At 33.8% G+C, this 115,343-nt stretch carries 107 protein-coding genes, 1 tRNA gene and 1 riboswitch (1 of these 109 cut by a window edge); of the genes, 60 read left to right on the top strand and 48 right to left on the bottom strand.

The window, feature by feature from the left end; genetic code table 11:
* Window positions 1-8: 8 nt before the first annotated feature.
* The 5 genes from AC3E9W_RS13365 to AC3E9W_RS13345 form a co-directional block, all read right to left on the bottom strand.
* Entirely contained in the window at window positions 9-575 is a 567-nt protein-coding gene (locus AC3E9W_RS13365; RefSeq protein WP_306158947.1) for a YceI family protein, read from the bottom strand.
* A 236-nt stretch (window positions 576-811) separates the two neighbouring features.
* Window positions 812-1,021 carry a hypothetical protein gene (locus AC3E9W_RS13360; protein ID WP_488768740.1) on the bottom strand — a complete coding sequence of 70 codons (210 nt, stop codon included), beginning with the start codon at window positions 1,019-1,021 and terminating at the stop codon, window positions 812-814.
* A gap of 8 nt (window positions 1,022-1,029) precedes the next feature.
* The gene (locus AC3E9W_RS13355) at window positions 1,030-1,425 is read right to left on the bottom strand and encodes a VOC family protein (protein WP_306158949.1); all 396 of its coding nucleotides are present in this window, start codon (window positions 1,423-1,425) and stop codon (window positions 1,030-1,032) included.
* A gap of 40 nt (window positions 1,426-1,465) precedes the next feature.
* Window positions 1,466-2,014 carry an acyl-CoA thioesterase gene (locus AC3E9W_RS13350; RefSeq protein WP_306158951.1) on the bottom strand — a complete coding sequence of 183 codons (549 nt, stop codon included), beginning with the start codon at window positions 2,012-2,014 and terminating at the stop codon, window positions 1,466-1,468.
* A 655-nt stretch (window positions 2,015-2,669) separates the two neighbouring features.
* Window positions 2,670-4,040, bottom strand: a complete 1,371-nt coding sequence (locus AC3E9W_RS13345; protein WP_488768739.1) for a DNA recombination protein RmuC — start codon at window positions 4,038-4,040, stop codon at window positions 2,670-2,672.
* Window positions 4,041-4,228: 188 nt separating this feature from the next.
* On the opposite strand from AC3E9W_RS13345, the gene AC3E9W_RS13340 reads away from it, so the two are divergent.
* From AC3E9W_RS13340 to AC3E9W_RS13320, 5 genes are all read left to right on the top strand, one after another.
* On the top strand, window positions 4,229-5,104 hold the full coding sequence (locus tag AC3E9W_RS13340) for a protease complex subunit PrcB family protein (RefSeq protein WP_488768738.1): 876 nt from the start codon (window positions 4,229-4,231) through the stop codon (window positions 5,102-5,104).
* A gap of 7 nt (window positions 5,105-5,111) precedes the next feature.
* On the top strand, window positions 5,112-5,513 hold the full coding sequence (locus tag AC3E9W_RS13335) for a hypothetical protein (RefSeq protein WP_488768737.1): 402 nt from the start codon (window positions 5,112-5,114) through the stop codon (window positions 5,511-5,513).
* 87 nt (window positions 5,514-5,600) lie between these two features.
* Window positions 5,601-6,116 carry an RNA polymerase sigma factor gene (locus AC3E9W_RS13330; RefSeq protein WP_235831011.1) on the top strand — a complete coding sequence of 172 codons (516 nt, stop codon included), beginning with the start codon at window positions 5,601-5,603 and terminating at the stop codon, window positions 6,114-6,116.
* On the top strand, window positions 6,113-7,822 hold the full coding sequence (locus AC3E9W_RS13325; protein ID WP_488768736.1) for a hypothetical protein: 1,710 nt from the start codon (window positions 6,113-6,115) through the stop codon (window positions 7,820-7,822). The genes AC3E9W_RS13330 and AC3E9W_RS13325 overlap by 4 nt, the downstream gene beginning before the upstream one ends.
* 45 nt (window positions 7,823-7,867) lie before the next feature.
* Window positions 7,868-8,377, top strand: coding sequence for a MepB family protein (locus tag AC3E9W_RS13320; protein ID WP_488768735.1), 510 nt, complete (start codon window positions 7,868-7,870; stop codon window positions 8,375-8,377).
* Between the two features lie 50 nt (window positions 8,378-8,427).
* Here the strand turns inward: AC3E9W_RS13320 and AC3E9W_RS13315 are convergent, their stop codons facing one another.
* From AC3E9W_RS13315 to AC3E9W_RS13305, 3 genes are all read right to left on the bottom strand, one after another.
* Entirely contained in the window at window positions 8,428-11,886 is a 3,459-nt protein-coding gene (locus AC3E9W_RS13315; RefSeq protein ID WP_488768734.1) for a T9SS type A sorting domain-containing protein, read from the bottom strand.
* A gap of 300 nt (window positions 11,887-12,186) precedes the next feature.
* Complete coding sequence (locus AC3E9W_RS13310; protein WP_306158966.1) at window positions 12,187-12,939, bottom strand: SDR family NAD(P)-dependent oxidoreductase; 753 nt, start codon at window positions 12,937-12,939, stop codon at window positions 12,187-12,189.
* A gap of 153 nt (window positions 12,940-13,092) precedes the next feature.
* Window positions 13,093-13,467 carry a hypothetical protein gene (locus tag AC3E9W_RS13305; protein ID WP_456897247.1) on the bottom strand — a complete coding sequence of 125 codons (375 nt, stop codon included), beginning with the start codon at window positions 13,465-13,467 and terminating at the stop codon, window positions 13,093-13,095.
* Window positions 13,468-13,674: 207 nt separating this feature from the next.
* Between AC3E9W_RS13305 and AC3E9W_RS13300 the strand changes: the two genes are divergently transcribed.
* The 3 genes from AC3E9W_RS13300 (at window position 13,675) to AC3E9W_RS13290 (ending at window position 14,965) form a co-directional block, all read left to right on the top strand.
* Window positions 13,675-13,818, top strand: coding sequence for a hypothetical protein (locus AC3E9W_RS13300; protein ID WP_488768733.1), 144 nt, complete (start codon window positions 13,675-13,677; stop codon window positions 13,816-13,818).
* A 44-nt stretch (window positions 13,819-13,862) separates the two neighbouring features.
* The gene (locus tag AC3E9W_RS13295) at window positions 13,863-14,435 is read left to right on the top strand and encodes a pseudouridine synthase (RefSeq protein WP_306158970.1); all 573 of its coding nucleotides are present in this window, start codon (window positions 13,863-13,865) and stop codon (window positions 14,433-14,435) included.
* A 74-nt stretch (window positions 14,436-14,509) separates the two neighbouring features.
* Window positions 14,510-14,965 (top strand): tRNA (cytidine(34)-2'-O)-methyltransferase, encoded by a 456-nt coding sequence (locus AC3E9W_RS13290; RefSeq protein WP_488768731.1) that lies wholly within the window; start codon window positions 14,510-14,512, stop codon window positions 14,963-14,965.
* Between the two features lie 109 nt (window positions 14,966-15,074).
* On the opposite strand, the gene AC3E9W_RS13285 is transcribed toward AC3E9W_RS13290, so the two are convergent.
* The 4 genes from AC3E9W_RS13285 to AC3E9W_RS13270 all read right to left on the bottom strand — a co-directional run bounded on the left by AC3E9W_RS13285 (window position 15,075) and on the right by AC3E9W_RS13270 (window position 18,674).
* A complete protein-coding gene (locus AC3E9W_RS13285) occupies window positions 15,075-15,851 on the bottom strand; it encodes an ABC transporter ATP-binding protein (protein ID WP_488768730.1) in 777 nt (258 codons plus the stop codon).
* Between the two features lie 96 nt (window positions 15,852-15,947).
* Window positions 15,948-16,361 (bottom strand): GxxExxY protein, encoded by a 414-nt coding sequence (locus AC3E9W_RS13280; RefSeq protein ID WP_488768729.1) that lies wholly within the window; start codon window positions 16,359-16,361, stop codon window positions 15,948-15,950.
* A gap of 142 nt (window positions 16,362-16,503) precedes the next feature.
* A complete protein-coding gene (locus AC3E9W_RS13275) occupies window positions 16,504-17,529 on the bottom strand; it encodes an iron ABC transporter permease (RefSeq protein ID WP_306158979.1) in 1,026 nt (341 codons plus the stop codon).
* A gap of 2 nt (window positions 17,530-17,531) precedes the next feature.
* Entirely contained in the window at window positions 17,532-18,674 is a 1,143-nt protein-coding gene (locus AC3E9W_RS13270; RefSeq protein ID WP_488768728.1) for an ABC transporter substrate-binding protein, read from the bottom strand.
* A gap of 94 nt (window positions 18,675-18,768) precedes the next feature.
* On the opposite strand from AC3E9W_RS13270, the gene AC3E9W_RS13265 reads away from it, so the two are divergent.
* From AC3E9W_RS13265 to AC3E9W_RS13230, 8 genes are all read left to right on the top strand, one after another.
* Window positions 18,769-19,131 (top strand): C1orf53 family protein, encoded by a 363-nt coding sequence (locus AC3E9W_RS13265; protein ID WP_488768727.1) that lies wholly within the window; start codon window positions 18,769-18,771, stop codon window positions 19,129-19,131.
* 104 nt (window positions 19,132-19,235) lie between these two features.
* The gene (gene cobU / locus AC3E9W_RS13260; protein ID WP_488768726.1) at window positions 19,236-19,745 is read left to right on the top strand and encodes a bifunctional adenosylcobinamide kinase/adenosylcobinamide-phosphate guanylyltransferase; all 510 of its coding nucleotides are present in this window, start codon (window positions 19,236-19,238) and stop codon (window positions 19,743-19,745) included.
* A gap of 148 nt (window positions 19,746-19,893) precedes the next feature.
* A complete protein-coding gene (gene cobT, locus AC3E9W_RS13255; protein WP_488768725.1) occupies window positions 19,894-21,573 on the top strand; it encodes a nicotinate-nucleotide--dimethylbenzimidazole phosphoribosyltransferase in 1,680 nt (559 codons plus the stop codon).
* Window positions 21,574-21,639: 66 nt separating this feature from the next.
* Window positions 21,640-22,083 carry an IS200/IS605 family transposase gene (gene tnpA, locus AC3E9W_RS13250; RefSeq protein ID WP_488768724.1) on the top strand — a complete coding sequence of 148 codons (444 nt, stop codon included), beginning with the start codon at window positions 21,640-21,642 and terminating at the stop codon, window positions 22,081-22,083.
* Window positions 22,084-22,471: 388 nt separating this feature from the next.
* Window positions 22,472-23,269 carry an adenosylcobinamide-GDP ribazoletransferase gene (locus AC3E9W_RS13245; RefSeq protein WP_488768723.1) on the top strand — a complete coding sequence of 266 codons (798 nt, stop codon included), beginning with the start codon at window positions 22,472-22,474 and terminating at the stop codon, window positions 23,267-23,269.
* Window positions 23,254-23,787: an alpha-ribazole phosphatase gene (gene cobC / locus AC3E9W_RS13240; RefSeq protein ID WP_488768722.1), complete on the top strand. Its 534-nt coding sequence runs from the start codon at window positions 23,254-23,256 to the stop codon at window positions 23,785-23,787. The genes AC3E9W_RS13245 and cobC overlap by 16 nt, the downstream gene beginning before the upstream one ends.
* 65 nt (window positions 23,788-23,852) lie before the next feature.
* Window positions 23,853-24,061: riboswitch (cobalamin riboswitch) on the top strand.
* Window positions 24,062-24,088: 27 nt separating this feature from the next.
* Window positions 24,089-25,939: a TonB-dependent receptor plug domain-containing protein gene (locus tag AC3E9W_RS13235; protein ID WP_488768721.1), complete on the top strand. Its 1,851-nt coding sequence runs from the start codon at window positions 24,089-24,091 to the stop codon at window positions 25,937-25,939.
* Window positions 25,940-25,942: 3 nt separating this feature from the next.
* Window positions 25,943-26,971, top strand: a complete 1,029-nt coding sequence (locus AC3E9W_RS13230; protein WP_488768720.1) for a YncE family protein — start codon at window positions 25,943-25,945, stop codon at window positions 26,969-26,971.
* Between the two features lie 147 nt (window positions 26,972-27,118).
* Here AC3E9W_RS13230 and AC3E9W_RS13225 read toward each other — a convergent pair whose 3' ends face one another.
* A complete protein-coding gene (locus tag AC3E9W_RS13225; protein WP_488768719.1) occupies window positions 27,119-28,579 on the bottom strand; it encodes a S41 family peptidase in 1,461 nt (486 codons plus the stop codon).
* A gap of 382 nt (window positions 28,580-28,961) precedes the next feature.
* Here AC3E9W_RS13225 and AC3E9W_RS13220 point away from each other — a divergent pair, with 382 nt between their 5' ends.
* The 4 genes from AC3E9W_RS13220 to AC3E9W_RS13205 are packed head-to-tail and all read left to right on the top strand — an operon-like array spanning window position 28,962 to window position 31,004.
* Window positions 28,962-29,471, top strand: a complete 510-nt coding sequence (locus tag AC3E9W_RS13220) for an RNA polymerase sigma factor (protein WP_488768718.1) — start codon at window positions 28,962-28,964, stop codon at window positions 29,469-29,471.
* Window positions 29,458-29,919, top strand: a complete 462-nt coding sequence (locus AC3E9W_RS13215; protein WP_488768717.1) for a hypothetical protein — start codon at window positions 29,458-29,460, stop codon at window positions 29,917-29,919. Before AC3E9W_RS13220 ends, AC3E9W_RS13215 begins: the two co-directional genes overlap by 14 nt.
* 15 nt (window positions 29,920-29,934) lie before the next feature.
* Window positions 29,935-30,462, top strand: a complete 528-nt coding sequence (locus AC3E9W_RS13210; protein WP_306159003.1) for a DUF4252 domain-containing protein — start codon at window positions 29,935-29,937, stop codon at window positions 30,460-30,462.
* 2 nt (window positions 30,463-30,464) lie between these two features.
* Window positions 30,465-31,004 carry a DUF4252 domain-containing protein gene (locus AC3E9W_RS13205; protein WP_306159005.1) on the top strand — a complete coding sequence of 180 codons (540 nt, stop codon included), beginning with the start codon at window positions 30,465-30,467 and terminating at the stop codon, window positions 31,002-31,004.
* A 431-nt stretch (window positions 31,005-31,435) separates the two neighbouring features.
* Here the strand turns inward: AC3E9W_RS13205 and carB are convergent, their stop codons facing one another.
* On the bottom strand, window positions 31,436-34,291 hold the full coding sequence (gene carB, locus AC3E9W_RS13200) for a carbamoyl-phosphate synthase large subunit (RefSeq protein ID WP_488768715.1): 2,856 nt from the start codon (window positions 34,289-34,291) through the stop codon (window positions 31,436-31,438).
* 147 nt (window positions 34,292-34,438) lie between these two features.
* Complete coding sequence (gene rpmH, locus AC3E9W_RS13195) at window positions 34,439-34,600, bottom strand: 50S ribosomal protein L34 (RefSeq protein ID WP_008464848.1); 162 nt, start codon at window positions 34,598-34,600, stop codon at window positions 34,439-34,441.
* Between the two features lie 169 nt (window positions 34,601-34,769).
* Between rpmH and AC3E9W_RS13190 the strand changes: the two genes are divergently transcribed.
* Window positions 34,770-35,285 (top strand): DUF2892 domain-containing protein, encoded by a 516-nt coding sequence (locus AC3E9W_RS13190; RefSeq protein ID WP_276172333.1) that lies wholly within the window; start codon window positions 34,770-34,772, stop codon window positions 35,283-35,285.
* A 162-nt stretch (window positions 35,286-35,447) separates the two neighbouring features.
* Here the strand turns inward: AC3E9W_RS13190 and AC3E9W_RS13185 are convergent, their stop codons facing one another.
* From AC3E9W_RS13185 to AC3E9W_RS13175, 3 genes are all read right to left on the bottom strand, one after another.
* Window positions 35,448-35,852, bottom strand: coding sequence for a hypothetical protein (locus AC3E9W_RS13185; RefSeq protein WP_488768714.1), 405 nt, complete (start codon window positions 35,850-35,852; stop codon window positions 35,448-35,450).
* A 285-nt stretch (window positions 35,853-36,137) separates the two neighbouring features.
* Window positions 36,138-39,029 carry a hypothetical protein gene (locus tag AC3E9W_RS13180; RefSeq protein ID WP_488768713.1) on the bottom strand — a complete coding sequence of 964 codons (2,892 nt, stop codon included), beginning with the start codon at window positions 39,027-39,029 and terminating at the stop codon, window positions 36,138-36,140.
* A gap of 29 nt (window positions 39,030-39,058) precedes the next feature.
* Complete coding sequence (locus AC3E9W_RS13175) at window positions 39,059-39,310, bottom strand: hypothetical protein (RefSeq protein WP_488768712.1); 252 nt, start codon at window positions 39,308-39,310, stop codon at window positions 39,059-39,061.
* A 1,218-nt stretch (window positions 39,311-40,528) separates the two neighbouring features.
* On the opposite strand from AC3E9W_RS13175, the gene AC3E9W_RS13170 reads away from it, so the two are divergent.
* Window positions 40,529-41,233 carry a S24 family peptidase gene (locus AC3E9W_RS13170; protein WP_306159046.1) on the top strand — a complete coding sequence of 235 codons (705 nt, stop codon included), beginning with the start codon at window positions 40,529-40,531 and terminating at the stop codon, window positions 41,231-41,233.
* 338 nt (window positions 41,234-41,571) lie between these two features.
* Here the strand turns inward: AC3E9W_RS13170 and AC3E9W_RS13165 are convergent, their stop codons facing one another.
* Window positions 41,572-42,231, bottom strand: a complete 660-nt coding sequence (locus AC3E9W_RS13165; RefSeq protein ID WP_488768770.1) for an alpha/beta hydrolase family protein — start codon at window positions 42,229-42,231, stop codon at window positions 41,572-41,574.
* 299 nt (window positions 42,232-42,530) lie between these two features.
* Here AC3E9W_RS13165 and AC3E9W_RS13160 point away from each other — a divergent pair, with 299 nt between their 5' ends.
* On the top strand, window positions 42,531-42,815 hold the full coding sequence (locus AC3E9W_RS13160) for a GNAT family N-acetyltransferase (RefSeq protein WP_125722681.1): 285 nt from the start codon (window positions 42,531-42,533) through the stop codon (window positions 42,813-42,815).
* Between the two features lie 91 nt (window positions 42,816-42,906).
* On the opposite strand, the gene AC3E9W_RS13155 is transcribed toward AC3E9W_RS13160, so the two are convergent.
* Window positions 42,907-44,541 carry an ABC-F family ATP-binding cassette domain-containing protein gene (locus tag AC3E9W_RS13155; protein ID WP_306159050.1) on the bottom strand — a complete coding sequence of 545 codons (1,635 nt, stop codon included), beginning with the start codon at window positions 44,539-44,541 and terminating at the stop codon, window positions 42,907-42,909.
* Window positions 44,542-44,785: 244 nt separating this feature from the next.
* Here AC3E9W_RS13155 and AC3E9W_RS13150 point away from each other — a divergent pair, with 244 nt between their 5' ends.
* The gene (locus tag AC3E9W_RS13150) at window positions 44,786-45,229 is read left to right on the top strand and encodes a PepSY-like domain-containing protein (protein WP_488768711.1); all 444 of its coding nucleotides are present in this window, start codon (window positions 44,786-44,788) and stop codon (window positions 45,227-45,229) included.
* Between the two features lie 159 nt (window positions 45,230-45,388).
* Here the strand turns inward: AC3E9W_RS13150 and AC3E9W_RS13145 are convergent, their stop codons facing one another.
* Window positions 45,389-46,564 carry a GlmU family protein gene (locus tag AC3E9W_RS13145; RefSeq protein ID WP_488768710.1) on the bottom strand — a complete coding sequence of 392 codons (1,176 nt, stop codon included), beginning with the start codon at window positions 46,562-46,564 and terminating at the stop codon, window positions 45,389-45,391.
* 300 nt (window positions 46,565-46,864) lie between these two features.
* Window positions 46,865-47,119 carry a type B 50S ribosomal protein L31 gene (locus AC3E9W_RS13140; RefSeq protein ID WP_007804523.1) on the bottom strand — a complete coding sequence of 85 codons (255 nt, stop codon included), beginning with the start codon at window positions 47,117-47,119 and terminating at the stop codon, window positions 46,865-46,867.
* A gap of 249 nt (window positions 47,120-47,368) precedes the next feature.
* On the opposite strand from AC3E9W_RS13140, the gene AC3E9W_RS13135 reads away from it, so the two are divergent.
* The 5 genes from AC3E9W_RS13135 to AC3E9W_RS13115 all read left to right on the top strand — a co-directional run bounded on the left by AC3E9W_RS13135 (window position 47,369) and on the right by AC3E9W_RS13115 (window position 53,585).
* Window positions 47,369-47,899 carry a DUF4199 domain-containing protein gene (locus AC3E9W_RS13135; RefSeq protein ID WP_488768709.1) on the top strand — a complete coding sequence of 177 codons (531 nt, stop codon included), beginning with the start codon at window positions 47,369-47,371 and terminating at the stop codon, window positions 47,897-47,899.
* A gap of 8 nt (window positions 47,900-47,907) precedes the next feature.
* Window positions 47,908-48,864 (top strand): glycosyltransferase family 2 protein, encoded by a 957-nt coding sequence (locus AC3E9W_RS13130; protein ID WP_202006064.1) that lies wholly within the window; start codon window positions 47,908-47,910, stop codon window positions 48,862-48,864.
* Window positions 48,865-48,985: 121 nt separating this feature from the next.
* Complete coding sequence (locus AC3E9W_RS13125) at window positions 48,986-50,713, top strand: phospho-sugar mutase (RefSeq protein ID WP_456897199.1); 1,728 nt, start codon at window positions 48,986-48,988, stop codon at window positions 50,711-50,713.
* A gap of 213 nt (window positions 50,714-50,926) precedes the next feature.
* Window positions 50,927-52,756: an ABC transporter ATP-binding protein gene (locus AC3E9W_RS13120; RefSeq protein WP_488768708.1), complete on the top strand. Its 1,830-nt coding sequence runs from the start codon at window positions 50,927-50,929 to the stop codon at window positions 52,754-52,756.
* A 127-nt stretch (window positions 52,757-52,883) separates the two neighbouring features.
* Window positions 52,884-53,585, top strand: coding sequence for a DUF2971 domain-containing protein (locus AC3E9W_RS13115; protein ID WP_488768706.1), 702 nt, complete (start codon window positions 52,884-52,886; stop codon window positions 53,583-53,585).
* 187 nt (window positions 53,586-53,772) lie between these two features.
* Here the strand turns inward: AC3E9W_RS13115 and AC3E9W_RS13110 are convergent, their stop codons facing one another.
* The 5 genes from AC3E9W_RS13110 to AC3E9W_RS13090 form a co-directional block, all read right to left on the bottom strand.
* On the bottom strand, window positions 53,773-54,492 hold the full coding sequence (locus AC3E9W_RS13110) for a hypothetical protein (protein WP_488768705.1): 720 nt from the start codon (window positions 54,490-54,492) through the stop codon (window positions 53,773-53,775).
* Between the two features lie 87 nt (window positions 54,493-54,579).
* Complete coding sequence (locus AC3E9W_RS13105; RefSeq protein ID WP_488768704.1) at window positions 54,580-54,882, bottom strand: hypothetical protein; 303 nt, start codon at window positions 54,880-54,882, stop codon at window positions 54,580-54,582.
* A 15-nt stretch (window positions 54,883-54,897) separates the two neighbouring features.
* Complete coding sequence (locus AC3E9W_RS13100; protein WP_488768703.1) at window positions 54,898-55,476, bottom strand: STM2901 family protein; 579 nt, start codon at window positions 55,474-55,476, stop codon at window positions 54,898-54,900.
* Between the two features lie 90 nt (window positions 55,477-55,566).
* Window positions 55,567-58,032: a TonB-dependent receptor plug domain-containing protein gene (locus tag AC3E9W_RS13095; RefSeq protein ID WP_488768702.1), complete on the bottom strand. Its 2,466-nt coding sequence runs from the start codon at window positions 58,030-58,032 to the stop codon at window positions 55,567-55,569.
* Between the two features lie 12 nt (window positions 58,033-58,044).
* Window positions 58,045-59,727 carry a M23 family metallopeptidase gene (locus AC3E9W_RS13090; protein WP_488768701.1) on the bottom strand — a complete coding sequence of 561 codons (1,683 nt, stop codon included), beginning with the start codon at window positions 59,725-59,727 and terminating at the stop codon, window positions 58,045-58,047.
* Between the two features lie 182 nt (window positions 59,728-59,909).
* On the opposite strand from AC3E9W_RS13090, the gene AC3E9W_RS13085 reads away from it, so the two are divergent.
* From AC3E9W_RS13085 to rny, 3 genes are all read left to right on the top strand, one after another.
* Window positions 59,910-60,200: a hypothetical protein gene (locus AC3E9W_RS13085; RefSeq protein WP_008464802.1), complete on the top strand. Its 291-nt coding sequence runs from the start codon at window positions 59,910-59,912 to the stop codon at window positions 60,198-60,200.
* A 4-nt stretch (window positions 60,201-60,204) separates the two neighbouring features.
* The gene (locus tag AC3E9W_RS13080) at window positions 60,205-60,498 is read left to right on the top strand and encodes a cell division protein ZapA (RefSeq protein WP_008464801.1); all 294 of its coding nucleotides are present in this window, start codon (window positions 60,205-60,207) and stop codon (window positions 60,496-60,498) included.
* 209 nt (window positions 60,499-60,707) lie between these two features.
* Window positions 60,708-62,267, top strand: coding sequence for a ribonuclease Y (rny, locus tag AC3E9W_RS13075; RefSeq protein WP_306159073.1), 1,560 nt, complete (start codon window positions 60,708-60,710; stop codon window positions 62,265-62,267).
* Between the two features lie 168 nt (window positions 62,268-62,435).
* On the opposite strand, the gene AC3E9W_RS13070 is transcribed toward rny, so the two are convergent.
* The 5 genes from AC3E9W_RS13070 to AC3E9W_RS13050 form a co-directional block, all read right to left on the bottom strand.
* A complete protein-coding gene (locus tag AC3E9W_RS13070) occupies window positions 62,436-63,956 on the bottom strand; it encodes a PAS domain-containing sensor histidine kinase (RefSeq protein ID WP_488768700.1) in 1,521 nt (506 codons plus the stop codon).
* Between the two features lie 150 nt (window positions 63,957-64,106).
* Window positions 64,107-65,003, bottom strand: a complete 897-nt coding sequence (gene xerD / locus AC3E9W_RS13065; protein WP_306159077.1) for a site-specific tyrosine recombinase XerD — start codon at window positions 65,001-65,003, stop codon at window positions 64,107-64,109.
* Between the two features lie 80 nt (window positions 65,004-65,083).
* Window positions 65,084-66,625 carry a hypothetical protein gene (locus AC3E9W_RS13060; protein ID WP_488768699.1) on the bottom strand — a complete coding sequence of 514 codons (1,542 nt, stop codon included), beginning with the start codon at window positions 66,623-66,625 and terminating at the stop codon, window positions 65,084-65,086.
* A gap of 193 nt (window positions 66,626-66,818) precedes the next feature.
* Complete coding sequence (locus AC3E9W_RS13055; protein ID WP_488768698.1) at window positions 66,819-67,397, bottom strand: porin family protein; 579 nt, start codon at window positions 67,395-67,397, stop codon at window positions 66,819-66,821.
* Between the two features lie 198 nt (window positions 67,398-67,595).
* Window positions 67,596-68,219, bottom strand: a complete 624-nt coding sequence (locus AC3E9W_RS13050; RefSeq protein WP_488768697.1) for a porin family protein — start codon at window positions 68,217-68,219, stop codon at window positions 67,596-67,598.
* Between the two features lie 288 nt (window positions 68,220-68,507).
* Between AC3E9W_RS13050 and AC3E9W_RS13045 the strand changes: the two genes are divergently transcribed.
* From AC3E9W_RS13045 to AC3E9W_RS13035, 3 genes are all read left to right on the top strand, one after another.
* Window positions 68,508-69,068, top strand: coding sequence for a porin family protein (locus AC3E9W_RS13045; protein WP_306159083.1), 561 nt, complete (start codon window positions 68,508-68,510; stop codon window positions 69,066-69,068).
* Window positions 69,069-69,176: 108 nt separating this feature from the next.
* Complete coding sequence (gene aroQ, locus AC3E9W_RS13040) at window positions 69,177-69,590, top strand: type II 3-dehydroquinate dehydratase (RefSeq protein ID WP_198858214.1); 414 nt, start codon at window positions 69,177-69,179, stop codon at window positions 69,588-69,590.
* A gap of 113 nt (window positions 69,591-69,703) precedes the next feature.
* Window positions 69,704-72,193 carry a DUF5686 and carboxypeptidase regulatory-like domain-containing protein gene (locus AC3E9W_RS13035; protein ID WP_488768696.1) on the top strand — a complete coding sequence of 830 codons (2,490 nt, stop codon included), beginning with the start codon at window positions 69,704-69,706 and terminating at the stop codon, window positions 72,191-72,193.
* A 159-nt stretch (window positions 72,194-72,352) separates the two neighbouring features.
* On the opposite strand, the gene AC3E9W_RS13030 is transcribed toward AC3E9W_RS13035, so the two are convergent.
* The 4 genes from AC3E9W_RS13030 to AC3E9W_RS13015 all read right to left on the bottom strand — a co-directional run bounded on the left by AC3E9W_RS13030 (window position 72,353) and on the right by AC3E9W_RS13015 (window position 75,823).
* Window positions 72,353-73,231, bottom strand: coding sequence for a cation diffusion facilitator family transporter (locus AC3E9W_RS13030; RefSeq protein WP_306159088.1), 879 nt, complete (start codon window positions 73,229-73,231; stop codon window positions 72,353-72,355).
* A gap of 148 nt (window positions 73,232-73,379) precedes the next feature.
* Complete coding sequence (gene murA, locus AC3E9W_RS13025; protein ID WP_091497287.1) at window positions 73,380-74,693, bottom strand: UDP-N-acetylglucosamine 1-carboxyvinyltransferase; 1,314 nt, start codon at window positions 74,691-74,693, stop codon at window positions 73,380-73,382.
* Between the two features lie 103 nt (window positions 74,694-74,796).
* Window positions 74,797-75,522 (bottom strand): DUF4290 domain-containing protein, encoded by a 726-nt coding sequence (locus AC3E9W_RS13020; protein WP_306159091.1) that lies wholly within the window; start codon window positions 75,520-75,522, stop codon window positions 74,797-74,799.
* Window positions 75,523-75,526: 4 nt separating this feature from the next.
* Window positions 75,527-75,823, bottom strand: a complete 297-nt coding sequence (locus AC3E9W_RS13015) for a DUF493 family protein (RefSeq protein ID WP_035649758.1) — start codon at window positions 75,821-75,823, stop codon at window positions 75,527-75,529.
* Between the two features lie 372 nt (window positions 75,824-76,195).
* Here AC3E9W_RS13015 and AC3E9W_RS13010 point away from each other — a divergent pair, with 372 nt between their 5' ends.
* From AC3E9W_RS13010 to AC3E9W_RS12980, 7 genes are all read left to right on the top strand, one after another.
* Window positions 76,196-77,104: an alpha/beta hydrolase family protein gene (locus AC3E9W_RS13010; RefSeq protein ID WP_488768695.1), complete on the top strand. Its 909-nt coding sequence runs from the start codon at window positions 76,196-76,198 to the stop codon at window positions 77,102-77,104.
* A 14-nt stretch (window positions 77,105-77,118) separates the two neighbouring features.
* Window positions 77,119-77,733 (top strand): hypothetical protein, encoded by a 615-nt coding sequence (locus tag AC3E9W_RS13005; RefSeq protein ID WP_488768694.1) that lies wholly within the window; start codon window positions 77,119-77,121, stop codon window positions 77,731-77,733.
* 332 nt (window positions 77,734-78,065) lie between these two features.
* On the top strand, window positions 78,066-78,599 hold the full coding sequence (locus AC3E9W_RS13000; protein ID WP_488768692.1) for an AAA family ATPase: 534 nt from the start codon (window positions 78,066-78,068) through the stop codon (window positions 78,597-78,599).
* A 66-nt stretch (window positions 78,600-78,665) separates the two neighbouring features.
* Complete coding sequence (locus AC3E9W_RS12995) at window positions 78,666-80,561, top strand: RecQ family ATP-dependent DNA helicase (RefSeq protein WP_488768691.1); 1,896 nt, start codon at window positions 78,666-78,668, stop codon at window positions 80,559-80,561.
* The gene (gene fmt / locus AC3E9W_RS12990) at window positions 80,561-81,508 is read left to right on the top strand and encodes a methionyl-tRNA formyltransferase (protein ID WP_488768690.1); all 948 of its coding nucleotides are present in this window, start codon (window positions 80,561-80,563) and stop codon (window positions 81,506-81,508) included. The genes AC3E9W_RS12995 and fmt overlap by 1 nt, the downstream gene beginning before the upstream one ends.
* A 180-nt stretch (window positions 81,509-81,688) precedes the next feature.
* Window positions 81,689-81,961: an HU family DNA-binding protein gene (locus tag AC3E9W_RS12985; protein ID WP_008464760.1), complete on the top strand. Its 273-nt coding sequence runs from the start codon at window positions 81,689-81,691 to the stop codon at window positions 81,959-81,961.
* A gap of 128 nt (window positions 81,962-82,089) precedes the next feature.
* A complete protein-coding gene (locus AC3E9W_RS12980; RefSeq protein ID WP_008464759.1) occupies window positions 82,090-82,650 on the top strand; it encodes a YqgE/AlgH family protein in 561 nt (186 codons plus the stop codon).
* Here AC3E9W_RS12980 and AC3E9W_RS12975 read toward each other — a convergent pair.
* Complete coding sequence (locus AC3E9W_RS12975) at window positions 82,647-83,483, bottom strand: aminotransferase class IV (RefSeq protein WP_488768689.1); 837 nt, start codon at window positions 83,481-83,483, stop codon at window positions 82,647-82,649. The genes AC3E9W_RS12980 and AC3E9W_RS12975 overlap by 4 nt on opposite strands.
* Window positions 83,484-83,537: 54 nt before the next feature.
* Window positions 83,538-83,930, bottom strand: a complete 393-nt coding sequence (locus AC3E9W_RS12970; protein WP_125722604.1) for an START-like domain-containing protein — start codon at window positions 83,928-83,930, stop codon at window positions 83,538-83,540.
* A gap of 150 nt (window positions 83,931-84,080) precedes the next feature.
* Between AC3E9W_RS12970 and AC3E9W_RS12965 the strand changes: the two genes are divergently transcribed.
* The 3 genes from AC3E9W_RS12965 (at window position 84,081) to AC3E9W_RS12955 (ending at window position 85,171) form a co-directional block, all read left to right on the top strand.
* Window positions 84,081-84,154: transfer RNA gene (locus tag AC3E9W_RS12965), tRNA-Met, on the top strand.
* 60 nt (window positions 84,155-84,214) lie between these two features.
* Window positions 84,215-84,469: a GIY-YIG nuclease family protein gene (locus AC3E9W_RS12960; protein ID WP_488768688.1), complete on the top strand. Its 255-nt coding sequence runs from the start codon at window positions 84,215-84,217 to the stop codon at window positions 84,467-84,469.
* Window positions 84,470-84,757: 288 nt separating this feature from the next.
* Window positions 84,758-85,171 carry a hypothetical protein gene (locus AC3E9W_RS12955; protein WP_488768687.1) on the top strand — a complete coding sequence of 138 codons (414 nt, stop codon included), beginning with the start codon at window positions 84,758-84,760 and terminating at the stop codon, window positions 85,169-85,171.
* A 300-nt stretch (window positions 85,172-85,471) separates the two neighbouring features.
* Here the strand turns inward: AC3E9W_RS12955 and AC3E9W_RS12950 are convergent, their stop codons facing one another.
* The 4 genes from AC3E9W_RS12950 to AC3E9W_RS12935 all read right to left on the bottom strand — a co-directional run bounded on the left by AC3E9W_RS12950 (window position 85,472) and on the right by AC3E9W_RS12935 (window position 93,000).
* Window positions 85,472-86,974, bottom strand: a complete 1,503-nt coding sequence (locus tag AC3E9W_RS12950; RefSeq protein WP_488768685.1) for a SusD/RagB family nutrient-binding outer membrane lipoprotein — start codon at window positions 86,972-86,974, stop codon at window positions 85,472-85,474.
* 12 nt (window positions 86,975-86,986) lie between these two features.
* Window positions 86,987-90,193 carry a SusC/RagA family TonB-linked outer membrane protein gene (locus tag AC3E9W_RS12945; RefSeq protein ID WP_488768683.1) on the bottom strand — a complete coding sequence of 1,069 codons (3,207 nt, stop codon included), beginning with the start codon at window positions 90,191-90,193 and terminating at the stop codon, window positions 86,987-86,989.
* Between the two features lie 832 nt (window positions 90,194-91,025).
* Window positions 91,026-91,997: a helix-turn-helix domain-containing protein gene (locus AC3E9W_RS12940; protein WP_488768681.1), complete on the bottom strand. Its 972-nt coding sequence runs from the start codon at window positions 91,995-91,997 to the stop codon at window positions 91,026-91,028.
* A 34-nt stretch (window positions 91,998-92,031) separates the two neighbouring features.
* A complete protein-coding gene (locus AC3E9W_RS12935; RefSeq protein ID WP_488768679.1) occupies window positions 92,032-93,000 on the bottom strand; it encodes a helix-turn-helix domain-containing protein in 969 nt (322 codons plus the stop codon).
* 179 nt (window positions 93,001-93,179) lie between these two features.
* Here AC3E9W_RS12935 and AC3E9W_RS12930 point away from each other — a divergent pair, with 179 nt between their 5' ends.
* Window positions 93,180-93,428 (top strand): hypothetical protein, encoded by a 249-nt coding sequence (locus tag AC3E9W_RS12930; RefSeq protein WP_306159103.1) that lies wholly within the window; start codon window positions 93,180-93,182, stop codon window positions 93,426-93,428.
* A gap of 69 nt (window positions 93,429-93,497) precedes the next feature.
* Here AC3E9W_RS12930 and AC3E9W_RS12925 read toward each other — a convergent pair whose 3' ends face one another.
* The 3 genes from AC3E9W_RS12925 to AC3E9W_RS12915 form a co-directional block, all read right to left on the bottom strand.
* Window positions 93,498-93,884: a hypothetical protein gene (locus AC3E9W_RS12925; protein ID WP_488768677.1), complete on the bottom strand. Its 387-nt coding sequence runs from the start codon at window positions 93,882-93,884 to the stop codon at window positions 93,498-93,500.
* Window positions 93,814-93,966: a hypothetical protein gene (locus AC3E9W_RS12920; RefSeq protein ID WP_488768769.1), complete on the bottom strand. Its 153-nt coding sequence runs from the start codon at window positions 93,964-93,966 to the stop codon at window positions 93,814-93,816. Before AC3E9W_RS12920 ends, AC3E9W_RS12925 begins: the two co-directional genes overlap by 71 nt.
* Window positions 93,967-94,450: 484 nt before the next feature.
* Window positions 94,451-96,649, bottom strand: a complete 2,199-nt coding sequence (locus tag AC3E9W_RS12915) for a hypothetical protein (RefSeq protein ID WP_488768676.1) — start codon at window positions 96,647-96,649, stop codon at window positions 94,451-94,453.
* A 299-nt stretch (window positions 96,650-96,948) separates the two neighbouring features.
* On the opposite strand from AC3E9W_RS12915, the gene AC3E9W_RS12910 reads away from it, so the two are divergent.
* Both AC3E9W_RS12910 and AC3E9W_RS12905 read left to right on the top strand, forming a co-directional pair.
* The gene (locus AC3E9W_RS12910) at window positions 96,949-97,644 is read left to right on the top strand and encodes a LexA family transcriptional regulator (RefSeq protein ID WP_488768675.1); all 696 of its coding nucleotides are present in this window, start codon (window positions 96,949-96,951) and stop codon (window positions 97,642-97,644) included.
* A gap of 225 nt (window positions 97,645-97,869) precedes the next feature.
* Window positions 97,870-98,070, top strand: a complete 201-nt coding sequence (locus AC3E9W_RS12905) for a hypothetical protein (protein WP_488768674.1) — start codon at window positions 97,870-97,872, stop codon at window positions 98,068-98,070.
* Window positions 98,071-98,139: 69 nt separating this feature from the next.
* Here the strand turns inward: AC3E9W_RS12905 and AC3E9W_RS12900 are convergent, their stop codons facing one another.
* Window positions 98,140-100,143, bottom strand: coding sequence for a RagB/SusD family nutrient uptake outer membrane protein (locus tag AC3E9W_RS12900; RefSeq protein WP_488768673.1), 2,004 nt, complete (start codon window positions 100,141-100,143; stop codon window positions 98,140-98,142).
* Window positions 100,144-100,155: 12 nt separating this feature from the next.
* Entirely contained in the window at window positions 100,156-103,548 is a 3,393-nt protein-coding gene (locus AC3E9W_RS12895) for a SusC/RagA family TonB-linked outer membrane protein (protein ID WP_488768671.1), read from the bottom strand.
* Between the two features lie 353 nt (window positions 103,549-103,901).
* On the opposite strand from AC3E9W_RS12895, the gene AC3E9W_RS12890 reads away from it, so the two are divergent.
* The 11 genes from AC3E9W_RS12890 to AC3E9W_RS12840 all read left to right on the top strand — a co-directional run bounded on the left by AC3E9W_RS12890 (window position 103,902) and on the right by AC3E9W_RS12840 (window position 113,203).
* Entirely contained in the window at window positions 103,902-104,162 is a 261-nt protein-coding gene (locus tag AC3E9W_RS12890; RefSeq protein ID WP_456897157.1) for a hypothetical protein, read from the top strand.
* Between the two features lie 53 nt (window positions 104,163-104,215).
* Window positions 104,216-104,602: an ACT domain-containing protein gene (locus AC3E9W_RS12885; protein ID WP_488768669.1), complete on the top strand. Its 387-nt coding sequence runs from the start codon at window positions 104,216-104,218 to the stop codon at window positions 104,600-104,602.
* A 95-nt stretch (window positions 104,603-104,697) separates the two neighbouring features.
* The gene (locus AC3E9W_RS12880) at window positions 104,698-105,066 is read left to right on the top strand and encodes a hypothetical protein (protein ID WP_488768667.1); all 369 of its coding nucleotides are present in this window, start codon (window positions 104,698-104,700) and stop codon (window positions 105,064-105,066) included.
* An 18-nt stretch (window positions 105,067-105,084) separates the two neighbouring features.
* The gene (locus AC3E9W_RS12875; protein WP_488768666.1) at window positions 105,085-106,503 is read left to right on the top strand and encodes an aminotransferase-like domain-containing protein; all 1,419 of its coding nucleotides are present in this window, start codon (window positions 105,085-105,087) and stop codon (window positions 106,501-106,503) included.
* Window positions 106,504-106,510: 7 nt separating this feature from the next.
* Window positions 106,511-106,993 carry a GNAT family N-acetyltransferase gene (locus AC3E9W_RS12870; protein ID WP_488768665.1) on the top strand — a complete coding sequence of 161 codons (483 nt, stop codon included), beginning with the start codon at window positions 106,511-106,513 and terminating at the stop codon, window positions 106,991-106,993.
* Window positions 106,994-107,076: 83 nt separating this feature from the next.
* Complete coding sequence (locus AC3E9W_RS12865; RefSeq protein ID WP_488768663.1) at window positions 107,077-107,811, top strand: type 1 glutamine amidotransferase; 735 nt, start codon at window positions 107,077-107,079, stop codon at window positions 107,809-107,811.
* A gap of 195 nt (window positions 107,812-108,006) precedes the next feature.
* Window positions 108,007-108,528: an RNA polymerase sigma factor gene (locus tag AC3E9W_RS12860; protein WP_488768662.1), complete on the top strand. Its 522-nt coding sequence runs from the start codon at window positions 108,007-108,009 to the stop codon at window positions 108,526-108,528.
* 47 nt (window positions 108,529-108,575) lie between these two features.
* The gene (locus tag AC3E9W_RS12855; RefSeq protein ID WP_306159122.1) at window positions 108,576-108,785 is read left to right on the top strand and encodes a hypothetical protein; all 210 of its coding nucleotides are present in this window, start codon (window positions 108,576-108,578) and stop codon (window positions 108,783-108,785) included.
* An 11-nt stretch (window positions 108,786-108,796) separates the two neighbouring features.
* Complete coding sequence (locus AC3E9W_RS12850) at window positions 108,797-109,639, top strand: FecR family protein (RefSeq protein ID WP_488768661.1); 843 nt, start codon at window positions 108,797-108,799, stop codon at window positions 109,637-109,639.
* 98 nt (window positions 109,640-109,737) lie between these two features.
* Complete coding sequence (locus AC3E9W_RS12845; protein WP_488768659.1) at window positions 109,738-112,356, top strand: TonB-dependent receptor; 2,619 nt, start codon at window positions 109,738-109,740, stop codon at window positions 112,354-112,356.
* 4 nt (window positions 112,357-112,360) lie between these two features.
* On the top strand, window positions 112,361-113,203 hold the full coding sequence (locus AC3E9W_RS12840; RefSeq protein WP_488768658.1) for a DUF4249 domain-containing protein: 843 nt from the start codon (window positions 112,361-112,363) through the stop codon (window positions 113,201-113,203).
* 43 nt (window positions 113,204-113,246) lie between these two features.
* Here the strand turns inward: AC3E9W_RS12840 and AC3E9W_RS12835 are convergent, their stop codons facing one another.
* Window positions 113,247-113,786, bottom strand: a complete 540-nt coding sequence (locus AC3E9W_RS12835; RefSeq protein ID WP_488768657.1) for a GNAT family N-acetyltransferase — start codon at window positions 113,784-113,786, stop codon at window positions 113,247-113,249.
* Between the two features lie 263 nt (window positions 113,787-114,049).
* Between AC3E9W_RS12835 and AC3E9W_RS12830 the strand changes: the two genes are divergently transcribed.
* Window positions 114,050-115,343, top strand: the 5' portion of a protein-coding gene (locus AC3E9W_RS12830; protein ID WP_488768656.1) for a type I restriction-modification system subunit M. The gene runs 1,052 nt beyond the window's last position; 1,294 of the gene's 2,346 nt are visible here — the first part of the coding sequence; its start codon is at window positions 114,050-114,052; the stop codon falls past the right edge of the window.

Raw genomic sequence — 115,343 nt, 5'->3', positions numbered from 1 at the left:
GCGTCCTGTTATTTTAAAGTCAGCATGGTTTCATCGCTGCGTACTATTCCCGTCAGTTCTGTATTGGCCGTTTTAGCAATTTTTGACGCAATAGAATTCGGAATACGAATATTAAAATCGGATACAGCAATTGGAAAATCGGAGATAACCTGAATGCCTTCTGGAACTCTTTTAATCAAAGCATTTACGATAATCTCTTTTGATTTGCCTCGTAAATTCAATTTTCCTTTTATCTGATATTGCTTTTCGGTTTCATTGATATCTTTCAAATCAAATTTTTCAATCTTTCCTTTAAATACGGCTTTAGGATAACGATTGCTTTCCATGTAATTGTCATTGAAATGCTCTTGCATTAGATTCAATTTAAAACGAAAATCTTTGATTACAACAGTACAGATAAAAGTACTAGTTTTAGGCTCTAAAAGTATAGCAACTTGTCTATTTACAGCGGTCACTTCTTCGTACAGCGGAACAGACGCTTCAAAGTTTATTGTCCCCGTACTCGTAAAAAATTTGTCTTGGGCAATGACAGTAAAGGCGGTAAAAAGTAAAAATAATAAAGTAGTTGTTTTCATAATCGTCTGCATTTAAACAATTATGTCATTCAATTTATTCTGACTAAGAAAAAAAAGGAAATCAGATTCTAAATTAATCTGAAAAATTGAACGGCAATACTCAGTGAAAAAATTCCGTAACCCAATAATTACACTTAAAGTTACGGAATTTTTGCAAGCAAAGTTTTGGAACTTATGCTAAATATTTGTGAATGTTTTTTTCTTGTAAAATGAGAATTGTCAGATGTGAAATGTTTTTAAAATCTTCTTTTTACTATAGAGTACATTCCATAGATAAAAAACAAAAACAATGAAATAAGAATCATCAAATGTTTCCACGAAATGATAAAATAAGTATCGTGGATATTAACATCAAGTGTTTCATCTCCTTTATAAAAGCCAAAACTCAAAAGAAAGACTATTAGCGCTAAAAATAAAAGATACGGTTTTCTTTGTATGTAGTTCATTTCAAAAATTACCCTTTTACCTCTGTACAAATCTCAATCAAAAATCCGTTTAAATCTCTTGCATACGCAACAATCTGTCCCCACGGTTTTTCTACCGGTTCTGAAACCATAATGGCACCAAAAGAAGTGGCTTTCTGCAGAACTTCGGGTACATTTTCTGTTATAAAACCAATTTCGATAGCAAAAGGTTTGTCTTCTAAACTGCTTTCGATAAAACCATCAGGCAGATTTTTTGCCGCTAGTTTTTTAGAAGCAAAAGAAAGTGTTGTTTCTCCCGTAATTAATTCGCCATAATCATTTTCTGGTGAGACGAATTTTCTCGAAAATCCAAATGCGTTTTCATAAAACGAAATAGATTCTTCGACATTTTCAACGTATAATATTGTATATCCAAACTTGACCATATTTTCTAGTATTTAATGTGTGAAATAAATATAAGAAAATTTAGCTGATTTCTAAAAGAACATTATACTTTTCTAAGCTTGCCAAATCTTCTATCGAATTGATGTTGGCCAATTTTTCGTGTTCTTCGACTTCTTTTCTAACTTCGATATGTTTTATTGCTTTTCTAAAACGGCGTATCTCTTGCAAATTAGACAAAATCAATCCTGGCACTTGAACGCTTTTTCCTTCTTTGTCTTTGGCAACCATTGTAAAATAAGACGAATTACAATGTTTGATAACACCTGTCTGAATATTTTCTGCTTCTACTCGAATTCCGACTACCATAGAACTTCTTCCGACATAATTTACAGAAGCTTTCATGGTTACCAATTCTCCAACTTCAATAGGTTTAAGAAAGTTTACGGTATCTACCGAAGCGGTCACGCAATAATTCCCGCTAAATTTTGATGCCGATGCAAATGCAATCTGATCTAATAATTGTAAAATATATCCTCCGTGAATTTTTCCGCTAAAGTTGGTATGCGAAGGAAGCATTAATTCTGATATGCTCACTTTTGATGAAGAAACGGGCTTAAAATCTGTACTCATGTTTTTGTTTTTGGTGTTTTTTTTATTTTAAACCATATAAGTTATATAAGATATTTTTAAGTTTTGAACTGAATAAACTTATATGGTTTGTTTTTTTGTTTTTTGATTAGCTGTATATTTTTTTTTAACACATAGAAACATAGATTTTGATTCTTTTGAAAAGAGTAAAAGAAAGAAACTAGTTTCTAACACATAGAACTATGTGTTTATTCTCACCATATAAGTCATATAAGAAAAAGTAAGTTTTGGATTAAGTGAACTTATATGACTTATATGGTTTATTTTTTTAACACAACGCTATGTGTATTCATGCAAGTGAAACGCCTTTTCCTCCAATCTCAATTTCTATGTGTCTATGTGTTTACATTATTCATTTAATTTTTTTTCAGTTTAAGTGACATGAGATGCCCTTCTCCCGAATTCTCGGGACGCTCAGGGAGACAATCGCATTAAATCACATTTTGTCAGGCTGAGCGGAGTCGAAGCCCTTTGTTGCATCGCCCTTCGACTCCGCTCAGGGAGACAATCACTTTACATCAAATTTCTCAGACTTAGCGGAGTCGAAGCCCTTTGTTGCACCTCCTTCTCATATGCCCTTCGTCGCTTAGTCAGACATTGCATTAAATGAACTTATATAACTTATATGGTTCATTTCTCAATTCAATAATTCGTTTTCTTCTGAACTGGCTCTCGTGATAATGGCATCAGGAAGCGATTTCTTGGCCTTCGCTCCCATTTTTTTCAATCTTTCTACGCTCGAAATCAGGTTTCCTTTTCCTTCTACCAATTTATTCATCGCGCTTTCGTATTCTGTCTTGGTGTCTTTTATCTTATTTCCAATTCGAACTAAATCAGATACAAAACCTTCAAATTTATCGTATAACGCTCCTGCTTGTCTGGCAATCTCTAAGGCATTTTCTTGCTGTTTTTGATTGGTCCACATGCTGTCAATTGTTCGTAAAGTGGCTAAAAGCGTGCTTGGAGTTACAATCACAATATTTCGGTCAAAGGCTTTGGTGTACAAAGACGGATCTTCGTTTAAAGCAATTGCAAAGGCAGGTTCCATCGGAATAAAAAGCAGGACAAAATCTGGACTTTCCATTTGATATAAATCATGATAACTTTTACTGCCCAATTGGTCCACATGCCTTTTGATGGAAATGACATGTTCTTTAAGGAATTCTATTTTTAGAAGTTCTGATTCTTCGTTTACCCATTTTTCATACGCTGCTAGCGAAACTTTAGAATCGACAATCATTTTCTTGCCGTCTGGAAGATTAATTATAACATCTGGAAAAACGCGGTTTCCTTCTGCGTTGGTAAAACTCTGCTGTACTTCGTATTCTCTTCCTTTTTCTAATCCTGATTTTTCTAAAACACGTTCCAGAACCAATTCGCCCCAATTTCCCTGCATTTTACTGTCGCCTTTTAAGGCTTTGGTCAGGTTTAAGGTTTCTTTGCTCATTTGCGCGTTCATTTCGCTCAAACCAATAATCTGCTGACGAAGCGCCGCATGATAATCAATGCTTTCTTTGTGAGTTTGTTCTACTTTTTGTTCAAATACCAGAATTTTATCCTGCAAAGGCGTCAGGATATTTTTCATATTAACGGTATTTTGTTCGGTAAACTTAGCCGATTTTTCTTCTAAGATTTTATTGGCCAGATTTTCAAACTCTTTGGTAAATTTTTCTTGAAGTTCGCTGATTTCGTTTTTTTGTTCTTTATGGCGTTCCCATAAATTTTCAAAATCAACTTCTTTTTTAGAAAGCTGAATCGCCAGACTGTCTTTTTCTGTTCGAATGTTTTCTTTCTCAACATTATTTAGCTGCAATTGTTTTTGCAAATTATTTTTTTCGTTTTCGAACTGCTCTTTCTGCATCTGCAATTGACCGTTTAACGCATGCAATCGTTCTTCTGAAATGACTTTTTCAGACTGAAATTTGGATCCAGAAAGCATTCTGCCTACGTAGATGCCAATAAAAAGCGCTACAACAAAACCTAATAAAAACGGTATATAATCAGACATAACTAAGTTTATTTTACGTAAAAGTACGCAATAATACGTAGTACTTAGTTTTAAAAACAGAAATTTCACTAATTCATTTTTAATCCAAACTAAACCAACATTTTAATTTTTTTTCAAAAAAAATTGCACCTCAACGCAACCATTCTTTTAAACGGCTATCTACAAGATATAAACCTATTTAAATAATTATGAAAAAATTAATGCTTGGCTTGTTTGTAGCCTTCGGATTCAGCGCCTGTTCTCTTAATGATGGAAATAACTATGTAGATTGTGGTGCCAATACTGTTGTAAATTTTACTGGTTTTCCTTTCGCATGTAACTATAGTGTAAAAAATATGCCAAATAATCCTGCTGTAGCAGTTATTGCTTCTCAGGAAAAAATGGATGAGTTCTTTTCAAAACATGCTAACAGCTGTCCTGTTGCAAGTGATCCTAACATTGATTTTACCAAACAATATTTAGTTGGAATTTTTGCTGGCGCTAAACCTACAAGCGGTTATGACATCGTGATTAGTTCTATTGTAGAAAACAATTGCGAAATTGTAGTGAACTACCACGAAAAAGCTCCTGCTACAGGCGAAAACGTAACGCAAGTTCCTTCTTATCCTTATGATTTTGTTTTGATTCCAAAAACATCAAAAGGAATGATTTTCAATAAAACAACAGAAACTTCAGATAATATTGTTATCGGAAGCTTTAACAGCAATTGTACTGGTGGCGACTGCCAAAAATTCTTCCAGATTAATGATTACAATACTTTAAAATTCTTAAATGTTGCAGCTGGACAGTATGATTTTAATCAGTACAAATACACTCCAACAATTAAAAAAGGTGAATATACTTTATTCCTAAAAAGTGTTCCAGCTGAAATTTTAGCTTTAAAAGGCCAAACTAAAACGTACGGTTCTCCAGATGCTGCAGATCAAGGCGGAATTTATTTTGAGCTGCGCCAAGGAGCAAGCGTAACAAAAGTTTTTATCGATAATAATGATACGCAAGATCAAAGTGCGGATATCAAACTTTTCAAAAAAGCAATTCAAGAAAAAATTACAAGTTTAAAATAATACCACTATGAAGAAACTTTTATTGTCTTTTACTGTCTGTTTTCTTTTAACATCGATGATGTCTGTAAACAATTCTAAAGAGGCTGCAGCAGGATCTATAGTAAACACTTGGATTTGGGAAAAATCTATAGGAGGCTCTACTAATCCCTACGTGGCAACGCCAAAAACAATTGGATTTACCAAGAAAATTGTCTTTACAGAAAATGGAAGGGTTATTACGTATAAAAACAATGTAGAGATAAGAAATAGCGCTTATCAGGTTGAAAAAGGAAAGGGATATTTTGACCAATCAGAACATGACCTAATTACGTTTGAAGGCAAAACTTACGTGATAGAAAACCTTGACAATCAAAACCTAACAATTGTAAGCAACAATCAGGAAGGTAGTCGAACTATTTTTAAAAGATAGTTTTGTAAGCTATTTAAAACTATTTTTGCAAAATCAAATTTGAACCATTTCTTGAAAGACGAGTTAGAAAAATACATCAAACTGTGCATGAAAAATGACAGGGAGGGACAGCTGAAAATTTATCAGCTGTTCTCTCCTGTTTTGTATGGTATCTGTTTGAAGTATATGAAGAACGAAGATGACGCGAAGGATGTTTTTCAGGAAGCTTTTGTAATTGCCTTTCAGAAAATAAGCCAGTATAAGTTTGAAGGAAGTTTTGAGGGCTGGCTAAAACGGATTTTTATAAATAAACTCATCGAAACTTTAAATAAAAAGAAAAAAGAGAGTTTCTTTTTAGATGTTTTTGATCCCGACACCGATTTTGTCGAAGAAGAGGAACTCGAAGCGATACCGATAGAACAGGAAAAACTGCTAGAGTATATTCGGGATTTACCAGATCAATATCGGACGGTTTTTAACTTGTATGTATTTGAAAAAATGAAACACCGGGAAATCGCCGAACTATTAAAAATCTCCGAAGGAACATCAAAATCAAATTTAAATCGCGCCAAACATATATTACAAAAGCGAATTTTGAGCATAAAAAATTTTAAAACAGCATGAAGAAGCATAAAATAGAAGATATTTTTTCATCAATGGAAGACTTTTCCACTGTTCCGCCACCGGAATTATGGAGTCAGATTGAAGAAAAACTAGACAAACCTAAAAAGAAGAAGAGAGTTGTTCTTTGGTGGTCGGCTGCTGCATGCTTATTATTAGGGTTGCTTCTGCCTACAGTTTTACATTTTACTGCTTCGCCTGAGAATATCAATCTTAACAACGGCGGTTTAGAGAATAGTACAAATAGTGTTGTTCTTGACAAAAAGACAAATGATGATGCTAACAATAAAAATCTAGATCAAAATAGAAATAGCAGCAAAACAGCTGATTCATTAAACGAAAATTCTGCTATAAAAAATCAATTCAATACAGGATCAGGAATCCAAGTTGAAGAAACTTCTGTAGCACATTCCAATTCTACAAACAAAAACAATAAAAAAGATTCTAAATACAGTGCGCCAAGTCCTGCCAATGTTCCGAACGAATCTATTGCATTTGAGAATTCTGTTTCATCAGAAGAAAAAGCTGCTGTGAAATCTTCTAAAAAATCTGTTTTAGAAAACAGTGCTAAATCTCCTAACAGATCTTCTTATAAAGGAGTTTCTGAAGAAAGAGTGGCATTTGGCAAACCAAAACAATTTAATTCTAAAACAGAAAAACAGCTTTCGAACTCTATTTTTGAGGAAAAATTGAATGCTAAAAACAACTCAAATATTGCTTTTAATACTTCAGCTTCAGATGTAAACGCCAATATTTCGAAACAAAATACAGCCAAAGCGAAAGCAGTCTACGAAAATACTTCTGCAGAGTTAGCATTTAAAGGCGATTCTAAAGATAATTTGAAAAACAATTTAAAGAATAACTTGAACGACGGCTTCAAAGATAATTCTAAGTTTAATAGTAATGCCTTAACGAAAGTTGATTCGGCACAATTGGCAGAACTTCAGAATTTAGAAAAAGGAATTTCAACTCCAGAAGTGGAGAAAGACAAGAAAGAGAAAAAGGATAAAAAAATTGATCCAAAAGAAAGATGGAATCTTGCTGTTTTTGCTGGTGTTGCCAGTTCTGAAAACACTAAAAACGAGAAAACTTTAGGAAACGTAAACGATTCTAAACAATCTAGTACGTACGGTGTTAAAACAAAATACAACATCAATAAAAAATGGGCTGTTAGTTCTGGTCTAAAATTCAATGAATTAGGACAAAGTGTTGCCAATGTTTCTTATGTAAATGCTAAAAACAATGCTTTCTTTGTTCCTGGCGCTGCTTCTTCTGTAGCAAGTGACGCTGCTCCTGTAGCAAGTATGGAATATATTTTTGTTTCTAACAGTACAAAAGAAGCTTTGAAAAGTGATAATGTACAGAGTGGAAGTTTGGATCAAAGTTTAAGATATATAGAAATGCCGCTGGAAGTTTCGTATTCTATTTTCAATAAAAATAAAGCCAGCATTAATTTGAATACGGGAGGTTTTGTAGGTAAATTGATTTCTAATAATGTTGCCCTAGACGGACATTCGATTGGAGAAAACATCGATGCGAATGATTACGTTTATGGTTCGACTTTGAGCAGTACGGTTCAGTATCGTGTGTACAAGAAAACGAATGTTTTTGTTGAGCCTGCCGTAAATTATTATATCAATCCGTTAAACAGCCAGTCTTTCAACCAGTTTCAATGGGGATTAAATTTTGGTTTGAATTTTTCTTTCTAAAATGAATTTGCAGTACTTTTCAGAAAAAATTCAGAATTCCTTTCTATGAGTATTACTACTGCTTCAGCTGATTTAGTATTAAGTAAAGAAATCATTTTTGACAAAGCCGAATTGCAGTTGGCTTCTTTGCAAAAAGAGACCGAAAGTGAAGAATATAGCGCTTTTCGTTTTGTGCTAAACAGCAAAAATATTTGTTATCGTAAAGCGAAAATTACGCCAACCAAAACAGGGCAGTTTGTGACGTTATGGAAACGAAATAAAACTGGAATTATTGAACCTTTTGATTCTACTGATAATATTGATTTTGTAATTGTTAATGTGCGAAAAGAAGAAAATTGGGGACAATTTGTTTTTCCGAATACAGTACTTTTAGAAAAAGGCATTTTTTCTACTCCAAATAAAGAAGGAATTCGAGCTACAAGAGTTTATCCGCCTTGGAATGAAACTACAAGCAAACAGGCGCAGAAAACTCAAAAATGGCAGTTAGAGCATTTCTATAACTTTACCGATCAAAGCATTATTGATTTAAAAGAATTCAAAAATATATTTTCATAAAAAAAAGGCAGTCTTAAAATGACTGCCTTTTGTGTTTTATAGAAATTCTTTTATTTCTTAATGACTTTATCTTTAAAAATCACTTTATTATTTTCTGTAACGGTATAGAAATAAACTCCAGAAACTAGATTATTAACCGCAACAACGGCTGTACTTACTTCAGATTCATTTTTAACGCTAATTGGGTTTCCAATGGCGCGTCCGTTAAAATCGTACAATCTAATTTTTAAATCTCTTCCTTGCGTTGTTTTAATATCAAAATTTAAAACATCTGTAGCAGGATTTGGATAGGCTTTTACGAAATATTTGTTTTTACCAAAATCAGGCGTAGAAAGCACGTCTTGTTTCAATTGGAAACGAGCCATTACTGGGGCATGATCTGAGGTTGTTGAGGTATAATTTGCAAAATCATTTCTTGGATCATAAACCCAAATAGAATTTGCAATATATTGATCTGATAATTCATTAGAAACAATAATATGATCTAAGAAACTTGGCGGAGTAAAATTTAAATACGTAACCGCACCTGCGTTGCTAATTCCTAATGTCAATGCATTATAATTTGCTGTATCATCCACAAATTTTTGGTATGATGATGGAGTACTTGAATTTCCAACCCACATTTTCACATCGTCATTCAAATCTCCTAAAAGAATAAGATTTGTATCTGCGTATTGTGCATCTAAGGCATCTTTTAAGTATTCAACATCATATTTACGCTGATCGTATTTTATTATCTGAGTTCCACTGTTTGCACGTGCATGAAGATCAACCAAAGTAATGTTTTTTGTAATACCGCCAATATTCGTTTCCAATTCTACTACATACGGTAGACGTCCAGAAGAGAAAAAGCTATCGTCATTTTCTTGAGGACTATCTGGTCCCGGATAATTTGGCAATACTACAGTGTGATCAAGAATTTGGTCATAAACTTCTTTAAACAATACTTTTGTGTTTTTTACAGACGTAGTTTGCGTATTGTAAAGCACAACTAATTTCTGTGGCGGAAACTTTGGATCAGGAAGTCTCCAAGAATAAGACCATGAAGTGCAAATGACTTTATCATACGTTTTCCCGTTCCCATTGATCTTTTGAATTAAAATATCAATTGAAGGATCATCTGAGACTTCTTGAAGCGCATAAACATCAGCATTTAATTTATTCATCACTTTGGCCACATTCTCAATTTGCAATGGATCGTTTACAGGACCAAATTCTTCTCCGTTACTGCCTATTACTTCTGATCCAAAAAACGATACGTTATAAGTTACAACATCAAAAGTATCTTCTTTTAATATAGAAGAACCCATAAACGAACCAATTTGTTTGTTAAGCGATGTTCCTGTAATAGTTAATACCTCCGAGAACATTGGCTCTTTTGTTGTTGGAGCAAATCGTGCATAAACTGTCTTCCCTGCTTCTGCATCTGCAGCAGGAACGATAATACTTGATGAAAATGAAATGTTATCTGCTGATAACTGGAACGGAGCTGGCACTGTAATAGTAATATCGCCATAGCCTACAGCATTAAAAACAAAAGACTGACTCGCAGAAACCGAATTTGGGCTTACATCTGCAAAATCTAAACGTGGATTCGAATCCAGATATTGTGACTCATTTGTAACCGCAAAATCATCAAAAGACCATTCTGCCGCGTTTCCACTTCCACCAGAAGCTGTTTCGTAAACCCAAGCCAAATAGGTATGATTGGTTTTATAAGCCGTTAGGTTTATATTTTCAGATTTTGCGTAAGTTCCTGTAATACCTGGAAATTTACCCTCTAGCTCGATCCAATGTGCTGTATTTGGATCGCTTACTCCATCATAATTAGCAGAAACCATTAATTTTAAAGAAGGGCCCTCATAGAATTTACGAGAATAAAAAGATAACAATGGAATTTGGCTAAAACTATCTAAACGCAATCTTGGAGAAATCAACCAATCTTTACTTGCTCCACTATCCGAATATCCGTTTACTAAAACCGCTCCAGTTCCTGAATTAACATTTCTTGTTTGAGTTGTATGTGACCATTTGTTTATAGGCCCAGCCTCATTGTATTGTACCCAATTGCTGTTTACAAAAACATTTGGATCATCAAAGTTCTGCACAAAAGGATTTACCCCGAGAGCTGTTAAATTAACAGTCTTCGTTGAGCCTCCTGTTGTTTCATGAGTTATTGTGCCAGTAAAACTGCCCACTGAAGTTGGAGTGAATTTTACATAAACTGTTGGAGTTGCGCCAGAATCAAAATCAGTAGGAACAAATGTTAGAGATGATGAGAATACCGCATTATCTTTTGAAATTGTAAAATTTCCAGATGCAGTAACCACTACATTTGCAGTAAGATCTGAAGCTCCAATTTGGTAATTTTTAATTAAAGCATCAAAATTAGGTTCCGTTCCTCCTAAATTCAATACAGTAACAGATGGAGATATTGCAGGAGGCATTACATTTAAAGTTGTAACATCTAGTTTATTAACCGATGCCTGAATATTTCCAGCGATATCTTCTGAGATAGAAAAAATAGAATAGGCGGTATTTAAAGTCAACCCTGCAAAACTTTTTACATATTCCAGAGATGAATTTGTAACATCAAAAATTCCTGATTGCAAAGCTGCCACTCCATTTGAATCTTGCCCCGCTTTTATTTGTGCAACTGTTGGTTCTGCACTTCCTGCTGGCAATAGAATGTAGTATGTTTTTCCTGCTTCGTCAATTTTATTAATAAAGTCGAAACTTTCGCCTAAAACATTAGCTGTTTTTGGATAACCTGTAATATTTGTTGGTTCAAATATATCTTTTTTAACAGTAACATCCTCAATTGCAAAAGCAGGACGAGAACCTCCCCCTGAAACCTGTCTTGTTAACCATCTTATTTGCACTATTGGCTGATTATCACATTCTGCTGGTAGTGTTACTTTTATATGTCCTGTTTGGAGAGGATCGGCTTCCTTTATACGTGTTGTTGTATTATTAAGAAAAAAAGTTTCTGGTAAGTTTTTAAAATTTCCTGTCTGGCCCACACGATATTGTAAAGTCATCTCGTTAATACGAGAATTTGCAGTTGTACCGCTAACTGTGCCATATGGATTACGAATTACGATAACATCATATTCCACTTGTATTCCTGTATCATTATTAGCATCTAAAGCAAGAACTATTGACTGATCAAGATAACTTCCTGCATTCAAAAAACCTATTTTTTGGTTATAATTATAAATATTCCCGCTTGCGGAAGTTGCCGAACCACTAGCCGTGAGAGCTTTGTCTGACAGAACTGTTGTCGTAAAATCTGAAGGTGTTGTTATACCAGAACTTGTAGGTGTACTAGCATTCCAACCTTGAAAACCATCTGGAAAGGTAGTTGAACTTGCTCCTAATCCATTAAAATTTTGAAAATACGGTATGTCTTGCGGTGCTGGATTTGTCTGAGCAAAAAGATCTCCCGAAAAAAAGCCAAAAAAACATAAAAGGGCCAAAAGATGGCGCGAAAAGTAAAGTTTTTTCATACGTTAAAAAATAGAGTTTTTAGAAGTCAAATTTAGAGCCTTTAAAGTTAAGCCAATATTACAAAAACATAAATTTAACGTTTACTTATTTATCAATATAATTCAATAAAGCTTAACACATCATTAAAGATTATAAAATAAAATCAACAAAAAACAGCTATTATAAAACATTATTCAAAACTCAAAAACATCAACAAACACTTTACTTCCTACAAATATAGCAGGATTTTAAACTAAAAAAAGCAGCAAACTTGCGCTTACTGCTCTTCCAATTGTTTATGTTATTTACTCTAATAAATACTAAACTGCTGTATAACCTCCATCGGCTATAATATAACTTCCTGTGGTGAAAGAAGATTTTTCAGAACTTAGAAATGTTACCAGTTCGGCAATTTCTTCTGCGGTTCCTAAACGGTTCATTGCAGATTTTGCTGCCACGGCCTGCATCATTTCTTTATTTAAATTATCTTTTAAAAGCGCTGTTTCAATATAGCCAGGTCCAACAGCGTTGCATCGAATATTTTTCTGTGCATATTCTACCGCTATATTTTTTGTTAAACCAACAACAGCGTGTTTAGAAGCTGTATATGCTGGACTAAGTGGAGCCGCGACTTGTCCGTGAATCGAAGCGATATTTACGATGCTTCCTCCTCCGTTTTTCTCCATTTGTTCCAATTGGTAACGACAAGCATAAAAAACACCGTTTAAGTTTAGCGCAATAACTTTGTCCCAAGCTTCAGGCTCATATTCTCCCGTTGGTTTAGCTGGCCCTCCCATTCCTGCATTGTTGCAGGCAATATCCAAACGACCATATTTTGAAACCGTAACCTCAACCATATGTTTATTGTCGCTAGCACTCGACGAATCTCCTTTTACAAAAAAAGCTTCTCCGCCCTTTTCTTTTATTTTATTGACGGTTTCTTCACCGTGCTCAACATTTATATCAGATACTACAACTTTTGCTCCTTCTCGAGCGTACGCTTCTGCAACTGCGCGACCGATTCCAGATCCTCCGCCAGATACAAAAGCTACTTTATTTTCTAAAAGTGCCATTTTATATATTTTTAAATTGATTCCTCTAATTTACGAAGAACTCAAGGGATACAGAAGCTTTAAAAAGAGTTTACAATAACATTAACGCTTACCGCTAATGTTATGTTATTTGATACTAAATTGACTCGATTTTGCTGAAAATTTCGTATTGTCTTATTCGTCTTCATCCAATTTCATATTCCCGCGATCCTTATGATTATCGGGATGTGAGTTTGGATATCGGTTTGCAGTAATATCAGAGTTGCGATCTTTATTCTCTACGGTTTTCTCAGCCTCTTCATCTGTTTTTACTCCACGATTCGAATTTGGATTATCCGGATTGGTTTGATGCACAGCTTTATGAATATCTTCATTTTCATTTCTAGCTCTTTCGACAATCTTTTTATCGCCATCTCTATCTGTTATCAATTCTCTGTTCAATTTTGCATCTTTTAATTCATCATCGTGCGAAACGTTTTTTCCTTTAGATTCGTCAATATTTTTCTGCGTTCCGTTTATCTTTTTGGTTCCTAAATTATTCGTTTCCATAACAATTTCATTTTAAATTTAATTTATAATATTACGAATTCTGACTCCGAAAAAATTATGACTTCAGATTGCTTTTCTTTTATAATTGCCACCTGCATTTTATTTTATTATCTTTATTTAAAGCAACTTAACAAACTAATTATTATGAATTTCTTCCAAATAAAAACCAGCTGGTCTAATTCTTAATTCATCTTGATCAAACTTTGTATGGCTTCTGCTTATATTTTAGTCGGAAGCTATTTTCATGAATTTTTCGAAAACTATTACGCTATTTTAATCGGCGTTTTTATCGTTACCGTAATCTGGTTTGTATACCAATGGCTGAAAAAAATGAAATCGCAAAAGCTGTAACGAGATTTAATTTTAAAGAAACTATCTTTGCAAAAAAATAAAAAATGCACCGACACTTCATTCTTTTTAAACCTTACGGCTACTTAAGCCAATTTATTTATGAATTAAAAAGAAAGAAAAAGCTTTTGGGCGAACTACATGATTTTCCTGAAGGAACTATGGCAATTGGAAGATTGGATGAAGATTCTGAAGGTTTGCTTTTGCTGACTACTGATGGCAATATGAGCGAATTGGTTCGCAGCAAAAAAGTAGACAAAGAATATTACGTTCAGGTTGATGGCATAATTACGCCAGAAGCCATTGAAAAATTGCAAAATGGTGTCGAAATTGGCCTTGACGGTGGAAAATACAAAACCAAACGCTGTAAAGCTTCTATGGTAACCGAGATTCCTGATTTTGGTCCTAGAGCAAAAAAAATCAGAGACGAACGCCACGGCCCGACTTCTTGGGCTTCTATTACAGTTCGTGAAGGTAAATTTCGCCAGGTTCGAAAAATGACTGCTGCAGTTGGTTTTCCGACTCTTCGTCTGGTTCGTGTTCGAATAGGAAACGTATATTTGCAAAACCTAAAAGCAGGTGAAGTGCGTGAAGTTTCCGATTTTGAATTAGATAATTAATTAGATAATGTGTCAATTTGATAATTAGATAATTCAATTCATAACTCATAATTTATAATTCATAACTCAAAAAGATGCTAAACGTAGTTCTTGTAGAACCAGAAATACCAAATAATACCGGAAATATCGGAAGATTGTGCGTTGGTACAGAAAGCCGACTTCATTTAATTCATCCGTTCGGATTTGTAATTAACGACAAAAACCTGAAACGTTCGGGATTGGATTATTGGGTTCATCTTGATGTAACAGAATATCAAAATGTAGGAGAATGGATTGCACAAATTCCAGATCATTCGCGTGTATTTTTAATGAGTTCGCACTCTGAAAAGTCCTATTTGGAAACGGAATTTCAAGATGGCGACTGGCTGGTTTTTGGAAAAGAAAGTGTGGGGTTGAGCAAGGAGTTTATGGAGAAATTCGAAAATCACTTAACAATCCCGATGTCTCCGCTTATTCGCAGTTTTAATATTGCCAATTCGGTTGCATTTGTAATTGGAGAAGCAAAGAGACAAATTGGATTGAAAAAATAACTGTTTCGAACTCCTGCAAGGTTTTAGAAACCTTGTAGGTGTTTATAAATTCGTAAATGCAATTCAGACCTACAAGGTTTCTAAAACCTTGCAGGTCAACAAAAAATTCCTAACTCACAATAAACTTTCCTTTTTCAGCATCAAAAACAATATGTTCGTCTTTGAATAAATTGCTGAAACTTCCATTCGAAATTAAATTGCAAGGCTCATCTTGCACTATATTTTCTGGTGTCATCATAATCATTTCGTCGCTTAGCTGAATGGCTAGATCAATATCGTGAGTGGAGAATAAAATGCATTTTTGTGTTTCCTGAGTCAGTTTCTTCAATAGTTTGAATAAAGAAACTTTGTGCAGTAAATCTAAATGTGTTGTTGGTTCGTCTAGTATTATCAATGGCGTATCTTGCGCCAAAGCTCGTGCAATTAAAGCTTTCTGCAATTGTCCGTCGCTAATCTGAAAATGCTTTTTTGAAGCCAAATGTTCGATTTGAGTTAGCCTCATTGCATCCTGAACTTTCGTGATATCTTCATCAGACAATTTATCGACCCAATTGGTATAAGGCTGACGGCCTAAAGCCACTAATTCAAAAACAGACAGATTACTTGGCGGCAGTTTTTCGGTTAAAACCAAACTCAGATTCTGCGCCAATTCTAAAGGCTGATAATCAGAAATCTTTCTTTCATTCAAATAAACATTTCCTGACAGTGGCTTTTGAATTCCAGTAATGGTTCTCAGTAGCGTTGACTTCCCTATTCCGTTTGCTCCTATTAAAGTAATTAATTTTCCCGAAGCTAAATTTAGATTGAGGTTCTCAGCAATAGTCGTAACACCTTTCTTGGATTTATATCCAATATTTAAATTTGAAGTCGATAGAATTGTTTTCATTGCGGATATTTTTTAACACATAGAAACATAGATTTTATTTTTTCTCTGAAAGTTAAACTGAAAATTTACTTGTAAATTAACACATAGCCTTTGAGCTTAAAACTTTGGCAATAATTTAAAATATTCATTTACAAATGTCTTCTGGCCTTCTTTGAAGATATTAAAGCAATTAAAGTTAATTAGAATTCCCTTTGGCGCTTTTAAAAGTTTCATATAAGTCATTAATTGTGCTTCATATATAGGATTTAGTTCTGATGAGGCTTTCAATTCTAGAACTAAACAGTTTTCAATAAATAAATCACATTTTAAATTCGCGCTTAATTCTTTATCTCTGTAAATCAATGGCACATTCATTTCTGTAAAAAAATTTATTCTGCGATAACTCAGTTCTTCTTTCAAACATTCGTGATAAACACTTTCTAGCAATCCTTTTCCAATAGCTTTATGCACTTCAATACATGCACCAATTACATTAAAACTTAATTCATCTAAATATTTCTGTGTAATCATTACCTTCAATTTTAATGACACTTTTTAAATTACCGCAAAGGCTATGTTTATTTCAAAAAAGTGAAACGCCTTTACTAAGCTTTCTAAATCTATGTCTCTATGTGTTTAAAAATTAAAGATAGTAAGCTTTGTAGGTTTTTACCTAAATATTTCTTTTTCTAACTAAAAGCCAAACCACAACCGGTGCGCCAATTATAGAAGTAACTGCATTTATTGGAAGTGTTACGTCAAAGCCGGGCATTTGTGAGACAATATCACAAAACAGCATTATGATAGATCCGAAAAATAAAGTGCTCCAGAATAATATGGTATGATTACTAGTCTGAAAAGTCAGTTTTGCAATATGGGGAACTGCTAAACCAACAAATGCAATTGGTCCTGCAAATGCGGTAATGGCTCCAGATAAAATGCTGGTTGCGAAAATGATTATTAGCCTTGCTTGTTTGAAATTTAATCCCATGCTTTTAGCATAGTTTTCGCCAAGAAGCAATGCGTTTAAAGGTTTGATACTTTTGGCACTTAATAGCAATCCGATTCCAACACAGAATGTCAAAACCACAATGGTTGTCCAAGAAAGGTTTCCGAGATTTCCCATTGACCAGAAAGTAAATTTCTGCAGCTGTTCTGCGGTGCTAAAATAAGTTAGAACACTTACAATTGCGGTTGTAAAACTTCCAAACATCAAACCGACAATTAAAATTGCCATTGTATCTCGCAAACGCTGAGAAACGACTAAAACCAGAAATAAAACTAAAGTACTTCCTAAAGTAGAAGCCAAAACGATACCGTAAGAAGACAGTGCGATTACACTCAAAAAAGAAGGCAGAAATCCTGCTCCTAAAATCACAAAAGCAACGCCTAGACTTGCGCCAGAACTCAATCCTAAAACATAAGGCCCAGCAAGCGGATTACGAAATAAAGTCTGCATCAAAAGTCCGCTCATTGAAAGGCCCGTTCCAACTAAAACGGCTGTAATTGCTTTTGGCAAACGGTAATTGATAATAATATATTCCCAAGTTGATTTTGCCGCATGCCCTCCCGTTAAACTGGCAAAAACATCTTTTAGCGGAATGGTAACCGATCCTAAACTAATGCTGGCAAAAAACATTACTAAAAGACTTAACGCCAAAACGGCAAATAAAATGGTATTTCGTGTTTTACTTACCAAAATTAATTCAGTTTAGAAGCAAAAGTAAATTCGTAGCTCGTCAATAAATCAGGATGGAAAATCTTAATATAATCTTTCAAAACCAAATCTGGTCGGCTTGGCGCCAATTCATAATAAACCGTCCCTCCTGTTGCTCCCAGTTTTCCTTCAAAATTGTAAACACTTTTATTTTTAAAAGCATCAAATTCGGCATAATGCGGATTTGCTTTTTGCAATTCGTCCAAACTTCTAAAAGAGCCCGACGCAATCCATACATTGGCATCTTTCGCTTTATCCAAAACTTTTTCAAAAGACAAACCTTCGCTTCCTGTCCCCTCTAGATCAGCCCATAAATAATTAGATTTGGCATCTTTCATAAACTGCGCAACCCAGCTGTTTCCTTTTGCAACATACCATACATCTTCGTACATCGTACCATATAAAACCTTCGAAGTTGCAGGCTTATCATGAACCAGTTTTTTTGCTTGATTGTAACTGTCTACTATTTTATCAAACAGCTCTTTCGCTTTAGCTTCTTTTCCGAACAAAGCGCCGTACAATTTAATCCATTCTGCTTTTCCAAGCGGAGATTGTTCCATCCAATCACCCTGAATCAATACATTCAATCCGCTTTTTTTAAGATTATCCAGCATCGGATTATTGTTATCAATACCAAAAGTAACAATCAAATTGGGTGACAATTCGATTAATTGTTCAATATTCAATTTTTCATTTTGTCCAACGTTTTTCACAGAACCTTTATCAATTAATGCTCTCGTTTTTTCAGAAGAAATATAATCAGTATGCGGAAATCCGACCAATTTATTCTCCACTTCCAGCATTTCTAAAAAAGGAATATTGGTCGTTGAAGTGACCACAATTGTTTCGAGAGGAACTTTTATCGAAGGATATTTTTTTAAGCTATCTGGAATTAGCGCTTCTTTTTCTTCTAAAATATAAGTGAATTTTCCCTTAGCATTTGGCCACGGATTGCTAACTTTCACAATCGAATAACCTTCGTTTTTTACAATGGAAAGTCCCGATGCAAATTCGATACTTTCTTTGGCAGCAATAGATTTTACAGTATCTTGCGTTTCATTTTTTTTACAGCTGATTACAATAAAAAGTAAAAAAACGACTTGTAATTTATGGAAAAAATATTTCATGTTTAATGTTTTGTGTGGTCACAAAGGTAAATCAATTTCTATTTTTTTTGTTTACCTTTATTCCTACAAATTTAAACAAATAGCCTTTTATTTGATGAATGTACCAAAAACAAAAATCTGCTCCAGTTGTGAAACCGCTTTTTCCTGCGGCGACACTTCACCCGAAAATAAGTGCTGGTGTAATGATTTCCCACCTATTTTCAATCTTTCAGACGGAGGCGATTGTCTTTGTCCTGCTTGCTTTAAGGAAGCTTGCGAAGATAAAATTGATGCTTATGTCGAAACTGTAACTCCCAAAAAGGCTCTTAATAATAAGGCTATGTTTTTGCCTAAATCTGATAATTTAATTGAAGGGATCGATTATTATATTGAAAATGGCAATTATGTTTTTAAAGCTTGGTTTCATCTAAAAAGAGGAATTTGCTGCGGAAATAACTGCCGACATTGTCCTTATTAGCAGTTATGAGTTATAAATTATAAGTTATGAGTTAGTGATCTTAATTAAATTTATAACTTGGCAGAACTCATAATTCATAATTCAAAAACTTATAATTAATCAAAATGATTTACTTGATAACCGGTGGCGAACGTTCTGGAAAAAGCAGTTATGCTCAGAAATTGGCTTTAGAACTTTCTAATTCTCCTTTATATGTTGCAACTGCCAGAAAATGGGACGCTGATTTTCAAAATCGAATTGATCGCCATCAGCAGGAAAGAGACGAACATTGGACTAATATTGAAAAAGAAAAATATCTAAGTGAAATTGATTTTTCTGGAAAAACGGCCTTGATTGACTGTGTAACGCTTTGGCTGACTAATTTTTTTGTTGACACTAAAAACGATGTGGCTTTAAGTTTAGAAGAAGCCAAAAAAGAATTCCTTGAAATTGCTAAACACCAAAATGCCAATATCATAATTGTAACAAATGAAATCGGAATGGGTGTGCATGCCGAAACTCATATCGGAAGAAAATTTGTCGAACTTCAAGGTTGGATGAATCAATTTATTGCGGCTAATGCTGATGAAGTTGTATTGATGGTTTCTGGGATTCCGGTTAAAATAAAAGGTTAAATTCCAATACAGAAATTCCAAATTCCAATAACTTAAAAGTAAATTCCAAGTTTTAAATTCCAAATTCCAAAGCTATACTTTATCTTTACTAGAACTTTTCCATTTTCGGATTTGGAATTTGGAATTTAAAAAATTGGAATTTAGAAGAATGAGCCATTTAGACGATATATTAAAATCACGCCGCGACACCCGACATTTTACTGCCGATGAAGTGCCCGACGAAGTAATTCAGAAAGCACTGCAAGCTGGACATTGGGCTCCGTCGGTCGGACTGACTGATGCTACAAGATATTATCTTATTAAATCGGATGAGGTTAAAACGTCTATCAAAAAGCTCTTTTTAGATTACAATAAAAAAGCCGAAGAACGCACTGACAATCCTGAACAGAAAGAACTTTACAGATCGCTTAAACTGGAAGCAATTGAAGAAGCGCCAATCGGACTTATCATTGCTTATGACCGTTCTGTTTTAAATCAGTTTACGATTGGAACTATTGGCAGCAACGAAGCTGTAAAATTCAGTTCAGTTTGTGCAGCGCAGAATATCTGGCTTTCGCTGACAGAACAAGGTTACGGAATGGGATGGGTTTCGATTTTAAATTATTATCAATTTAAAAAAATCCTCGATTTACCCGAAAATATAGAACCGCTTGGTTATTTCTGCATTGGAAAACCAGCTACTAATTATAACAATCAGCCAATGCTGCAGCAATTGCATTGGAAACAAAAATCTGAAGCTCCTATTTGTTCTGAAATTAAAGAAATTCATTCAATAGCTATTCCTGATTTGGATTTAAAATCAGAAAACAAAACCGAAAACAAATCAGATTTTCATTCTCTTTTACAGGAAAAAATAGATTCTAAAACTAAACCTGTTGGTTCTTTGGGCACTTTAGAATCTTTGGCTTTTCAGATGGCATCGGTTTTTGAAACTTTGAATCCGAAAATTATCAATCCAAATATTGTCGTTTTTGCTGCCGATCACGGAATTGCAAATCATGGCGTAAGCGACTATCCGCAAGACGTTACGCGACAAATGGTGACCAATTTTCTGGAAGGCGGCGCTGCCATAAACATATTCTGCAAACAAAACAACATCGAATTATCCATTGTAGACGCTGGAGTAAATTACGATTTCCCAACAAACGCAAAATTAATCGATACTAAAATTGCTAAAGGAACGCAGTCTTTTCTGCATGTTCCCGCGATGAGCGAAGCTGAATTTCAATTGTGTTTCGAGAAAGGAAAATCGATTGTCGAAAATATTGCAAAATCGGGCTCTAATTGTATTGGCTTTGGAGAAATGGGAATTGGAAATACTTCAACCGCTTCTGTTTTAATGAGCCTTTTAACTGGTTTTCCTATTGAAAAATGTATCGGAAAGGGAACTGGAGTTGAAAACGAAAAACTACTTCTGAAACAAAACTTGCTCAAAAAAGCAATTGATAATTATTCTGGTCAAGCCGAAATGCTATCGCAGCTTTCTTATTTTGGAGGTTTTGAAATTCTTCAAATGGCTGGCGGTATGCTTGAAGCTTTTGAAAATAAAATGTTGATTCTGGTTGATGGTTTTATTTGTACGGTTGCTTATTTAATTGCGTATAAAATGAATCCGAACATCAGGCAAAATGTTATTTTCTGCCACTGTTCTGCGGAAAAAGCGCATTCTGGATTGCTAAAATATCTTGAAGCAAAACCAATTTTAAATTTAGATTTGCGATTAGGAGAAGGTACTGGCTGCGCTGTTGCTTTCCCAATTTTGAAATCGGCTGAGGCTTTTTTGAATGAAATGGCTAGTTTTGAAAGCGCGGGGATTAGTAGGAAATAAATTACTTTTGTGTTTAATTTTAATACCTTTGATTGACAAAATCAAAATTATTAAAATATATTATACATGCCATTTACCAAAGTCTATATTCATTGTGTTTGGAGCACAAAAAACAGATTTCCATTTCTAAATTCAATCGACCTCCGGCAAAAAGTATGGCAACATATAAAAGAGAATGCGCTGAAAAAAGATATTTATCTTGACTTTATTAACGGATATACTGACCATTGTCATTGTTTGATTTCTTTAGGAACAGATCAAACTATTCAAAAAACAGTACAACTTTTAAAAGGAGAATCTTCATATTGGATTAATAAAAATCAATTAACGATAGATAAATTTGAATGGCAGGATGAGTATTTTGCTGTCTCAGTTTCAGAATCTATTGTAGATAAAGTTCGAGATTATATCAAAAATCAGGAAGAGCATCATAAAAAGAAAACATTTCAAGAAGAATATGAAGAATTTATTATCAAATTTGGATTTAGCAAATCTTCAAAGTTTGGCTAAAGGCTAATTCTTTGACACAATCTCGACCTCCAGATAAATCTGGAGGCAATTCAAATTTATTCCATAATTTTAATTTAAGAAATAGTTTTTACATCTGTTGAGTTTTTAATTCCAATCAATGAAAAATTAAAAAAATGAATTGCCAACATCTTTAGATGTTGGAACAAAATACTGGCATTCCAAAAGGCTTTAGCCAAACACACACGACTTTAATAGAAATAAATTTGGCTAAAGCCTTTCTTAAACAGCAATATAAAAACCAACATCTAAAGATGTTGGCAATTCATCAAAACAATTTTTTAAAATTTTATTTTTGAATTGCCTCCAGATTTATCTGGAGGTCATAAATTTGCTCCTAAGAGGGCTTTAGCCAAATAATTATAAATCAATGAAAAAAGAACTACATATTTTCTTTACCTGTTTGATGTTTTACACCAGAATTCCATGCCCAAAAAACATTACACATCATCCAGATTATTTAAATAAAGCCACAAGATATTTTCCTTTTATTGGATGGCTTGTTGGGAGCATTTCATTTTTTGTTTATTCTGCATTTGCCCTATTTCTCTCTACAGATGCAGCTGTAATATTAGCGATCATTGCTTCTATTTTAACAACGGGCGCTTTTCATGAAGACGGATTTGCCGATGTCTGTGACGGTTTTGGAGGAGGATGGACCAAAGAAAAAATATTAATGATTATGAAAGACAGCGCCATTGGTGCTTACGGAGCCATCGGATTGGTTTTGCTTTTTTTATTAAAATTTGAATTGCTTTCAGAATCTATTTTACTATTTCAAGTTTACGATTCTGAGGCAGTTTTAAAAATTTTTCTTTTATTTATTTCTGCTCATTCTTTGAGTCGTTTGGCAGCGATAAGTATTATTTTTACACATGAATATTCTCGAGAAGATGCTTCGAGCAAAAGCAAACCTATTGCCAAACAATATACTTGGAAAGAAGTTTTGGGTTCTTTCTTTTTTGGTTTAATTCCGCTCATTGTATTTTCTTATTTTGATTTGAAATTACTTTTAGCCATTATTCCCGTTTTTATAACAAGATATTTTCTAGCTCGATATTTTCAAAAATGGATCGACGGATATACTGGAGATTGTCTTGGCGCCACACAGCAGGTTTGTGAAGTGGTCTTTTACTTAAGTATCTTATTTTTATGGAAATTTATTTAGTTCGCCATACCGAAACCATTTGCGAAAAAGGAATCTGCTATGGACAATCTGATGTGGATATTGCTGAACCGTTTAATGAAATCTTCAGCAGAATTATTTCAGAATTACCTTCAGAAGCAGCTATTTTTTCTAGTCCGTTAAAGCGTTGTGTGGTTTTAGCTAAACACATTCAAAACAATATTAAAGCTATTTCATATCAGGAAGACGAACGCTTAAAAGAAATGAATTTTGGAGATTGGGAGTTAAAAAATTGGAATGAAATTCCGCCCGAGGAACTCAATCCGTGGATGGAAGATTTTGTAAACATCAAAGTTTCCAACGGGGAATCTTTTGTTGAATTGCATGAAAGAGTCGGACATTTTTTATCTGAAAAAATCTTAAAAATAGATCAGCCTGTCATCATTGTTGCACATGCCGGAATCATCAGAAGTATTTTATGTCATCAGACTTCGCTTCCGCTAAAAGAGGCATTTAATAATAAAGTAGATTTCGGAGAAGTTATAAAAATTGATTTTTAGAGCAAATTATTTATAATTTTTCATGAAACGCAAAAGAAATTTGAATAATCAATATTTTTAACTTTATCTTTGCAGCAAATTAAGGTTGTGTTTTTAATTTAAAAAATACATTAAAAGGGAATCAAGTAAATTCTTGAGCTGTACCCGCAACTGTAAGCTACGTTCAAAAAATGAATGCTTGCTGTTATCTACAAACCACTGCCACGCCCCTGCGTGATGGGAAGGTAAACAGCAAGACGCAAGCCAGGAGACCTGCCTTTGTAACAATTATCGAGCTCTCGGGAAAAAGAGTGTAGAAGTTATGACTTTAAAAAGACTTTTTACTTTTTGTGTATTTGTAATGTGCCAAATTATTTCGGCGCAAAGCGATTCTATTACCAGTCTTAAAGAGGTTTTTGTTTCAGACAAAAATTTAAAAACCTACTCCGCTTCACAGTCCGTTTTAAAGTTAAACGACTCTGTAATCAATAAAAATGAAGCGCTTCTGACCGATTTATTAAACTTTAATTCGACATTATATTTTAAAGAATACGGACGCGGAATGCTTTCTACAGTTTCTTTTAGAGGAACAACCTCTTCTCAGACAGCTGTCATTTGGAACGGAATAAATATTAATTCCCAAATGAACGGAAGTACCGATTTTAATACAATTTCAGGTTCCGATTATAATTCGATAAGCGTAAAAGCTGGTGGCGGAAGTGTCATTTACGGAAGTGGTGCCGTTGGAGGAACTGTGCATTTAAATAACGATCTGTTGTTTTTTAATCGTTTTGAGAATAATTTAAGACTAGATTACGGTAGTTTTAATACGATTGGGATTAATTATAAAACTTCTATTTCTAACAAAAAATGGAGCACTCAAATCGGTTTTTCTAAAAACAGCTCTACAAACGATTACAAATATTTAAATCGATATACTTGGAGAGGCGAACAGCGCTGGAATCAAAACGGGCAATATGACATTATTACAGTAAGCGCCAATGCTGGATATAAATTCAACGAAAATCATATTTTAAAATTGTATAGTCAGACTTCAAACACCGATCGCAATACTTCTTTGGTGACAGAATCTGAAACAAAAAGTAAGTATGTAAATGGTTTCAATCGAAACTTATTAGAGTATGATGGAAATTTCGGGAAACTGAAAACCAATTTTAAAACTGCTTATATTTTCGAAAACTACCAATATTTTGCAGATAACGCTTCAAAATATTTTACCTACGGAAAAACGGAAAACTTGATTACCAAGTTGGATGTCGATTATCATTTATTCAAATCAACACACATAAACGCAATTGCAGATTACAGCAGAACAAACGGTTACGGAACTAGTTTTGGAAGTCATATTCGAGAAATAAGTTCCGCTGCATTATTGGTTAGACAAGATATTGGCGCTGACTGGAAGACTGAATTTGGCATCAGAAAAGAATTTACTAGCAATTACAAATCACCCGTTTTATTCAATTTAGGTTCTTCGTATAAATTCAACTGGTACAATTTAAAACTAAATATTTCTAGAAATTTCAGAATTCCAACTTACAACGATTTGTATTGGGATCAAGGAGGAAATCCAGATTTAAAACCTGAAAGTTCTTATCAAGGAGAAATTGGCAATGTCTTTACCTTCAAAAATCTGACTTGGACGCAGAATTTCTATTACATGAAAATTACCGATATGCTGCAATGGGTCCCAGGTTCAGGCGGTATTTGGGCTCCACAAAATCAAGATAAAGTAAACAGCTACGGAACCGAGACGCTATTGGGTTGGAAAAAAAGCTACGGCAAAAATATTTTTGCTGCAAATGCTACTTATGCTTATACCGTTTCACAGGATGAGGAAACAAAAAACCAGATATTTTTTGTTCCGTTTCATAAAGCCACAGGAGCATTATCTTATTCTCGAAATAAAATAAGCGCTTATTATCAAGTGCTTTATAACGGTTTTGTCTATACAAGAGCCGACAATAATCCGGACGAAATTATTAATGATTATACGATTTCTAATATCGGAATCGATTATGATCTGAAGTTTTTAGATTCTTTCAAAGTAGGCTTTCAAATTTTGAATCTTTTGAATAAAGATTATGAAAGTTTAGAAAACAGACCGATGCCAGGTCGCAATTTCAATGTGTATTTAACCTTAAAATTTTAATATATGAAGTTTAGTAAATTACTTTTAATAGCGTTAAGCATTTCGTTATTCGCTTCTTGCTCAAGCGATGATGACGATTCTCCGAAAGGTGCTTACGACAATGGTTTTTTCATTTTAAATGAAGGATCTACAGATGCTGGAACTGTATCGTTCTCTAGTAATGATTTCAGTATTTTCACAAAAGATGCTTACAAAGCAGAAAACGGATCTGATGTACTTGGAAAATTTGTTCAAAACATCTTTTTTAGTGGAGACAGAGCTTACATTATTGCTGGAGGATCAAACGTAATCACTATTGTAAATCGTTACACTTTTAAACTAATCGCTAAAGTTGATAGCGGTTTGGCAAATCCAAGATATGGAGTTGTAAAAGACGGAAAAGCGTATGTAACGAATGCGAATTCATACGATGAAGGAATTGGAAGTACAGACGATTATATTGCTGTAATTAATTTAGCAAACAATCTTGTTGAATCTAAAATTAATTTAAACACAACTGGAAACAGAATTATAGAAGAAAACGGAAAATTGTATATTACAGACCCGCTGGGAACTGACAAACTTTCTATCTACAATCTTGCTACAAAAACTTTAGAAGCTCCAGTAACAATTGCCTATGGTTTAGATTCTATTGAAGAAGAAAATGGAAATTTATATATCTTAAAAACTTCTTATACAGAAAGCAACGAAATCATTAAAGTGAAAATTTCTGACAAATCGGTTTCTAAAATCGAAATTCCATTAGCTCAAGGTGTTGCAGGATATTTAGATGTTGAAGACAACAAAATATTTTACACTGTAGGAAGTTCTGTTTATGCTATAGATATCAATGCAACAGCTCCTTCTACAACAGCAATTGTAAATTCACAAGCTAGTTATATCTACGGTTTTTCAGTAGAAAACAACCGTATTTATATTGCAGATGCAGCATTCAATAAAGATAGTAAAGCTTTTATCTACAACTTATCAGGAGTTCTACAAAAAGAATTAACTGTTGGCGTAGGTGCAAACGGATTCTACTTTAACGATTAATTTTATCCTTAGAATTAGTTTTTGTTTTTTTTTATGGAAAAGGCTTTCAGTGATGAAAGCCTTTTCTATTTTCTTTTTAAATCCTAATATTCAAATTCCAAATTCCAATTCAATATTGGAATTTGGAATTTAAATATTGGAATTTTATTATAACCCCTTTACTGGAGGAGCGGTTTGAAAATACATTCCGTGTCTTAATCCATTAATGATTTTTGAATCTGTTAAATAAGGAAGTTCTGGTCCAGAAGTAAAAATTCTTTTTGCAGCAGATCCTGTAATTTTTGAAATAGCCAGACTAAGCAAAGGTTCAGAGGTTTCTCCTAAAACACCAAAAGTATCTATATATTCTGTTTGCTGATATGTAGGTTGTAAACCTTGAGTATAATCTCCAAAACCTACAGAATTAGAAATTTTTAAAACCAAAGGCTGCATCGCGTATTTATGATTTGGATTGATTCCTTTTTTAGAAAAAAGTGTCTCAGAGTCATAAATTGTATACGAACCCACATTTTTACCTGTTGTCGTTTCTCCAATTTGAACTACATTAATATAAGGCTTTAATCCGTTAATAACCAATTCGCTCGCAGAAGCGGTACTTTCCGTCGTAATAATATAAACTGTATTTAAATTTAAACTGTTCAACGCTTTACCGTCAATATTATTTACAAATCTGTAATTCAAATCTTCTAAATCTTCAGCTGTAAATTCTTTCATCAGCTTTGTATTAAACTGCGTTTTAGCAAAAACCTGATCATCAAACTGACCAGTAATCATACTAGAAAGTCTAATTGAAGAAGTAATAGCTCCTCCTCCATTATATCGAAGATCTAAAACTAAATCTGTTACACCCTGAGCTTTCAACTCACCAAATGCTTGATTTAATTTATCATCATATCCTGGGTAAAATCCATTATACATTAAATAACCAATTTTATGGCTTCCAGAAGTAATCACTTTATTTATCAAAATAGGATTTTCTTCTAAAACAGTTTTAGTCAACGCAACCGATTTTCCATTCAAAACGTATCCACTTCCATTATAATCTGCTAAGTTTAAAGTATAATTATCAGAATTTAATAATAATTCCTGATAATTTGAAACAGTCAATTTTACGCCATTCACACTTGTAAACAAGTCTCCACGTTTAATTGCTTTTGTAGAAGCATCCGAATTTGGAATAATGTAGCGCACATAACCCACCACATCATTTGAACTTGCAGCAACACGGCTCAATCTGAAATCGACACCATTATTTTTTGTAACTCCGCTTAATTCCTGCTCTAGAACAGTATAATCGTCAACAATCCAGCTAAAACGGTCAATGGCGTCATTTGGATATTTACTTTCTGGCTTGTACAATAAATCTTCAAACAAATCTTCAGGCTTAGAGTAGCCCTTTAAAAATTGATTAAAATCGGGTTGCAGATTTCGTCCATCGGCTAGATTTGGCACATCGGCCTGCCATAAATAAACTTCATTTAATCCTCTCCAGATAAAATTATTAATCTGTAAGTCTGCTGGAGCAGCAATATCGTCCTGATCTTCACAAGACTGTAAAGAAAAAGCGAACAAAAAGAGTAAAAGAATGCTCTTGAAAGTTGTTTTCATATCGTGTAGGTTTCTATATTCTGAATAAACGTAAAAGTAGTATCTTTAGTTTTAGCTTTATCATTAAAGCAGTATTTTTTTTACATAAAAAAGTCCTAGAGTCACTAAGACAATTAAACCATATAAGTAATATCAGATAATTCAAGCTATTTTAAAATAAGCTTATAACTTACTATGATTAAAAAAACTTTGTGCTTTTGCTGTAACAAATATAATTGCCACTCGTCTTGAGCTAAGAGAATTAAAGCATATAAGATAAATTAATTATTCTAAAATGAACTTATATAACTTAAATGGTTTAAAAAAACTTTGCGCTTTTGCTGTAACAAATATAATTGTGCCTCGTCTTGAATATATAAGCTAACGATTAACCATCCAATTAATGAACCAAGTTGTATTTATAGAATTAGTAAATCCTTTTAAAGACAAAGTTTTTCGTCTGGCAAAAAGATTGCTTACAAGTACTGAAGAGGCCGAAGATGCCACTCAGGAAGTAATGGTAAAATTATGGAACAAAAAAGACAATCTGGATAGTTATAATAGTGTTGAGGCCTTAGCCATGACGATGACCAAAAATTATTGTCTGGATCAGTTAAAATCTAAAAGAGCCAGTAACCTGCAAATTGTTCATAATAACTTTACCGATCGTCAGCCGCAATTGGATAAAAAACTAGAAGATGAAAATACTCTAGAATGGGTCGAAAAAATTATAAATGAGATGCCAGAACAAATGCAACTATTAATTCAGCTTCGGGATGTAGAGCAATATGAATTTGAAGAAATAGCCAAAATCGTAAACATGAACGAAACCGCTATACGAGTGGCACTTTCGAGAGCAAGAAAAAAAATTAGAGAATCAATGACAAATACACACCTTTATGGAACTAAATAAAATAGAAGATTTATTAGCAAAATACTTTCAGGGAGAAACTTCTATTGCCGAAGAAAACCAATTAAAAGAATACTTTTCTTCACCAGATGTTGCGCAGCATTTGGAGCAGTACAAACCTATGTTTGGCTATTTCTCTCAAGCAAAAGAACAGAAATCAACGTATGAAATTCCACTACAATCTAAAAAACGCAATGTAGCGTGGTTATCGATTGCGGCATCAGCTGTTCTTTTACTGGGCATCGGAACTTACTTTTTTGTGAGCGAACAAAACAATACAACTGCAGTGGCTTCGCAAACAGAATTAGGAACTTACGATAATCCCGAAGAAGCTTTAAAAGCAACTCAAAAGGCTTTGGCTTTATTATCAAACAATGTTAATGTAGGTATTGAAAGTGTACAGTACATTAAAGAATATGAACAATCAAAAAACAAAATTTTTAAACAGTAATTAAATTCAATCAAAATGAAAAATTTCATCATAACTTTAGTATTTGCATTCGTTACCACAACTTTCTACGCACAAGGTGCTTTTGACAAATTTGATGGACAAGACGATGTAACCTCAGTAATTGTAAACAAAAAAATGTTTGATTTAATGAGTAAAGTAAAAGTTGATGCTTCTGATAAAGAAACGCAGCAATATATCGCTCTAATCAAAAAATTGGATTACTTAAAAGTGTTTACCACTAAAAACCCAAAAGTCGAAGCCGATATGAAAGCTACTGCCGACAAATATGTAAAAACTGCCGGTCTAGAAGAGTTAATGCGCGTAAATGACAGCGGGAAAAATGTTAGAATAATGGTTAAATCTGGCGCTACAGACACACAGATAAGAGAACTTTTAATGTATGTTGACGGTGCCAAAAACGACGAAACTGTTTTGCTATCTTTAACTGGTAATTTTGATTTAAACGAAATCTCAGTTCTAACAGATAAAATGCAGCTTCCAGGAGGTACTGACTTAAAAAAAGCTTCTAAAAGCAAAAAATAAAAATGAAAACAAAAATCTTCATACTAGCACTTACAGCTCTTCTAACTTTAGGGAGCTGTAATTCTGAACCAACACTGCAAAAGTATTTTGTTGAGAATTCGGAGAAAAAAGATTTCATTGCTTTAGATATTTCGCCAAGCATTTTAAATCTTGAAAAAACTAAACTGTCAGCAGAACAGACTGAAGCGGTTAATTCTTTCGAGAAAATGAATATTATCGCTTTTAAAGCAAATGAAAGCAATCAGACGCAGTTTGAGACAGAAAGAAACAAAGTAAAAGCCATATTAAAAGATCCGAAATATCAGGAATTAATGAAATTTGGTTCTGGTAAAGAAGGTGCTTCTGTAAGCTATGTTGGAAGTGACGATAATATTAAAGAATTTATCATTTTTGCCAATAAAAAAGAAAATGGCTTTGCTGTAGTTCGAGTTTTAGGTCAAGATATGAACCCGAACAACATCATGACTTTAATGTCGGTTTTACAGAAATCTAAAATAGATATGGAGCAGTTGAAACCTTTAGAACAACTGCTAAAAAAATAATCACCCTTACTTTTTTATAATTTAAGAAAGCTCCATTATTGGGGCTTTTCTTTTTCAGATGAAATTATAAAACCTACGTTCCCGCAAGGTTTCCAAAACCTTGCAGGTTTATATTCTTAAAGCTTTTAAAGATTAATTTCAAATACCTACAAGGTTTTGGAAACCTTGCAGGAAAAGAACTTTAATTCGTTATCATTCCATTAGGAATGTCTCATTGGTAAAAAAAATAGAAAATCAGACACATTTACGTTCCGTAGGAACGTTTGTTTGTCAATTATTAAAACGATACCTAAATCAAACGTTCCTACGGAACGTAAACAATGATAAAAACATAATTTTCTACCAATGAAATGTTCCTACGGAACAACATTATAAAAAAAAGGAGCAGTCTAATTAGACTGCTCCTTTTTTTTATATAATAGAATCTGAGATTATTTACTCAAATACATTTTTCTTCTAGAGTACAATTCGTAGAATTGATCGTCTTTTAAGTCATCAATAAACAAGATGCTTTCTCCTGTTGATTTCATTTCTGGCCCTAACGCTTTGTTTACGTTCGGGAATTTGCTGAAAGAGAAAACTGGCTGTTTGATTGCATAACCGTTTAATTGCGGGTTGAAATCAAAGTCAGTTACTTTATTGTGCCCTAACATTACTTTTGTAGCGTAGTTTACGTAAGGCTCTCCGTAAGCTTTCGCGATGAACGGAACCGTTCTAGAAGCTCTTGGGTTTGCCTCGATAATGTAAACTGTATCATCTTTAATCGCAAACTGGATGTTGATTAAACCCACAGTTTTTAAAGCTCTTGCAATTTTATGCGTGTGGTCTTTAATTTGCTGCATTACAAATTCTCCTAAGTTGAAAGGAGGCAATGTTGCGTTACTATCTCCAGAGTGAACTCCACATGGCTCGATATGCTCCATAATTCCGATGATGTAAACATTTCCATCAGCATCACAGATTGCATCAGCTTCTGCTTCGATTGCTCCAGCTAAGTAGTGATCCAGTAATAATTTGTTTCCTGGAATTGCTTTCAACAAGTCGATTACGTGCTCTTCTAATTCTTTTTTGTTGATTACAATTTTCATTCCCTGACCTCCTAATACATAAGAAGGACGAATTAAAAGTGGGAAATCTAAAGTATCTGCTAATTTTGAAGCTTCATCAGCCGTTTCTGCGATTCCGAATCTTGGGAAAGGAATGTGTAATTCAGTCAACAAGTCAGAGAAACGTCCTCTATCTTCTGCTAAATCAAGCGCGTCAAAACTAGTTCCGATGATTTTCACTCCGTATTTAGATAATTTATCAGCCAATTTCAAAGCTGTTTGTCCACCTAACTGAACGATTACACCTTCTGGTTTTTCGTGCTGAATGATGTCATAAATGTGTTCCCAGAAAACTGGTTCGAAGTATAATTTATCAGCCGTATCAAAGTCAGTTGAAACCGTTTCAGGATTACAGTTAATCATGATGGTTTCGTAACCGCATTCTTTTGCTGCCAAAACTCCGTGTACACAAGAGTAATCAAACTCGATTCCTTGTCCGATTCTGTTTGGTCCAGAACCTAAAACAATTACTTTCTTTTTCTCTGTAACGATACTTTCGTTGTCTACAAAACGTTCTCCGTTTGATTTTTCAATTTCAGCTTCAAAAGTTGAGTAGTAATAAGGAGTCTGCGCTTTAAACTCAGCCGCACAAGTATCAACCAATTTGAATACACGGTTAATTTTTTGCTCCATACGTAAAGTGTGAACTTCACTTTCCAAGCAATTCATCATGTGTGCCAATTGTCTGTCAGCAAAACCTTTTTGTTTCGCTTCCAACAATAATTCTTTTGGAAGATCTGAAACTTTATAGTTTGAAATTTCTTTTTCTAAAGTGTAAAGCTCTTCGTATTGTTTCAAGAACCACATATCGATTCTTGTAATTTCATGAATTGTACTCAAAGGAATTCCCATTGCGATTGCATCGTAGATTACGAAAACACGATCCCAGCTTGCGTGAGTCAGTTTATCGATAATCAATTCGTAATCTTTGTATCCTTTTCCGTCAGCTCCTAAACCATTTCTCTTAATCTCTAAAGATTGAGTTGCTTTATGAAGTGCCTCTTGGAAAGAACGTCCGATTCCCATAACCTCACCTACAGATTTCATCTGAAGACCTAAAGTTCTGTCTGAACCTTCAAATTTATCGAAGTTCCAACGTGGTATTTTTACAATTACATAATCTAAAGTCGGTTCGAAAAGAGCCGAAGTAGATTTTGTAATTTGGTTTTGCAATTCATCTAAGTTATATCCTAAAGCTAATTTCGAAGCGATTTTAGCAATTGGATAACCAGTCGCTTTTGATGCTAAAGCAGAAGAACGAGATACACGAGGGTTAATCTCGATAGCTACGATATCTTCTTTTTCGTCTGGCGAAACTGCAAATTGTACGTTACATCCTCCCGCAAAGTTTCCGATGCTTCTCATCATTAAGATAGCATAGTCACGTAATTTTTGGAAAGTTGTATCTGATAATGTCATCGCTGGCGCAACTGTAATCGAATCTCCAGTATGGATTCCCATTGGGTCCATGTTTTCGATAGAACAGATAATTACAACGTTGTCATTTTTATCTCTTAACAGCTCTAATTCATATTCTTTCCATCCCATCAAAGCTTTGTCAATTAAAACTTCGTGAATTGGAGAAGCTTCAAGACCTCTTGTTAAAAGCTCATCAAAATCTTCTTTTTTGTAAACCACAGCTGCTCCAGTTCCTCCAAGTGTAAACGAAGGGCGAATTACAAGCGGGAAACCAAATTCTTGAGCGATTTCTTTTCCTTCTAAGTAAGAAGTAGCTGTTTTTGCTGGTGCAGTTGGCACTTTAATTTTTTCTAAAAGCTGTTTAAACTGCTCTCTGTCTTCTGTAATATTGATTGCGTTAACATCAACACCGATCAATCTTACTCCGAAATCTTGCCAGATTCCTTTTTCTTCAGCTTCCAAACACAAGTTTAAAGCCGTTTGTCCTCCCATTGTTGGCAAAACAGCATCAATTTGTGGATGCTCCTTAAGAATTTCAATAATCGATTTTGTAGTTAATGGTTTCAAATAAATATGATCGGCCATAGATGGGTCGGTCATAATCGTCGCTGGATTCGAGTTAATCAAGATAACTTCAATCCCTTCTTCACGAATCGAACGTGCAGATTGAGATCCTGCATAATCGAATTCGCAAGCTTGACCAATAACAATAGGTCCTGAACCTATTATTAAAACGGATTTAATTGATGTGTCTTTAGGCATTTTGTATGTATTGTGTAGTTATAAAAAGTCTTCTAAAAAACATTCGTAGTCTATTCTAAACTAGAATGTTGGGAAAATTATTACCGACAAGGTATAAAAAAAGGCGATACTAAAAAAGTAATCGCCTTATGTATGTTTATACAAACATTATTTTTTGTGTCTAGGCTCGCTAGAAACAGTTAATTTATGTCTTCCTTTTGCTCTTCTACGCGCTAGAACTTTTCTTCCATTCGCAGAAGCCATTCTGTCCATAAATCCGTGCTTATTTCTTCTTTTTCTTTTCGATGGTTGAAATGTTCTTTTGCTCATTGCTTTGTATCTTTAAAAATGGTATCTATTAACTCTTTATTTTGGCTTTGGATATCGTTATTCAAAAACCGAGTGCAAATATACAAAGCTTTTTTTTTCTGGCAAGCACTTTTATAAAAATATTTTTAATTCATTTTACTATATTTGCAATCACAAATTTACAACAATTATGTTTCACAAAAATATTAAACTTATTTTGGCCGGACTTCTAGTGGTGGCGGGCATTTGGCAATTTACAGAAAGTAATATCGGAAATGGAATTTTTCTTATATTATTGACTGCGATTCCAATTTTTCTTTATTTTAAAAACGAATTTATCCTTTTAGCTTTCCTTAAATTAAGAAAACAAGACTTTGAAGGCGCTAATAAATGGTTATCATATATCAAAAATCCTGAAGGTGCATTAGTAAGAAAACAACAAGGTTACTTAAATTACTTACAAGGTATCATGTTATCTCAAACCAATATCAACCAAGCAGAGAAACATTTCAAAAAAGCAATCGAACTTGGACTATCAATGGATATGGATTTAGCTGTAGCTAAATTAAACCTTGCCGGAGTTGCAATGTCACGCAGAAGAAAGCTTGAGGCAACTAATCTGTTAAACGAAGCTAAAAAGCTAGATAAACAAGGAATGCTGAAAGAACAGATTACTATGATGAAAGAGCAAATGAAGAAAATCTAAACTTCTTTAAATTACAATATTTTAAATCCCAAATTCCCCCGAAGCGTCGGGACGAATTTGGGATTTTTTTTTGATTTTTATTAATAAGCCATGACTACATTTGAGAGTTGTGATAAATTTATAAACTTCATCCAACAATTCCATTTCATCTTCAGGAAGTAATTATAATGCAAGCTCAAGTAACAGCATTACATCAATCTCAGTTTGCTGTTCTTTCTCTAATGCCGAATACAGTGCATCTTCTTTTTTATAAACTTGAAGCCCATATCTAATCATTCCTGCTTTTTCTAAAAGGCTGCGCTGCGTTTTTGCTCTATTGTTTAAATAGTCGTTTTCTGCAGAAACAATATATTTGGTATTGTCAAAGTTTGGCTGTTCTTCGGTGCAGGAGATGAGGAAGTTTTCTTTGTTTACCACAAAATCCATTCCGCCGCCATCGGTAAGTATAAAGTGAGATATCCCGGCATAATTATTTTTAAGTGGCACAGTTAGCACTGCTTTTCCTTCTCCATCTAGCTTGCCAGTGGCGATCGTGTCTTTTTTAGCACCTTTTTCGAGTACATACACATATTATTTACCTGCATAATGCGTAAAAGTAAGGTTTATCGTCTGCGGCTGCATAACGTTGGTAAAACCCAAAATGGCCACCATTTTTAATAGCAGTTTATTCATGACATTATTATAAGATTTACACTATAGTAGTTGTTTTCATAAATTAGAAATACGCCTTTCATAACTGCCCGTAGACAGTATATGAAAAGCGTAGTTTCTTTTTCTCTACTTATTTTAAGTTATCCTCATAGGTTTTACTTTTTTCATTCTTTAAATTAAATGTTTTAAGTAAACATCCTGTTAATTTAGCGAGATACAACGAATTTTTGTTTTGCAATCAGTACAACTAAGAGGCAAAGAAGCAGCGGTAGAATTAAAACTAGCGACATGAATCGTATAACCAGCATAAGTACTCCAAAACATAATAGGATAATTAAACCCACGATCTACATTATTTGCACTGAATTGCGAAGCATTAGGAAACATTAAATTGTTGCCCAGCATAGTACCTCCGTATCCACTAAAGTCTTTGGTGCCAACGAAACTTAGCTTGTTATTTTTTGCTACTCCATTCCATTCTTCATAAGTTGGCACTCTATAACCATCAGGACAAGGGTCCGAAGCCGTTTTGGCACCAGTAGTATCATACCATCCTCTACTTACGTATGTTGCAGTCGGTGTTTTTGCCCCCTGTGAATAATTATCTCCCAACAAACCTGGTACCGGTGTAAAAGGATCTAAAGACTGGTCTGCTCCTAAATTATGGCACATAAACTCTTTCCACTGTGTAGCGCTGATATATGCACCACAGCACGCACAGTCTTTGATCTTAGCAGTTAGTTTTACGGTTTTATCTGTACCTGTACCTGATGCATTATCATTATAAATTGCATAGATATCTACAGAAAGTGCACTTGTCGCGTCTTTTCCTTTAGCATCTCCTGTTCCTGCGCTGCCACTGCTTAATGTTGACTTATAAACCAATACTGCAGTTTGTGCACCCGTTACGTTAGTTGCCTGTGATTTGTCAACAGTTGGAGTCAGAGACTGTACGATATGACCGCTATACGATTCTACATACACAAAACGCACTTTACTTACTGTACCGCTTGGAGTAAACGTATAAGTCTGTGTATTGGTTGCTGTTAAGTTAAAATCTGATTTATTAGGCAGACGGCTTGCCAATGAACCACAAGAAACTCCGTCATTGCTTTCTGCAATATCAAAACAGGTTTTACCGCTCAAAGAACCCGATCCTGTTGGTATAGAAGCAGGATTTTGTGCCGCTACTACTGTAAACACTGGTGAAATTCCTGTTTTATTTCCTGCACAGCCATTCGTTACCACACAATACAGATAAGAAGTACCAACTGCGGTTGGCGTATAAGTGTAAGCAGCTGTTGTAGCTCCGCTTATAGCTGTTCCTCCAGTACTGCTTGCGCTAGTGTTGCTGTACCATTGGTAAGTTGCACTAACAGCGCTTGAGGCAGTCACTTTTAAATCTACCGATTTGTTTGCTACTGTATTTTGCGATATAGCAGACTGTGCTGTTACTACTGGCGTAGGGCAGTCATTGTTTAATATGATCGCAAGTTCTGCTGGCACTGAAGTACCACAGCTGTTTATTGCTGTTACTTTAATGGTAACTGTTAAGCCATCCGTTCCGCTAGCCGGAAGCTGTACCGAAACACTTGCGCCAGAACCTGTCACAACCGCTCCGTTATCTGCTGTCCAAGTGTATGATGTTGCCGGACCAAACTCAATAGCGGTCTGCAAGGTTACTTTTGCTCCAAATACCGCTGTAGCTGGTTTGGTTACAAAAGTGACTACCGGTAAGCTGGAAAGCGTACTAGAGATTGTTTTTGTTGCCAGCGTACTGGTACAACCAGTAGTATTTGTTACTGTTCCGCTGTATACTGAACCTGGTGTAGTTACCGTAATGGTAGCTGCTGTTTCGGTCATTTTTACATTATCCTTGTACCAGGTATATGTATAAGTTCCCGGTGTAGCTGGCACTAATGTCAAATCGGTGCTTCCATCGCAAAGAGTTGCATTTCCTGTAATATTAGGCTGTTGCGGTGTGCTGCCGCTTACAATGCTTTTTTCGATTACACTAGCTTCTGCAGGACATTTAGAACCGCTGTTATCTGTAGCAACCATACGCAGTGACATCGTAGTCTGTCCGCTTGGCACTATATATGGGTTTGTCGTAATAACATCATTGCCATTATACCATGTATAGGTAACACCATCTAATTTGTTGGCAATGCTTAAATTTAAAGATCCTCCGGCACAGAAAGAACTGAACGTATTTAACGCTACACCATTTACCAATACATCTCCTGCTGCAACATTTACTTGTCCTGTTGCTGCACTTTTTGTTATTGTTAGAATATTAGACTGTTTAGAATAACAGCTGCCATCTTTTACGGCTGCGAACCATTCGCCCACATTGCTGTCTCCAGAGATATCTATGTTCGCACCTGTTTGTCCTTCTACTCCATTATGAAACCAAACAACAGTACCGCTACCCGCTCCAGTTGCTGAAAGTTTCACAGCATTGGTTCCGCAGATTACTCCGTTATTAGAAGCCATTATACTGATGCTTCCCGGTGCTGCTGTTGAAGATTCTGTTACATTACGTTCGTTTGCTGCATTGGTATTACATCCTACAGCACCCATAGAAATATTGTATTTTCCTTTTTGGTTCGCAATATAATACGATACTCCGCGCGCTACCTCGATACCGTTGCGTGTCCAGATTAATTTATCCAGATTTGCAGTATTTGAAGGCACTGATAAATACACAGAACCTCCTGCACATAATGTTAAAGATGATGCACTCGTTGGCGAGATTGTTGGCGCAGTATATGACATAGAATTACACTCTACTCCATTTTGTGAGAATAAAAATTCTTTATACAGACTTGTACATGTGCTTGTCACACGCACTAAAACCGTATGTGTGCTTACCGTTTCGTTTGGCAAGAAAGCAATTTTGAAACTTCCGTTGCTCTCATCCACATCATATAATGATGCGTATTGACTGCCTGCTGTAATTACAATCGAGAAAGGTCCATTTGGGCAGTCAGGATCGGTGATGTTAAAAGTGCTATCGCAGCCTGTACCATCAGCAGGAATATTAATACAAGGGTCAGGACTAATAGTAGCCTGTGATGTTCCTTCACACAAACTTACCCAGCGTGCTTTATTCCAATACTCTACACAGCCTGTTGTTTTATTATAGATCGTAAGACCTTCAGACCTTCCCCTTTATCATTCCCTTTTACGGCAAATGCATTGCGCTCTGCAGTGGTCATTTGAGGCAGCCTAAGCCCGCCTTTGTTCAGCAGTTCCAGAACAGAGAAAGCCTCGGGCTCTTTTTTTCCTCCTATCGTCATCTGAGCCTCCATGTTTACCGAAAATAATATGGCCAGAAGCATCAGCCACATCGAAAATAGATTTTTCTTCATTATCTAATTATTAAATTGTTTTAAATTGAAGCTTTTTTTAAATAGTAAAAAATAACAGATTACAAAATATACAGTGCTGTTAATCAGCTATTGGCAAACCGTTTTTAAACTTCTTTTTTTAGTTTTATTTATTATTCAACTATAAGGACGAAATAACAGGCTATTGTTATAAGAGCTTGTCATTTCTTTTTATTGTAGTATTCTTTTTCATTGCGTTTTATTAAAAAAATTCGATTAAATTATAGCTGACGCATTACCAGCCTGTATGTTATTCCTGTTTATTTTGAAATTCTTTTTTATTCCAAAAGATTCAGGTACTGTTTTCAATTTTACCATTATCTTTTAAGCATCTGCCTCAGTATATTTTCAAATAATTGCTAGTAATACTTTTAATGTATTACTATTTTCATCCCTCTTCATTCCGTTCATTTAATACTACATAGGGTTTTGCCCTATAAGAAAAAAATCTTACAAAGCAGAATGATGATGGTCTGAAAATTTTAATAAATCGCAAAAAAAGCAAGTAGTGCTTTTCTTATAAGGCGTTTAGTTTGTAAAATCCCTAATAAAACTTGGGTGCTATATTAGAGTCTAAATATATTAGTGCAGCGGTGTGGTATTGCCGCAGTAATAGTAATTTGTATGCCTGTTTTTAGGCTTAATTGCAGGTTGTGATTTTTTAGCATTTGTACAAAACAAATAGTACCAATATTATCTATACCCTTTTTTATCTTGTTTTGCCGCAATATTATATTTTACTGCTATCACTCCTATTTGTGACTGCTATTGTATAAATTTACGCCTTGAAACGAAGATTAATATTTTTTTTAAACGAATATCAATAGTGTACCATACTATGTAATGGTTACCAATATTTTTTTAATTAAAATTTCATAATCATATCTTTAATAATTTTGCTTACTTGATCTTCTAATAAGATTGAAAACTGTATCCTTGTTTACTTCCTCCATGATCAAATAATCTTCTTTGATCTTATTTGCCGTCATCCCCTGCACAGATCCATTAATACTTTTGCGTATGTAATACTTTGACACGCCATACTTTATAAACAGGGCTTCCAAAATATTAGAATCATAGGATTTGTAAATTTTTGTCTTACTTTTACCCATAGCTTTATTTGTTAAAACGTAGCAAAGATATAAACTAGTTTACAATAAAACAAGAAAAAAAACTAAAATTCCTACAATTAATACATAGATGACTGAGTTACAGAGAATTAAAATAAGCTTAAAAACATTAATAAGTTTAGGTGTTGCAAAAAACCAGGAAGAGATTGGAAGGTTATTAGGATACTCAAATAAGTCATCTTTTTCTCAAGTAATCAATGGTATTGTTAACCTGCCTGCTGATTTTGTAGACAGATTATGCCATCTAAATTCAGCAATCAATAAAGAATGGATTAAAACAGGAAAAGGCAATATTCTGGAAAATAACAACAGTACTAACAAAAGTTATAATGGAGAGAATATTACTATAAATACAAATTACAGCGATAGTACATATCTAAAAAATCAGGGGCTATCTTTAATTTCTCCCGAAACTATGATTGAGTACAATTCTGGAAACAAAGATATTACAACGCAACTTAGAAAAGATTTTGTTATTCCAACTTTTAAAGGATCTGATTATTTGATTACCGTGATAGGCAATACTATGTATCCAAAATATAATAATGGCGACATCGTTGCCTGTAAACATCTATCGCAGACTACTTTTTTTCAATGGAATAAAGTATATGTAGTAAATACAGCACAGGGCATTCTGGTGAAAAGGATTTGCAAATCCAATAACCCAGATTTTATCACAATTGTCAGCGATAATAAAGAGTATGATTCGTTCGAATTGGCCAAATCTGAAATACTGTCTGTTGCGATTGTAACTGGGGTAATTAGACTAGAATAATACCTTGTTACTTTCAAAAATATAAACTTATTTATATTTTTCTCAATAAGATTCCCCAAAAAAGGGTCTTTTTTCTAAATTATTTTCTTGAATACTTTAGATAAAAAATAAATAAAATCTTACTTTTTATTTATTTAACAAAATTATCTTGAATGAGATAACAATATTGCGAATAACTTTGTTTCTTGATCTTTGTCAAAATTTTTGAACTTTGACAAAGTTGAGCTCTAAACTGTCGATAATAAAGAGAGCTGGAATTAGAAACCTGTCAGGTTTACTTTGCGCAAACTTTGTCAAGGCTTGGAATTTGGAATTTCAAAAATTGGAATTTTCATATTTTAATCTTCTAATATTATCGAAGGCAAATTCTCATTCAGCCATTTATATTTATTTAATATCATAATATGAGTTCCGCCTTTTACCAGAATACATTTATCAATATATTTTATTGGAAAAACTTCATCTTGATCGCCGTGAATGTGAATCACGCTTTCATCAATTTTATCTCTATCCCATAAAATCACGCTTTCTACCGCCCATTGCAGATAACCTAAATCGCGGACAGATAAAAATTTCTCGTACAATTTTATTCTCTTATTGACTTTTTCGCCAAAAGAAAACTTAGCTAACTTCTCAACATTAAGAATTAACTGCATCGGGATGAGTTTATAAGCTTTCGTTCTCTTCCCTATTTTCATTCTCCTCGGGAATTCCAGATTACTTCTAACACTCGATATAATAATTACTTTTCTTGTTTTTATATGTTTAGAAATTTCCTGCACCAGAATTCCACCAAAAGAAACCCCAATTAAAACTGGATTTTCATGCTGTATTTTTTTACTAATTCGAAGCGCATAATCTGACAACGATTCTTTCGGATTCGGAATTTCCCACTCCAAAAGATACATATCAAAAACATCTTCATCCAATTTTATCCTTTCAAAAATAGATGAACTTGCTGCCAAACCTGGCATAAAATAAACTGGAATTTTACTCATAGCACCAAAAGAGATTACGATTACAATTATTATTTCTAAAACTAAAATTAGCTTTTTTACTGTAATCTTAATCAAAATTCAAGCCTTAATTATGTAATCGATTCCAAAAAAAAGAAACGAATCACAACGCTTCTTTAAAATTTTATTTAATATTGAAAATCAAATGATTACCTTTGCATTTCGAAATATTTATTGACTTTAAAACTTATAAAGAGTTTTCTTTCAAAAATGTTTTGAAATCCCAAATTCGCTATTTACCAATAACCTAACAAGAAATTACTATGGAAACATCTGTAACTATGGAAATCAAAGACAACACATTTGCACGCCAATTCGAAACTGTCATCCCTGAAGGAATGTTAGCAGTTGAGTATTCATTTCAAGAAAAAAAGATCTTTTTAACCAAAATCAACAAGCCCGATTCTTACGAGAACGAAGAAGCAATCAACACTTTGCTAAAAAATATTTTAGAATTAAGTTCTGAAAAAAATTACAGAGTAGTTCCTATCCATCCGAAAATTGTTTCTTTTTTCAAAAAAAATCCTAGATACAAAGAATTACTTCCTCCGGGAATCAGAATCTAAAAATCGCCGATAATACGGAATCTTAATAATTATTAAGAAATAAAAAAAGCACAAGGTAATTCTTGTGCTTTTACTATATATAACTTAGGATCTATTTTTCGATCTCTCTCATAGAATCCATTTTTTTATGAGCTAGGAAACCTGCAACATCTTCAAAATGCTCTTTTACTCTTTTGTTTCCGAATTCGAAAACTTTAGTAGCCAATCCGTCAAGGAAATCACGATCGTGAGAAACCAAAATTAAAGTTCCGTCAAAATCTCTTAAAGCATCTTTAATAATATCTTTAGTCTTCATATCAAGGTGATTTGAAGGCTCATCCAGAATCAATAAGTTTACTGGCTCCAGCAATAATTTAATCATCGCTAGACGCGTTTTTTCTCCTCCAGAAAGCACTTTTACTTTTTTAGTAATATCATCTCCTTGAAACATGAAAGCTCCTAAGATATTTTTGATTTGCGTTCTAATATCTCCAACTGCAATACCATCTATTGTTTCAAAAATCGTTGCATTTTCATCTAGCAATGCAGCTTGATTTTGAGCAAAATATCCGATTTGTGCATTATGACCAATTTCAACGCTTCCAGAATCCACGCCGATTTCTTTCATAATTGCTTTAATCATAGTCGATTTTCCTTCACCATTCTTTCCAACAAAAGCCACTTTCTGTCCGCGCTCGATTACAATGTTCGCATCTTTAAACACAACATGATCTCCGTACGCCTTAGACATGTCCTTTACAATAACTGGATATTGTCCAGAACGCGCTGCTGGCGGAAATTTTAATCGTAATGCAGAAGTATCTACTTCATCAACCTGAACGATTTCCAGTTTTTCAAGCATTTTTACACGAGATTGAACCGCATCTGTTTTAGAAAAAGTTCCTTTGAAACGATCGATAAAAGCTCTATTGTCAGCGATCATTTTTTGCTGTTCGTCATATGCTTTCTGCTGGTGAATTCTACGGTCTTTTCTTAATTCTAAATAATGAGAATATTTTGCTTTATAATCATAGATTCTTCCCATCGTCACTTCGATTGTACGATTGGTAATATTATCTACAAACGCTCTATCGTGAGAAATTACCACAACTGCTTTTGCTTGATTTAAAAGAAAATCCTCTAACCACTGAATACTTTCGATATCCATGTGGTTGGTTGGCTCATCTAGCAAAATTAAATCTGGTTTTCTTAATAAGATTTTAGCAAGCTCGATACGCATTCTCCATCCTCCTGAAAACTCAGAAGTCTGACGCGTAAAATCTTCACGCTCAAAACCTAAACCAACTAAAATTTTCTCAACTTCGGCTTCGTAATTTACTTCTTCAATAGCATAGAATTTCTCACTTAAGTCAGAAACTCTTTCAATCAGCTTCATGTATTCGTCACTTTCATAATCGGTACGAACTGTCAGTTGCTCATTGATTTGATCAATTTCAGCTTTCATTGTAAAAATCTCACTGAAAGCCTTTGATGCTTCTTCCATTACAGTTGCACCATCTTCAGTAAGCAAATGCTGAGGCAAGTATGCAATTACAGCTTCTTTTGGAGCAGAAATGCTTCCTGTAGAAGGTTTGTTTGCTCCAGCAATTATCTTCAAAAGCGTAGATTTTCCTGCACCATTTTTACCCATAAGGGCAATTTTATCATTTTCATTAATAGCAAAAGAGACATCGCTAAAAAGTGTAGTTCCGCCAAACTGAACCGAAATATCGTTAACTGTAATCATTTGTCTTTGTTAATTTGTTTAATCGGTTAATCGTTTATCTGACTACCCATTTTTTTCGTGCTGCAAAGATATATTTAATTAGAGAATGTGCCAATGAGATAATTAGATAATTTTGAGAATGTGCTAATTAGATAATTGCTAATTTAAATAATGCCTCAATTGTAATAAACGAAACTCAAATGGTTTTAAAAAATTTAAAAAATTTAGCCTTATCTTGTACTATAATTTTAAAAATCAGCAAAATATGAAAACGAAATTAAAACTGACTATTTACTTGATTGCAGGGTTAATGTTTGGACTTTCTGCAAATGCGCAAAAAACGGTAATAAAAAAAGAGGCTTTACCTGCAAATGCACAAGCTTTTTTAAAGACACATTTTGGTTCGAAAAAGCCGACTTATATTTTAGAAGACAAAGAAATTCTTTCTACAGAATACCAAGTTAAATTTAACAACGAAATTGAGATTGAATTCGACAAGAAAGGAAACTGGAAAGAAGTAGACGGCAAAAATTCTACTATTCCAAAATCTATCGTTCCTAAAAAAATCGCTTCTTATATCAAAACCAATTTTCCAAAAGAAAAAGTAACTAAAATAGAAATTGGAAGTTCTGGTTATGAAACAAAACTTACCAATGGCTTAGAATTAAAATTCAATTTAAAAGAAAATTTCGTGAAAATCGACAGATAAGGCAAATTAGGAAATGTGACAATTAGAAAATTAGATAATTGGAAAATCCTCAAAAATTTAAACACAACAAAACCCGACAGGTTTTTAAAACCTGTCGGGTTTAACTATTAAAAAATGCTTATAAAAATTATCTAATTATCAAATTGACTAATTATCTAATTAATCCTTTCTCCACTTTTTAGTTTCTTCAAAAACGTGTTCTAAGATTGCTTGTTCTGTTGCATCAAAATCTATATTTCGTCTTGACAAAACTAAACGCGCTGTTTCAAAAGCTTTTTTAGTTACATAGGTTGTAAAACCTGCCGCACCGCCCCAAGAAAAACTCGGAACAAAATTGCGAGGAAAACCAGATCCGAAAATATTAGCGCTTACTCCTACTACAGTTCCAGTATTAAACATCGTATTGATACCGCATTTACTGTGATCTCCCATCATTAAACCGCAAAACTGAAGTCCGGTTTTGGCAAAACCTTCTGTTTCATAACTCCAAAGTTTTACTTCTTCGTAATTATTTTTTAGGTTCGAGTTATTAGAATCTGCTCCAATATTACACCATTCACCCAAAACAGAATCACCTAAAAAGCCTTCATGCCCTTTATTTGAATTCGCAAAAAGAACCGAGTTTTTAACCTCACCGCCTATTCTAGAACCAGGTCCAACAGTGGTTGCGCCATACACTTTTGCCGACATTTTAACCATAGCATTTTCGCATAGAGCAAAAGGTCCACGAATTGTGGTTCCTTCCATAATTTCGGTATTTTTACCTATATATATAGGCCCCGTTGAAGCATTTAAAGTTACAAACTCTAATTTTGCTCCTTCCTCGATAAAAATGTTTTCTGGAGAAATTACATTAACACTTTTAGGAATTGGCTGCGATGTGCGGTCTTCTGTCAGAAATTTAAAATCCTGACGAATGGCAGCATCATTTTTAGAGAAAATATCCCAAGTATGTTCAATAGTTATACAATCTTCGTTGTATGGAATAATTTCATAAGAATCAAAATCGACTTCTTCTTGGTTTTCGCTTGTAAAAAAAGCAATTACATCTTCACCTTTAAAGATCGCCTGATTTTCTGTCAAATTAGAAACCATCTCTGCAAGAGTATCATTTGGCAAATACGCTGCATTGATCATTACGTTTTCTTCCATTTCGACCATTGGAAATTTTTCCGACAAATATTCCTCGGTGATAGTCGTTATAGTCGAACCTAAATATTTTTCCCATTTTTGGCGAATGGTCATAATTCCGACTAAAATATCAGCTACAGGTCTAGTAAAAGTAAAGGGTAATAAAGCATTCCGAACGGGACCGTCGAAAAGAATGTAGTTCATAAATAATTGAGTGTTTATTAAAAATTAGTTTGGTTACCTAGGGTCAAAGTTACAAATATTTTAATTGTAGTATTTGTCGCGTATTATCCTATTCTGAAAAAACAGTATATTTTTAATATAAAAATAACTTTGGACGAAGATTTAACCGCAAAGAACGCAATGGCAAAACGCAAAGTTCGCAAAGCTTATAATAAAAACATTTGCGAACTTTGCGTAAATCTTAGTGCTCTTTGCGGTTAAAATCAACAATAAAAAAAGCCTCCCAAATTGGAAGGCTTTCTATATAATTTAAAACAGCTATTATTTTTTAGCGTGTTTAGCGTATTTAGTTTTGAATTTATCAATACGTCCTGCAGTATCGATAAGTTTAGATTTACCAGTATAAAAAGGGTGAGATGTTCTAGAAATCTCCATTTTTACAACTGGATACTCAACTCCGTCAACTTCAATTGTTTCTTTTGTATCTGCAGTAGATTTAGTGATAAAAACGTCATCATTAGACATGTCTTTAAATGCAACTAATCTGTAATTTTCTGGGTGAACTCCTTTTTTCATCTTTTCTTTTATTTATTGTTTTAGAGCATTTTCATTTTGAAGCTTTTTCATGGTTAGAAAAAGGTATAAACAAGCACTACTCTTTTTTGTTTAAAAATTTAATTATTTTTGAGTGTGCAAATTTACAATTCTTTTTTAATAAACAAACAGTTAGCTTACTTTTTTTTAGTTTATTTCGAAAAGCTTTTTTTATATCCGTTTATAGTGGGAATTACTATATTTGTGGATTAATTTTAAACATATCGAAATATGATTAATGAAGTTATAAAAAAGAATGGAGTTACTTATGGTGTAATTATCGGAATTGCATCGGCTTTGGTTACCGCTACAATCTATGCTGTTGATTTAAACTTATTTACAGCTTGGTGGATGGGAATACTAGGACTTGTAATAAGTTTAACGATTAGTATAATCATGCTTTCTAAAACCAAGAAAGAATTAAACGGCGTTTTTCCTTTTAAAGATGCTTTTACTACTTATTTTATAGCTGCAGTAATTGGTATTTTAATATCTACAACTTTCAACATCGTATTATTTAATGTTATTGATCCAGGCGCAAAAGATACTTTGAGCGAAATTATGATCAAATATACTGTTGGCATGCTGCAGAAATTTGGCACGCCAGCCTCAGCAATTAACGAAACTATTGCTAAAATGAAAGAAAGCAATCCGTATTCTACTTTCGAATTATTAAAAGGATCTGTTTTCGCAATTGTTGTCAGTGCTATTTTCGGATTAATTTTCGCAGCATTTTTTAAAAGCAAATCTACACAAGAATAAAAATATAAATGAATTTATCTATACTTATACCGCTTCTAAACGAGGAGGAATCACTTAAAGAACTTTATACTTGGATCATTAAAGTGATGCAGTCTAACAATTACTCTTATGAAATCATTTTTGTAGATGATGGTAGTACAGATAATTCTTGGCAGATTATTGAAGGCTTTTCTAACGAAAACCCAAATGTCAAAGGGATTCGTTTCATGAAAAACTTCGGAAAATCTCAAGCTTTACATGCTGGTTTTGCAAAAGCTAAAGGTGATGTTATCATTACTATGGATGCTGACTTACAAGACAGTCCAGACGAAATTCCTGAATTGTACGAAATGATTACGGCTCAGAAATTTGATTTGGTTTCGGGCTGGAAAAAGAAACGTTACGATTCTGTTGTGGCAAAAAATCTTCCTTCCAAATTATTTAACTGGGCTGCTAGAAAAACTTCTGGCGTTGAGTTAAATGATTTTAACTGTGGATTGAAAGCATACAAAAATGTGGTGGTAAAAAACATCGAAGTTTCTGGAGAAATGCACCGCTACATTCCGGTTTTGGCAAAAAATGCCGGATTCGGAAAAATTGGCGAAAAAGTAGTAATTCACCAAGCCAGAAAATATGGTGAAACAAAATTCGGAATGGAACGTTTTATAAACGGTTTCCTTGATTTAATTACCATCTGGTTTTTATCACGATTCGGAAAAAGACCTATGCACTTATTTGGCGCAATGGGTTCTTTAATGTTTATCATTGGTTTTTTGGCCGCAGGATATATTGGAGTTTCTAAACTTTACCATATGTACACCGGAATGAAGTATAGTCTGGTTACCAATAATCCGTGGTTTTATATTGCTTTAACGACTATGATTCTTGGAACTCAATTATTTTTGGCCGGTTTCTTGGGAGAAATAATTCTAAGAACCAAAAGCAATGAAGCACGTTATAAAGTAGCGAGAGAGGTTAATTTCTAACATCAACCTGAACATTATATTTTTTTTCTATTTTTTTAATTAAGGCACAAAATTATTGCATACAGCACCTGCAGTCCTTGATAAAAAATTATTTTTAGAATAAACATAAAACGAAATTTAAATGAATATAGCACCTAATATATTAAACGCTGTAAACGAATGGCTAACGCCAACATTTGACCAAGAAACGCAAGCTGCAGTTAAGGAATTAATGACAACTTCGCCAAAAGAACTGGAAGAGAGTTTTTACAAAAACTTAGAATTCGGAACCGGCGGTATGCGTGGCGTTATGGGTATTGGAAACAACAGAATCAATAAATATACGCTTGGAAAAAATACTCAGGGATTATCTGATTACTTGCACCAAGTTTTTCCAAACGAAACTTTAAAAGTTGCTATTGCTTACGATTGCCGTCACAACAGTAACACGCTGGCAAAAGTGGTTGCTGATGTTTTCTCTGCAAACGGAATTCAGGTGTATTTGTTTTCTGACTTAAGACCAACTCCAGAATTGTCTTTTGCTCTTAAATATTTAAAATGCCAGTGCGGAATTGTTTTAACAGCTTCTCACAATCCACCAGAATACAACGGTTACAAAGTATATTGGCAAGACGGTGGACAGATTGTTCCTCCGCAAGACAAAGAAATTGTCAATGTAATTGAAAGTTTGAGCTATGACAAAATCAAATTCAATGCTAACGAAAGCTTGATTCAATATATCGATACTGAAATAGACAAAGCTTTTATAAAATCGTCTATCGAAAACGCAAGTTTTAATACTCCGGCTGAAGCCAAAGACAATCTTCATATTGTTTTTACTTCGTTACACGGAACTTCTATAAAATCAATTCCAGATACTTTATCACAAGCTGGATATAAAAATGTTCATATTGTTCCAGAACAAGCTGTTCCAGACGGAAATTTCCCGACTGTAAAATCTCCAAACCCAGAAGAACCAGAAGCTTTAACAATGGCTTTGGCTCTTGCAGATAAAACAAATTCTGATATCGTAGTTGGTACAGATCCTGACTGCGACCGTTTAGGAGTTGCCGTTCGTAACAATGAAGGCAAAATGATTTTATTGAACGGAAACCAGACTATGGTCTTAATGACTTCTTTCTTATTGAAACAATGGAAGAAAGCAGGTAAACTAAACGGAAAACAATTCGTTGGCTCGACAATCGTTTCTACTCCAATGATGATGGAATTGGCTACAAGCTATGGCGTGGAGTGCAAAGTTGGATTAACCGGCTTTAAATGGATCGCTAAAATGATCAAAGATTTTCCTGAATTGGAATTTATCGGAGGTGGTGAAGAAAGTTTCGGATTTATGGTTGGAGATGCCGTTAGAGATAAAGATGCAGTTGCCGCAACCCTATTAATCTGCGAAGTTGCCGCTCAAGCTAAAGCAGCTGGAAGCTCTGTTTATAAAGAACTTTTACAGCTTTATGTTGAAAATGGTTTCTACAAAGAATTTTTAGTTTCTCTGACTAAAAAAGGAATGGAAGGCTTACAGGAAATCAACCAAATGATGATTGATTTGCGTGAGAATCCTCTAAAAGAAATCAACGGTGAAAGAGTAATTATGGTTGAGGATTATCAATCGTCTATTGCTTTAAATTTATTGACGGGCGAAGAATCTACAATGGATATTCCGAAATCTAATGTGTTGATTTATTACACGGCAGACGGATCTAAAATCTGTGCAAGACCAAGTGGAACTGAACCTAAAATTAAATTCTACATCAGTGTAAATGCAGAATTAGAGTCAGTTTCAGATTTTGACGAAGCAGAAAAATTCTTAGACGGAAAAATCAAGAATATTATTGCTGATATGCAGTTAAACTAATAAAATAAGTACGTTCATTCTTGACATACTTTGAAATTCTAGAACTCTGATTTGTATTTTACAATATAGATCAGAGTTTTTTTTATAAAAAAAACTAAAAAGAAATTGAAAACACCTCAATTGGATTAATTTTGTCCCTACAAAAATAAACACCGAAAATCTCAAAACTTTGTGAGAGATTCTAAAGCACCAAAAATAACACCCAAAAAATAAATGAGTACTTTCAAAAAAATAGTTCCTTTTATATATCCGTATAAAAGATATGCCTATTTAAACATCTTCTTTAATGTTTTATACGCGCTTTTCAGCACACTTTCTTTTATGTCGTTGATCCCGATGATTCAAGTTTTATTTGACCAAACCAAAAGAAAGACTGTTGAACCAGTTTATGAAGGAATTTTGCACATTAAAACATACGCAGAAAATTATTTAAGCTATTACGTAACGACTACTACCGATCAATATGGTGTTGGCCGTACCTTATCAATTATGGTAGCCGGAATTATCAGTATCTTTTTACTAAAAAACCTAGTAGACTATCTGGCTATGTTCTTTATTAACTTTTTAAGAAATGGAGTTTTAAGAGACATGCGTAATGCGATGTACAAAAAAACACTGGAACTGCCGTTGTCATTTTATTCTGAAAAAAGAAAAGGTGACGTAATTTCTAGAATTTCTGCAGACGTTAACGAAGTTCAAACTTCATTTTTAGCCATTTTGGAGCTTATCGTAAAAGAACCTCTAACGATTCTTTTTACAATTGCAGCCATGCTTTTCATAAGCCCAAAGTTAACTTTGTTTGTATTTATTTTTATTCCAGTTTCTGGCTACATTATTTCTTTAATTGGAAAACAGCTTAAAAAACAATCTTCGAAAGCACAACAGGAACAAGGTCACTTTTTATCGACTATTGAAGAAACTATCGGAGGTTTAAAAGTGGTTAAAGGATATAATTCTGAAAATTACTTTAATACTGTTTTTCAAAATTCAACTGAAAGATTTTTCAAATTATCAAACAGTATTGGAAATCGCCAGAATCTAGCTTCACCTGCAAGCGAATTTATGGGAATTACGGTAATCGCAATTTTATTATGGTACGGAGGCCAAATGGTTTTAATTGACAAAACGCTAGATGGCGCTTCTTTCATTGCTTATATGGGATTGGCTTATAACATTTTGACTCCAGCAAAAGCAATTTCTAAAGCTTCTTATGGAGTAAAAAGAGGAAATGCTGCTGCAGAACGTGTTTTAGAAATTCTGGAGCAGGAAAATCCTATTACTTCTAAAGAGAATGCCGTTGAAAAAACAACTTTTGATGACACTATCAGCGTTCAAAATGTAAACTTTAAATATGAAGAAGAAACCGTTTTAAAGGACTTTTCTCTTCAAATTAAAAAAGGGCAAACTGTTGCTTTGGTGGGACAATCTGGAAGCGGAAAAAGTACCATTGCGAATTTACTGACGCGTTTCTATGATGTAAATGACGGAGCAATTTCGATTGACGGAATTAACATTAAAGACATGAATCTGCAATCACTTCGCAGCTTGATGGGATTAGTTACTCAAGATAGTATTTTATTTAATGATACCATTAAAGCAAATATCTCTCTAGGAAAACTAGACGCGACAGATGATGAAATTATTGAAGCTTTAAAAATCGCCAATGCTTACGAATTTGTAAAAGATCTTCCGCAAGGAATTTATACTAATATCGGAGACAGCGGAAACAAACTTTCTGGTGGACAAAAACAGCGTTTATCTATTGCACGTGCCGTATTGAAAAATCCGCCGATTATGATTTTGGACGAAGCAACATCAGCATTGGATACCGAAAGCGAAAAATTCGTTCAGGTTGCGCTTGAAAACATGATGCAGAACAGAACTTCGATCGTAATTGCGCACCGCCTTTCTACAATTCAAAAAGCAGATGTGATTGTCGTAATGCAAAAAGGAAAAATCGTTGAACAAGGGACTCACGAAGAGTTAATTGCGCTCAACGGAACTTACAATAAATTGGTAACCATGCAGTCTTTCGAATCTTAAGAAAACAGCATAACCCAATTATTTTACACAGATTAAGGAAATATTAAAACTCAGTTTTATTTCTTTAATCTGTGTTTTATTTTATAACTTTAGGTGAGTTAAAGAATAAATCGTTAATCTCACGAAAATGTATCTTAACAACCCAAACATTTCACTTCCTGAAGATCCGAACACTATAGTTTGGAAATATCTGGACTTATCTAAATTTCTAGATTTACTGCTTTCAAAAAAGCTTTTTATGTCTCGTTCAGACAAATTTGAAGATCAGTATGAAGGCACTTTTAGCGAACCTACTTATGAAGAGATTAAAAAACTCGCTACTGACAATCCTGATTTTTTAAAATACTATAAAACACATCGCGAACAAGTTGCTATCAGCAGCTGGCATATTAACGAATATGAGTCTTTTGCCATGTGGCAGATTTTCACTCAAAATAGCGAAGGTTTAGCCATTCAATCGACCATTGGACGTTTGCAGAAAGCATTAAAACCAGAGAACAATTTCGATCAATTTATAGGCGAAGTCAATTATATCGACTACCGAAAAGAATACATTCCGTTTGATGACTTATTTTTTCCTTTTTTATTCAAAAGAAAAAGCTTTCAATACGAACGCGAGGTCCGCATTTTAACTGATACTTCAAAAAGTGATATCAAACTAAATGACGGTTTAAAAATAAATGTCGATATTAACCAATTAATTGAAAAGATATACATTCATCCAAAATCTGAAAACTGGTATAAGAAACTGGTTATAGAACTGGTCGAACGCTTGGATTTTGGTTTTGAAATTGAAAAATCTGATTTGGAAAGTGATATATTGATTTAGAGGTGCTGAGATTCTAAGCTTCTGAGTTTTTTAGCCACAGATTAAGAGGATTAGAAAAGATTTTTTTTTTAACTAAACGACAAAACGCCTAGAAATTTAAAATTTCTAGGCGTTTTGTCGTTTACGAAACTATTTCTGCGAGGAAACTTAGAAGCTTAGCACCTCAGTATCTCAGAACCTTAGTAGCTTAAATAGGCTTATATGCCTTAACTTCCCACTTCTTAGAAGCTAAATCAATATAATTATAGTGTAATACATCGTTTTTATCAAACTGACCGTTTTGGTTCGTGTCTTCAATAGTTCTAAAATATAGACGGTTTTTAGAATCAATTAAATTCCAGTCGATTAATTCTTCTAAATCTGCTGAGACCTTTGTGAAGTTTTCTCCGCTGATGTCACTTAGGTATAACGTTTTGATATCGCTGGTATCAATTTTTCCGTCTTTATTAGTATCAGAATCTGTCAGGGTGTAAACCATAACATTATTATGCGTTCTGTCTGCAACAGTTTTCAAATAAGTAGCCGTTAAAATTAAAACTGGTTTATCCGATAAAGGTCGGATAGAATCTGAATCTACTTTTTGAAATTTTAAATTCTGCAGGTAACCTGTAATTTCATATTCGCCTAAATTCGAAATCGTAAAACTCACATCGTTTACGCTAGACGAACCAAGTCTTGCTTTAGAACCTCTTTCATAAACTCTTAAATCACCAACGGGATGAATTAAATAATTTGTTCCTTCCATTTGGATAGGAAGATCGGCAATTTCAATTTGTGTAGAATCTGTTTTGGCAACGCTTACTTTGTTTGAAGCGCCATAACTTACTTTTGGCTTTTGAACTTCTTCTCGACAGCTAATTACTGTTCCGACAAGTATAAGGGCGATATATTTAAAATACTTTTTCATCTATAATGGTTATATACGATTATCAAATATACTATTTTTGATTGTATTTTTGGATTTTACCAATAAAGATGACACTAAATTATCTTCTTATTCCAATCTTCTTTTAATTAAAGCATCCTTTAAATCTTGTATTGTTAAATCTTTTTTGTTTTTTCTTTTAAAAAAATTAGATACAAAGAGACTAATTTTATCAGATTCAAAATTAAAATGTTCTGCAAAATTAAAATCTGATATGTTTACATCAAAATCACTAGAAAATTGGACCAAAAAGTCCACTGCTTCATCTCCATAAATTCCTAAATCTTTTTCAATCCAATAATTAGGAGATTGGTCATTAAAGAATTTCCCAGTTTGTTTATTTAAAAATTGATACAGTTTAGAATAGTCCATGCTTATAAAAATTCATTACCATTTTCCACCGCTATTTCCTCCACTATAAGCCCCTCCTCCAAATCCACTACCAAAACCACTTTTATCATTTTGATTGTGATTAGAATATTCAATAAGTATTTCAACAATATCCATTGCAATTAAAGTCCAGCCCGCATACGGAACGACTCTTCCTATTGCTCTTCCCAAAACTGTAGTACCTAAAATTCTGATCGGCATTTTTTGAGGTAAAGCTGCAGATAAATATTTAGACGCGATAGAAGTTCCTGAAGCCGAACCTGTCATTATAAATCGTTTTTTTAAAATTGGCTGACCTAAAAACACCAACGAAGAACCAAGAACAGAATTACTTAAGTCATTATCTTTAGATTTTATTTCTTTTTTCTCAATTAAAACTTTATTTACATTAGCAATATTAATTCTGTCATCAAAATGAATATTACATCTATTAATTCTTTCAAACTCCAAATTTAACATTCTCTCAAAAATAGTCTGAGGGTTTTCAAAAGAAGAATTTTTCAGTTTCATCTCAGATTCTTTTCTTGATTTCTCGATTGATTGAAGTATTTTGTATTCTAAAAAGTAATCAGTCATAACTTTCTGTTTATAAAATGAATAAAAAATCAAATATAAACATTATATATCAAAAAAGTAAGATTATTCCTTATTTTGTAATTACATTTCTCATAACCTCGCATTTAACTTAACGTTAAAAACCCTCGAAGTCATATAATTTGGAATTGCATATTGATTTTTTGAATACACATCGCGAACCCAAGTATTTGTAATCTCGTTTTGATTATTGAAGAGATTAAAAATTTCTAGTCCGAGAGACAGCTCTTTAAAGTTTTTCAGCCAACCTTTTTTGGTATTCTGCGTACTGCTGTCTACAAAAACTTTTGCAAAACCAATATCGGCTCTTCGGTAATCATTCAATCTATTTTGATACAAATACGGATCTGTATAAGCTGGCGCACCTCCAGGCAATCCCGTATTATAAACCAAATTCAAATATACTTTTACACTTGGAATATTAGGCATATAATCCTGAAATAGCATTGCAAATTTTAAACGCTGATCTGTCGGACGAGCGATATAACCTTTGTTTTCATAATTCTCTTCGGTTTTCATATAGCCAAAACTTACCCAAGATTCTGTTCCAGGCACAAATTCGCCATTTAATCTAAAATCTAAACCTTGAGCGTATGCCTTGGCATCGTTATTCGCCACATAACGAATTCGGACATTATCAATCGAATATACATTTACATCTGAAAGTGATTTATAATACAATTCCGTTACCCATTTAAAAGGACGATTCCACATTTTAAAATTATAATCGTTACCCAAAACGACATGAACCGCTTCCTGCGCTTTCACATTCGGATTCACCACTCCATCCAGATCACGCAATTCCCTATAAAATGGTGGCTGATGATACAACCCTCCAGAAATTCTGAAAACCATATCGCGATCCCAATCTGGTTTTATGGCAAATTGCGCACGCGGACTTACCACAAACTGAGTTTTTCCTTCTTCTAAAGCGCCTTCAACATTCCATCCTTGGAAACGCGCTCCCAAATGATACCAAATCTGACTTGATCCTAACTCCGATTGTTTGTTCCATTGCGCATAACCCGAAAAACGGTTTACAGTATTAAAATTCGTCGCTCGTATATTCTTATAAGGTAAAAGCGGACCCGCATAAGGCGTGTAAGGCTGATTGTTTTCTGGCAGAATTGCTACAGGTGGATTTATAGAAAACCCTGCAGAATCGATTACTTCCCACTCTACTACTCGATCTCGAATAGATTCTCTGGTATATTTTACTCCAAATTCCAATTGGCTTTCTTTCCAATTTTTAATTCCTTTCAATTCGATGTTCGCAATCAAAGCATCCAAATCGTTTCGGGCATGATTGAGTTGAGAACCGATTCCGCGTGTAAAATCTACTCCAGAAGCATTTTCTGGATCTTCAGCATTTACACTTCCTAAACGATATTGAGCCAAAATATCAAAATGCTCTTTTTCTGTCGTATGAAATAAAGATCCAATTAATTTTAAAGTAAGCGTAGGCGAAGCTTTATAAGTCGTTTTTAAAGCTCCGAAATACGTATCGTACTGATCTTTTTCTTGTCCGTCATAATAAACCGCAAGTGCCATTGGCTGGTCTGCTGTTCCAAAATTAGTTTGGCGTACCAAAGGCTCGTACGAATATTTATTTTGAGAAATATTTCCTAAAAAGCTCATTTGCCATTTTTCAGAAATATCATAATTTACATTGGTTTGAATATCGGCGAAAGTGGGTTTGTAATTGGTATCTGTATCTTGGCTATTTACCAAAAGGCTATTATTTCTATAGCGAACTCCAGTTACAGCAGACCATTTTTTATTTTTAGAAACCAAATCGACAGCCGCACTTCCTCCTAAAAAACTGGCTTCAAAAGCTGCACCAAATTGAGTAGGCTTGCGATACGTAATATCTAAAACAGAAGACAATTTATCTCCAAATTTAGCTTGAAATCCACCTGCTGAAAATTCAACATTTTGCACCAAATCTGTATTGGTAAAACTAAGCCCTTCCTGCTGTCCTGAACGAATTAAAAACGGACGATACACTTCTACTTCATTTACATAAACCAGGTTTTCGTCGTAATTTCCGCCGCGAACCATGTATTGCGTGCTCAATTCGTTATTTGAATTAACCCCAGGAAGTGTTTTCAGAATATTTTCGATTCCCGCATTGGCGCCTGGAATTTTCTTTATGGTTTCAGTATCAACTGATGTAATTCCCTGAACTCGTTTTCTATTTCCAGAGGAAACAAATACTTCGCCCATTTGTTCTTCAGAATTATTCATGATCGGATTAAAAACAAAAACTTCATTTGTTTTTAAACTAACCGTCAGACTCATCATTTTTAAGGAAACGTGAGTAAAGATCAAAGAAACTTTTTTGTTTGACGGAATTACAATTTCATAAAACCCATTTGCATCAGATTGCACAGCAATATCCTGCGAAGAAACATTTACACCAGAAACAGGATGTTTTTCTGTATCTAAAATCAGCCCTTTAATACGAGCGTTTTGAGCTAATGCAATACAGCTAAAAAAGAGAAAAAGAAAAGCGAATGTAAACCTGTTGTTACTCAAAGATTTTGGATTTTATTTTTTTTGACTTCTAAGAAAACGTGTTTCAAAGATAGTAGTATTTCCTACATTATCAACTACCTCGATTTTTAAAACGTTTTCTCCATCTGCCAAATATTGCTCATCAAAAGTATGCGTAATTCTTCTAGCTTTATTTTCGTATTCAAACAATACCCAAGTTCCATTTAAATAACCATTATAAGATTTTATTCCCGACAAAGAATCACTTATCGTAAAATCAATTTTCTTTTGATCGCTAATCCATTTTCCTTCAACAGGTTTGGCAATTTTAATAACCGGCGGAATTGTATCCAGAACCAAACCGTATGCACCCAAGACTTTTGCTTTGGCAGTAAAAACGTCGTCTTTTCTAATGGTTCCGTTAAAACTTGTTCCTTTACCTATGTATAGTTTATCTCTCAAAGATTCTGGATAAGAGGCATCTTTTATCGTAATCGTAAAATTTGAATGCGCTGGAACCGTGTCATCGTGAATATAAACTTTGTTATTTCTCACATCAAAATTCATATTAAAATCTTCGTAAAATGTACCTGCGGGGAAGAAAACAGACATATTATCTTTCTCGAAAATTGCATCCTTGTCATATTTCACAAAGTATTTAGAAATTATAGGTTCAGCCTCAACAAGTGGAGTTGCTGTATCGTATTCAATAGGAACCGTAACCGTTCTTTGGTTCCCAAAATAATCGGAAACCTCAATTCTGTAATTTGATTCCAAATTGGCTTCTGCCGTAATTACACCTTTAAGTGCATCTGTATTAATAATGCTTAAAGCAAAAGGCGTTTTCATAAAAAGTTTCTGCACACGCTGTCCGCTTTTTTTATATCGCTGATAATCGATAAAAGCATTGATATAGCGCATTTCGTCAAAAGAATACGTATCAAACTGATAGTTATAATTCGGATTTCCGTTTAAAAAAGTCGAAACATTAAAAACCCCATTTTTATTATAAGAAACATCATCAGTATCAATGGCATTGATTCCGAAACCAATTTTACCATTAGCTTTAACTTTAGAAGCCAGATAATTTCCATCTTTTTGAAGCGTCATATTAACCAGCAAAGGCTGTTTTGACTGATTTACCGTTGCATTATCTAGCGGATAAACATACAAACTAGACAAAGTAGGCTTTTTAGTATCTTTTATATTTTGGTCAAAGCCAAAGAAAATCGGATTGATTACAAATTCTGTTTTTGTATCTCTAATTTCAAAATGAAGATGCGGTCCTTCAGAAGAACCTGTATTTCCAGAAAGACCAATTATATCTCCTTTTGCAACAGGAAGTTCATCTGGTTTTGGAAACATTTCGATTTCATACGCCTTTTCTTTGTAATGCGTATTCTTTACATAGTCAAGAATTGCTCCAGTTGGCGTTTGCAAATGCCCATAAACAGAAGTATATCCGTTTGGATGTGTTATATAAATACATTTTCCGTTTCCAAAAGTCGAAATTTTGATTCTAGAAACGTAACCATCAGCAATGGCATGCACAGTCAAACCTTCTCTTTGATTGGTTTTCAAATCAAAACCAGCATGAAAATGATTAGGTCTTAACTCCCCAAAATTACCAGAAAGTTGCATTGGAATATCAAGCGGAGGACGGAAATAGTCCTTAGGATATTGCGTTTGAGCAAATATAGAATTACAAATCAAAAGGGCAAGTACAGGAAATCTCATAAGCAACATTTTTGCTAAGATAGCGAAAAATCAACCAATAAAAGCAAGAAAAAGACCACAAAAAATACAATTAACTGAAATTCATTAATTTGATTAATTTTAACGCAAAAAAATCGAGAAAAAATTGCATTAATAAAAAGGAATACTAACTTTGTATGATTAAGTAATGAATAGGATGTATAATGAGTGTAATTGCAGAAATAATTGATACTCTTGAATATAAAGTCGAAAAGCTTTTTGAAAAATCAAAAGCTTTCGAACAAAACAATCAAGTATTACGATTAGAACTAGCCAAAGCTGCGCAAATTATCCAGAAACAATCTGAGGAAATGGAAGCTTTGAAGAAGCAAAATGAAACACTTAAGATAGCCAATTCGTTGCTTGGCAGCGACAATAACAAGAGAGAGACAAAGCTTAAAATAAATTCATTAATTCGCGAAATTGATTACTGTATAGCGCAACTATCAGATTAACAGTATGGACGGAAAGCTTAGAATTAAAATATCAATTGCAGACCGCGTTTACCCACTTACGGTTGAACCCGCTCAGGAAGAAGGACTTAGAAGTGCTTCTAAAAAAATTGATGCTATGATAAAGCAGTTCGAAGAAAATTACGCGGTTCGTGACAAACAAGACGTTCTAGCCATGTGTGCACTACAATTTGCATCGCAAGTAGAACAAAAACAGATTGATAATGCAATCGACGGAGAAGAAACCATCGAAAGAATTAAAAGATTAAACACGCTTTTAGATCAATATCTCGAAAATTAAACGTTCTTTACAGAAACTAAGATACTGCCTACATTAGTTCACAATTGGTAAACTCAACACTAACAATTTAGAATGAGCAAATCGTCGCTACTATAGTATGCCCTCCTTTTGGCTGGGAAACTTGAACAGTGAGTTAGCTCAAAACTTGTCTTTACGAGTTTATACAAGCAATTAATGTAGGCTTTTTTTATATATAAACCCTAACAAACATGGACATCATAACGATCATTATTGGTATTGTAGGTATTGCAGCAGGATTTGCAATAGCTAAAATTATCGAGAAAAGTAATATTTCAAACCTAATCAAAAACGCTAAAAAAGAGGCCGCTTCAATCTTAAAAGACGCTAATTTGGAAGCAGAAAACATTAAAAAAGATAAAATCCTTCAAGCAAAAGAGCGTTTTATCGAATTAAAATCAGAACACGAACAAGTTATTTTAGCACGCGATAAAAAAGTGGCTGAAGTAGAAAAACGTGTACGTGATAAAGAATCTCAAGTTTCTAATGAACTTTCTAAAGCTAAAAAAGTAAATGACGAATTTGAAGCTAAAACAGCTGAATTCAATAATAAAATTGAAGTTTTAGACAAAAAACAAGCTGAAGTTGACAAACTTCACAAAAGTCAATTACAGCAATTAGAAGTAATTTCTGGTCTTTCTGCTGAAGAAGCAAAAGAACAATTGGTTGAAGGTTTAAAAGCTGAAGCTAAAACAAAAGCAATGTCTCACATTCAGGAAACTATTGAAGAGGCTAAGCTTACAGCACAGCAAGAAGCTAAAAAAATCATCATCAACACTATTCAAAGAGTTGGAACGGAAGAAGCGGTTGAAAACTGTGTATCTGTTTTTAATATTGAATCTGACGATGTAAAAGGTAGAATTATCGGTCGTGAAGGTCGTAATATTAGAGCTCTTGAAGCGGCTACTGGAGTTGAAATCATTGTTGATGATACGCCAGAGGCAATTATTCTTTCTTGTTTTGATCCTGTTCGTAGAGAGATTGCCCGTTTATCTTTACACAAATTAGTAACTGACGGACGTATTCACCCTGCAAGAATTGAAGAAGTTGTTGCTAAAACAGCTAAACAAATTGATGACGAAATTATCGAGGTTGGAAAACGCACAGTAATCGACTTAGGAATTCATGGTTTACACCCAGAATTAATTAAAGTTGTGGGTAGAATGAAATACCGTTCTTCATACGGACAAAACTTATTACAGCACTCGAGAGAGGTTTCTAAACTTTGCGGTATTATGGCAGCAGAATTAGGACTAAACGTGAAATTGGCAAAAAGAGCTGGTTTATTACACGATATCGGAAAAGTGCCTGATACAGAAAGTGATTTACCTCACGCACTATTAGGTATGCAGTGGGCTGAGAAATACGGTGAAAAAGAGGAGGTTTGCAACGCTATTGGAGCACACCACGACGAGATTGAAATGAAATCTTTACTTTCTCCAATTATTCAGGTTTGTGATGCTATTTCTGGAGCAAGACCAGGAGCAAGACGCCAGGTTTTAGATTCTTACATTCAGCGTCTGAAAGATCTTGAAGATGTAGCTTACGGATTCAGCGGTGTGAAAAATGCGTATGCAATTCAAGCTGGTAGAGAACTTCGTGTAATTGTAGAAAGCGAAAAAGTTTCTGATGATAACGCAGCAAACTTATCTTTCGAAATTTCACAAAAAATTCAAACAGAAATGACTTATCCTGGACAGGTAAAAGTTACAGTTATTAGAGAAACTAGGGCTGTAAACATTGCTAAATAATCCCAAGTAATATAAAATATAAAAAAAAACAAAAGGCTGTCAATTGACAGCCTTTTGTTTTTTTTTATATTTTATAATCTATTCTCTTTACTCTATTCTCTTTACTCTATTTTCTTTATTCTATTTTCTATTCTCTAAAACATTCTTCATCAAAAGAAGTCCCAAAATCTACATATCATTAAAAACGATTTTAAAGCTTGTCCCTACTCCTACTTCACTTTCCACTTCCACAGTTCCTTTCATCGCTTCAATTTGATTTCTTGTAATATACAATCCAATTCCGCGGGCCTCTTCATGCTTATGAAAAGTTTTATACATTCCGAACAATAAATCGCCATAAACTTTCAAATCGATTCCTAGGCCATTATCTGTAATCTTAAGCGATTTAAAACCTTCAGGCTCTATTGCAAAATCAAAAGTAATTACCGGATCTCGATCTGGATGCGCATATTTAATCGCATTTGTTGTAAAATTCAACAAAACACTTTCCATATAGGCTGGATTAAAATTAATCGTTAAATACTTCGGAACGTTGTTTATAATCGTTACGTTGCGCTGTTTATCATACCCTTTAATTGTCGAAATTGTCTTTTCGACATACTCACAAAGTTTTAACGGCACTACCGCAATATTAATATTACTCTGCGTTTTTACAATTTGAGTAAGATTTGAAATCGTTTCATTCAAATCATTAGAAACCGTACGCAAATGTTCCAGCATTTCTGCTACGGTCTGTTTATTTACATCGGCATCAATAAAGTCTAAAATCGATTTTATATTCCCAGCTTGTGTATTTAAATTATGCGAAACAATATGCGAAAAGTTCAACAATCGGCTATTTTGATCGCTGTATAATTTCATCGTTTTTATAAGTTCCAGCTCTTTTTCTTTTTGAGCAGAAACATCGGTATGAGTTCCAATTACACGCAAAGGCTTTCCGTTTTCATCCCGTTTAATCACTTTTCCACGGTCTAAAATCCACTTATAATTACCGCTGGAAGTCATTACACGATGGTAATTTTCGTAAAACGGAATCTTGTTATCAAAATGCTCATGAATATCAGAGTAATATTTTGGAAGATCGTCTGGATGCACGATTTTATCCCAACGCTCTGGATCATCAAAAACGTCGGTAGATTCTAATTCTAAAATTTTAAGAGACAAGGAGGAATAAAAAACCCTGTTGGTAACCATGTCCCAATCCCAGATTCCTACCGTAGAAGCATCAAGAGCAAACTGAAATCGTTCTTCTGAAATTCTAAGCTTTTCTTCTTTATCTTTTAATTCGGTAATATCCGAAACATGACCGTAAAAAATTACATTTCCATTTGCTGAAGATTCTGTTTTGGAAGAAATCTTAAACCAGCGGATTCCTTTTTTAGGAAGCATGGCTCTGAACTCAATTTCCCACGGCTTTTTTTCTTTTCTAGCCGCAACTAACGATTGAAAAAAATGATCGCGATCTTGAGGTAAAATTCGATCGTAGATTATATACTTTATATCATTTTTAAAATCGGCTGCAGAAAGTTCAAATATTTCGTCTGCCGATTTACTGACAAGGGGAAAAGTGTAATTATTATCGGAATCAATAACAAATTGAAAAAGCAGGTCGGGCATTTCGGCCAACAATTTTTTGTAAAAATTATTTAGCTCTAAGCAATCGTCATTTCCATATAAATCAAAAACCATATACTACTTCTTTATGTAAATAAGATATTCAGAACTTACTCGGAAAAAGCAAACAAACCAACTCGTTTTAATGCTTTTTATTCCTATTAAATTAAAATTTTAACACAATATATAAATTTTCAAAACAAAAACACACAATACTGCAAAAAATCATTTCCTAGGATGAAAACTATGCATTACTTCTTTTAAAAAACTGCGATCTAAATGCACATAAATTTCTGTTGTCGTGATAGATTCGTGGCCAAGCATTAATTGAATAGATCTCAAATCTGCTCCATTTTCTAATAGATGAGTTGCAAAAGAATGGCGTAAGGTATGCGGACTTATACTTTTCTTCAGCCCCATTTTTTGCGCAAGATCTTTGATAATGGTAAAAACCATGGCGCGAGTTAGCTGATTTCCTCTTCTGTTTAAAAATAAAGTATCTTCTGCTCCTTTTTTAATCGTGAGATTACACCGCACCGCATTTCTATAAATATCAATATATTTTTGAGTTAATGGCCCAATCGGAACAAATCTTTCCTTGTTTCCTTTACCCGTAATTTTAATAAAACCTTCATCAAAAAAAAGATCTGAAATTTTTAGCGAAATCAATTCAGAAACACGCAATCCGCAGCCGTATAAAGTTTCTAGCATCGCTCTGTTTCTCTCGCCTTCATTGGTGCTTAAGTCGATTGTTTCTATTAAAGCATCGATTTCCTGAAGCGATAAAGTATCGGGTAATTTACGACCTGTTTTTGGAGCTTCTATTAATTCTAAAGGATTATCGTTTCTATAATCTTCGAAAACCAGATAATTGAAAAAACTTTTAAGTCCAGAAATAATCCTTGCCTGCGACCTTGGATTTACTTCTTTAGCAACAGTATAAATAAATTGCTGCAACGTTTCGTCGGAAATTTTTATAGGCGAAACATCAATCTTGTTGGTTTCTAAAAAAAGACACAAACGCTCAATATCAAAGCCGTAGTTTTCGATCGTATTTTTAGACAAACCCCTCTCAATCCTTAAGTACGACTGATAATCTTTAATATATCTGCTCCAATTCATATTTACAAAGTAAATGATTTTTTGGCATAAAAAAACCTTCCCGTTGAAGGAAGGTTTTATAAAATATTTTAAAATTTGAATTATTGAACACGCATAGGCTCAACAGTAATAGAATACAGACCAGAACTATACTCCCTAGTTGTAACTGTATTAGGCTGTCTACTGATAACAACATTATCTGCAAAGTTCACAATAACATCTCCAAGAAGGTCATTACCTTGAGTAAAAGTTCTTTGAACCGTACTTGTTGTATTAATTTTTTGACTTGTCCCGTATTTAAGTCCAATCTTAACGTATTCTTGATAACCCCCACTAACTTCTACTCCAAAATTAGAAGCAAATTCAACAGCTCTGGATTCTGTTAAGACAGTCGTTTCAGTTAAATCAATTTCTTCAATATCAATTTTAATTGTCGAAGCATACTGATCTAAGTCCCAACCAAAAATTGGAATATTTAAATCCATCGATTTCAAACCATTAATTCTTCTTTCAAACATCCAAAATGAAGTGTTTACATAAGTAAAATCAAATAAATCAGAAACTTTTGCATTAAAATACTTTATGATTTCTGATCCAACTCCATTCTTTCCATTCACTATTACTCTAATTTTAAATTCAAAATTTCCTCCAGTCCAAGATGCAATTTTTTCTGGCATTGCCCCTGGAGGAGAAAAAGCTCCAAGTGGTAATTGAGGATCATTCGTTTGATCACTAATTTTATTAAAAGCGGCTACTGGATCTCCTTGCAAAGAAAAAGTTTTTATTGACTCTTGAAAATTATACTTAAATGGTCCTTTAGGAGTGTTTGGCGTTATGCCATAATATATATAATCTCTTTGCCAGCCATCGACATTTAAAGCAGTATAAGTATTATAAGCTGTGATTAAAACTGGATCAAAATACATAATGGGAACAATACGAGCGGTCTTGCTCTCTATTTTTTTTGAACCATCAAAACAATCATCCAGGAACTTATAGTCCTTCCCATTTATATTAGCAATTGACAATGCCTTGGCATCCTTTCGATTGGAGGTATTATCTACCACTATTCGTTCATTGTCTTTTAAAACTACAACAGGAAAAGAAGGAATATACTGAGCCTTAATAATTTCCTCCGAACCATCTAAATTGATGATCGGAACATCATTACTTGTATTAACACTAATTGCAACCTTTGGTATTTGATTTTGTGTATCCCATAACTTAGCAGAAAAAGAATTTGCAGGTAATTCTGGCACAAAAATCGTCAAAGTAGGATTATTTAATTCAATTTGATTTAACAACTCCTCACTACCTAAATTTTGAAGAATACTTTGTCTCAAGGTTAAATTATTCTCTAATTTTTCATCCTTGATCATTTGATACAAAACTTCATAATCATTATCAAACATTTTTAGCGACTCATTTTTAATTAAATCCCTTAATGCTTTACTTTCTTTTAGTGATTTTACTAAAGCCTTGCCAAACTCTCTTTTCAGATTGGAATTTGAATCATATAATTTATCAACTTTTAATTTTGATTCGTAATTTACTTGAGTAAGTTCAGAATCATCCTTATTATCACAGTTTATAAAAAACAAACAAAATGTGGTACTTAAAAAAATTGTAAAATAATTTCTCATAAAAATATTAAATTTGTTAATAAAATACAATTATAATATATTTTTTACAAAATAAAAAATTTACATGTATATTTTCTTTCAAAATAAAATTTAGAAATTATATATATATATTTTTAAAGCCCATTTATTAAAATTTTAAAACAAAAAACCTCCCTAAGAAAGGAAGGTTTTTATAATATTTACAAATTCAGATTTAGAATTTATAACCTACAGTTATAGCAAAAACGCTGTTTTTCGGACTATCATAATACTCATCCCAAGTATCTGCATCGTTATCTGTGATATTAGATAAACCAACAGTATAACGAGCATTCACTGAAAAATTATCTGTAAAGTTATATCCAAGTCCAAAATTAAATCCTGTATCTACAGATTTAAAACCGTCTTTAACATCTTCTCCTTCGCTTTTTGCAGAAACTAAAAATCCTAATTGTGGTCCAGCCTCAGCAGTAAATTGTTTTGTTATGTAGAACTTTGCTAAAACAGGAACATTAATATAGTTTAATTTAGTATCGAAATCATTGTTCCCAGCTAATTCAATTTTAGCACCTTGAGTAGAAAACAAAAGTTCTGGCTGAATAGATAATCTCTCTATAACTTTAATCTCAGCAAAACCTCCAACTTGAAAACCTACTAAAGAGTTAGCATCCCAATAATCTCCACCTGCAAAAGTAGTGATATTTAAACCTCCTTTTATTCCAAATCTTGTTTCTTGAGCATTCGAAAATGCAAAAGCCATAATTGCAATGGCAGATAAAATTATTTTTTTCATTCTAATTTGTTTTGGGTTAAATTAATAGATCAAATATAAAAATATTCTTCATAAATGCATATTAGGAATTTAACAAATAAAATAGTATTTATAGCTATAATTGTTAATTTTTGATTAAGTCAGTTTTAAAATAGAATTTTCACAATAAAAAAACCTCTTCATTTTAGTAAAGAGGCTTATATAAATTGATTGCTTTAACTAAAACTTATATCCCACTGATAAAGAGAAAACATTATTATGCAATTTAAAATCTTCTCCTGCCACTTGTTTTGCGATATTAGACAATCCGATACCATATCTCACTCCAGCAGAAATATTTTCTGCAAAATTGTATCCGCAACCAAGATTTAATGTAAAATCAGTAGATTGGAATATCTCCTTAGCATTCTCTTTGAACTCTCCTTGGTAGCCATCTATCTTAACAACGCCTTTTGCAGACGTTAAAAACCCTATTTGCGGACCAGCCTCAATACTGAATTTCTCTGCAACGTAATATTTCAACATTACTGGGATATTTATATATGATAAATTAAAAGTTGTATGTGTATTAACAAAACTATCTTCAACTTCCATTCCTACATTTTCAATTTTTGCCCCTTGCAAAGAGTATAAAATCTCTGGCTGTACTGCAAATTTATCTGCCAATTTAATTTCTGCAAAACCACCAGCATTGAATCCTATTTTTGATTTCACATCTGCTCCATCAGTATCCCCACTTAAATTCGAAATAGCCAAACTTCCCTTAACTCCAAATTTAACTTCCTGAGCATTTGCCCAACCGAAAGTTAATACTGCAACAGCAGCTAAAACAATTTTTTTCATAATTTTCAATATTATTTTGATTTTATATAAACAAAAATAAGATTGCGCCTACAAAATACACTCCAGCTTAAGTTAAAAAAACAATAGAATAAGGCAGAAAAAACCTCCTTAAATAGTATCTGATTCTCAGGGAAATAATAGCAATTCGCGACTTTTTTCAAGCTGTATTTTAAATTTCAGTGGGAATTTTATTAATTATTTAATCCAAAATATAATGCAATAAAACCCTAAATATGTAGTTTTGATCTATAAATAACATTTAAAATACCAATTTTTAAAAACCTTTTTATGAAAAAAATACTTTTAGTAGCTGTTATGTTCCTTGCAACATCAGCAGCAGTAAACGCACAATTTGTACAAATCGGGGTTAAGGCAGGGGTTAACTTTGCTAACCAAACAGGAGGTTCTGACTTTGAAGGAATTTCTGTTGACAAAGAAGGTATTACAAGCTACCACGCAGGTCTTGTAGCTGAACTTAAATTATTAGAAAAATTCTCAATTCAGCCAGAGCTTTTGTATACTACTCAAGGAGCAACGTATAAAAATGCTATTTCAGAATTTAAAAACGAAATGGGTTATATTGCTATTCCGGTAATGGCAAAAATCTACATGACTAAATCTCTTAGCTTAGAACTTGGTCCACAAGCATCATTCCTTGTTAGCAATAAAAAAGAATTTGATGCAGCAGATCCAAATACATTTGACTTCTCTCTTAATGCTGGTCTAGGATTAAAAGTAGTTGGAGGTCTTTTTGTTCAAGCTCGTTACGGAATTGGTCTAACTGAAATTTCAGAAGAAGCTGACTTTAAAAACTCTGTATTCCAACTTTCTGCTGGATACATGTTCTAAAAGAATATCACATACTTTTACAAAAACCGCTCTATTTATTAGTGCGGTTTTTTTATTTTTACGCTTACTTATAAAATGCCTTCGCATCACTATTAAATTTTTTATTTTATGAAAATCTGCATCATCAACGGACCTAATTTGAATCTTTTAGGAAAAAGAGAACCTGAAGTTTACGGTAGCCAAACTTTTGAAGATTATTTTGAAACGTTGAAACAAAAATTTCCAAACATTGAACTTTCGTATTACCAAAGCAATATTGAAGGCGAATTGATTGGCAAAATTCAGGAATGCGGTTTTACTTTTGACGGAATTATTTTGAATGCCGGTGCGTACACGCATACTTCAATTGGTTTAGGAGATGCTATGAAAGCGGTCACAACTCCCGTAATAGAAGTTCATATTTCTAATACTTACGCTAGAGAAAGTTTTAGGCACCAGTCTTATTTATCAGGAAATGCAAAAGGAGTAATCTTAGGTTTCGGACTAAAAAGTTACGAGCTGGCAATCCAATCATTTTTATAGGCCTTCGACTTTGCTCAGTCTGACCAAGTATCTTTTGTAGTTTCTGGAATTTAACAAATTATTAATAAGCTCAGATTTAACTTGTTATATTTTTGTAAGATAAGCCACACTACATGAGAAACATTACTTTATTTGCCTTTCTATTTTTTTCAATTACAGCTTTTTCTCAAATTAAAGGAACAATTACAGATGACAAAGGAAATCCGCTTCCGTTTGTATCCGTTTTTGAAGAGAATACGTATGCTGGAACTACTTCAAATGAACAAGGAAAATATCAGCTGAATGTAAAAGAAATTGGAAAGAACAAAATTACTTTTCAATATTTAGGTTTTAAAACTCAAAAAATAAGCGTTGCATCAGGAACAAAAATGGTTACTTTGGATGTTAAGCTTCAGGAAGAAAGTTTTGCATTGAATGAAGTTGTAATCGATCCTAAAAACAATCCGGCCAATGCAATTATAAGAAGCGCTATCGCAAACAAAAAGGAGAACTCAGATAAAACCGAAAGATACACCGTCGATTTTTATTCGAAAGGAATGTTTAAGGTTAAAGATCTTCCTAAAAAATTTCTGGGCAAAAAAGTAGAATTGGGCGAAGATATGTCTTCCAATTTAGATTCTACAGGAACTGGGATTTTATATTTATCTGAAACCATTTCTAAAGTTAGTTATGAGAAACCAAACAACTTTAAAGAAAACATTATTGCCTCCAAAGTTTCTGGAAACAACCGTGGTTACAGCTACAACACAGCCGCATTATCCAATTATGACTTTTACGACAATGCTTTAGATTTTGACGTCAAGCTGATTTCACCAATCGCAGACAATGCTTTCAATTATTACAAATATAAATTGGAAAGCACTTTTTATGACGATAACAATCAACAGATTAACAAAATTAAAGTAATTCCGAAACGTGATAAAGAGCCTGTTTTTGAAGGTTATATTTATATTGTAGACGACAGTTTTGCTATTTATGCCATTGATCTCGAAATTAAAGGCTACAGAATGAAAAATGAGTTTACAGAAATAATGAAATTAAAACAGAGTTTCAGCTACAACACAAAGAACAAAATCTGGTCAAAAAACGCACAGACACTTTCTTTTAATGCGGGCATTTTTGGTGTAAAATTCTCTGGAAATTTCAATTATGTTTATTCCAATTATGAATTTCCAGCCTCCTTTGAAAAGAAAACTTTTGGAAATGAACTTGTAGCTTTTGAACTCAACGCGAACAAAAAAGATGATGTTTTTTGGAATGAAATCCGTCCAATTCCGTTAACCCTTGAAGAAAGTACTGATTACGCGAAAAAAGACAGTTTGCAAACCATTCGAAAATCTAAAAAATACACCGATTCTATTGATGCCAAAAACAATAAATTTAAGGTTTGGGATATTTTAATGGGGTACGATTATAAAAACACGTATAAAAAATATTCTTTTGATTATAAAGGTTTGCTGAACATCGCTTCTTTGAGTTTTAATACCGTTCAGGGTTTTAATCTGGATTCTGGTTTTTCTTTTAAAAAATGGAATGAAGAGGAAGGAAAAAGTACTTCGATAAGCACCACTTTTAATTACGGATTTTCAGATGAGCGTTTTCGTGCTATTGGACAATTCAGCCATAGATTTAATACGATCAATTATGCCACAATTTGGGGTTCTGGAGGTGTAAAAACGGCTCAATTTAATAGTGCTGAACCGATTTCTAAATTTGTCAATTCTATAAGTTCTCTGTTCTTTAAAGACAATTATATGAAACTGTATAATTTGGAATTTGCTGAAATAAATTACGGTCAGGATATTGCAAACGGAATTAATCTTACTGGAAAAATAGGCTACGAACAACGCAAACCGCTTTTCAACACGACTGATTACTCCTTCTTTAAAAAAGATGATATTTATTCTTCAAATAATCCGTTGGCTCCAAATGATTTTATTACTCCTGCTTTTGACCAACATCATTTGTTTAAGGCTTTGGTAACAACGAGAATAAATTTTGGAAACAAATATATTTCACGCCCAGACGGACGATTTAATTTTAAAGATGATAAATATCCGACGATTTATTTAGCATTCGAAAAGGCATTCGCGGCAAGCGAAAAAAAATACGAATATGAAAGAATTGGCGCTTCTGTTCAATATGATTTATCGCTTGGAAATAAAGGTGTTTTGGGAACTAATTTTAGAGCTGGAAAATTCTTTAATGCTAAAAATATATCATTTGTCGATTACAGACATTTTAACGGAAACCAAACTCATATCGGAACAAGTGAACGTTATTTGAATGTTTTCAACATGATGCCATACTATTCAAACAGCACAAACGACAGTTATTTTGAAATGCACACCGAATACAATGACACGGGATTTATTATGAATAAAATTCCGTTATTGAATATTTTAAAATCAACAATGAATCTTGGTTTTCATGCCTTGGCACTTCCTGACAGGAATCCGTATACTGAATTTACAGTTGGTTTAGATAATCTTGGTTTCGGAAAATTCAAATTATTCAGAATCGATTATGTGCATTCTTACCAAAGCGGCATTCAGCAAAATGGTGTTGTGTTTGGATTAAAGATTTTGAATGTTCTAGATTAAGTGACAAAGAGACAAAGTTACAAAGTTACAAAGTTGCAAAGTTACAAAGATTGAAGTTCTTTGAGACCTTTGTCAAAGTTTTAAACTTTGACAAAGGTTACTTAGAGACTAAAACCTTTGTAACTTTGCAACTTTGTAACTTTGTGACTTTGAACCTTTTCAGCAATGATAATCATCTGGCTCGATATGAATCAAAACATTTCCCAATTGAGGAATTTCTTCTTTTAAGGTATCTTGAAGTTTATGCGATAAATCGTGGCCTTCTTTTACAGAAATTTTAGCCGAGACAATGGCATGAAGATCCACATGATAACGCATTCCAGCTTTTCTTATATAACATTTTTCAGTTCCTAATATTCCCGTTACAGTTAAAGAAACTACCCGAATTTCTTCTACCAAATCATCATTAAGATTTTCATCCATGATTTCGCCTAGCGCGGGTCTGAAGATTTTATAACTATTGTAAAGAATAAAACAAGCTGCAAAAAGTGCTGCCCAATCATCTGCAGATTCATATCCTTTACCCATAATAAGCGCAAAAGAAATTCCGATAAATGCAGCTACAGAAGTTATTGCGTCACTGCGATGATGCCAAGCATCGGCCGCCAAAGACGAACTATTGGTCTGTTTGCTACGCTTCATTACCACGCGAAAAGAATACTCTTTCCAAATAATAATGGCACCTAAAACATACAAAGTCCAAGATTTAGGTAAATCGTGAGAAGTATTAATGTTTGCGATACTTTCGTAGCCAATGATAGTTGCCGAAGTAATTAAAAATCCAACAACCAAAAAAGTAATTAAAGGTTCTGCGCGACCATGTCCGTATGGATGGTTTTCGTCTGCAGGTTTATTAGAATACTTGATTCCGAACAAAACCAAACAAGACGAAAATATATCCGTCGTCGATTCGATCGCATCGGCAATCAAGGCATAAGAATTGCCAAAAAAACCCGCTAAACCTTTTGTCAAGGCTAAGCAGGTGTTTCCGGCTATACTAAAAATAGTTGCTTTTACAGCTTTTTGTTCGTTTGTCATTTACGACTATATTTTTTTTCGCCACGAATTTCACAAATTACACGAAGATTTACTTTGCGTTTTATTACACTAATTTTTAAATCAAATTCGTATAATTGAAATTCAAAATTAAAAATTAGTGCAATTCGTGTAATTCGTGGCTAACAATTTACGCTCTCACGATTTTTGCTCCAATTGCTCTTAAACGCTCGTCGATACGCTCGTATCCACGGTCGATTTGCTCAATATTTTGGATTGTACTTGTTCCTTTTGCAGAAAGCGCTGCAATCAACAATGAGATTCCCGCACGAATATCTGGAGAAGACATTGTAGTTGCTTTCAATTGAGATTCAAAATTGTGTCCCATAACCACAGCTCTATGCGGGTCACATAACATAATTTTTGCTCCCATATCGATTAATTTATCCACGAAGAATAAACGGCTTTCGAACATTTTTTGGTGAATCAACACATCTCCTTTTGCTTGTGTTGCCACAACTAAAACGATACTTAATAAGTCAGGCGTAAATCCTGGCCACGGTGCGTCTGCAATAGTTAAGATAGAACCGTCGATATCCGTTTTCACTTCATATCCGTCTTTGTGAGCCGGAATATAAATATCGTCGTTACGTTTTTCGATTGTAATACCTAATTTTCTGAAAGTATTCGGAATCAATCCTAAATTTTCCCAGCTAACATTTTTGATTGTGATTTCGCTTTTTGTCATAGCCGCAAGACCAATCCAAGAACCGATTTCGATCATATCTGGAAGAATTCTGTGCTCGCATCCGCCAAGGCTTTCAACTCCTTCAATAGTCAATAAGTTCGAACCAACTCCAGTGATTTTTGCTCCCATAGAGTTTAACATTTTACATAACTGCTGTAAGTAAGGCTCACAAGCAGCATTGTAAACTGTAGTTTTTCCTTTTGCTAAAACAGCAGCCATTACAATGTTTGCAGTTCCAGTTACAGAAGCCTCGTCAAGAAGCATATCTGTTCCTTGAAGTCCTTCTTCTGGAGATTCTACTCCGTAGAAATGATCTTCTCTGTTATATCTAAATTTTGCTCCAAGGTTAATAAAACCTTCAAAGTGCGTATCTAATCTACGACGTCCGATTTTGTCTCCTCCTGGTTTTGGAATATATCCTTTTCCGAAACGAGCCAAAAGCGGACCAACAATCATAATAGAACCACGAAGCGCTCCACCTTCTTTTTTGAAAGCTTCAGTTTCTAAATAGCCAACATTAACTTCGTCAGCTTGAAATGTAATAGAACCTGGTTCATTACGTTGAATTTTCACCCCTAAATTACCCAACAAAGTGATTAATTTATTGATGTCTATAATATCAGGAATGTTATTAATTTTTACTTTCTCTCCTGTTAGAAGCACGGCACATAAAATTTGTAACGCCTCATTTTTTGCTCCTTGCGGAGTGATTTCTCCTTTTAAAGGAGTTCCTCCTTCGATTTTAAAAATTCCCATAGATCTTGTTTAGGTTCTGAGTTACTGAGGTTCTAAGGTTCTAAGTTTTTTCTTTTTGCAAAAAAAGCTTAGCGTCTTAGTAGCTTAGACACTTAGCAGCTTTTTATTTCTGATTATTGTTTTTTTGAAATGTCTTTTTCTGACCTCCCTTATTGTTATTGTTTTTGTTATTCTGAATTTTTGGCTGTGCGCCAGAAGCTGTTTTGTTAGACATGCGTTTGTTTGTACGCATTAAATCTGTCGTATTTAAAAGTTCTTCTGTGCTGTGCAGTAAATTGATTTTGCCACCAGACAATTCATATAAATGCTCAAAAATCACATCGTCTTTTACGGTGTCTTTGTTCCAGCTTAAGAACGATTTTTTCATGTGATTGGCAATGACCATTATCAGCGCATTTTTCATCTCGCCTTCTTCCCATTTATTCGCAACATCAATCATATATTTGATGTTGTTGCCGTAAAATCTGTATTTCGGGAAATTCTGCGGATACTGCAAAACGTCTGGTTTTAACTCTAAAACCTCTTTAGACGGAATCGGATATGGCGATTCTACATTCAATTTGAAATCAGACATGATAAAAAGCTGATCCCAAAGTTTATGCTGAAAATCTGGAACATCTCGCAAATGCGGATTCAGACTTCCCATAACTTGAATGATATATTTTGCAGCTTTGTTACGCGTTTCATCATCTTCAATAGCAGTGGCCTGGTCAATCAGTTTTTGCAAATGACGACCGTATTCTGGAATAATTAAACGCTGTCTTTCAGAATTGTATTCTAAATTGTAGACAACATCGCTTGCGGCTTCTCTTTTATATTTTTCGATCATAAGTTTATAATGAAACTATACCTTCTATTGTAGAAACTTCTTTGTATTTACTGATTACATCATCTGAGCTGTGCATCGTAACATCTACAGAAACACTGGTAAATTTACCTGTTTTTGATTTTGTTGTTTTAATAACTGCTCCCATTCTGTCAAAAGCTTTTTCGACACGCTCCACATTGTCTGCTACAGAAGGCACAATAAATTTGTACAAGTATTCTGCTGGCCAAGTATTTGCGTTATCTAGCTCTAATTTTAATCTTTCGTAAAATTCGGCTGTATTTTTTTCTTTATCGTTCTCCATTCGTAATTAAAAATAAACGCAAATATACGGTTTTGATTTCAGATTTTTTAGATTTTTTATTTTGAAAAAAGGTGCAAAGTTACAAAGTGACAAAGGTGCATAGAAAAAAGCTTTGGAAGATTATTTCTTTGTAAATTTTCATATTATATTTGAAAAAACAATACTTCAAATATTTCTCGCAAAATCATCTAGAAGCAAATATTACATCGTACTGTTTGTCATTTCGACGAAGGAGAAATCTCCACAAGTAACTCCTCACTGAATTTAACCAATCTTTGTCGAGCTCCTCGCGAAGATTTCTCCTTCGTCGAAATGACAATATTGCGAAAAACTCTGCGCCTTCGCGACTTTGCGAGATTAAAACCATTTACAATGAAAAAACTTTTTTTACTTTTTATCGTTCTTGCAATAAATTCAATTCAGTCACAAGAAATTAAAACCCTTACTTACTTCCAAAACGATACTTTAAAACTAGATTTAGATTTATATCTGCCAAAAGTAAAAGCTGGCGAAAAAATTCCGTTGATTTTATTTGCTTTCGGTGGTGGTTTTTCTGGTGGAGAACGTACAAGCGAAAAAGATTTCGGAAAATTTATGGCGCAGAATGGCTATGCTGTTGCAAGCATTTCATACAGTTTATACATGAAAGGAAAAGATTTTGGCTGTAAAGGAACTTTAACCGAAAAAATAAAAGCGATCCAAATCGGCGTGAGCGATATGTGGCAAGCAACTGGATTTTTAGTTGAAAATGCTAATAAGTACAATTTGGATACTTCTAAAATATTCATTTCTGGAATTAGTGCTGGTGCCGAAATTGGTTTCCACGCTTCTTTCTGGGATTATAAACTGATGAATTTATACAAAAGCAATCTGCCAGAAAACTTCAAATACAAAGGTTTTATTGGAGGTTCGGGAGCGATTCAGGATATTAATTTGATTACGAAAGAAAAAGCGATTCCGATGTTGTTGGCGCACGGAAGCAATGACGACACGGTTCCGTACGCTGCGGGTTCGCATCGCTCCTGCCCGACTAACGCTTCTGGCTGGTTGATTCTTTTTGGCTCTTATGCCGTTTATAACCAAATGAATGATTTACATAAAGACATTGAACTGATTACTTTCTGTGGCGGCGGACATGAATTTTCGGGTTATCTTTTTCATGACGGAAAACAATATGTTTTAGATTTTGTAAATGATGTTTTGAAAGGAAAAAAGTTTCAGTCGCATTTGATTGTTCCTTCTAATAAAAAAGATCCTGCGAAATATTTGTTTTGTGAGTAATATTTCAAATAAAAATGATAAAAATTGATTATAAAAGTTTTGAAATTGAAGTTATTGACGATAAAAATTTCAAATTTGATTCATTGGGCAATTTATATCAATATCAAAAAGTCTATTTTGAAGAAAATGAATTTCGTCCAAGCAGTAAACACGCTATTATAATTAAAGAATACGGAATCGAAATTTCAAGCGTATTAATATGCGAAACTAATGGCGCAACAGGAATATCTGAAAACTCCTTTATTATAGAAAACGATAAAATATGGATTATTGTTTCCAATAAAATTTACTGTTTAGAAATCCCTTCATTGGATATAATTTGGCAGAAAGAATTTGATCAATTTACCAATTTTTGCATCTACAAACTAGAAGAAGATTTTGTAATTCATGGAGAATTAGAAATATTCCGAATAACAAAAGATGGAGAAATCCTTTGGAGTTTTGGAGGAAGAGATATTTGGTTAAATCCTGAAGGCAAAAACGAGTTTTCTATCCAAAACAATATTATCAAGCTATTTGATTTTGAATCTAACGAATATGTCATTGATTTTAATGGGAATTTATTGAAAGACAATCCGAGATTAATCACAAAAAGACTCAAAAAGAAATGGTGGCAAATTTTTCGTTAAAGCTGAAAATTTGGATTTCCTGCAAGGTTTTCAAAACCTTGTAGGTATAATTTTTAAACGTTTATTAATCTACAAAAACACCTACAAGGTTTTGAAAACCTTGCAGGAGCTGTACAGAGAAGCAAAAAAAATATTTCCAAAAACAAAACCATTTCTCCTCTTTAGCCCTGATGGGAGTGGAAATCCTTTTGCTTTTTCCTTTAAAAAGCAAAAGATTGTAGCGGACAGCAGGAACCCATGTCTCCAAAAAATGCGAAATCATTCGCTCAAAGCAAATATTATTTTTTAATTACAAATAAGTTTAGGTAAATTTGCGCTTTATTTTTAGAATAGTGCAAAAAGAAATTATTGTCTTGCTTGGCGGACCTGGTACTGGAAAATCGACTCTTATTAACGAATTGGTAGCTCGTGGCTTTTGCTGCTATCCTGAAATCTCTAGACAGGTTACCATGAAAGCGCAAGAACAAGGCATTGAGCAGCTGTTTCTGGAACAGCCTCTTTTGTTTAGCGAAATGTTGTTGGAAGGTCGTATTGAACAATACAAAAATGCTCTTGAAGAACCTGCTAATGTAGTTTTTATCGACCGTGGAATTCCTGATGTTGTAGCTTATATGGATTATATTGGCGATGAATATCCTGAGCATTTTACGAAAGCTTGCGAAGATTTCAAATATTCTAAAACCTTTATTTTACCGCCTTGGGAAGAAATTTACCAAAGTGATGCTGAGCGTTATGAAAATTTTGATCAGGCAGTAAAAATTCAGGAGCATCTTGTTGAGACTTATAAAAAATATGGTTACGAACTGATTGAGGTTCCAAAAGATACAGTTGAAAACAGAATTCTTTATATCTTAGACAAAATTTAGTAGCATGGTTTAAAGTTGCAAAACTAGAAACTGTTTTTCTAAATTTTTAACTTTAAAACAAACGCAATGCTCGGAGCGCAGGATATTCTTCTAAAATACTGGAAACACGACAGTTTTAGACCGTTGCAAAAAGAAATTATCGATTCTGTTCTGGATGGGCAGGATACTTTTGCCGTACTTCCTACGGGTGGCGGAAAATCGATTTGCTTTCAGGTCCCCGCGATGATGCAAGAAGGCATTTGTTTAGTCATTTCTCCTTTAATTGCTCTGATGAAAGATCAGGTGATGAATCTTCAGAAAAGAGATATCAAAGCCATTGCTCTTACTGGAGGAATTCATACCGAAGAAATTATCGATTTATTGGACAACTGCCAGTACGGAAATTACAAATTCTTATATCTCTCTCCAGAACGATTACAGTCTGACTGGATTTTAGAGCGTATCAAAAACTTACCCATCAATTTAATTGCTGTCGACGAAGCACACTGCGTTTCGCAATGGGGTCACGATTTTAGACCTGCGTATCTCAAAATTTCGGAACTGAAAAAGTTTTTTCCAAAAATTCCGTTTTTGGCTTTAACGGCAACGGCAACTCCGAGAGTTATTGAAGATATTAGAACGCAGTTGGAATTAAAAAATCCGAATCACTTTCAGCAGTCGTTTGAGCGAAAAAATATTGCTTACATGGTTTTTGAAGTGGAGGATAAACTGTATCGTGTGGAGCAAATCTTGAAAAAAAACCCACAGCCTTCTATACTATATGTACGAAATCGAAAAGCGTGTTTGAACATGTCTTCGCAATTACAATCGTTAGGTTTTACATCAACCTATTATCATGGCGGACTTTCGACCAAAGAAAAAGACAAAAATATGCAGCTCTGGATGTCCGAACAGACACAAGTTATTGTCGCTACGAATGCCTTCGGAATGGGAATTGACAAAGACAATGTAAAAACGGTTATTCATACACAGCTTCCAGAAAATTTAGAAAATTATTATCAGGAATCTGGACGAGCGGGACGAAATGGCGCCAAAGCGTTTTCGGTGTTACTTTATAATAATTCAGATGCAATTCAGACAGAACAGCAATTTTTGAATATTCTTCCCGATAAGAAGTTTCTAAAAACAATGTATGTTAAGCTGTGCAATTACTTTCAAATTGCTTATGGAGAAGGTATGGATGAAACTTTTTCATTTAAATTGAATCACTTTTGCAATAAATACGACTTTCCGACTTTGAAAACATACAATGCTTTGCAGTTTTTGAATCAGCAGGGAATCATTACCATGTCTCAGGAATTCTCAGAAAAAATCAGCGTTCAATTTTTGATAGAATCGAAAGAAGTGATTCGATACATGAGCCTGAATCCGAACGACGAAGAAATTTTGCTGGCTATTTTGAGAACTTATCCTGGTATTTATGATGTAAAAGCCAATCTTAATTTAGCTTTGCTTGCAAAAAAATCAAATCGTACAGAAGAACAAATTATTGCTCTTTTGGAAAAACTGAAAGAAAAAGAAATTATAGAATACAAGTCTAAAAATAACGACTCCACTATATTATTTAATGAAATTCGTGAAGATGATCTTACTATAAATAGGGTTTCGAAATATTTAGAAAAACAAAATGAAGTTAAAAAAGAACAGCTTTTATCTGTTTTACATTATATAAAAGACAACAAAACCTGCAAAAACAGATTGGTTTTGGATTATTTTGGAGAAGAGACAAAAGAAAACTGCGGCATTTGTTCGTACTGCATTACTCTAAAAGGAAAAATTACCGAAGCCGATTCGATTGCAGATAAGATTTTATCTTTACTCAAAACCGCTTCACTGACTTCGAGAGAAATTGAAAACCAGATAAAAATGGACACCAAAGATATTTTATCGGTTCTTCAGGAATTACTCGAAAACAATCATATCATTATACAAGCGAATAATAAATACACTTTAAAATCATAATGGAGAAATTGAGAATTATATTTATGGGAACGCCAGAATTTGCTGTTGGCATTTTGGACACCATTATTAAAAATAACTACGAAGTTGTCGGCGTAATTACAGCTGCAGACAAACCGGCTGGACGCGGACAAAAAATAAAATATTCGGCAGTAAAAGAATATGCTTTGGCAAACAATCTTACTTTATTACAGCCAACCAATTTAAAAGACGAAGGTTTTTTAGCTGAATTAAAAGCTTTAAATGCCAATTTACAAATTGTTGTTGCTTTTAGAATGTTGCCAAAAGTGGTTTGGGAAATGCCTTCATTAGGAACTTTTAATCTTCATGCTTCATTATTGCCAAATTACCGTGGCGCCGCTCCTATTAACTGGGCTATTATTAATGGAGAAACCAAAACAGGAGTTACTACTTTCTTTATTGATGATAAAATTGATACTGGAGCTATGATTTTAAATTCTGAAATCAATATCGAACCAGAAGAGACTGCAGGGCAACTGCACGATCGATTGATGCATTTAGGAAGCGAAACTGTAATTGAAACTTTGAAGGTTATTGAAAGCGGAAATGTTACTACGACAATTCAGGAAGATAACGACGATATTAAAACGGCTTACAAACTAAATAAAGAAAATTGTAAAATTGACTGGACAAAATCTGGCGCAGAAATCAATAATCTTATTCGAGGTTTAAGTCCGTATCCAGCTTCTTGGTGCTTTTTGAAAGACCAAAATGAAGAATTAAACATCAAAATTTATGAAGCAAAACTGATCTCAGAATCACACTCTTATGAGATTGGAAAGCTAATTAGCAATAAAAAAGAAATCAAGATTGCAATAAAAGACGGCTTTATTCAGTTATTAAGTCTACAATTTCCAGGAAAAAAGAGAATGCTTGCTTCTGAATTATTAAATGGAGTAAGTTTTTCTGACGTTGCAAAAGTGTATTAAGGTCAGTAAAACAAGGGTTTGTACCTGTTTTTTATCGATAAACAACACCGTTTATGAACAAAAAAAGCAAGTTATCAACAATTTTTGCTAAAAATAAAGAAAACACTTGCACGCAACGGATTTCCTACTAAATTTGTGTATTAACAATTTTTTTTAACCAACAATTAATAACTAATTATTATGAACAAATCAGAATTAATCGATGCTATCGCTGCTGATGCAGGAATTACAAAAGCTGCGGCAAAATTAGCTTTAGAGTCTTTTTTAGGTAATGTAGGAACTACTTTGAAAAAAGGTGGAAGAGTTTCATTAGTAGGTTTTGGATCATGGTCAGTTTCTTCTAGAGCTGCTAGAGACGGTAGAAACCCTCAAACAGGAAAAACAATCAAAATCGCAGCTAAAAACGTTGTAAAATTCAAAGCTGGAGCTGAATTAGAAGGTGCAGTGAACTAAGTAAGAAAGTTCTCTAAACTTATAATATAATTAAAACCTTCCTCATGGAAGGTTTTTTTATACGGTTTATCGATTTTTTTTGTGATTTTAATTTTTTTATGATTAAATTTAATAAAAATTGTAACCGTATGATTTCAGAAAAATTAAAAAAAGGACACCTGCTTATTGCCGAGCCTTCAATAATTGGAGATTTATCATTTAACAGATCGGTAATTTTATTAGCAGACCATAACAAAGAAGGATCAATAGGTTTTATTATCAATAAGCCATTAAAATATACTATTAATGACTTAATACCTGAGATTGATGCTAACTTTAAGATATATAACGGAGGCCCTGTAGAACAAGACAACCTTTATTTTATTCACAATATTCCTGAGTTAATCCCAAATAGTGTGGAGATTTCAAATGGAATTTATTGGGGAGGCGATTTTGAGTCCACCAAAGACCTAATAAACAACGGATCTATTAGTAAAAATAACATTCGTTTTTTCTTAGGATACACTGGTTGGGAAGAAAATCAGCTTGAGAATGAGATGCAAGGAAACTCTTGGATTATTGCCGATAATAATTATAAAAATAAAATTATCGGAAAATCTACTACCCATTTTTGGAAAGAGCAGATTATTGAGCTTGGTGGTGATTATCTTATTTGGTCTAATGCACCCGAAAATCCATATCTGAATTAATTTTCAGAAATGGATTCATTTAGTTTCTGCACTAATAAATGCGCCAAATTTGTTGTAAACTCCTTTTTTCGATATTTAGTTATCGGCTGTATTCCCATGATTACATTAGTCAGAAATAATTCGTCAGCTTTTTGAAGGTCAAAAGGCGATATTATTTCTTCTACTACTTCTATGCCTTCAACTTTTTTAGCCATCGCTAAAATTTGCTTACGCATAATTCCGTTTAAAGCACCTTCTGAAACTGGAGGTGTAATAAGCTTTTTGCCCATTACCATAAAAATATTTCCCTGAAGCGCTTCTACAACATTCTTACTGTCGTTTAGCAAAATACAGTTGGCTAGAACATTTTCGTGCGCATAAATACTTCCTGTAATATGAATCATCTTATTAGTCGTTTTAAGAGACGATAATAATTGTTTTGTAACGTAGAAGTCTTTATACAAATCCACTTCGTATTCGCTTAGATTTATGCTGTAAGAAGTGTTTTCAAGCGGAGTTGCTTTAATTAAAAATGAAATATCATTAGTTTGTGGAAGATATAAACCGCCATCATTTCTAAAAACGGTAATTCTTGCTCTTGCCGAAGATTCAATTCCTTGTTCTTTCACCAAATTAAGAATCTGCTCTTCAAAATATTCCATTGTAAAATTCATCGGAATCATCATTCGCACTACTCGCATAGATGCCATTAGTCTAAAATAATGATCCTCAAGAAACAAGATTTTTCCGTTACTAATTTTTACTGTTTCAAAAATACCATCTCCATATAAAAAAGCGCGATTTTGAGTTAAAATAATTTCTTCCTGCGCTATGTTTCCGTTAAAATTAATCATAAAAAAACCCTGAATTTTGTTCAGGGCAAATATACGGTATATTTAAAGACTTTTCTAAACAGATCCAATAAGATGTTTTAGGTCTGATATTTGATTCTCCCACAATTGTTTAGCCTCGCCTATTTCTTCCTTATCAGCAAAATCGACTACCATAAGCGAAACGTCTTTCGTCAGTTCGTCTACTAAAATATGAAGTTCAAAAAAGTACTCAGTATCTTTACTGCTTTCGTCAACCCATTTAAATTTTACTTTTTCGCCAGATTTTTTTGAAGCTAGACGTGCTTTTTCTTGTGAGTCATTCCAGATGAATGTAAAAAACTCACCTCTTGAATTAACATTGTCAGCAAACCATTCTTGTAAACCTGACGGCGTTGATATATATTGATACAATAATTGTGGCGAAGAATTGATCGGAAACTCGATTTCGTAACGTATTTTTGAATCCATGTGCTACTTTAATTTTTTTCGAAATATAAGAATATATGTCCAAAAACAAAGCATTTTTAAAAATATTTTTTTTTCTTCATTTTATGCTTGTATGCTTTAATATTATTTATATCTTTGCACCCGCAATCAGGAATTCATGATAGCAGTCCAGGCGAGGTAGCTCAGTTGGTTAGAGCGCAGGATTCATAACCCTGAGGTCACGGGTTCAACTCCCGTCCTCGCTACAAGGTAAAAACACCACTTTTTCTAAAGTGGTGTTTTTTTTTGCTTAAAATCTAATAAATATGGAAGAGTTTGTAGTATACATTTTATATTCTGAAAAATTCAACAAGAACTATACAGGATTCACCTCTAGTCTAATTGAACGCTTTAAATCTCATAATCAGCTTGCAAAAAAAGGATATACTATAAAATTTAGACCATGGACAGTCATTTATGTAGAGTTTTTCAACTCTAAGTCGGAAGCCATGAAAAAAGAAAAATATTTAAAAAGCGGAGTCGGAAGAGAATATATTAAAAACCTTATCTCCTCATTATAAGCAGGATTCTTATCCGCCACGGCGGACACGGGTTCCAACTCCCGTCCTCGCTACTAGAAAAGTAAAACCCTTAAACAGAAATGTTTAAGGTTTTTTTATTTGTATTAACTTTAAAATTCCGATCAAGAACATAAAAACGCAATCAAAATAAAATCTTTAGAAGCTCTTAAAAACACAACTTTACCTTCTTCTTTTTTTAAATTGATTTTCAAATATTAGAAAATCAATATATTTAATCTTTCTTACAAAGTAAAATTTTAAAACAAGAACTATAAAGCTTTAGCATAAATGAAAAAGGTAATCACAATTATAACATTACTCACGATGTTCATCAGTATAGGCTGCAAAGCACAGCAAATGGTTCAAATACCAGCTGATTCTTATAAATTAAAAACCAATGAGCAACAGTTTATCAATAAGCCTTTAAAAGATTTATTGAATGAAATAAAGCCTGAAATAAAATTGGTAATGGGAACAGTAGATTATCCTTCCTATTTTTCTTTCCGTTTCATAACTATAGATGAACTTATAAAAAAACCTTATGACGGAACAACAATTGGATTATTTGTATATGTAGAAGGACCTTTAGATTGGAATTTTGACGAAAGACCGAAAGGAAAGGAATATGAATGGTCTAAAGAAGATATTGAAAAATATGGGAATCTTACCGTGACCCGAATTAAAGTTATTGGCAAAGAGTAATATTTAATTCTCCAAAGAAGATAATATGACGGATATAGGCAAGCTAAGCCGTTTTTCAAGAATGAAATTAATTAGTCCTAACATAGTAAATTATTAAAAAGAATTGTTTTGTAACTTCTGATATACAAATGGAACAAAACACATAACAATTTAAAATAATTAAGGGTGTAGACAAACTACACCCTTAATTTTATCTCCCTTTTTATTGGCACAATCCATACTATATAGGGTACTAATTCAAAATAGTTAAAAATGCTAAAAGGAGAATATGAGATATTTTATACCAGTCAAATTCAGACCTTAATTGATATCCCAAAATAATTTAGTTTTTAATTTATCACCTCCTATTGAAGCTGCAGCTGCGTTGTAATTAGTAGCATTTAAAGTCTGCTCATTAATAGGATATGCCATTCTTGATGGGATTTCTCCTTCTGCCGCAGCATCAGCGTTTGAAGGCGGAGTTAGTGCAGGGAAATTTAATCTTCTAGTAGATGTCCATCCCTCGAATCCTCTATTAAATAAAGCGTACCAAGCCTGTTCTCCAATTTTTTGTTGCCAAGTTCCAGTTGCAGTAGAATAAGCAACCGCTGGCTGCGCTAAATAAGCTGCGATGTCTCCACTTGCAATTCCCCAATCTTCCATTGAAGCAGTTATTGCATTTGTGTAATGCTCACTAGGAGTTCCACCAATAGCAATTCCTCTTTCAGACGCTTCCGCTAATAAAAATTCCACTTCAGCATAATCCAATAAAGTTCCTTTAAAATCTGGCTCTTGGATTTTATCTCCTACGTGAGTAAATCTTCCAAAAGAATTTCTTACTCCAATTACACCTCCAATATATGGCGCTGGATTTCCATCTTCATCTTTTAGATTTTGAGCAAAATAAACTTTTGTTCTAGGATCATTTTTAGCAACCAAAGCATCAACAAATGGTGCTGCTGGTATAAAATCATGTCTTCCAGAAAATACTAAATCTACATAAATAGGATTTGTATTTGGAACGCTTTTTTCAAAAGATATCTTTGCATTATCTGCGTTTGAAGAAAATGCATTAGTTGATGCTGAAATGATAGCGGCATCGGCAATTGAATCTTCCAAACCCGATGCTTTAAGGTTAATCGCTAATTTTATTTTAATACTGTTAGCAAATTTCACCCATTGCTCTAGTTCTCCTTGATAGATAACATCGGCTACATCAAATCCTGGATAAGAGGTGTCAATATTTGCAATATTATTATCAATACGTACGATCAAATCTTTATAAATATCTACCGCTTTATCATATTTAGGCAAATAATTACCTGATCCTTGCAATGATTCAGAATAAGGAATGTCTCCAAAAGTATCTACAAGAATTTGATACGAATAAACAAGCAGAATATCAATCATCGCCAGTTTATTTTTTCTAATATTCGTCTTAGCAACAAACTCAGGATCTGAACTTGAAATTTCTTCTGCTTCAATGATTTTTTTTGCTTGTATTAAATCACTTAACGAACCGTCATTGGTTGTTGTTCCAGAATAAAAAGCATTCCAGTGGTTGTCTGAAATTTTTCTTGTTGTCCATTGATAAACAGATTCATCAATGTAAGTAGTTTCAGTCCATTGCTGATTCACTAATCTAAAAATGTTTTTATTCACATTAGAGTTTACCATTTGTGTTGCGATTCCTTTTTCTGCACTGGTAAACAAAGAAGCCGCAGGTACTATTATCGGATTTTTATCATCAACATTTAAGTCTGTTAAATCACTGCAAGAATTAAACACTGCTAACATACCTAAAAAATAAATTGCTCTTTTCATAATCTCTTTTTATTAAAATTTAAGTGTTAAATTGAATCCTATATCTCTTGTTGTAGGCAATGAACCAACAGAATAACCTCTTGATCTGTTTCCTGATCCTAATCCACTTTCAGGATCAGCATAAGGTAGATTTTTACTGATTATCCATAGATTAGATCCTAATAAACTTAAGGTAGCAGCATTAACAAATGTTCCTTTTAGCATACTTTTAGGAAAATTATACGATATAGAAACTTCTCTTAATTTTACATAAGAAGCATCATAAACGAAAGCTTTAGCAGGCTGTGCTAAATATCCGTAATTGTTAGAGTAAACACCTCCTACAGTTGGCGTTGTATTGGGCGTACCATCTGGAGCAACACCTGGATTTACGATACCATTTTCTCTGATATTTCCAGCCGCAGTTTCTTTATACAAACCAGTAGCAAGACCGTAATACATGTCTAATGAAAATATATCTCCACCTTTTTGGGTGTCAATTAAAAAACTAAAACTTAAATTTTTATACGCTAATTTATTTCTAACACCACCAATCCAATCTGGCGTAATGTTGCCAATAGTATTATCTGAAGTTCCTGATATTAAATATTTACCAGTTGCTGGATCTATAGTTGGCTGACCGTTTGTGTATACAAAATCAGTTCCTTTTATAGCTCCGTATGCTTCACCTGGGGTTGCATTAATACTTACCCCACCTTGAAAAGAAGCAATTTGCAAATTGTCTACTCCTTCTGGTAAAGCCACAACTTTACTTCTGTTGTTAGACCAGTTTACAGTTACATCCCAACTGAAGTTTTCTGTTTTAACAGGAGTTCCTGTAAGCTGAACTTCTAAACCTCTGTTTTCGATATTCCCACCGTTAACCCATGCATTTGTAAATCCTGATCCTGAAGACACTGCTGTAGATACAATTTGGTCTACCGTATTGGTTTTATAATAGGTAACATCTAAACCTAAACGTCTGTTTAGCATACTTGTTTCTAAACCAACTTCAAAAGATTTTGTTCTTTCTGGCTTAAGATTAGCATTTTTATTGGTATTCGGTAAGGTATAAATTGGTTCTCCGTTAAAGTTTGAGCTTCTTGTATATGTATTTACCAAACTTAAAGGGTCTGCATCATTTCCTACTTCAGCATAGTTAAGTCTAAACTTCCCTAAATTTAACCAGTCTGCTTTTGCTACATTAGAAAACAAAAACGATCCTGAAATTGCTGGATATGTATAAGCATTGTTACCGCTTGGCAATGTCGAAGAAACATCTCTTCTTACAGAAGCATCAACAAAATAAGTATCCAAATACCCAACAGAAGCTTGAGCATAAAGACCATCAACTCCCCAAGCTGCTTTATTTTCTACAGGAAATGGAAGTTCATATCTAGAATTTGATAAAGCGTATAATCCTGGAGTAACCAAACCTCCAATTGTAGATGCTAATACATTATCACGTTTATTTCTTCTTGAGTTTACCCCTGCAACTCCATTTAAACTGATATCTTCTCCAATTTTTTTATTGAAGTTTAACATGAAATCGTAATTGATTTCCTGAAAATTAATATCGTATCTCTGATAACCTGATGTTTCACTAACAGGAGACAGTCCAAATCCTGAAGCGATAGACCCCACCGCTCTTCTTTCTTCTTGAAGTTCTTTATAAGTATCTAAAGAGACTCTTCCTAAAGCATTTAACCAAGAAGTAATTTCGTAGTTAAGAGAAGCGTAGCTAAATAAACGTGTTCTGTTATCTGAAGAATAATTTTGATAACGGTTAAAATAAGGATTATCCCAATAAGCAGGCACTTGTCCGCTAGGCGTTGTTGGATTAGCCATATTCCATGAAATATTTTGTCCTCCCGAAGCAAAATAAACATTTTCTAATTCTTTTACGTCAACATTAGTCTGCCACCATTGTCTAAAAGCTCCCATTAAATTGTCGCCATATCCTGTAGAGTTTCTACCTACAGTATTTTGCAGTGTTACTGCAGCATACGCGTTTGCAGTTAATTTATCGGTAATTTTTTGATTAAATCTAGCACTAATCTGATTCTTTTTTAATTCACTATTAGGTAAAATCCCTGTTTGATTCAAATTAACGTAAGACATAGAAAGACTAGATCTCTCAGTCGATTTTTCAATAGATATACTATTTGTCTTTGTCAAAGCAGTATTGAAAAAAGTTATAGGTCCGTTTTTAGAAGCACTCCATGCAGTAGCTTGTCCGTAATTTTTTGAATATGGTGTAAACGAATCCCATTGGTAAACAGGCTGTCCTGTAAAGGCATCTCCATACGAAGCATCATTTGAAGTATCAACTGTTGGGATTGGACTAGTAGGATCTAGGAAAGAAGACCCAATTCCGTAACCTGCACCATATTTATTTTGATATTCTGGAAATGTAGATTTGTCAATTGTTCCAACTGTCAATCCGCTTGAGAAAGTGATACCTAATTTTTTATCATCTCCTTTTTTTCCTTTTTTAGTAGTAACCATTACAACTCCATTTGCAGCTCTCGAACCATATAAAGCTGTTGCAGCTGCACCTTTAAGAATATTAATGCTTTCTATATCTTCCTGATTAATATCTGAAGTATTATTACCATAATCATAACCACCTCTACCTGTTGACTGGCTTGTAGTATTGGTATTAGAGTTATCTACAGGAACTCCATCAATAACCCAAAGAGCTTGGTTATTACCTGTTAGAGATTTGTTACCACGAATAACAACATTTGTAGAACCTCCAAAGTTAGTATTTCTTGAAACCTCAACTCCCGCAGCTTTACCAGACAATAGATTAGCAACATTTTGATTTCCAGCTCCACCTTTAACTAAATCACTTCCTGAAAGTTGCTGAGAAGCATATCCTAAAGACTTTTTCTCTCTCTTAAGCCCCAAAGCTGTTGTTACTACAACACCTTCTAATTCAACTGAATCATCTTTTAAATTTACATTAAGTACCGAAGAGCTCGCAGGTACTTCCTGAGTTTTCATTCCGATATAGCTAAATACCAAAACCTGATCTGAAGATGCACTAATTTTGTATTTTCCATCAAAATCAGTTTGTGTTCCAGTTTGCGTTCCTCGAATCAGGACACTAACTCCGGGCAAAGGCATTCCGGCATTGTCTGAAACAACACCTGAAACTGCTCTTTTTTGCGCAAATGTAATTTGCGAGACAAGTACTAAAAATAGCACTAAGATTCCATTTAATTTTAGTCTCATTATTTGTAATGTTTAATTAATTATAATTATTTTACAATGATAGAATATGACTAAAAAACAGAACCTTGCAGAATTATATATAAATAGCATCTTAGGACATACTTTAACAATACATTAATAAAATCTCTAAATATGCTTTGAAATAATCAATTAATACACAGCTATAAAACTCCTAAATAAAAAAAAACTTTCAACTGGAATATAACCAGATGAAAGTTTTCTCATTCAAATTAAGCTGATTCCTTAAAAAATCATCTTTTGTCTTTCTCATTAATAATTTCTTGCTCTTCAACAATTTCTTCTCTGCGTATTTCTTCATCCTCATCTGGGGACAAATACCAAAACCCTAATTCTCTTTCATCTGCAATCATAATTTCTAAGTTTTTATTAGTTATTAAATTATTACTCCATTTTTACTTTCAATATTATTCTTCAAATATTCTCGGAAGATCTTCATCTTCATTTTCTAATCCATCAAATCCATCATCCTCTTCATCTGGAGATAGATACAAAAACTCTAATTCTTTTTCATCTGTAATCATAATTTCTAAGTTTTTATTTGTTATTAAATTTATTACTCTAATTCATTTTAAGCCATCGATTTATTAATTGCATTTATGATCACAAAGAGCTATATCGCTATTCATGGTAAACTAGAGGATCAAAAATCACTTTGTATTATTTGTGCAACTTTTCTTATTTCAATCTAAGGTAAACAAAAAAAAGCCCCGAATTTAAAAATGCTCACTTTTCAACACATAACATATTAAAAAACAAACACTTATGTGTTTAAATTAGATTTAAAAAGATGTTTCAATTTTAATTTAGAGCGCTAAGAAACACTACGATTACTGGAAACAAAATCTTTATGAGGAAGTACTTTAAATCGTTTTTTATAAGTAGCTGAGAAAAAATCTGAATTTGAATACCCAATTTCATGGGCAACTTCATATATCGTATTAAACTTTCCGCTTCTTAACAATTCTCTTGCCAGCAAAAATTTTTCCTGCAGAAAAAAAGCTTTTGGACTGCATTTAAATACTTTTCCAAATAATTTAATGTATTTTGATGCTGACATACCCGCAATGCGAACCAGTACATCTGTTCCAGGAAATTTTTCCAATAACTGTTCCATCAGATAGACTTGAGTATCTTTTATACGCTGTATATCGGCCTCTGATAATTCATTTCTTAAAAAATTATTTTCATCAAGCCTCTCCACAAGATTGCCAAAAGCTTGCAATGCAACAGCTTTTAAAGAAAGTTCAAAAGAAACATCATCATAATTACATTCTCTTAGCTTCAACAACAATACTCTTGTATGGCTGTCAATATGACTATAAAAATAAATCGTGCTTTTTTGCGCACAATTTTCTTCAATAATTAATTCAGGCATTTTAGAGCCCAAATGTTTTTTGAGCGTCTTTTTGCAAATCAGTAAACGAAAAGAATACATCCGTTCTGAAATTGGAGGAATATATACACTTTTTAATGAAGCGTCTACAACTCCAAGTCCTAATTTTGAGTGATAGCCAACTTTGTTTTTATTGTTATTAACTTCATGAATACTGATTTCATCGCTTATGTCGTAATAGACAATACAGAAATCATCAGCAGAAGGAATTTTGGTAAACTCTATTTCAACATTAAAAATAAAATCATTAAGTACCACCATTAATCCGGGCATTATTTCTGCCAAATAAGAAAATCCGCTCGCTATGCTTTCAGGAAACACCAGTAAATTTGGATAGACAAGTCTGGCTCCAAGACTATCTACAAAGTCTTGCCTCCACCCTGTATCCATTGTTACAGTATGAGAAAATTGGATTCTTTTTTCGTTAGATCTGAGCTGCATAATCTTTAGGCAAAACACCGAAGTAGTTTTTAAATAAACGGGTTAAATTGGAAGCTGTAGAGAATTTTAATTGATCTGCAATTTCTGCAATACTGCATTTTCCTGCTACCAGAAAATCTCGCGTGAGTTCTAATTTATTGTTTAAATAAAATTCGTAAGGCGTAAGCCCTGTAGTTTTTTTATACAAGGTTTTGAATTTTGTTTCCGACATACACGCATTTACCGCAAGAACTTTTATGCCCGGAAAAGAATCCTGAAGTTTGCTTAAAAGAAAATCCTGAGTCATACTGATAAAAGCAAGATCATTAGTATTTAATGTAAGATTAGCAGAATTTGATTTTTGAAGTTCATCAAAATGATCTGCTAACAAATTAAATACGGTAGCTCTGAGAAATAAATCGAAACATACAGAAGAAATCTCTTTTTTTCTAAATTCTTCAATAATTTGAAAACTGTTATAACTCATTAAGCGATAATTCACCGCCATATTTTCTTCATAATCAGAAATATTCTTTAATCGGTACGAACTCAAAAAAGAATTTTTATAGAATGCTTTTTTTATGAAAATACAAAAATTATAGGTTTTAGTTCCAGACTTAATCATGTATTCAAGATCAACATTCGAATCTACAATTGCCAAATTATATTTTTGTTGTCCCATATAATGTTCTACTTCATTATAAATATGAGCAGAATCTCCTTCAGAAAAATTAAAATATATGCCAATAAAATCATCTTTAGAATTTTGTAATTTAAAATGTACATCCTGATGATAGATTGCATCTGTAAACATTACTGTAATATCTGAATTAACAGACAATACATATCGAATTCCAGTATGTATTTTGGGACTTGCTATAATATGATTATTTTCTACAAAGCCACCCAAAGCTTTCGCCATAATTTCTACCCACTCTGTTTCTACTCCAAATCCATGAACCACCTCTTTCATCTGCCAAAAATTATCAGTTATACTATATTTTAATATTTCTTAGATTAACTATGGGCCAAATATCAAACATATCACCTATATATTACAGCATAATAATATCACTTTAAGACATATTTACTTTAAAAAAATACAGGAACTACCAATTTAAAATAGTTATTTTGCAGCGATAATTTTTTAACATGGATATAGTCAAATTTAAGATCACATCTAAAACGATAAAAGTCGAAGTGCGCAATTCTAACAATTATGTTTTCAATTTTAATACTGCTTTAGATATAAAAAAAGAAGACAAAGATGTTCTATTAAAACTATATCATGCACTCGATCTTCTTTTTAAGAAAGAGCAGAATATTGAAAACAAAAACTACATTTCGCCAAATCAAACCAATATTTTAGATCAGATTTCTGATGCTGATAATCTGGAATAGATTTATTGTAAAATATAAAAAACGAGTTAAAATTAATTAACTCGTTTTTGCTTTAAATTTATTCTGATTTTAAATTTTGCTTTCGTCTTCAACAGCATCTTGCCATTTGTCCCACATTTTGACACCTGCATCGTAACCGTCATAACCAAAGTTCTGACTTAATTGTCCTTTAATATTTGGCTCTATAGCAAGCCTAAATGGAATTGGCCAGTAATTATTACGTTTGTCCATCGTATAAAACTTCACTCCTGGTTTTAAAGAAATACCAGCCGGATATTTATTGTAAAGCGTATAATGCACAATACGCTGCCACCAATAACTTCCTCCAGTTGCATCTTTCCCAGATTGCTTATCCCAATTGTCTTTACTATACGTATTTCCCCATTCATCTGCTTTTCCGCTTAAAGCCAAACAGTGCGAGATGCGTTTTAATTCTACGTTTCTCCATTCTTCCATATAAAGCTCTCAGTTTCTGGACATGAAAACGATCGGTAACACTTACAGCGTTTGGGAAACATCCCTTAGCAATCAAATTCATGTTTCCTGCCATTTCCAAGGTAATTTCCTTAACTTGAACTCACTGTTTTAAAAGGTATTTTAACAATAACATCTATAACTGATTCTGCTTTGGTTCCTGAAAGAGGGGGTTTCGTCTATTGATAAACGTTTGCCAATAGTCTTAAGAAAAACAAACCACTTTTTGCATGTTTCTTTTGATCCCAAATTTTAAAATTACTTGAAAAATCTTTACTGAGCCTGCAGATTTTTACCTCCAACTCCAGAAAACAAAGCTATGACATTGCAATCATTTGAGCTAGAATCTATTGATTTCATTAAAAAAGACGTAAATTCCTGGGTTACATGGGTTCCGTCTGTTACCAAATCCCAATCTCAAAATTTTAATATTTTCCCAACAACATTTTAACTTGGTCCAACTTAAACAGAAGATAAAAATCAACGCTAAAATGCTGAAGATTTTTTTGATTTCTTTTAACACATCTACAGCATTGTCAATTTTATTTTCAATTATAAACTCTTATTTCTAATCTTGCATTATTCAATACATCATCTGAATATGTAAATCCTATATCGTATGATTCAATAAACAAAACATTACTATTTACACTATTAGATTGCAAAAATCCTTTTCCCGACCCCATTTGCACAATAGAGAAAGTTTTCCCTGAAACAAAAGCTCCAGCTAAGGTTGCGCTATATCTCCCCTTATCAGTTCTAGTCAACAAAATATCACCTATTGTATTTTCTAAAACTACAGCGGCAGGATCAGAAGTTCCTGATTGAGTTAATAATGCCACATAAACCTTGTAAGGTCTCGTCACCTCATCCAATTGTCCTTTATTAACAGCTTCAGTACTTAGCACAGCATTCGGCACTTTTACTGTTCCTGTAAAAAAACCTTTACCGTAAAAATAACAATCTTTACCCCCATTCAATTGAAAATGCAAATCATTATTTGCAGAAAAATCACTTTTATAACCCGCTATAATAGCCTGATTACTGCTATTAGTACCAAAAGCAATTCCATTAGATTGATTTTGCCCACCAAAATGAGACGAAAAAGTATTTATTGGACTATTAGAACTCATTCCGTTAAGAAATGCTGTATTCTCAGAAGATGTTTGATAATTATTTCTAACTACCGTATTCCCTGAATAAATATTATTTATAAATTTTATTGACACGTCTTTTAGCAACGTAAAATCATTAAAACCGCAATCAATAAAAATATTTCCTGTAATGGCTCTGCTTTTTTGATTTTTAGGAGCAATATTCTGAGGCGACAGAGAACTACATATCTGTGTGTAATTTTTAAAAATATTTCCTTCCAATAACACTTCATCAGTTAAATTATTAGGCTCCAAATTTGGATAGAAAAAATTATTGACACATGAACCATTATTTACTCCTTCAAAATAATTACTCGAAACAATTAACTTCCCTGGATTCCAAGAGTTTTCAATAACACAATAGCTATGATCTGTTTTCAACGGATCAATCTGATTAGTTCTAAATGCCGTATTTCCATGAATTAATGTCCCTTGAATATTTTCACCCAAATCAATTGGTGGCGAGGACAAATGCACAAAAGACCCATTTAAATCCTGCGCATAGTTATTTATTACTTTAATACCTGAACATACGATATTTTCATTAGAAACGTCTTTAAAACAGCAACCGGACACCTCACCTCCATATCCGTAGTTATGTATCATAGTATTAAAAGCCCAATAGTGAGATGAGGCATTATTTGCTTTATTCCCATCAAAAACAAAACCTATAACTTTATACGGCATTGCCAACGGATATTGCACACCAGATAAGATTTTAAAAATTTTTCTTACTCCTGCACCACTAGGATAAACGGCAGATCCTGTAGAATTATTTACAAATCCACCTATAACATCATTTAACGCAATTAAATTCCCAGTTATATCTGCAATAACAGCTTCATGCGAAGTCTGAGAAAATGAATCTCCCACAAATACATGAATCTTATCACCAATTTTCCAATCAGCAGGCACTGAAGAAACTTCTATAGCTGTTGAGGTATCTCTAGCATCAGAACTTAAAGACGTTTTACTTTCGTCATCCCTTCTAATGGTAGCGCCATTTCCAACAAATACTTGACCTTTTTTGGGTATTATTTCATTATTTATAGTATAAACGACATCATTTTTAAAAATAAAAGTTGCGCTCTCAGGTGCCAAATTAATTAATGCCTGTAACCAAATAGATTCATAAACTGACGAATCCCTGTAATCTTCCACATAATAAGTATATTTACCAGACTTACCCTCTAAAGCTACATGTAAATCAGTCTGATCTGATAAAACTCCCATTATATCGCCCCAATTTACACCAATAATTTCTGAGGGTAACACATCTGAAATTATCGAATCTGTAACAGTTACTGTTGCTATTAAAACACTATTAACAGGGACATGCGGAACAGAAGAAACTTCAAGAGCTTCAATTCCCGAAATCCTAACTATTTGATTTTCTTCATTACCAACAACAATATCTGTTCTTGAAAACCCAGTTGATGAATAAGGCACATTAACAACCGTATCCTCAAAAGTTTGACAATATTTTCCTTCCATAATCCAAACTACATCTGGAATTACAATATTGTTCCCTAAAACTGTTATAGAACCCGCCTGCGACACTAGACCATTTCGTGTAATTTCTTTTTCTCTCATTTTTTATTTATTAATTATTATTTCTTTTTCAGACAAAACAACTGCTTGGTTCTCAACAACACACAGCAATTATCATTCACAAGCGATTTGCTTAGTTTAAATTCCACTATTCAGGCATTCACAATAGCCTGAAAACTATTTATTTGCTATAATCAACCACCTCAACATTTCAACAAACTTTTTAGTACATTTGCATATTCTTATTTTACCAAACAAATATACATAACTTATTATGTATAAACAAAACTTTTTATGCAACAAAACTGTATAGTCATTAATTTATATCCATTCTAGTTAAAATGAAATTAAAAGAAATAATTGACACTATTAAGGAACACAACATAACAGCTTATGAAATAGCTAAAAACACACTTTTAACTGAAGTTGGTATCAATAAAATCTTAAATGGAACTTCTCAAAACCCTAGAAAATCTACTTTAAAAATTTTGGAAGATTACATAACTAGTTATCCTAATAAAACATATGACAATACAAAATCTTATAATTCAAACACAAGATCAAACACCGCATACTCTACCGTAATTTCGAATGTTATGTATGTTCCATTAGTCAATCAATATGCCTATGCAGGATATTTAAATGGATTTAATGACCCAGAATTTTTAGAAGAATTACCCAGAATTCCATTTATAGTCGAAAAAGAATACAAAGGGCAATACATGTGTTTTGAGGTTAAGGGAGATAGCATGGACGATGGCTCCCATGAAAGTTACTTGGAAAGAGATATCTTACTCTGTCGAAATGTTCGGAATGATTATTGGAAAAGCAAACTCCATATAAATAAGTGGGATTTCGTAATTGTAGATAAATATAACGGAATCTGCATAAAACGAATTATCAATCATGATGTAGATAAAGGAATTATAACCTGTCATTCTTTAAATGAATATTATGAAGACTTTGATATTGATCTTCGCGATGTTTCCAAAATATTTAATATCATAGACGTCCAAAGAAAGAGAAATCGAAGATAATCCAGATCTTTCAAAACAAATTAAATTAGTTTTTTCCTTATTCCATATTTAATAACTAGATTTTCGAATATAAAGAATTGAAACAGATAAAATTAAGTAAAAATTACAACTTAAGCATAAAAAAAATGCTATTTTAAACAGAGACCTGATTAAAATTAAATCTCTTAGGAAATAATTTTCATATATTATAGATTTAAGATCACATCTAAAACGATAAAAGTCGAAGTGCGCAATTCGAATAATTATGTTTTCAATTTTAATACTGCTTTAGATATAAAAAAAGAAGACAAAGATGTTTTATTAAAACTATATCATGCACTTGATCTTCTTTTTAAGAAAGAGCAGAATATTGAAAGCAAAAACTACATTTCGCCAAATCAAACCAATATTTTAGATCAGATTTCTGATGCTGATAATCTGGAATAGATTTATTGTAAAATATAAAAAACGAGTTAATATTAATTAACTCGTTTTTGCTTTAAATTTATTCTGGTTTTAAATTTTGCTTTCGTCTTCAACAGCATCTTGCCATTTGTCCCACATTTTGACACCTGCATCGTAACCGTCATAGCCAAAGTTCTGACTTAATTGTCCTTTAATATTTGGCTCTATAGCAAGCCTAAATGGAATTGGCCAGTAATTATTACGTTTGTCCATCGTATAAAACTTCACGCCTGGTTTTAAAGAAATACCCGCTGGATATTTGTTGTAAAGCGTATAATGCACAATACGCTGCCACCAATAACTTCCACCTGTGGCATCTTTCCCAGATTGCTTATCCCAATTGTCTTTACTATACGTATTTCCCCATTCATCTGCTTTTCCGCTTAAAGCCAAACAGTGCGAGATGCGTTTTAATTCTACGTTTCTCCATTCTTCCATATAAAGCTCTCTTCCTCTTTCTGCACAAATATCACCAATCGTTACGGTTGTATACATTTGTGATGCTTTTGCTCTAGTTCTTACTACATTCACATCTTGAGCAGCTCCAGAAACGTTTCCTTGATAAAAACGCGCTTCTGCACGCAATAGATAAGTCTCAGCCAAACGATAGATGTACATGTGTGCACTAGCTCCAGCAGTAGCTCCCTGAAAATCGTTTGCTGCTGGATTGCCTTCAGCCACAACATCATGATAATAGATTTTATAATGCGGAAAATCATACCAATCGCGAATAGAATCTTGCGCTAATAGTTTTCCAGTTGCATCCTTCATTCTAAAATTTTGCCCTGCCCATGTTGCGCTTCCGCCTGCTCCAGGAGCATATTTAAGATCTTCCATATTTACCCAGTTCCCAACAGTGCTATTGTGTCTAAGATCTACCTTATCCTCAATACCATTAACTTTCCACATAGGATGTTGTGAATAATAAGAACCGCTGATTGTACCAATTCCACGTCCTAATGCTCTTTGATAATCATATTTTGCATTATAATTCGTTTTATCTGTCAATGGAAAACGCGGTGCTGCTGTTTTACCGTCAGGCGTAATTAAATTGGCATCGTTCCAGTTTGGCCCAAAAATTCGCATCGAAGAAAAGGCTAAAAAGGATTGCGCTCCTCCATTTGGCGCGACCAAAATTGCTTCTGTATTATTAGCAATTACTTTATTTTCTGGTCGGTGCAAATCCCAGATTACATTTCTAGTTATTGGCCATGCTGTCGGATTTCCTCCTGGATCAAAAATTCCTAAATTTCCTTGTACTAAAGAATAGCCTGATTGGTTAATTAGAATGTTAGCTTGCGCTTCTGCATCAGCAAATCTTCCAGATGCCAAGTAACATTTTATCAAAAGCTGACGACACGCACCTTTACTAATCATACCCACATATCCAATTTTAGATTGTTCTGGCACCCACTCCACAGCTTTTTCCATATCTGCTGTAATCATTTCGATAATGGCTTCTTTTTTAGTAGAATAATAACTCTGCTTTGGAACCTCCAAAATTTTGGTAATCAATGGTATGTTTCCGAATTGATATACTAGATTCAGGTAACGGTACGATCTATGAAAATAGGCCTGACCGATATATTTATTTTTAACCTCTGGAGATAAACTTGTCACATTACCAATATAAGTTAATACCGTATTAGCATTCTTAATTCCCGTATAAGCTTCTGTCCACATAAACCCAAGATAAAGCGCTTCACCACCTGCATCTCTTCTAAAATCTCCAGTCGGAACGATATTAGCCGCATAATCTGCAATATTACTGCCGGTATCTGTTTTTCCATATTGTGCCATATCAGAAAATAAATATTCTGTACCAATTGGCACACTTACACCAGAATAACCAAAGTGGATATAATTATTTCGCAGCTGTTTATCGCACAATGCCAAAGTAGCCTGCAATCCAGCTTCAGTAGAAAAGGTTGTTTCTGGTTCGTAAAACGAAAGCGGGTCTGCTTCGAGAAAATCTTTTGAGCAAGAACTAGCCAGCGCAGCAAATGCTACGACAGGTGCCAGTCTTAAAATTTTATTTTTTATATATTTTTTCATTTTGAATAATTTTTAAAGTTGGAAATTAAAACCTAAATTAAACTGTCGTGTAGCCAATCCGCCTGTTTCTGGATCTCCGTAATATTTCCATTCTTTAGAAGCAGCCCACGTGGTTACGTTCTGAACCGAAGCATAAATTTTTATGGTTTTAATATTCAATCGGTCTAAAAGATCTTTAGGAAGCGTATAGGCCAATGAAATGTTGTCTAAACGAACAAAACTGCGGTCGTACAATCTTCCTGGTGCAACTGGAGTTCCAGCAGGGCCTTTTGCATCCAGACGCGCCCATTTATTGGTTGGGTTGTCCAATGTCCAATATGGATTTACATAAGGATTGAAGTTGAATTTGTATAAACTGGCATCGTTAAACGTATTCATGTAGTTGGAATTAAGTGATTTTCCTCCCACATTAGAATACATGCTAATTCCTAAATCCCAATTTCTAAATATTTTAAAATCATTACGCATCGACCACTGTACAGGAGAATTGCTGTTTCCTAAAAACTGTTTGTCTTTTTCATTATAAACCGCTTTTTTATATGAATTCCCGTCTGAGTCCACTGCATCTAAATCGTCTGCTGTGTAGCTATTGGCTACTTTTGGATCTCCAGGACGCTGCCCGTATTTTTGAGCCTCTTTCCATTCGTCTTTTTGCCAGATTCCAGTTATTTTATAATCCCAAATTTGAGTAATTGGTCTTCCTATAAACCATCCGTTAGCCGAATCATCTCCTTCTTTTTTTCCAATAACATTTCCGCTAGGATCTTTAATATCAACCATATTTCCATATAGCGAAATGATTTTATTTTCGTTATAAGAAATTCCTAATGAAGTACGCCATTCAAAATTTGGCTTTTTAAAATTAAGCGTATTGATACTCAATTCAACACCCTGATTTTGAATCTCTCCCAGATTGGTGGCAATGGCTGAAAAACCAGTAAAACCAGGCAGAGACTGACTCATAATCATATCATTAGTAGAGGCTCTATAAAGATCTAAAGTAGCCGTAATGCGATCGCGCAAGAAACCTAAATCAAGACCAATATTGGTTGAGGTAGTTTTTTCCCATACTAGATTTGGATTTGCCATTCGGTCTAGCGACAAATACTTTATTTCAAGCGCTTTTCCAGAAGGATCTAAATATCCCATAGTTCCCGTATTTACTAAGTTTGCCAAAGAAACGTACGGATCTTCAAGCGACCTGTTTCCGTTTTTACCCCAAGACAAACGCAATTTACCTGTAGACATGGCCTCCCAATTGAACCAGCTTTCGTTTTTAAAGCTCCACGCTACACCAAATGAAGGGAAAGTTGCATACGGATTTGAAGCTCCAAATGCTGAATATCCGTCACGACGAACAGTCGCTGTCAGCATATAACGATTATCAAACGAATAGAAAAGTCTCGCCATTAAGGCGTCTGCAGTTTCATGCGTGTCATTTGATCGAAGTGCGCTATTTGCCATTGTTGCCGTATTCACAAGATGAAATCCTAACGCATCTGAAGGCTGAATATTAAAGGCATCCATTTCATCTGACCAATATTGTCGTTCTTCAGCTTCTTGAACAAAAGTGGCAATAAAGTGATGTTTTTCAGCAATGGTATAATCCCATGTTATGGTATTATTCAAGTTATAATCAAATCTTTTCGAATTTTTTCTAGTTACTCCAGTGGTCGCAGCAGGCCAGTTCGGATTCTGTGTCGATCTAAAATAACGATCATTAAAAAACTGGTAGCGAGGCGCAATATTAAACGTATACGTAATACCCAAAGGCAAAGTAATTTTTGTATTGAAAATAGTATTCAATGTTGTATATCCTGTCTCTTTTTCAATAAACTGGCGCTCGTAGTAATAGTTGTAATTCTGCCCAGAAACATTTTTCCCCATCGGCTGTCTTTCATATTTGCCATTTGCATCAATGAAAGTTCCAAACGGACTGGTTCTCATCATATTATTATCTCCCGCATTGGTACCTAAAGAAGGCGTTACATCTCCATCTGAACGGTCTTGAAAATTAACATTGGCTCCAAAATCCAGCCAGTCGGTAATTTTTGCATCCACTTTCATATTAGAACGCGCCGCTTTATAATCATTACCCACAATAGCTCCTTCAGAAGTTAAATAGCCAAAAGACATATAATAATTTACTTTGTCGCTTGCACCAGAAATACTCAAGTTATTGTCATGATTAATTCCCGTTCTAAAAGAACTGTCACTCCAATCGTGCGTTTTATCTGCCAAGAAATTAGCCATTAGCGAAGGGTCAAAATTCAAACCTAAACGTGCTCCCCAAACTTCTTTAGAACTTTTTCCTACCGTTTGTGCAGCAGGCTGATACGCTAGCCATTGCGCTTCTGTAATTCCCCATTTGCCTAAATCATTTGGGTTTGAAAAATACCCTGGCTTATTAGGAGCAACTGTTCCTGATATAAATGCTTCGTATTGTCCCGTTGCTGTATTCACACCATAAGTTTGGGCAGTTTCCCAATCTTCACGATATTTTAAGTATCCTTCAGGAGAATACACACCGCGATAAGCGCTCTTATTGCTAATGGTCGTATTCGTAGTAAAACTAATCATCGGTTTGCCCGTTTTACCTTTTTTGGTCGAAATCAAAATAACTCCCGCTGCCGCTCTCGATCCGTAAACAGATGCTGCCGATGCATCTTTTAAAATATCAAGCTGTGCGATATCATCAGGATTGATTTCTGAAAGCTCACCGTAAAACTGCATTCCGTCTAAAATAATAAGCGGCGAATTATGTGGCCCTCCTGTTTTTTGATTTTTGTCTGAACTACCCGTATACACAGAAGTCTGCCCACGAATCTGTATGTTTCCGCCTCCTTTTGCAGAAGGATCATATCCTACACGCACACCCGGAGTTCCTCTTAAGATATCCTGAACCGTCTGCGGATTCTGGTTTACGAGCCTATCAGGCGTTACCTGAACAACTGCTCCCGTTAAATCCTTTTTCTTCATTTTACCATAACCTACAACCACAACTTCTTCTAATGAAGTGGTCGTTTTTTGCATTTTTATAGTAATCGAAGTTTGGCCTTTTACAGCAACTTCAGTAGTTACGTAGCCCAAATAAGACACGACTAATACTGCATTATCGTTGCCTAAGTTTAAAGTAAATTTTCCGTCAAAATCTGTTGTTGTTGCATTTTTACTTCCTTTTTCTAAAACTGAAACACCCGGCATCGGCATGCCGTTTTCATCATTTACCTGCCCTTTAATGCTTTTTTGGAGTTTCGCATTTTGTGACAGTGCTGTCGTGGAACTAATCGCGTAGCCATCAATTTGAGATAAAGAAAACAACGCGCAGAGCATTATCATTTTCTTCTTCAAATTAAATTTAGACACGCCATTAGGACTTTTTTTAATCCTAATAAAATTTGTCATTTGATTGGTAATTTGGTTAATTAAATAGTTAGTTTTGAAAAAATTACTCCAGATCGATTCACATCAAATCAGTTCGTAATCTGGGATGCAAATTTGATTAATAGTGACTTTAGGAAGGAAAAATAAAATCCGTTTTTGGGGATAAAATAGTCTAGAGAATATATTTTTATACTGATTTCTCATAAAAAAATAAATTATCTAAAAAAATTCCGATAAAAAAATTTTGGTTTCTTATTTTTCACCTTTAAAACTTTATAGATTCTAAGTGAAGAATATTTTAGAAAAAATCTTTAACAGAACATTCCATAACTTCTATTAAAATAGTTATTTTGCAGAAGAGATAATTTTACAACATGGATATAGTCAAATTTAAGATCACATCAAAAACGATAAAAGTCGAAGTGCGCAATTCGAATAATTATGTTTTTAATTTTAATTCTGCTTTAGAAATCGAAAAAGCAGATCGAGATGTTTTATTAAAACTATACAATGCGTTAGATCTTCTTTTTAAGAAAGAACAGATTAGCGAAAACAAAAACTACATTTCGCCAAATCAGACTAATATATTAGATCAGATTTCTGCAGCTACCGATAATTTGGAATCTGAAAAATAATTCCATTTTGTTTATTAGCCTTCTTAAATTTATTTTCTTAAAAAACAATTAAAATGTCTGGAGAAAAAAATCTCGATATCCTCTTAAAAAACCTAAATCCTGTTTTAAATGAAGGGCGATATGTTTATTGCTCTGTAACCAATATTGACAAAATTCCTTTCTCCAAAATTTTGTTCCTATTTAAAGAAAGTGAAGGAATTACCGTGATTCTAAAAAAAGAAGATGCAGACGAATTCAATCTTAATTATTCTTATGTTGCGGCTTGGATTACTTTTAAAGTTCATTCTTCACTAGAAGCCGTTGGAATGACCGCTGCATTTTCAAAAGTATTAGGCGACGCAAACATTAGCTGTAATGTTGTGGCCGCTTATTATCACGATCATGTTTTTATTGACGAAAAAGATACAGAATGTGCTATGAACGCGCTTCGTTCTATTTAATCTCTTTTTTCTAATTTCAATCTGTACCCTTAAAAAAACTATTTTCTGTATCTGTACCCAAATCTTGAATAGCTTTAATTTTGCTAAAAAAGAGTATGGAATCGCAGGTATCAAAAAAAGACAGCATAACATTTAGAGAAGTTTACATCTTTGACATGGAGATTTTGCAAAACATCTTCTGTCAAAATATATCTCTTAATGATGAAAATGAAACATCTTTTGGAATTCCGTTTTTGCTTGCAGAAAAGGCAGGAAAAATTATAGCTTTCGCGAGCTTGATTGTAGATCAAAACAATTTAATCGATTATCAGATCTATGATGATGGCAGTTTAACCGCAGAAAATAAAACTGCGTTTCAGGATTCTATCTCAAATTTTCTAAAGAAAAAAAAGAGTGATAACTTTAACAATCCTGAACAGTTAAAACAAAGTGCCGAACAAATTTTTCAATGTCTAAGTTTTTAGATACAGCAAATTAGCAAAATGAAGAATAACGAAACATTGTATCTAAAAATCGCCAAAATAATTGAAGATCAGATTCATAATGAAACCCTGATGCTTGGCGATAAACTGCCTTCTGTTCGCAGTGCTCAAAAATTGTATAATGTTAGTCTCAATACCGTTAAACAAGCTTATCTTGAACTGGAAAGCCGTTCTTTAATTGAATCCCGTCCAAAAACAGGATATTACGTTAGTAAAAGTTCGCAGCGCACAACAGCACTTCCTACGGTTGCCAATATAGACAATCACGAAACAGAAAATACTCCCGAAGATCTTATTGACAAAGTTTTCGGTACGCTCAATAAGCCAGATATTACTCAGTTTGCGCTTGGTTTGCCTGGAAAAAATTTTCTGCCTATTGCCAAACTTAATAAGGGAATTATCAATGCTGTTCGCAGCAGAAACGATGCTGGAACTCCGTACGAACCCGTTCAAGGTTCTGAGGAACTTCGCCGTGCCATTGCAAAATGGGCGCTGGTCATGGAAGGAAAAATCACCGAAGATGATCTTGTCATTACTTCTGGTGCCATGCATGCCATTTATAATGCGCTTATGGCGGTCACTTCTCCGGGAGATAGCGTTGCCGTAGAAAGTCCGGCTTATTTTGGAATATTGCAGGCGATTAAAGCTTTGGGTTTAAAGGCAGTCGAAATTCCGACGCATCCTTTATATGGTTTAGATTTAGATGCTTTCAAAAAAGTGCTTCCCGAAATTAAAGCCTGCTGTTTCATCACCAATTTTAATAATCCGATGGGGTTTCAAATGCCTGACGTAAATAAAAAGGAATTGGTGAGACTGATAACCGAATACAATGTTCCTTTAATTGAAGATGATCTTTATGGCAATCTTTATTTTGGCTCTGAACGGCCTAAACCTTGCAAATTTTACGATGAAGCTGGTTTAGTTTTATGGATTGGTTCTGTCTCGAAAACTCTTGCGCCAGGGTATCGCGTGGGATGGATTGCGCCTGGGAAATTTAAAGATCAAATTATAAGGCAAAAACTAATTCAGACGGTCTGCAATTCTCCTTTGTACTCAGATGTGATTACAGATTTTTTAGAACACGGCCGTTATGATCATCACCTGAGAACATTTAGAAATAAACTTTACACTAATTATTTGCAAATCAATCGTGCGGTAGAATCTTATTTTCCAGACAATACCAAAATTGCACAGCCAAAAGGAGGTTTTATGTTATGGCTGGAATTGGATGAAAGAATTTCGACAACCGAATTGTACAATACGGCTCTTGCCCAAAAAATCAATTTTGCTCCCGGAAGAATCTTTTCGCAATACAATCAATATAACAATTGCATGAGACTCACTTATGCTTTGGAATGGAATGAGCGTGTCGAATCTGATTTGGAAAAATTAGGCAGTATAATAAAAAACAGTATTTAATAATATCATGAAAAATAACGAACAAATAGAAATAGTTACCTATAAACCAGAATATAAAAAGAGTTTTAAGGATTTAAATATAGAATGGATTTCGAAGTATTTTGTAGTCGAACCAAATGATGTAAAAGCGCTTGACCACACCGAAGAATATATTATAAACAAAGGCGGCGAAATTTTTTCTGCTATTTTAAATGATGAAGTTTTAGGCGTTTGCGCTTTAATTAAAAGTGACGGAAAAGATTACGATTACGAATTGGCAAAAATGGCGGTAAGTCCGAAAGCACAAGGAAAAGGCGTTGGATTATTATTGGCAGAAACAGCTATAAAATGGGCTAAAGAAAAAGGTGCAACTCGACTTTATCTGGAAAGCAACACCAAACTGCAGCCCGCCATTAAATTGTATGAAAAATTAGGATTTAGAGAAATAACTGGAATTTCTTCGACCTATGACAGAGTAGATATTCAGATGATGCTCTTGCTGAATTCTTAAAGCTGGACTATTTTATTAAAAGAAAAAGTGGACTATTGGTATTGTTCTTTTTCAAAATAAATTTGCTTTAAATTCTAAAGAAGATGAACATACACTTTGTACAACACGAAACCTACGAAGCTCCGGGCGCATATCTAAATTGGGCAGAAAGCAGAAATCATAAAATATCTTTTTCTAAAGTTTATGAAAATGACGCATTGCCAAATTCTGTTGACTTAATAGATATGCTGATTGTAATGGGCGGACCTCAAAGTCCCAATACGACTCTAGAAGAATGTCCGCACTTTAATGCTGAAGCTGAAATATCCTTAATTCAGAAATGTATTGCTGCAGGAAAAGCAGTTGTTGGAGTTTGCTTGGGTTCGCAATTAATCGGCGAAGCTTTGGGATCAAAAGTCGGTCATAGTCCAGAAAAAGAAATTGGCGTTTTCCCAATCACTTTAACCGAAGACGGAATTAAAGATGAAAAAATAAATCATTTTGGTTCTGTTCTAAATGTCGGGCACTGGCACAACGATATGCCAGGTTTAACAAAAGAAAGTAAAGTGCTGGCTTTTAGCGAAGGCTGCCCTATCCAGATTGTTTCGTATTCTAATCTTGTGTACGGTTTTCAGTGCCACATGGAATTAACCGCTGAGGTTGTTTCTCTTTTAATTGAGAGCGAAACTGATTTATTGGCGAAAAGCAAAAAACACCAATTCGTTCAAAATCCAGAAGAAATTCTTTCGCATGATTTTAGTGAAATGAATGAAAAACTTTTTCAGTTTCTAGATAAACTTGCCGCTGATTATAAAGTTAAAATTTCAAATGAACAATAAAAACAAACCCTTAGACAAATGTTTAAGGGTTTTTATTTGAAATCTACTGTAACATTTCTCCAATAAAAGCGTCCAATCTTAAATTAAATTACGGTTCTTTGTAACTAATTACATTTTGAGATTACTCAATTTCCGAATACAATAATATTGACACCAATGAGTTTAGACTAGGAAGCTAGTCACGATATTTTCGTTATGGACAATAAAAAATTTATTTTAAGTTTAAAAAAAGGTAATGAAGCAGCTTTCAAAGAAGTATACTTCAGCTACTACGACAAACTTATCAATATTGCCAAACGATTTAATTCTTCTGTTTTTACTCCCGAAGACTTCGTTCAGGAAACTTTCATCAGACTTTACAACAAAAGAGAATTGCTTAACGAAGAAGTTTTGTTCGACAAACAAATATTTGTGATCTGCAAGAACGTTATAATCAATCACGTTAACAGAGAAAACAAAGTAATTCCTTTAAATCCTGTTCAAGTTGACCTTCCTGAAGAAGAACCAGAATCAGGAGTTTTTGAAGAAAGACAAGAAAAATTACAAAACTTCATCAATCAGCTGCCAGAACAGCAGCAAAAAATATTCACTTTACACAAACTGGAAAACCTTAGCTATAAGGAGATTGCAGAAATAACGGATCTTTCTGAGAAGACCATTGCCAATCATATTTATCTCGCCAGTAAATTTATTCGAAAAAAAATCGAAAACCATTAGGAACTTTTTAGTTCTCGTTTGTTATACTAAAAAACAAAGAACTAAAAATGCATATCGAAGCGTATAAAACTAATGTTAGAACCAAAAAAGATGCAACGCTACTCATTGCTCTTTTACAGTTCGTTATTTCCGACTGCATCATAAATTTTGATAAGCAGGGACGCGATAATATTCTCAAAATCGAAACCAACAGAGAAATTCACGAAATGGTTTACGGCGTTTTTACCAAACAAGGCTTTCATTGTCAACTTATTTAAAAATCTAAAAAATGGATAACGAAAAATTTGACAAGGATTTCGAAAAGCTTTGGAACGAAACCTCCCATTCTCATTCAAATGAAGAAAAAGAAACTTCGTGGGAAGAATTTCGTGCCAAAACTTTTACTGTGAAGAAACGCTCTTTCAGACCGTGGCACTACTGTTCTGCTGCCGCTGTTTTACTTTTTGTTTTAATTGGAACCGGAATTTATTTTAACGGAGAATCTTCTACCGAAAATGTAGTTCTAGCTGAAAATGTAATCGAAAATACAACTTCAGCAATAAAAAATATTGTATTGCCAGACGGCTCCAAAGTGGAACTGAGTCCGAATTCAAAAATTACGTACGGGCAAAATTTTGCTTCAAACAGAAAAATCGAAATTGACGGTCAAGCGTATTTTAAAGTTAAAAAAGACAAACAGCATCCGTTTCAGGTTTTCTGCGACGAAACTACCACAACAGTTTTAGGAACTTCTTTTACCGTTAAAGAATCTGAAAATGAAGAAATAACTGTTGAGCTTTTTGAAGGAAGCGTAGAAATGAGCGTAAAAGGCAAAGACCAGAAATGGATCTTGAAACCTGGCGATAAATTCACTTACGGAAACGAAATTGCTTCGGTAACAGAATTCAGCCGATTTGTAGATTTTGATGACGAAAAACTCTCTGTTATCAGTCAATATATTGAAGAAAATTACGGTTATAAAGTCAATATTCCGAAAGAAAATCTAAATCAGAAAATTACCATTCGAATCAATAAAAAAGAAGATTTAAAAACAATTGTCCAACTAATATCAGAAATGTATAACCTAAACTTTGAAATAAATGAAGATTTAAAGCAGATTAATTTTCAATAAAAACAAAAAGGATGTAAGCCGCGAAACTCCACATCCTCCTAATATTCAGGATAACACGAGGTTATTCCATTTAATAATATTCAAAAATACAAAATTTCATGAAGCATATAATTTCAGCATGCTTTTTTTTATTCAGCTTAGGTATGTCTGCTCAAGGCGTTACGGTAACTGTAGATCAAAATGTAACTTTAAAAGAATTCTTCAAACAGATTGAAAGCCAAACCGACTTTAAATTTGCTTTTACAGATCAGATCGATACCAATAAAAAGTATTTTACACAAAATAAAACTTTTAAAAATATCGAAATCAGCAAGCTTATTACCGAATTAAACCAGATTTCGTCTGTACAATTTTCTATAGTCGGCAACAATATTTTTGTGAAGCAGAAAGCTCAAACGCAAAAGCCTGCCAAAAAAAAAAGCAAGCTAAGCGGAACCGTTTATGATGATGAAAGACAGCCTGTAATTGGTGCTAATATTTACGTTAAAGAACTGGAAACTGGCGTTGTAACAGATGCAAACGGAAAATACAGTATTGAAGTTCCCAACGGAAACTATACCGTTCAGGTGAGTTATGTGGGTTTTAAGAATGAAGAAAAACGTGTTTCTGTTTCTGATGATAACAGAGTTAATTTCAACATAGATTCTGATAGCCAGCAACTGGGAGAAGTTATTGTGGTAGCTAATAAAGCGGTCGACATCAAAACAACACAAATGAGTGTGAACAGACTTTCGATGCAGGAAATCAAGAAAATTCCGGTGGCGATGGGCGAAGCCGATCCTTTAAAATCGATTTTGACTTTGCCAGGCGTTACCAATGCGGGAGAAGCTTCTTCGGGTTTTAATGTCCGCGGTGGTGCTGCAGATCAGAATTTGATTCTTTTGGATGGCGCTCCTGTTTATGCAGACTCGCACATGTTTGGTTTCTTTTCTATTTTCAATGCTGATGTAGTTAGCGGTTTAGATTTATACAAAGGTGGAATTCCGTCAAGATTTGGAGGACGTGTTTCTTCTGTTCTTGATGTTACGCAACAAACTGGAGATTTTGAAGAATATAAAGTAAATGGTGGAATCGGGATTATCTCGAGCCGACTTTTGGTTCAAGGTCCGCTGGAAAAAGAAAAAGGTTCTTTTATTCTTTCTGGACGTGCTTCTTATGCGCATTTATTTATGAAACTGGCCGACAATAATAACTCTGCCATGTTTTACGATTTGAATGCGAAATTAAATTATCGTTTTAATGCCAAAAATACATTGTCTTTTTCTGGTTATTTCGGAAATGATTTATTTGACATTAACGATCGTTTTGCGAGTACGTACGGAAGCACAATGGGAATTTTAAACTGGAAACATAAATTTTCTGATCGCTTAAACAGTAATTTATCTACTTTCTACAGTGATTACAGATTTAATCTAGAAATTCCGATTGAAAGTTTTCAATGGGACAGCAATATTCAGAGTTACGGTTTGAAATACAATTGGAATTTCCAGCAGTCGGAGAAATTTAAAATCAACTATGGTATAGATGGTTTGTATTATAATTTCAATCCTGGAGTTGTAAAGCCGACTTCTTCAGATTCGCAGTTTAATTATATGCAACTGGACAAAAAATACGCTTTAGAAGCTTCTGCTTTTGTTGATTTTGAAAATCAGATTACAGAGAAACTGAATTTCCGTTATGGACTTCGCTACAGCATGTTTTACCGTTTAGGAGATGAAGCAATCAGCACTTACGAAAATGGTCAGGCTGTAGTTTATAATCCTTTATACAATATTTACGAAGAAGGAACTCCAACAGGAAGCATCTCCTACGGAAAAGGAAAAACTATCAGCAAGTTTGACAATTTTGAGCCACGTGCCGCTTTGTCTTATGCTTTTAACGACGAAACTTCTGTAAAAGCAAGTTACAACAGAATGGCGCAGTACATTCATATTTTATCCAATACACAGTCTCCGTTGCCAATGAGTATCTGGACACCAAGCGGCCCTTTTACAAAACCTCAGCTTTTGGATCAGTATGCGATGGGTTATTTCAGAAATTTCAAAGACGGCGATTACTCTTTAGAAACCGAATTATTCTATAAAAATGTTCAAAATCGTATTGACTATATTGACGGCGCTGATGTTTTGGCTAACAACAACATTGAACAGGTTATTTTAACCGGAAAAGCCAGATCTTACGGAATGGAATTACTGTTCAGAAAAAATAGAGGCGTTTTTACCGGATGGGTTTCGTATACCTTATCTAGAGCAGAACAAAAAACACCGGGAAGAACTCCTGAAGAACCAGGAATTGCAAATGGCGACTGGTATTTATCGGGTTATGACAAAATGCATAATTTGAGCATTGTGGGAAGTTATGAACTGAATCCGAAATGGTCTTTTAATGGAAATTTCACTTTACAGTCGGGTCAGCCAGTAACGTATGCAAATGGCTATTATGAAATGGGCGGTATTCACGTTCCAAATTATTCTTTAAGAAACGAAAACAGACTGCCTCTTTTCCACCACTTGGATCTTGCGGCGACTTATACGCCAAAACCAGACAAAAAGAAAGGATGGCAAAGCTATTGGGTATTTAGTTTATACAATGTGTACAACAGAAAAAATGCGGCTTCTATGAGTTTTACAACCAATGAAGATACGGGAGCAAATGAAACCAGAAGACTTTCGATTTTCGGAATTGTTCCTGGAGTTTCTTATAATTTTAAATTTTAATGCTATGAATAAATTGAAAAAATATACGGTAATGAACAGAGCACTGGCATTAATAACTCTTCTTTTTGTTTTTTCTTTCGCTTCATGTGAAGATGTGGTAAATCTTGATTTGCCAACCGGCGAAACCAAACTGGTCATCGACGCTGAAATTATCTGGAAAAAAGGAACTGATGGGAAAGAACAAACGATAAAAATCAGTAAAACGGCTCCTTATTACAGCGGTTCTACACCAAAAGTTTCGGGTGCGCAAGTACGAATAGAAAATAGCAATGGTGATGTTTTTACTTTTAACGAAACGGAAGCCGGAGTTTACAAATGCACCAATTTTGTTCCTGTAATTGATGCCGATTATAAATTATTTGTAGATGCTGAAGGGCAAAGTTTCACGGCGACTGAAAAACTAACTTCTGTAAGTCCAATTAATAAAGTAGAACAGAAAATTGTTCCTGATTTTGATGGGAAAGATATCATCGAACTGACTTTTTATTATAACGATCCAGCAGATCAGACTAATTTTTATGTAACCGATTATCAAAGCTCATTTTTAATTTATCCAGAATACGAAATCACAAATGATGAGTTCTATAACGGAAACGAAATCAGCACGAGATTTTCTGATGAAGACAAAATGAAACCTGGAAACACCGTTACGATTACGCACAGAGGCGTTTCTAAAAATTTCTTTAATTATTGGAAATTAATTTTGGAAGCTTCAAATTCAAATCCGTTTTCTGTTCCTCCTGGAACCATTAGAGGAAACATTGTCAATAGTACTGATGCCAATAATTTTGCATTTGGTTATTTTAGACTTTGCGAAGCCGATCAGGTTGCTTATTTGGTACAATAAAAAACTGTTTTTTATAAAAAGAGAAAAGCCTTAAACATTGCGTTTAAGGCTTTTCTTTTATCCAATTTGCTTTGTCAATCTGATACACAAAATTCAATTTTGGTTTTTCTCCGAAGTAAGCTACTTCTTCTTCGGCAATTTTTTCGGCTCCCACTCTTGAGATTGCAATTTGAGATCGAATATTTTCTGAACCAATATGAAACCTAACTTTTGACACATATTCAAAAAGATAATTCAGCATCGTTTTTTTTACTCTTAGATTAAATCCCTTTCCCCAGCAGGAAACGGCATAAAAAGTATAACCAATAAAAACACAATTTTCTTCCTGATTAAAATCGTAAAATCTTGTACTCCCTATAACTTCTCCAGTTTCTTTACTTATAATTTTAAAAGCGCCATTGCTTTTGATAGCACCTTCAAAAAAATTCTCAAAAACCTCTTTCTTCCATCGGTCTTTATTTGGATGCTGTTCCCAAATTTTAGGATCAGAAGCCACTTTGTATAAAGCATCAAAATCCTTTTCTTCTAAAGGTGATAGAATACAAAGATCGTTTTCTAAAACGGGTTGTAGATTTAAGGTCATAGTCTTTTCTTTTTCGATTTTAAAATTAAGGAAAAAACATAAAAAAACCTCTAAAATCAAAAAACTGACTTTGGAGGTTTTCATTTTATAAAATCGAAAATTATTAGTGAATAAAAAAGAAAAATATGGTTATCCGTAAATTAAATTAAAATGTATAACTTAAATTTACACACAATATCATTTGGAGAAATACACTATTCAGAGTATATTCCTTAAATATAGTTACATTAAAATTTAAATTAATAGAATACCAAAATAAATTAATGAATCAATCAGTACACAACAAATTAGTTTCTTTTATATGGTCAATTGCAGACGATTGTTTGCGAGATGTATATGTACGCGGAAAATATCGTGATGTAATTTTACCAATGGTAGTTTTACGCCGTTTGGATGCACTTCTTGAACCAACAAAAGAAGCTGTTTTAGAAGAATTAACTTTCCAACGTGACGAAGCAGGTTTTACAGAGTGGGATGAGAACGGATTGCGTACCGCTTCTGGTTATGTTTTTTACAATACAAGCGAATGGACTTTGCAAAGATTGCACGGAACAGCAACAAATAGCCAACAATTATTACAAGCGAATTTTGAGGATTATTTAAATGGTTTCAGCAATAATGTTAAAGAGATTATTGAGAAATTCAAGCTAAAAAGTCAAATTCGACATATGGCAACAAAAGACGTGTTGCTTAATGTGTTAGAAAAATTTACTTCTCCAGATATTAATTTAACTCCTTTTGAGAAAAACGACAGTAATGGTCGTAAACTTCCTGCTTTATCAAATTTAGGAATGGGTTATGTTTTTGAAGAATTAATTCGAAAATTTAATGAAGAAAATAATGAAGAAGCTGGAGAACACTTTACTCCACGTGAGGTAATTGACTTAATGACACATATTATTTTTGACCCAATCAAGAATAATTTGCCTCCAGTTATGACCATTTATGATCCTGCTTGCGGAAGCGGTGGAATGCTGACTGAATCTCAAAACTTCATAAAAGATGAAGATGGAGAAATTCGTGCAAAGGGTGATGTCTATTTGTATGGAAAAGAAATCAACGACGAAACCTATGCTATCTGTAAATCCGATATGATGATTAAAGGGAATAATCCTGAAAACATTCGTGTTGGCTCTACATTGTCTACAGATGAGTTTGCAGGAACCACTTTCGATTTTATGTTATCCAATCCGCCTTACGGAAAATCATGGGCCAGTGAACAAAAATATATTAAGGACGGAAAAGATGTAATTGATTCCCGTTTTCAAATAAAACTAAAAAACTATTGGGGAATCGAAGAAGATGTTGACGCTATACCACGTTCATCAGATGGACAATTGTTATTTTTGATGGAGATGGTCAGCAAAATGAAACCACTTTCACATAGTAAAACAGGAACACGAATCGCTTCTATACATAACGGAAGTAGTTTATTTACCGGAGACGCAGGAGGTGGCGAGAGCAATATTCGTCGTTATATTGTTGAAAACGACTGGCTCGAAGCCATTGTACAATTGCCAAATAACCTATTTTACAATACAGGAATTACAACTTATA

Source organism: Flavobacterium sp. 38 (assembly GCF_057799715.1).
The sequence above is the reverse complement of the archived record's forward strand: the minus strand, read 5'-3'. Positions and strand labels throughout refer to the sequence as shown.

Coding starts and splice junctions, on each gene's coding strand:
- AC3E9W_RS13320 (WP_488768735.1), top strand. CDS start 7,868: ATGAGTATTACTACTGCTTCAGCTGATTTAGTATTAAGTAAAGAAATC.
- AC3E9W_RS12995 (WP_488768691.1), top strand. CDS start 78,666: ATGCTCGGAGCGCAGGATATTCTTCTAAAATACTGGAAACACGACAGT.
- AC3E9W_RS13360 (WP_488768740.1), bottom strand. CDS start 1,021: ATGAACTACATACAAAGAAAACCGTATCTTTTATTTTTAGCGCTAATA.
- carB (WP_488768715.1), bottom strand. CDS start 34,291: ATGCCTAAAGACACATCAATTAAATCCGTTTTAATAATAGGTTCAGGA.
- AC3E9W_RS13315 (WP_488768734.1), bottom strand. CDS start 11,886: ATGAAAAAACTTTACTTTTCGCGCCATCTTTTGGCCCTTTTATGTTTT.
- AC3E9W_RS13045 (WP_306159083.1), top strand. CDS start 68,508: ATGAAAAAAATACTTTTAGTAGCTGTTATGTTCCTTGCAACATCAGCA.
- AC3E9W_RS13280 (WP_488768729.1), bottom strand. CDS start 16,361: ATGATTACACAGAAATATTTAGATGAATTAAGTTTTAATGTAATTGGT.
- AC3E9W_RS13105 (WP_488768704.1), bottom strand. CDS start 54,882: ATGGACTATTCTAAACTGTATCAATTTTTAAATAAACAAACTGGGAAA.
- AC3E9W_RS13005 (WP_488768694.1), top strand. CDS start 77,119: ATGATAAAAATTGATTATAAAAGTTTTGAAATTGAAGTTATTGACGAT.
- AC3E9W_RS13300 (WP_488768733.1), top strand. CDS start 13,675: ATGGCTTCTGCTTATATTTTAGTCGGAAGCTATTTTCATGAATTTTTC.
- rpmH (WP_008464848.1), bottom strand. CDS start 34,600: ATGAGCAAAAGAACATTTCAACCATCGAAAAGAAAAAGAAGAAATAAG.
- AC3E9W_RS12860 (WP_488768662.1), top strand. CDS start 108,007: ATGGACAATAAAAAATTTATTTTAAGTTTAAAAAAAGGTAATGAAGCA.
- AC3E9W_RS13160 (WP_125722681.1), top strand. CDS start 42,531: ATGGAAATCAAAGACAACACATTTGCACGCCAATTCGAAACTGTCATC.
- AC3E9W_RS13055 (WP_488768698.1), bottom strand. CDS start 67,397: ATGAAAAAAATAATTTTATCTGCCATTGCAATTATGGCTTTTGCATTT.
- AC3E9W_RS13290 (WP_488768731.1), top strand. CDS start 14,510: ATGCTAAACGTAGTTCTTGTAGAACCAGAAATACCAAATAATACCGGA.
- AC3E9W_RS13225 (WP_488768719.1), bottom strand. CDS start 28,579: ATGAAAACAACTTTCAAGAGCATTCTTTTACTCTTTTTGTTCGCTTTT.
- AC3E9W_RS13305 (WP_456897247.1), bottom strand. CDS start 13,467: ATGGAAACGAATAATTTAGGAACCAAAAAGATAAACGGAACGCAGAAA.
- cobT (WP_488768725.1), top strand. CDS start 19,894: ATGAGCCATTTAGACGATATATTAAAATCACGCCGCGACACCCGACAT.
- AC3E9W_RS13335 (WP_488768737.1), top strand. CDS start 5,112: ATGAAGAAACTTTTATTGTCTTTTACTGTCTGTTTTCTTTTAACATCG.
- murA (WP_091497287.1), bottom strand. CDS start 74,693: ATGGGAATTTTTAAAATCGAAGGAGGAACTCCTTTAAAAGGAGAAATC.
- AC3E9W_RS12880 (WP_488768667.1), top strand. CDS start 104,698: ATGGAATCGCAGGTATCAAAAAAAGACAGCATAACATTTAGAGAAGTT.
- AC3E9W_RS13135 (WP_488768709.1), top strand. CDS start 47,369: ATGATTAATGAAGTTATAAAAAAGAATGGAGTTACTTATGGTGTAATT.
- AC3E9W_RS13155 (WP_306159050.1), bottom strand. CDS start 44,541: ATGATTACAGTTAACGATATTTCGGTTCAGTTTGGCGGAACTACACTT.
- AC3E9W_RS12970 (WP_125722604.1), bottom strand. CDS start 83,930: ATGGATTCAAAAATACGTTACGAAATCGAGTTTCCGATCAATTCTTCG.
- AC3E9W_RS13170 (WP_306159046.1), top strand. CDS start 40,529: ATGACTGAGTTACAGAGAATTAAAATAAGCTTAAAAACATTAATAAGT.
- AC3E9W_RS12845 (WP_488768659.1), top strand. CDS start 109,738: ATGAAGCATATAATTTCAGCATGCTTTTTTTTATTCAGCTTAGGTATG.
- AC3E9W_RS13330 (WP_235831011.1), top strand. CDS start 5,601: ATGAAAAATGACAGGGAGGGACAGCTGAAAATTTATCAGCTGTTCTCT.
- AC3E9W_RS12835 (WP_488768657.1), bottom strand. CDS start 113,786: ATGACCTTAAATCTACAACCCGTTTTAGAAAACGATCTTTGTATTCTA.
- AC3E9W_RS13085 (WP_008464802.1), top strand. CDS start 59,910: ATGAGTGTAATTGCAGAAATAATTGATACTCTTGAATATAAAGTCGAA.
- AC3E9W_RS13310 (WP_306158966.1), bottom strand. CDS start 12,939: ATGGCACTTTTAGAAAATAAAGTAGCTTTTGTATCTGGCGGAGGATCT.
- AC3E9W_RS13355 (WP_306158949.1), bottom strand. CDS start 1,425: ATGGTCAAGTTTGGATATACAATATTATACGTTGAAAATGTCGAAGAA.
- rny (WP_306159073.1), top strand. CDS start 60,708: ATGGACATCATAACGATCATTATTGGTATTGTAGGTATTGCAGCAGGA.
- xerD (WP_306159077.1), bottom strand. CDS start 65,003: ATGAATTGGAGCAGATATATTAAAGATTATCAGTCGTACTTAAGGATT.
- AC3E9W_RS13125 (WP_456897199.1), top strand. CDS start 48,986: ATGAATATAGCACCTAATATATTAAACGCTGTAAACGAATGGCTAACG.
- AC3E9W_RS12875 (WP_488768666.1), top strand. CDS start 105,085: ATGAAGAATAACGAAACATTGTATCTAAAAATCGCCAAAATAATTGAA.
- AC3E9W_RS13220 (WP_488768718.1), top strand. CDS start 28,962: ATGAACCAAGTTGTATTTATAGAATTAGTAAATCCTTTTAAAGACAAA.
- AC3E9W_RS13265 (WP_488768727.1), top strand. CDS start 18,769: ATGAATGTACCAAAAACAAAAATCTGCTCCAGTTGTGAAACCGCTTTT.
- AC3E9W_RS13020 (WP_306159091.1), bottom strand. CDS start 75,522: ATGATCGAAAAATATAAAAGAGAAGCCGCAAGCGATGTTGTCTACAAT.
- AC3E9W_RS13190 (WP_276172333.1), top strand. CDS start 34,770: ATGTTTCACAAAAATATTAAACTTATTTTGGCCGGACTTCTAGTGGTG.
- AC3E9W_RS13130 (WP_202006064.1), top strand. CDS start 47,908: ATGAATTTATCTATACTTATACCGCTTCTAAACGAGGAGGAATCACTT.
- AC3E9W_RS13230 (WP_488768720.1), top strand. CDS start 25,943: ATGAAGTTTAGTAAATTACTTTTAATAGCGTTAAGCATTTCGTTATTC.
- AC3E9W_RS13340 (WP_488768738.1), top strand. CDS start 4,229: ATGAAAAAATTAATGCTTGGCTTGTTTGTAGCCTTCGGATTCAGCGCC.
- AC3E9W_RS13115 (WP_488768706.1), top strand. CDS start 52,884: ATGTATCTTAACAACCCAAACATTTCACTTCCTGAAGATCCGAACACT.
- AC3E9W_RS12930 (WP_306159103.1), top strand. CDS start 93,180: ATGGATATAGTCAAATTTAAGATCACATCTAAAACGATAAAAGTCGAA.
- AC3E9W_RS12950 (WP_488768685.1), bottom strand. CDS start 86,974: ATGAAAAGAGCAATTTATTTTTTAGGTATGTTAGCAGTGTTTAATTCT.
- AC3E9W_RS12850 (WP_488768661.1), top strand. CDS start 108,797: ATGGATAACGAAAAATTTGACAAGGATTTCGAAAAGCTTTGGAACGAA.
- tnpA (WP_488768724.1), top strand. CDS start 21,640: ATGCCATTTACCAAAGTCTATATTCATTGTGTTTGGAGCACAAAAAAC.
- AC3E9W_RS13145 (WP_488768710.1), bottom strand. CDS start 46,564: ATGAACTACATTCTTTTCGACGGTCCCGTTCGGAATGCTTTATTACCC.
- AC3E9W_RS13120 (WP_488768708.1), top strand. CDS start 50,927: ATGAGTACTTTCAAAAAAATAGTTCCTTTTATATATCCGTATAAAAGA.
- AC3E9W_RS12895 (WP_488768671.1), bottom strand. CDS start 103,548: ATGACAAATTTTATTAGGATTAAAAAAAGTCCTAATGGCGTGTCTAAA.
- AC3E9W_RS12910 (WP_488768675.1), top strand. CDS start 96,949: ATGAAATTAAAAGAAATAATTGACACTATTAAGGAACACAACATAACA.
- AC3E9W_RS13050 (WP_488768697.1), bottom strand. CDS start 68,219: ATGAAAAAAATTGTTTTAGCTGCTGTTGCAGTATTAACTTTCGGTTGG.
- aroQ (WP_198858214.1), top strand. CDS start 69,177: ATGAAAATCTGCATCATCAACGGACCTAATTTGAATCTTTTAGGAAAA.
- AC3E9W_RS13345 (WP_488768739.1), bottom strand. CDS start 4,040: ATGTCTGATTATATACCGTTTTTATTAGGTTTTGTTGTAGCGCTTTTT.
- AC3E9W_RS12945 (WP_488768683.1), bottom strand. CDS start 90,193: ATGAGACTAAAATTAAATGGAATCTTAGTGCTATTTTTAGTACTTGTC.
- AC3E9W_RS12960 (WP_488768688.1), top strand. CDS start 84,215: ATGGAAGAGTTTGTAGTATACATTTTATATTCTGAAAAATTCAACAAG.
- AC3E9W_RS13175 (WP_488768712.1), bottom strand. CDS start 39,310: ATGAAGAAAAATCTATTTTCGATGTGGCTGATGCTTCTGGCCATATTA.
- AC3E9W_RS13150 (WP_488768711.1), top strand. CDS start 44,786: ATGAAAACGAAATTAAAACTGACTATTTACTTGATTGCAGGGTTAATG.
- AC3E9W_RS13010 (WP_488768695.1), top strand. CDS start 76,196: ATGAAAAAACTTTTTTTACTTTTTATCGTTCTTGCAATAAATTCAATT.
- AC3E9W_RS13245 (WP_488768723.1), top strand. CDS start 22,472: ATGAAAAAAGAACTACATATTTTCTTTACCTGTTTGATGTTTTACACC.
- AC3E9W_RS12925 (WP_488768677.1), bottom strand. CDS start 93,884: ATGGAAGAATGGAGAAACGTAGAATTAAAACGCATCTCGCACTGTTTG.
- AC3E9W_RS13205 (WP_306159005.1), top strand. CDS start 30,465: ATGAAAACAAAAATCTTCATACTAGCACTTACAGCTCTTCTAACTTTA.
- AC3E9W_RS13295 (WP_306158970.1), top strand. CDS start 13,863: ATGCACCGACACTTCATTCTTTTTAAACCTTACGGCTACTTAAGCCAA.
- fmt (WP_488768690.1), top strand. CDS start 80,561: ATGGAGAAATTGAGAATTATATTTATGGGAACGCCAGAATTTGCTGTT.
- AC3E9W_RS13215 (WP_488768717.1), top strand. CDS start 29,458: ATGGAACTAAATAAAATAGAAGATTTATTAGCAAAATACTTTCAGGGA.
- AC3E9W_RS12935 (WP_488768679.1), bottom strand. CDS start 93,000: ATGAAAGAGGTGGTTCATGGATTTGGAGTAGAAACAGAGTGGGTAGAA.
- cobC (WP_488768722.1), top strand. CDS start 23,254: ATGGAAATTTATTTAGTTCGCCATACCGAAACCATTTGCGAAAAAGGA.
- AC3E9W_RS13110 (WP_488768705.1), bottom strand. CDS start 54,492: ATGAAAAAGTATTTTAAATATATCGCCCTTATACTTGTCGGAACAGTA.
- AC3E9W_RS13325 (WP_488768736.1), top strand. CDS start 6,113: ATGAAGAAGCATAAAATAGAAGATATTTTTTCATCAATGGAAGACTTT.
- AC3E9W_RS13070 (WP_488768700.1), bottom strand. CDS start 63,956: ATGGTTTTTGATTTATATGGAAATGACGATTGCTTAGAGCTAAATAAT.
- AC3E9W_RS12980 (WP_008464759.1), top strand. CDS start 82,090: ATGATTTCAGAAAAATTAAAAAAAGGACACCTGCTTATTGCCGAGCCT.
- AC3E9W_RS13035 (WP_488768696.1), top strand. CDS start 69,704: ATGAGAAACATTACTTTATTTGCCTTTCTATTTTTTTCAATTACAGCT.
- AC3E9W_RS12865 (WP_488768663.1), top strand. CDS start 107,077: ATGAACATACACTTTGTACAACACGAAACCTACGAAGCTCCGGGCGCA.
- AC3E9W_RS12870 (WP_488768665.1), top strand. CDS start 106,511: ATGAAAAATAACGAACAAATAGAAATAGTTACCTATAAACCAGAATAT.
- AC3E9W_RS12890 (WP_456897157.1), top strand. CDS start 103,902: ATGGATATAGTCAAATTTAAGATCACATCAAAAACGATAAAAGTCGAA.
- AC3E9W_RS13285 (WP_488768730.1), bottom strand. CDS start 15,851: ATGAAAACAATTCTATCGACTTCAAATTTAAATATTGGATATAAATCC.
- AC3E9W_RS13235 (WP_488768721.1), top strand. CDS start 24,089: ATGACTTTAAAAAGACTTTTTACTTTTTGTGTATTTGTAATGTGCCAA.
- AC3E9W_RS13270 (WP_488768728.1), bottom strand. CDS start 18,674: ATGAAATATTTTTTCCATAAATTACAAGTCGTTTTTTTACTTTTTATT.
- AC3E9W_RS13165 (WP_488768770.1), bottom strand. CDS start 42,231: ATGAGTAAAATTCCAGTTTATTTTATGCCAGGTTTGGCAGCAAGTTCA.
- AC3E9W_RS13060 (WP_488768699.1), bottom strand. CDS start 66,625: ATGAGAAATTATTTTACAATTTTTTTAAGTACCACATTTTGTTTGTTT.
- AC3E9W_RS13140 (WP_007804523.1), bottom strand. CDS start 47,119: ATGAAAAAAGGAGTTCACCCAGAAAATTACAGATTAGTTGCATTTAAA.
- AC3E9W_RS13080 (WP_008464801.1), top strand. CDS start 60,205: ATGGACGGAAAGCTTAGAATTAAAATATCAATTGCAGACCGCGTTTAC.
- cobU (WP_488768726.1), top strand. CDS start 19,236: ATGATTTACTTGATAACCGGTGGCGAACGTTCTGGAAAAAGCAGTTAT.
- AC3E9W_RS13350 (WP_306158951.1), bottom strand. CDS start 2,014: ATGAGTACAGATTTTAAGCCCGTTTCTTCATCAAAAGTGAGCATATCA.
- AC3E9W_RS12840 (WP_488768658.1), top strand. CDS start 112,361: ATGAATAAATTGAAAAAATATACGGTAATGAACAGAGCACTGGCATTA.
- AC3E9W_RS13210 (WP_306159003.1), top strand. CDS start 29,935: ATGAAAAATTTCATCATAACTTTAGTATTTGCATTCGTTACCACAACT.
- AC3E9W_RS13090 (WP_488768701.1), bottom strand. CDS start 59,727: ATGAGATTTCCTGTACTTGCCCTTTTGATTTGTAATTCTATATTTGCT.
- AC3E9W_RS12915 (WP_488768676.1), bottom strand. CDS start 96,649: ATGAGAGAAAAAGAAATTACACGAAATGGTCTAGTGTCGCAGGCGGGT.
- AC3E9W_RS12900 (WP_488768673.1), bottom strand. CDS start 100,143: ATGAAAAAATATATAAAAAATAAAATTTTAAGACTGGCACCTGTCGTA.
- AC3E9W_RS12855 (WP_306159122.1), top strand. CDS start 108,576: ATGCATATCGAAGCGTATAAAACTAATGTTAGAACCAAAAAAGATGCA.
- AC3E9W_RS12975 (WP_488768689.1), bottom strand. CDS start 83,483: ATGATTAATTTTAACGGAAACATAGCGCAGGAAGAAATTATTTTAACT.
- AC3E9W_RS13100 (WP_488768703.1), bottom strand. CDS start 55,476: ATGACTGATTACTTTTTAGAATACAAAATACTTCAATCAATCGAGAAA.
- AC3E9W_RS12885 (WP_488768669.1), top strand. CDS start 104,216: ATGTCTGGAGAAAAAAATCTCGATATCCTCTTAAAAAACCTAAATCCT.
- AC3E9W_RS12940 (WP_488768681.1), bottom strand. CDS start 91,997: ATGGATACAGGGTGGAGGCAAGACTTTGTAGATAGTCTTGGAGCCAGA.
- AC3E9W_RS12955 (WP_488768687.1), top strand. CDS start 84,758: ATGAAAAAGGTAATCACAATTATAACATTACTCACGATGTTCATCAGT.
- AC3E9W_RS13365 (WP_306158947.1), bottom strand. CDS start 575: ATGAAAACAACTACTTTATTATTTTTACTTTTTACCGCCTTTACTGTC.
- AC3E9W_RS12985 (WP_008464760.1), top strand. CDS start 81,689: ATGAACAAATCAGAATTAATCGATGCTATCGCTGCTGATGCAGGAATT.
- AC3E9W_RS13030 (WP_306159088.1), bottom strand. CDS start 73,231: ATGACAAACGAACAAAAAGCTGTAAAAGCAACTATTTTTAGTATAGCC.
- AC3E9W_RS13015 (WP_035649758.1), bottom strand. CDS start 75,823: ATGGAGAACGATAAAGAAAAAAATACAGCCGAATTTTACGAAAGATTA.
- AC3E9W_RS12920 (WP_488768769.1), bottom strand. CDS start 93,966: ATGAATTTGATTGCTAAGGGATGTTTCCCAAACGCTGTAAGTGTTACC.